Source organism: Bacillus sp. 3103sda1, from assembly GCF_024159135.1.
Taxonomy (GTDB): Bacteria; Bacillota; Bacilli; order Bacillales; family Bacillaceae_G; genus Bacillus_A; species Bacillus_A rhizoplanae.
The window spans coordinates 1,492,401-1,607,743 of sequence record NZ_JAMYWS010000001.1 but is presented as its reverse complement, the minus strand read 5'-3'; the positions used below and the strand labels follow the sequence as shown (position 1 = coordinate 1,607,743).

The 115,343-nt window shown below is 35.6% G+C and carries 122 protein-coding genes, 3 other RNA genes, 4 pseudogenes and 3 riboswitches (2 of these 132 cut by a window edge); of the genes and pseudogenes, 33 read left to right on the top strand and 96 right to left on the bottom strand.

Annotated elements, in window-relative coordinates; translation table 11 throughout:
* The 5 genes from NKR74_RS08150 to NKR74_RS08130 form a co-directional block, all read right to left on the bottom strand.
* Window positions 1-200, bottom strand: partial view of an MATE family efflux transporter gene (locus tag NKR74_RS08150; protein ID WP_253631107.1) — the 5' end (the start) only. It extends 1,129 nt beyond the left edge of the window; the window shows 200 of its 1,329 coding nt (coding positions 1-200); its start codon is at window positions 198-200; the stop codon falls past the left edge of the window.
* 63 nt (window positions 201-263) lie between these two features.
* Window positions 264-620, bottom strand: coding sequence for a GIY-YIG nuclease family protein (locus NKR74_RS08145; protein WP_253629183.1), 357 nt, complete (start codon window positions 618-620; stop codon window positions 264-266).
* A 35-nt stretch (window positions 621-655) separates the two neighbouring features.
* Entirely contained in the window at window positions 656-1,420 is a 765-nt protein-coding gene (locus tag NKR74_RS08140) for a DUF2087 domain-containing protein (protein ID WP_253629182.1), read from the bottom strand.
* An 817-nt stretch (window positions 1,421-2,237) separates the two neighbouring features.
* On the bottom strand, window positions 2,238-3,113 hold the full coding sequence (locus NKR74_RS08135; RefSeq protein ID WP_253631106.1) for an IS3 family transposase: 876 nt from the start codon (window positions 3,111-3,113) through the stop codon (window positions 2,238-2,240).
* Window positions 3,110-3,433: a transposase gene (locus tag NKR74_RS08130; RefSeq protein WP_230577079.1), complete on the bottom strand. Its 324-nt coding sequence runs from the start codon at window positions 3,431-3,433 to the stop codon at window positions 3,110-3,112. Before NKR74_RS08130 ends, NKR74_RS08135 begins: the two co-directional genes overlap by 4 nt.
* A gap of 374 nt (window positions 3,434-3,807) precedes the next feature.
* Here NKR74_RS08130 and NKR74_RS08125 point away from each other — a divergent pair.
* Both NKR74_RS08125 and NKR74_RS08120 read left to right on the top strand, forming a co-directional pair.
* Window positions 3,808-4,466, top strand: a pseudogene (locus NKR74_RS08125) (CatB-related O-acetyltransferase).
* A gap of 565 nt (window positions 4,467-5,031) precedes the next feature.
* Window positions 5,032-5,307 (top strand): hypothetical protein, encoded by a 276-nt coding sequence (locus tag NKR74_RS08120; protein ID WP_253629181.1) that lies wholly within the window; start codon window positions 5,032-5,034, stop codon window positions 5,305-5,307.
* A gap of 67 nt (window positions 5,308-5,374) precedes the next feature.
* On the opposite strand, the gene NKR74_RS08115 is transcribed toward NKR74_RS08120, so the two are convergent.
* The 6 genes from NKR74_RS08115 to NKR74_RS08090 all read right to left on the bottom strand — a co-directional run bounded on the left by NKR74_RS08115 (window position 5,375) and on the right by NKR74_RS08090 (window position 9,088).
* Window positions 5,375-5,608 (bottom strand): YuzF family protein, encoded by a 234-nt coding sequence (locus NKR74_RS08115; protein WP_026591141.1) that lies wholly within the window; start codon window positions 5,606-5,608, stop codon window positions 5,375-5,377.
* Window positions 5,609-5,847: 239 nt separating this feature from the next.
* Window positions 5,848-6,081: a hypothetical protein gene (locus NKR74_RS08110; RefSeq protein WP_253629180.1), complete on the bottom strand. Its 234-nt coding sequence runs from the start codon at window positions 6,079-6,081 to the stop codon at window positions 5,848-5,850.
* Window positions 6,082-6,360: 279 nt separating this feature from the next.
* Window positions 6,361-6,525: a BC1881 family protein gene (locus NKR74_RS08105; RefSeq protein WP_253629179.1), complete on the bottom strand. Its 165-nt coding sequence runs from the start codon at window positions 6,523-6,525 to the stop codon at window positions 6,361-6,363.
* Between the two features lie 559 nt (window positions 6,526-7,084).
* Window positions 7,085-7,546, bottom strand: a complete 462-nt coding sequence (locus tag NKR74_RS08100) for a CarD family transcriptional regulator (RefSeq protein ID WP_253629178.1) — start codon at window positions 7,544-7,546, stop codon at window positions 7,085-7,087.
* Between the two features lie 216 nt (window positions 7,547-7,762).
* Window positions 7,763-8,671, bottom strand: a complete 909-nt coding sequence (locus NKR74_RS08095) for an acyl-ACP desaturase (protein WP_253629177.1) — start codon at window positions 8,669-8,671, stop codon at window positions 7,763-7,765.
* A 171-nt stretch (window positions 8,672-8,842) separates the two neighbouring features.
* Window positions 8,843-9,088, bottom strand: coding sequence for a hypothetical protein (locus NKR74_RS08090; protein WP_253631105.1), 246 nt, complete (start codon window positions 9,086-9,088; stop codon window positions 8,843-8,845).
* A 343-nt stretch (window positions 9,089-9,431) separates the two neighbouring features.
* On the opposite strand from NKR74_RS08090, the gene NKR74_RS08085 reads away from it, so the two are divergent.
* Complete coding sequence (locus NKR74_RS08085; RefSeq protein ID WP_253629176.1) at window positions 9,432-9,737, top strand: hypothetical protein; 306 nt, start codon at window positions 9,432-9,434, stop codon at window positions 9,735-9,737.
* A gap of 368 nt (window positions 9,738-10,105) precedes the next feature.
* On the opposite strand, the gene NKR74_RS08080 is transcribed toward NKR74_RS08085, so the two are convergent.
* A complete protein-coding gene (locus tag NKR74_RS08080) occupies window positions 10,106-11,536 on the bottom strand; it encodes an IS4 family transposase (protein ID WP_253628483.1) in 1,431 nt (476 codons plus the stop codon).
* 417 nt (window positions 11,537-11,953) lie between these two features.
* On the opposite strand from NKR74_RS08080, the gene NKR74_RS08075 reads away from it, so the two are divergent.
* The 3 genes from NKR74_RS08075 (at window position 11,954) to NKR74_RS08065 (ending at window position 16,031) form a co-directional block, all read left to right on the top strand.
* A complete protein-coding gene (locus tag NKR74_RS08075) occupies window positions 11,954-12,838 on the top strand; it encodes a PhzF family phenazine biosynthesis protein (RefSeq protein ID WP_253629175.1) in 885 nt (294 codons plus the stop codon).
* Window positions 12,839-12,938: 100 nt separating this feature from the next.
* Window positions 12,939-14,369, top strand: coding sequence for an IS4 family transposase (locus NKR74_RS08070; RefSeq protein ID WP_253629174.1), 1,431 nt, complete (start codon window positions 12,939-12,941; stop codon window positions 14,367-14,369).
* Window positions 14,370-14,600: 231 nt separating this feature from the next.
* Window positions 14,601-16,031 (top strand): IS4 family transposase, encoded by a 1,431-nt coding sequence (locus NKR74_RS08065; RefSeq protein ID WP_253628483.1) that lies wholly within the window; start codon window positions 14,601-14,603, stop codon window positions 16,029-16,031.
* A 25-nt stretch (window positions 16,032-16,056) separates the two neighbouring features.
* On the opposite strand, the gene NKR74_RS08060 is transcribed toward NKR74_RS08065, so the two are convergent.
* A complete protein-coding gene (locus NKR74_RS08060; protein WP_253629173.1) occupies window positions 16,057-16,770 on the bottom strand; it encodes a TetR/AcrR family transcriptional regulator in 714 nt (237 codons plus the stop codon).
* A 226-nt stretch (window positions 16,771-16,996) separates the two neighbouring features.
* Between NKR74_RS08060 and NKR74_RS08055 the strand changes: the two genes are divergently transcribed.
* On the top strand, window positions 16,997-17,593 hold the full coding sequence (locus tag NKR74_RS08055; RefSeq protein WP_253629172.1) for a peptidase inhibitor family I36 protein: 597 nt from the start codon (window positions 16,997-16,999) through the stop codon (window positions 17,591-17,593).
* 1,468 nt (window positions 17,594-19,061) lie between these two features.
* On the opposite strand, the gene fumC is transcribed toward NKR74_RS08055, so the two are convergent.
* From fumC to NKR74_RS08030, 5 genes and pseudogenes are all read right to left on the bottom strand, one after another.
* On the bottom strand, window positions 19,062-20,450 hold the full coding sequence (gene fumC / locus NKR74_RS08050; RefSeq protein ID WP_253629171.1) for a class II fumarate hydratase: 1,389 nt from the start codon (window positions 20,448-20,450) through the stop codon (window positions 19,062-19,064).
* 51 nt (window positions 20,451-20,501) lie between these two features.
* Window positions 20,502-20,876: pseudogene (locus NKR74_RS08045) on the bottom strand (ATP-binding cassette domain-containing protein); the annotation flags it as partial.
* A 26-nt stretch (window positions 20,877-20,902) separates the two neighbouring features.
* Window positions 20,903-22,000 carry an alanine/ornithine racemase family PLP-dependent enzyme gene (locus tag NKR74_RS08040; protein WP_253629170.1) on the bottom strand — a complete coding sequence of 366 codons (1,098 nt, stop codon included), beginning with the start codon at window positions 21,998-22,000 and terminating at the stop codon, window positions 20,903-20,905.
* Between the two features lie 14 nt (window positions 22,001-22,014).
* The gene (locus tag NKR74_RS08035) at window positions 22,015-23,820 is read right to left on the bottom strand and encodes an IucA/IucC family protein (RefSeq protein WP_253629169.1); all 1,806 of its coding nucleotides are present in this window, start codon (window positions 23,818-23,820) and stop codon (window positions 22,015-22,017) included.
* Window positions 23,804-24,997 (bottom strand): MFS transporter, encoded by a 1,194-nt coding sequence (locus NKR74_RS08030; RefSeq protein ID WP_309247627.1) that lies wholly within the window; start codon window positions 24,995-24,997, stop codon window positions 23,804-23,806. The genes NKR74_RS08035 and NKR74_RS08030 overlap by 17 nt, the downstream gene beginning before the upstream one ends.
* A 129-nt stretch (window positions 24,998-25,126) precedes the next feature.
* On the opposite strand from NKR74_RS08030, the gene NKR74_RS08025 reads away from it, so the two are divergent.
* Entirely contained in the window at window positions 25,127-27,106 is a 1,980-nt protein-coding gene (locus tag NKR74_RS08025; RefSeq protein WP_253629167.1) for an IucA/IucC family protein, read from the top strand.
* Between the two features lie 83 nt (window positions 27,107-27,189).
* Here the strand turns inward: NKR74_RS08025 and NKR74_RS08020 are convergent, their stop codons facing one another.
* A complete protein-coding gene (locus tag NKR74_RS08020; RefSeq protein ID WP_253629166.1) occupies window positions 27,190-28,068 on the bottom strand; it encodes a TIGR03943 family putative permease subunit in 879 nt (292 codons plus the stop codon).
* 12 nt (window positions 28,069-28,080) lie between these two features.
* Window positions 28,081-29,061 (bottom strand): permease, encoded by a 981-nt coding sequence (locus NKR74_RS08015; RefSeq protein ID WP_253629165.1) that lies wholly within the window; start codon window positions 29,059-29,061, stop codon window positions 28,081-28,083.
* A 328-nt stretch (window positions 29,062-29,389) separates the two neighbouring features.
* Here NKR74_RS08015 and NKR74_RS08010 point away from each other — a divergent pair, with 328 nt between their 5' ends.
* Window positions 29,390-30,577 carry a GTP-binding protein gene (locus tag NKR74_RS08010; RefSeq protein WP_253629164.1) on the top strand — a complete coding sequence of 396 codons (1,188 nt, stop codon included), beginning with the start codon at window positions 29,390-29,392 and terminating at the stop codon, window positions 30,575-30,577.
* Window positions 30,578-30,718: 141 nt separating this feature from the next.
* Here the strand turns inward: NKR74_RS08010 and NKR74_RS08005 are convergent, their stop codons facing one another.
* The 3 genes from NKR74_RS08005 to NKR74_RS07995 all read right to left on the bottom strand — a co-directional run bounded on the left by NKR74_RS08005 (window position 30,719) and on the right by NKR74_RS07995 (window position 34,786).
* Window positions 30,719-32,197, bottom strand: a complete 1,479-nt coding sequence (locus tag NKR74_RS08005) for an Lsa family ABC-F type ribosomal protection protein (protein ID WP_253629163.1) — start codon at window positions 32,195-32,197, stop codon at window positions 30,719-30,721.
* Window positions 32,198-33,480: 1,283 nt separating this feature from the next.
* Window positions 33,481-33,651, bottom strand: a complete 171-nt coding sequence (locus tag NKR74_RS08000; RefSeq protein ID WP_098310360.1) for a Fur-regulated basic protein FbpA — start codon at window positions 33,649-33,651, stop codon at window positions 33,481-33,483.
* Between the two features lie 310 nt (window positions 33,652-33,961).
* Window positions 33,962-34,786: a protein phosphatase 2C domain-containing protein gene (locus tag NKR74_RS07995; protein WP_375337659.1), complete on the bottom strand. Its 825-nt coding sequence runs from the start codon at window positions 34,784-34,786 to the stop codon at window positions 33,962-33,964.
* Window positions 34,787-34,939: 153 nt separating this feature from the next.
* On the opposite strand from NKR74_RS07995, the gene NKR74_RS07990 reads away from it, so the two are divergent.
* From NKR74_RS07990 to NKR74_RS07980, 3 genes are read left to right on the top strand one after another with little or no spacing between them, the layout of a single operon-like run.
* Entirely contained in the window at window positions 34,940-35,350 is a 411-nt protein-coding gene (locus tag NKR74_RS07990) for a MarR family winged helix-turn-helix transcriptional regulator (protein WP_253629161.1), read from the top strand.
* The gene (locus NKR74_RS07985; RefSeq protein ID WP_253629160.1) at window positions 35,334-35,663 is read left to right on the top strand and encodes a DUF3147 family protein; all 330 of its coding nucleotides are present in this window, start codon (window positions 35,334-35,336) and stop codon (window positions 35,661-35,663) included. Before NKR74_RS07990 ends, NKR74_RS07985 begins: the two co-directional genes overlap by 17 nt.
* 12 nt (window positions 35,664-35,675) lie before the next feature.
* The gene (locus NKR74_RS07980; protein WP_253629159.1) at window positions 35,676-36,578 is read left to right on the top strand and encodes an alpha/beta hydrolase; all 903 of its coding nucleotides are present in this window, start codon (window positions 35,676-35,678) and stop codon (window positions 36,576-36,578) included.
* A 39-nt stretch (window positions 36,579-36,617) separates the two neighbouring features.
* Here NKR74_RS07980 and NKR74_RS07975 read toward each other — a convergent pair whose 3' ends face one another.
* The 4 genes from NKR74_RS07975 to NKR74_RS07960 all read right to left on the bottom strand — a co-directional run bounded on the left by NKR74_RS07975 (window position 36,618) and on the right by NKR74_RS07960 (window position 39,590).
* Window positions 36,618-37,007: a hypothetical protein gene (locus tag NKR74_RS07975; protein ID WP_098310365.1), complete on the bottom strand. Its 390-nt coding sequence runs from the start codon at window positions 37,005-37,007 to the stop codon at window positions 36,618-36,620.
* A 90-nt stretch (window positions 37,008-37,097) separates the two neighbouring features.
* The gene (locus NKR74_RS07970) at window positions 37,098-37,670 is read right to left on the bottom strand and encodes a histidine phosphatase family protein (RefSeq protein WP_098310366.1); all 573 of its coding nucleotides are present in this window, start codon (window positions 37,668-37,670) and stop codon (window positions 37,098-37,100) included.
* Window positions 37,671-38,055: 385 nt separating this feature from the next.
* Window positions 38,056-38,217, bottom strand: a complete 162-nt coding sequence (locus tag NKR74_RS07965; protein WP_098310367.1) for a peptidase — start codon at window positions 38,215-38,217, stop codon at window positions 38,056-38,058.
* Between the two features lie 98 nt (window positions 38,218-38,315).
* Window positions 38,316-39,590 (bottom strand): MFS transporter, encoded by a 1,275-nt coding sequence (locus tag NKR74_RS07960; RefSeq protein ID WP_375337658.1) that lies wholly within the window; start codon window positions 39,588-39,590, stop codon window positions 38,316-38,318.
* A 117-nt stretch (window positions 39,591-39,707) separates the two neighbouring features.
* Between NKR74_RS07960 and NKR74_RS07955 the strand changes: the two genes are divergently transcribed.
* The 4 genes from NKR74_RS07955 (at window position 39,708) to NKR74_RS07940 (ending at window position 42,380) form a co-directional block, all read left to right on the top strand.
* A complete protein-coding gene (locus NKR74_RS07955) occupies window positions 39,708-40,922 on the top strand; it encodes a helix-turn-helix domain-containing protein (RefSeq protein WP_253629158.1) in 1,215 nt (404 codons plus the stop codon).
* Between the two features lie 119 nt (window positions 40,923-41,041).
* Window positions 41,042-41,221: an H-type small acid-soluble spore protein gene (locus tag NKR74_RS07950; RefSeq protein WP_098310369.1), complete on the top strand. Its 180-nt coding sequence runs from the start codon at window positions 41,042-41,044 to the stop codon at window positions 41,219-41,221.
* Between the two features lie 238 nt (window positions 41,222-41,459).
* The gene (locus tag NKR74_RS07945) at window positions 41,460-41,777 is read left to right on the top strand and encodes an antibiotic biosynthesis monooxygenase family protein (RefSeq protein WP_253629157.1); all 318 of its coding nucleotides are present in this window, start codon (window positions 41,460-41,462) and stop codon (window positions 41,775-41,777) included.
* 6 nt (window positions 41,778-41,783) lie between these two features.
* Window positions 41,784-42,380 (top strand): dienelactone hydrolase family protein, encoded by a 597-nt coding sequence (locus NKR74_RS07940; protein ID WP_253631103.1) that lies wholly within the window; start codon window positions 41,784-41,786, stop codon window positions 42,378-42,380.
* 30 nt (window positions 42,381-42,410) lie between these two features.
* Here NKR74_RS07940 and NKR74_RS07935 read toward each other — a convergent pair whose 3' ends face one another.
* From NKR74_RS07935 to NKR74_RS07910, 6 genes and pseudogenes are all read right to left on the bottom strand, one after another.
* On the bottom strand, window positions 42,411-42,704 hold the full coding sequence (locus NKR74_RS07935; protein ID WP_098310371.1) for a hypothetical protein: 294 nt from the start codon (window positions 42,702-42,704) through the stop codon (window positions 42,411-42,413).
* 29 nt (window positions 42,705-42,733) lie between these two features.
* On the bottom strand, window positions 42,734-42,946 hold the full coding sequence (locus tag NKR74_RS07930; RefSeq protein WP_098310372.1) for a DUF3951 domain-containing protein: 213 nt from the start codon (window positions 42,944-42,946) through the stop codon (window positions 42,734-42,736).
* 135 nt (window positions 42,947-43,081) lie between these two features.
* Window positions 43,082-43,399, bottom strand: a complete 318-nt coding sequence (locus NKR74_RS07925; RefSeq protein WP_098310373.1) for an AzlD domain-containing protein — start codon at window positions 43,397-43,399, stop codon at window positions 43,082-43,084.
* Window positions 43,390-44,109 carry an AzlC family ABC transporter permease gene (locus NKR74_RS07920; RefSeq protein ID WP_098310374.1) on the bottom strand — a complete coding sequence of 240 codons (720 nt, stop codon included), beginning with the start codon at window positions 44,107-44,109 and terminating at the stop codon, window positions 43,390-43,392. Before NKR74_RS07920 ends, NKR74_RS07925 begins: the two co-directional genes overlap by 10 nt.
* Before the next feature lie 615 nt (window positions 44,110-44,724).
* Window positions 44,725-45,021 (bottom strand): annotated as a pseudogene (locus NKR74_RS07915) (flagellar basal body rod C-terminal domain-containing protein); the annotation flags it as partial.
* Window positions 44,961-45,173: pseudogene (locus tag NKR74_RS07910) on the bottom strand (hypothetical protein); the annotation flags it as partial. The pseudogenes NKR74_RS07910 and NKR74_RS07915, both read right to left, overlap by 61 nt.
* 57 nt (window positions 45,174-45,230) lie before the next feature.
* Between NKR74_RS07910 and NKR74_RS07905 the strand changes: the two are divergent.
* Complete coding sequence (locus tag NKR74_RS07905) at window positions 45,231-45,833, top strand: HD domain-containing protein (protein ID WP_253629156.1); 603 nt, start codon at window positions 45,231-45,233, stop codon at window positions 45,831-45,833.
* 57 nt (window positions 45,834-45,890) lie between these two features.
* On the opposite strand, the gene nfsA is transcribed toward NKR74_RS07905, so the two are convergent.
* The 10 genes from nfsA to NKR74_RS07855 all read right to left on the bottom strand — a co-directional run bounded on the left by nfsA (window position 45,891) and on the right by NKR74_RS07855 (window position 55,162).
* The gene (gene nfsA / locus NKR74_RS07900; protein ID WP_253629155.1) at window positions 45,891-46,625 is read right to left on the bottom strand and encodes an oxygen-insensitive NADPH nitroreductase; all 735 of its coding nucleotides are present in this window, start codon (window positions 46,623-46,625) and stop codon (window positions 45,891-45,893) included.
* 130 nt (window positions 46,626-46,755) lie between these two features.
* Window positions 46,756-47,073 carry a magnetosome magnetite crystal formation protein family gene (locus NKR74_RS07895; RefSeq protein WP_253629154.1) on the bottom strand — a complete coding sequence of 106 codons (318 nt, stop codon included), beginning with the start codon at window positions 47,071-47,073 and terminating at the stop codon, window positions 46,756-46,758.
* Window positions 47,074-47,185: 112 nt separating this feature from the next.
* Window positions 47,186-47,767, bottom strand: coding sequence for a YdcF family protein (locus tag NKR74_RS07890; protein WP_253629153.1), 582 nt, complete (start codon window positions 47,765-47,767; stop codon window positions 47,186-47,188).
* 267 nt (window positions 47,768-48,034) lie between these two features.
* The gene (locus NKR74_RS07885; protein ID WP_253629152.1) at window positions 48,035-49,387 is read right to left on the bottom strand and encodes an MATE family efflux transporter; all 1,353 of its coding nucleotides are present in this window, start codon (window positions 49,385-49,387) and stop codon (window positions 48,035-48,037) included.
* Between the two features lie 106 nt (window positions 49,388-49,493).
* Window positions 49,494-50,330: a MerR family transcriptional regulator gene (locus NKR74_RS07880; protein ID WP_098310380.1), complete on the bottom strand. Its 837-nt coding sequence runs from the start codon at window positions 50,328-50,330 to the stop codon at window positions 49,494-49,496.
* 182 nt (window positions 50,331-50,512) lie between these two features.
* Entirely contained in the window at window positions 50,513-51,865 is a 1,353-nt protein-coding gene (locus tag NKR74_RS07875; protein ID WP_253629151.1) for an aspartate aminotransferase family protein, read from the bottom strand.
* 209 nt (window positions 51,866-52,074) lie between these two features.
* Entirely contained in the window at window positions 52,075-53,625 is a 1,551-nt protein-coding gene (locus NKR74_RS07870; protein WP_253629150.1) for a solute symporter family protein, read from the bottom strand.
* 3 nt (window positions 53,626-53,628) lie between these two features.
* The gene (locus NKR74_RS07865; RefSeq protein WP_253629149.1) at window positions 53,629-53,967 is read right to left on the bottom strand and encodes a DUF485 domain-containing protein; all 339 of its coding nucleotides are present in this window, start codon (window positions 53,965-53,967) and stop codon (window positions 53,629-53,631) included.
* 203 nt (window positions 53,968-54,170) lie between these two features.
* Window positions 54,171-54,791, bottom strand: a complete 621-nt coding sequence (locus NKR74_RS07860; RefSeq protein WP_253629148.1) for a sterol desaturase family protein — start codon at window positions 54,789-54,791, stop codon at window positions 54,171-54,173.
* 62 nt (window positions 54,792-54,853) lie between these two features.
* Window positions 54,854-55,162 carry a cytoplasmic protein gene (locus NKR74_RS07855; RefSeq protein ID WP_253629147.1) on the bottom strand — a complete coding sequence of 103 codons (309 nt, stop codon included), beginning with the start codon at window positions 55,160-55,162 and terminating at the stop codon, window positions 54,854-54,856.
* 732 nt (window positions 55,163-55,894) lie between these two features.
* On the opposite strand from NKR74_RS07855, the gene cspD reads away from it, so the two are divergent.
* Window positions 55,895-56,092, top strand: a complete 198-nt coding sequence (gene cspD / locus NKR74_RS07845) for a cold-shock protein CspD (RefSeq protein ID WP_098310386.1) — start codon at window positions 55,895-55,897, stop codon at window positions 56,090-56,092.
* A 115-nt stretch (window positions 56,093-56,207) separates the two neighbouring features.
* Window positions 56,208-56,456, top strand: a complete 249-nt coding sequence (locus NKR74_RS07840; RefSeq protein WP_098310387.1) for a DUF2564 family protein — start codon at window positions 56,208-56,210, stop codon at window positions 56,454-56,456.
* Between the two features lie 226 nt (window positions 56,457-56,682).
* On the opposite strand, the gene NKR74_RS07835 is transcribed toward NKR74_RS07840, so the two are convergent.
* The 3 genes from NKR74_RS07835 to NKR74_RS07825 form a co-directional block, all read right to left on the bottom strand.
* Window positions 56,683-56,859: a zinc-finger domain-containing protein gene (locus NKR74_RS07835; protein ID WP_098310388.1), complete on the bottom strand. Its 177-nt coding sequence runs from the start codon at window positions 56,857-56,859 to the stop codon at window positions 56,683-56,685.
* A 12-nt stretch (window positions 56,860-56,871) separates the two neighbouring features.
* Window positions 56,872-57,531 carry a ribonuclease H family protein gene (locus NKR74_RS07830; RefSeq protein WP_253629146.1) on the bottom strand — a complete coding sequence of 220 codons (660 nt, stop codon included), beginning with the start codon at window positions 57,529-57,531 and terminating at the stop codon, window positions 56,872-56,874.
* 347 nt (window positions 57,532-57,878) lie between these two features.
* Window positions 57,879-58,364, bottom strand: coding sequence for a QueT transporter family protein (locus tag NKR74_RS07825; RefSeq protein WP_098310390.1), 486 nt, complete (start codon window positions 58,362-58,364; stop codon window positions 57,879-57,881).
* Between the two features lie 6 nt (window positions 58,365-58,370).
* Window positions 58,371-58,415: riboswitch (PreQ1 riboswitch) on the bottom strand.
* A 435-nt stretch (window positions 58,416-58,850) separates the two neighbouring features.
* On the opposite strand from NKR74_RS07825, the gene NKR74_RS07820 reads away from it, so the two are divergent.
* From NKR74_RS07820 to NKR74_RS07810, 3 genes are read left to right on the top strand one after another with little or no spacing between them, the layout of a single operon-like run.
* On the top strand, window positions 58,851-59,723 hold the full coding sequence (locus tag NKR74_RS07820; RefSeq protein WP_253629145.1) for an aldose 1-epimerase family protein: 873 nt from the start codon (window positions 58,851-58,853) through the stop codon (window positions 59,721-59,723).
* A gap of 15 nt (window positions 59,724-59,738) precedes the next feature.
* Window positions 59,739-60,134, top strand: coding sequence for a reverse transcriptase-like protein (locus tag NKR74_RS07815; RefSeq protein WP_098309337.1), 396 nt, complete (start codon window positions 59,739-59,741; stop codon window positions 60,132-60,134).
* A gap of 4 nt (window positions 60,135-60,138) precedes the next feature.
* The gene (locus NKR74_RS07810; protein WP_253629144.1) at window positions 60,139-61,044 is read left to right on the top strand and encodes a DMT family transporter; all 906 of its coding nucleotides are present in this window, start codon (window positions 60,139-60,141) and stop codon (window positions 61,042-61,044) included.
* Between the two features lie 2 nt (window positions 61,045-61,046).
* On the opposite strand, the gene NKR74_RS07805 is transcribed toward NKR74_RS07810, so the two are convergent.
* Window positions 61,047-61,307 carry a DUF6123 family protein gene (locus tag NKR74_RS07805; protein ID WP_253629143.1) on the bottom strand — a complete coding sequence of 87 codons (261 nt, stop codon included), beginning with the start codon at window positions 61,305-61,307 and terminating at the stop codon, window positions 61,047-61,049.
* Between the two features lie 327 nt (window positions 61,308-61,634).
* On the opposite strand from NKR74_RS07805, the gene NKR74_RS07800 reads away from it, so the two are divergent.
* Complete coding sequence (locus NKR74_RS07800) at window positions 61,635-62,090, top strand: MarR family winged helix-turn-helix transcriptional regulator (protein ID WP_253629142.1); 456 nt, start codon at window positions 61,635-61,637, stop codon at window positions 62,088-62,090.
* 181 nt (window positions 62,091-62,271) lie between these two features.
* On the opposite strand, the gene NKR74_RS07795 is transcribed toward NKR74_RS07800, so the two are convergent.
* From NKR74_RS07795 to NKR74_RS07770, 6 genes are all read right to left on the bottom strand, one after another.
* Window positions 62,272-62,412 carry an FbpB family small basic protein gene (locus tag NKR74_RS07795; protein ID WP_098309341.1) on the bottom strand — a complete coding sequence of 47 codons (141 nt, stop codon included), beginning with the start codon at window positions 62,410-62,412 and terminating at the stop codon, window positions 62,272-62,274.
* Between the two features lie 417 nt (window positions 62,413-62,829).
* The gene (locus tag NKR74_RS07790; RefSeq protein WP_253629141.1) at window positions 62,830-63,696 is read right to left on the bottom strand and encodes a 5'-3' exonuclease; all 867 of its coding nucleotides are present in this window, start codon (window positions 63,694-63,696) and stop codon (window positions 62,830-62,832) included.
* Window positions 63,697-63,814: 118 nt separating this feature from the next.
* The gene (locus NKR74_RS07785; protein WP_098309343.1) at window positions 63,815-64,525 is read right to left on the bottom strand and encodes a P-type ATPase actuator domain-containing protein; all 711 of its coding nucleotides are present in this window, start codon (window positions 64,523-64,525) and stop codon (window positions 63,815-63,817) included.
* A 311-nt stretch (window positions 64,526-64,836) separates the two neighbouring features.
* Window positions 64,837-65,002, bottom strand: a riboswitch (M-box (ykoK) riboswitch).
* 220 nt (window positions 65,003-65,222) lie between these two features.
* Complete coding sequence (locus tag NKR74_RS07780; protein ID WP_098309344.1) at window positions 65,223-65,609, bottom strand: DUF350 domain-containing protein; 387 nt, start codon at window positions 65,607-65,609, stop codon at window positions 65,223-65,225.
* Window positions 65,606-66,838: a glutathionylspermidine synthase family protein gene (locus NKR74_RS07775; RefSeq protein WP_253629140.1), complete on the bottom strand. Its 1,233-nt coding sequence runs from the start codon at window positions 66,836-66,838 to the stop codon at window positions 65,606-65,608. The genes NKR74_RS07780 and NKR74_RS07775 overlap by 4 nt, the downstream gene beginning before the upstream one ends.
* Window positions 66,839-66,841: 3 nt before the next feature.
* Window positions 66,842-67,153 carry a hypothetical protein gene (locus NKR74_RS07770; RefSeq protein WP_098309346.1) on the bottom strand — a complete coding sequence of 104 codons (312 nt, stop codon included), beginning with the start codon at window positions 67,151-67,153 and terminating at the stop codon, window positions 66,842-66,844.
* 82 nt (window positions 67,154-67,235) lie between these two features.
* Here NKR74_RS07770 and NKR74_RS07765 point away from each other — a divergent pair, with 82 nt between their 5' ends.
* On the top strand, window positions 67,236-67,685 hold the full coding sequence (locus tag NKR74_RS07765; RefSeq protein ID WP_253629139.1) for a hypothetical protein: 450 nt from the start codon (window positions 67,236-67,238) through the stop codon (window positions 67,683-67,685).
* Between the two features lie 208 nt (window positions 67,686-67,893).
* Here NKR74_RS07765 and ssrS (NKR74_RS07760) read toward each other — a convergent pair.
* The 5 genes from ssrS (NKR74_RS07760) to NKR74_RS07740 form a co-directional block, all read right to left on the bottom strand.
* A non-coding RNA gene (gene ssrS / locus NKR74_RS07760) (6S RNA) lies at window positions 67,894-68,078 on the bottom strand.
* Window positions 68,079-68,100: 22 nt separating this feature from the next.
* A non-coding RNA gene (gene ssrS / locus NKR74_RS07755) (6S RNA) lies at window positions 68,101-68,285 on the bottom strand.
* A 115-nt stretch (window positions 68,286-68,400) separates the two neighbouring features.
* Window positions 68,401-69,234 carry a sulfurtransferase gene (locus NKR74_RS07750; protein WP_253629138.1) on the bottom strand — a complete coding sequence of 278 codons (834 nt, stop codon included), beginning with the start codon at window positions 69,232-69,234 and terminating at the stop codon, window positions 68,401-68,403.
* 2 nt (window positions 69,235-69,236) lie between these two features.
* The gene (locus NKR74_RS07745; RefSeq protein ID WP_098309349.1) at window positions 69,237-69,509 is read right to left on the bottom strand and encodes a YpbS family protein; all 273 of its coding nucleotides are present in this window, start codon (window positions 69,507-69,509) and stop codon (window positions 69,237-69,239) included.
* A 12-nt stretch (window positions 69,510-69,521) separates the two neighbouring features.
* Entirely contained in the window at window positions 69,522-69,983 is a 462-nt protein-coding gene (locus NKR74_RS07740; protein WP_253629137.1) for a GNAT family N-acetyltransferase, read from the bottom strand.
* 72 nt (window positions 69,984-70,055) lie between these two features.
* On the opposite strand from NKR74_RS07740, the gene NKR74_RS07735 reads away from it, so the two are divergent.
* Complete coding sequence (locus NKR74_RS07735; RefSeq protein WP_098309351.1) at window positions 70,056-70,310, top strand: DUF3931 domain-containing protein; 255 nt, start codon at window positions 70,056-70,058, stop codon at window positions 70,308-70,310.
* 3 nt (window positions 70,311-70,313) lie between these two features.
* Here NKR74_RS07735 and NKR74_RS07730 read toward each other — a convergent pair whose 3' ends face one another.
* Together NKR74_RS07730 and NKR74_RS23910 are read right to left on the bottom strand one after the other, a co-directional pair.
* A complete protein-coding gene (locus tag NKR74_RS07730; protein ID WP_253629136.1) occupies window positions 70,314-73,964 on the bottom strand; it encodes a dynamin family protein in 3,651 nt (1,216 codons plus the stop codon).
* A gap of 134 nt (window positions 73,965-74,098) precedes the next feature.
* Entirely contained in the window at window positions 74,099-74,221 is a 123-nt protein-coding gene (locus NKR74_RS23910) for a hypothetical protein (protein ID WP_301287880.1), read from the bottom strand.
* 238 nt (window positions 74,222-74,459) lie between these two features.
* Here NKR74_RS23910 and NKR74_RS07725 point away from each other — a divergent pair, with 238 nt between their 5' ends.
* Window positions 74,460-75,629 (top strand): DUF418 domain-containing protein, encoded by a 1,170-nt coding sequence (locus NKR74_RS07725; RefSeq protein WP_253629135.1) that lies wholly within the window; start codon window positions 74,460-74,462, stop codon window positions 75,627-75,629.
* 14 nt (window positions 75,630-75,643) lie between these two features.
* Here NKR74_RS07725 and pbuX read toward each other — a convergent pair whose 3' ends face one another.
* Both pbuX and NKR74_RS07715 read right to left on the bottom strand, forming a co-directional pair.
* Entirely contained in the window at window positions 75,644-76,966 is a 1,323-nt protein-coding gene (gene pbuX / locus NKR74_RS07720) for a xanthine permease PbuX (protein WP_253629134.1), read from the bottom strand.
* A gap of 1 nt (window position 76,967) precedes the next feature.
* Window positions 76,968-77,561, bottom strand: a complete 594-nt coding sequence (locus NKR74_RS07715) for a xanthine phosphoribosyltransferase (RefSeq protein WP_098309356.1) — start codon at window positions 77,559-77,561, stop codon at window positions 76,968-76,970.
* Between the two features lie 108 nt (window positions 77,562-77,669).
* Window positions 77,670-77,771, bottom strand: a riboswitch (purine riboswitch).
* A gap of 373 nt (window positions 77,772-78,144) precedes the next feature.
* Here NKR74_RS07715 and NKR74_RS07710 point away from each other — a divergent pair.
* Genes NKR74_RS07710 through NKR74_RS07700 form a run of 3 tightly spaced genes read left to right on the top strand, consistent with a single transcriptional unit; the run spans window position 78,145 to window position 80,441 of the window.
* Window positions 78,145-78,291: a cytochrome c oxidase subunit 2A gene (locus NKR74_RS07710; RefSeq protein ID WP_098309357.1), complete on the top strand. Its 147-nt coding sequence runs from the start codon at window positions 78,145-78,147 to the stop codon at window positions 78,289-78,291.
* 30 nt (window positions 78,292-78,321) lie between these two features.
* Complete coding sequence (locus NKR74_RS07705; RefSeq protein WP_098309358.1) at window positions 78,322-78,795, top strand: cytochrome c oxidase subunit II; 474 nt, start codon at window positions 78,322-78,324, stop codon at window positions 78,793-78,795.
* Window positions 78,792-80,441: a b(o/a)3-type cytochrome-c oxidase subunit 1 gene (locus tag NKR74_RS07700; protein ID WP_253629133.1), complete on the top strand. Its 1,650-nt coding sequence runs from the start codon at window positions 78,792-78,794 to the stop codon at window positions 80,439-80,441. The genes NKR74_RS07705 and NKR74_RS07700 overlap by 4 nt, the downstream gene beginning before the upstream one ends.
* 132 nt (window positions 80,442-80,573) lie before the next feature.
* Here NKR74_RS07700 and NKR74_RS07695 read toward each other — a convergent pair whose 3' ends face one another.
* From NKR74_RS07695 to NKR74_RS07655, 9 genes are all read right to left on the bottom strand, one after another.
* Window positions 80,574-82,091: a carboxypeptidase M32 gene (locus NKR74_RS07695; RefSeq protein ID WP_253629132.1), complete on the bottom strand. Its 1,518-nt coding sequence runs from the start codon at window positions 82,089-82,091 to the stop codon at window positions 80,574-80,576.
* Window positions 82,092-82,182: 91 nt separating this feature from the next.
* Window positions 82,183-84,123, bottom strand: a complete 1,941-nt coding sequence (locus NKR74_RS07690) for an ATP-dependent DNA helicase (protein WP_098309362.1) — start codon at window positions 84,121-84,123, stop codon at window positions 82,183-82,185.
* Window positions 84,124-84,255: 132 nt separating this feature from the next.
* Window positions 84,256-84,441, bottom strand: a complete 186-nt coding sequence (locus NKR74_RS07685) for a DUF3921 family protein (protein ID WP_098309363.1) — start codon at window positions 84,439-84,441, stop codon at window positions 84,256-84,258.
* 63 nt (window positions 84,442-84,504) lie between these two features.
* Window positions 84,505-85,641, bottom strand: coding sequence for a THUMP domain-containing class I SAM-dependent RNA methyltransferase (locus NKR74_RS07680; protein ID WP_253629131.1), 1,137 nt, complete (start codon window positions 85,639-85,641; stop codon window positions 84,505-84,507).
* A gap of 211 nt (window positions 85,642-85,852) precedes the next feature.
* Window positions 85,853-86,241, bottom strand: an RNA gene (gene rnpB / locus NKR74_RS07675) — RNase P RNA component class B.
* An 87-nt stretch (window positions 86,242-86,328) separates the two neighbouring features.
* The gene (gpsB, locus tag NKR74_RS07670) at window positions 86,329-86,676 is read right to left on the bottom strand and encodes a cell division regulator GpsB (RefSeq protein ID WP_098309365.1); all 348 of its coding nucleotides are present in this window, start codon (window positions 86,674-86,676) and stop codon (window positions 86,329-86,331) included.
* A gap of 70 nt (window positions 86,677-86,746) precedes the next feature.
* On the bottom strand, window positions 86,747-87,301 hold the full coding sequence (locus tag NKR74_RS07665) for an SLOG family protein (RefSeq protein ID WP_253629130.1): 555 nt from the start codon (window positions 87,299-87,301) through the stop codon (window positions 86,747-86,749).
* A 61-nt stretch (window positions 87,302-87,362) separates the two neighbouring features.
* A complete protein-coding gene (locus NKR74_RS07660; protein ID WP_253631102.1) occupies window positions 87,363-87,755 on the bottom strand; it encodes a CotD family spore coat protein in 393 nt (130 codons plus the stop codon).
* A 602-nt stretch (window positions 87,756-88,357) separates the two neighbouring features.
* Window positions 88,358-88,762 (bottom strand): YppG family protein, encoded by a 405-nt coding sequence (locus NKR74_RS07655; protein WP_098309368.1) that lies wholly within the window; start codon window positions 88,760-88,762, stop codon window positions 88,358-88,360.
* A 292-nt stretch (window positions 88,763-89,054) separates the two neighbouring features.
* On the opposite strand from NKR74_RS07655, the gene NKR74_RS07650 reads away from it, so the two are divergent.
* Window positions 89,055-89,264 (top strand): YppF family protein, encoded by a 210-nt coding sequence (locus tag NKR74_RS07650; protein WP_098309369.1) that lies wholly within the window; start codon window positions 89,055-89,057, stop codon window positions 89,262-89,264.
* A 180-nt stretch (window positions 89,265-89,444) separates the two neighbouring features.
* On the opposite strand, the gene NKR74_RS07645 is transcribed toward NKR74_RS07650, so the two are convergent.
* From NKR74_RS07645 to NKR74_RS07635, 3 genes are all read right to left on the bottom strand, one after another.
* Window positions 89,445-89,795, bottom strand: a complete 351-nt coding sequence (locus NKR74_RS07645) for a YppE family protein (protein ID WP_253629129.1) — start codon at window positions 89,793-89,795, stop codon at window positions 89,445-89,447.
* 13 nt (window positions 89,796-89,808) lie between these two features.
* Entirely contained in the window at window positions 89,809-90,051 is a 243-nt protein-coding gene (locus NKR74_RS07640; RefSeq protein WP_253629128.1) for a hypothetical protein, read from the bottom strand.
* Window positions 90,052-90,580: 529 nt separating this feature from the next.
* Window positions 90,581-91,582 (bottom strand): DUF2515 domain-containing protein, encoded by a 1,002-nt coding sequence (locus tag NKR74_RS07635; RefSeq protein WP_098309373.1) that lies wholly within the window; start codon window positions 91,580-91,582, stop codon window positions 90,581-90,583.
* 105 nt (window positions 91,583-91,687) lie between these two features.
* On the opposite strand from NKR74_RS07635, the gene recU reads away from it, so the two are divergent.
* The gene (recU, locus tag NKR74_RS07630) at window positions 91,688-92,290 is read left to right on the top strand and encodes a Holliday junction resolvase RecU (RefSeq protein ID WP_098309374.1); all 603 of its coding nucleotides are present in this window, start codon (window positions 91,688-91,690) and stop codon (window positions 92,288-92,290) included.
* A 65-nt stretch (window positions 92,291-92,355) separates the two neighbouring features.
* Complete coding sequence (locus tag NKR74_RS07625) at window positions 92,356-94,965, top strand: PBP1A family penicillin-binding protein (RefSeq protein ID WP_253629127.1); 2,610 nt, start codon at window positions 92,356-92,358, stop codon at window positions 94,963-94,965.
* 44 nt (window positions 94,966-95,009) lie between these two features.
* Here the strand turns inward: NKR74_RS07625 and NKR74_RS07620 are convergent, their stop codons facing one another.
* From NKR74_RS07620 to NKR74_RS07540, 17 genes are all read right to left on the bottom strand, one after another.
* Complete coding sequence (locus NKR74_RS07620; RefSeq protein WP_253629126.1) at window positions 95,010-95,525, bottom strand: YpoC family protein; 516 nt, start codon at window positions 95,523-95,525, stop codon at window positions 95,010-95,012.
* Window positions 95,522-96,178, bottom strand: a complete 657-nt coding sequence (gene nth, locus NKR74_RS07615; protein ID WP_098309376.1) for an endonuclease III — start codon at window positions 96,176-96,178, stop codon at window positions 95,522-95,524. The genes NKR74_RS07620 and nth overlap by 4 nt, the downstream gene beginning before the upstream one ends.
* Window positions 96,179-96,193: 15 nt before the next feature.
* The gene (gene dnaD / locus NKR74_RS07610) at window positions 96,194-96,901 is read right to left on the bottom strand and encodes a DNA replication protein DnaD (RefSeq protein ID WP_253629125.1); all 708 of its coding nucleotides are present in this window, start codon (window positions 96,899-96,901) and stop codon (window positions 96,194-96,196) included.
* A gap of 144 nt (window positions 96,902-97,045) precedes the next feature.
* The gene (locus NKR74_RS07605; protein ID WP_253629124.1) at window positions 97,046-98,230 is read right to left on the bottom strand and encodes a pyridoxal phosphate-dependent aminotransferase; all 1,185 of its coding nucleotides are present in this window, start codon (window positions 98,228-98,230) and stop codon (window positions 97,046-97,048) included.
* 18 nt (window positions 98,231-98,248) lie between these two features.
* A complete protein-coding gene (locus tag NKR74_RS07600; RefSeq protein ID WP_253631101.1) occupies window positions 98,249-98,725 on the bottom strand; it encodes a cell wall elongation regulator TseB-like domain-containing protein in 477 nt (158 codons plus the stop codon).
* Between the two features lie 7 nt (window positions 98,726-98,732).
* A complete protein-coding gene (locus NKR74_RS07595) occupies window positions 98,733-98,903 on the bottom strand; it encodes a YpmA family protein (RefSeq protein ID WP_098309380.1) in 171 nt (56 codons plus the stop codon).
* A 363-nt stretch (window positions 98,904-99,266) separates the two neighbouring features.
* A complete protein-coding gene (gene dinG, locus NKR74_RS07590) occupies window positions 99,267-102,056 on the bottom strand; it encodes an ATP-dependent DNA helicase DinG (RefSeq protein ID WP_253629123.1) in 2,790 nt (929 codons plus the stop codon).
* 160 nt (window positions 102,057-102,216) lie between these two features.
* Window positions 102,217-102,600: an aspartate 1-decarboxylase gene (gene panD, locus NKR74_RS07585; protein WP_098309382.1), complete on the bottom strand. Its 384-nt coding sequence runs from the start codon at window positions 102,598-102,600 to the stop codon at window positions 102,217-102,219.
* A 12-nt stretch (window positions 102,601-102,612) separates the two neighbouring features.
* The gene (panC, locus tag NKR74_RS07580) at window positions 102,613-103,461 is read right to left on the bottom strand and encodes a pantoate--beta-alanine ligase (protein ID WP_098309383.1); all 849 of its coding nucleotides are present in this window, start codon (window positions 103,459-103,461) and stop codon (window positions 102,613-102,615) included.
* A complete protein-coding gene (gene panB, locus NKR74_RS07575) occupies window positions 103,461-104,297 on the bottom strand; it encodes a 3-methyl-2-oxobutanoate hydroxymethyltransferase (protein ID WP_098309384.1) in 837 nt (278 codons plus the stop codon). The genes panC and panB overlap by 1 nt, the downstream gene beginning before the upstream one ends.
* A gap of 399 nt (window positions 104,298-104,696) precedes the next feature.
* Window positions 104,697-105,677 (bottom strand): biotin--[acetyl-CoA-carboxylase] ligase, encoded by a 981-nt coding sequence (locus NKR74_RS07570; RefSeq protein WP_253629122.1) that lies wholly within the window; start codon window positions 105,675-105,677, stop codon window positions 104,697-104,699.
* Entirely contained in the window at window positions 105,662-106,855 is a 1,194-nt protein-coding gene (locus NKR74_RS07565) for a CCA tRNA nucleotidyltransferase (protein ID WP_098309387.1), read from the bottom strand. The genes NKR74_RS07570 and NKR74_RS07565 overlap by 16 nt, the downstream gene beginning before the upstream one ends.
* Window positions 106,842-107,987 (bottom strand): N-acetyl-alpha-D-glucosaminyl L-malate synthase BshA, encoded by a 1,146-nt coding sequence (gene bshA / locus NKR74_RS07560; protein WP_098309388.1) that lies wholly within the window; start codon window positions 107,985-107,987, stop codon window positions 106,842-106,844. Before bshA ends, NKR74_RS07565 begins: the two co-directional genes overlap by 14 nt.
* Window positions 107,984-108,688 (bottom strand): bacillithiol biosynthesis deacetylase BshB1, encoded by a 705-nt coding sequence (gene bshB1, locus NKR74_RS07555; RefSeq protein WP_098309389.1) that lies wholly within the window; start codon window positions 108,686-108,688, stop codon window positions 107,984-107,986. Before bshB1 ends, bshA begins: the two co-directional genes overlap by 4 nt.
* 10 nt (window positions 108,689-108,698) lie before the next feature.
* Window positions 108,699-109,094: a methylglyoxal synthase gene (mgsA, locus tag NKR74_RS07550; RefSeq protein WP_098309390.1), complete on the bottom strand. Its 396-nt coding sequence runs from the start codon at window positions 109,092-109,094 to the stop codon at window positions 108,699-108,701.
* Window positions 109,095-109,108: 14 nt separating this feature from the next.
* Window positions 109,109-109,909, bottom strand: coding sequence for a 4-hydroxy-tetrahydrodipicolinate reductase (gene dapB, locus NKR74_RS07545; RefSeq protein ID WP_098309391.1), 801 nt, complete (start codon window positions 109,907-109,909; stop codon window positions 109,109-109,111).
* Window positions 109,906-110,250 carry a nucleotide pyrophosphohydrolase gene (locus NKR74_RS07540; RefSeq protein ID WP_375337657.1) on the bottom strand — a complete coding sequence of 115 codons (345 nt, stop codon included), beginning with the start codon at window positions 110,248-110,250 and terminating at the stop codon, window positions 109,906-109,908. The genes dapB and NKR74_RS07540 overlap by 4 nt, the downstream gene beginning before the upstream one ends.
* A 271-nt stretch (window positions 110,251-110,521) precedes the next feature.
* Between NKR74_RS07540 and NKR74_RS07535 the strand changes: the two genes are divergently transcribed.
* A complete protein-coding gene (locus NKR74_RS07535) occupies window positions 110,522-111,403 on the top strand; it encodes a YitT family protein (RefSeq protein ID WP_098309393.1) in 882 nt (293 codons plus the stop codon).
* 187 nt (window positions 111,404-111,590) lie between these two features.
* Here the strand turns inward: NKR74_RS07535 and NKR74_RS07530 are convergent, their stop codons facing one another.
* From NKR74_RS07530 to NKR74_RS07510, 5 genes are all read right to left on the bottom strand, one after another.
* Window positions 111,591-112,223: a uracil-DNA glycosylase gene (locus NKR74_RS07530; protein ID WP_098309394.1), complete on the bottom strand. Its 633-nt coding sequence runs from the start codon at window positions 112,221-112,223 to the stop codon at window positions 111,591-111,593.
* 170 nt (window positions 112,224-112,393) lie between these two features.
* Window positions 112,394-113,077: a zinc metallopeptidase gene (locus NKR74_RS07525; RefSeq protein WP_098309395.1), complete on the bottom strand. Its 684-nt coding sequence runs from the start codon at window positions 113,075-113,077 to the stop codon at window positions 112,394-112,396.
* Between the two features lie 121 nt (window positions 113,078-113,198).
* Window positions 113,199-113,981, bottom strand: a complete 783-nt coding sequence (gene ypjB, locus NKR74_RS07520; protein WP_098309396.1) for a sporulation protein YpjB — start codon at window positions 113,979-113,981, stop codon at window positions 113,199-113,201.
* A 72-nt stretch (window positions 113,982-114,053) separates the two neighbouring features.
* The gene (gene lhaT, locus NKR74_RS07515) at window positions 114,054-114,644 is read right to left on the bottom strand and encodes a lipoprotein heptaprenylglyceryl N-acetyltransferase LhaT (RefSeq protein ID WP_098309397.1); all 591 of its coding nucleotides are present in this window, start codon (window positions 114,642-114,644) and stop codon (window positions 114,054-114,056) included.
* Window positions 114,645-114,922: 278 nt separating this feature from the next.
* Window positions 114,923-115,343: the 3' portion of a menaquinol-cytochrome c reductase cytochrome b/c subunit gene (locus tag NKR74_RS07510; RefSeq protein ID WP_098309398.1), read on the bottom strand. The gene runs 347 nt beyond the window's last position; the window shows 421 of its 768 coding nt (coding positions 348-768); its start codon lies off the right edge, out of view; its stop codon occupies window positions 114,923-114,925.

The window sequence follows — 115,343 nt, the reverse complement described above, 5'->3', positions numbered from 1 at the left end:
AAAGCCTGACCAATTAAAATCGAGCTACCAGAACCAATTCCGATTACAAATGAAATGAGTAGAAAAAACAACGGGAAGAAGGCCGAAATAGCAGCTAAGTCATTAATGCCAAGCCAACGTCCCACCACTACCATACCAAACAATTGTCCAAGCGACTGCAATACATTACTTAACAGTAAAGGAATGAGAAACATAGACATAGAACGCCATATCGGTTTATTTTCTGTTCCTTCTTCAATTGTTTTCAAATTTCATAACCCCTTTTATCGAGATGTTTCGCGGTTATATCCACGCTCTCCATATGGCTGTAAATTCTCTAACCATTTCTTTTCTAGTTTCTTCAATTCTTCTTTTGCGTTAAAATATCCAGTATCTTTCTTTTTCAACACTTCTAATATTTCAAACTCAAAAGCATCTGCTCCGTATTCCTTCCAATCATCTTGCAATGCCTTATTCGTATGAGAACCCATATTAAGTAAAAGTCGTCTTCCACTCATCGTTTTTAAATTCCTCGTACTCTCTAGATACACTTTTCCGTTTTTCATATTCTTAATACAGTAAATCCCAGATTCTATTTCTGTTTCTTTATACAGTTGTTTTAATTCTTCTCTTCTATTCAATTTCCTTTCTCCTTTCACTTTTTCTATATTGTTCTCTATAATTTCACCCAGTACTGACTTCCATCAGTTGTTCTGTCGAGAAAACCATATTCAATTAAGTATCTTCTTAACGTGACATAATCAGGATATACATTTTCTAAAATCTCATTAACTTCTTTTTCTGTATATTTTTGATTGCTCTCAAACTTTTTCACTAAGTGTTTCAAAATAATTAATTTTCGCTTTTGTTTCTTCGGAAATTTAGAAAGTGGTCCGTCTAATCCTTCTGTAAAATGTAATTTTAAAACTTCTTCATTCTCCGCTTCTGTAATGTTATACCGTTGATCGACCATCGTAGCTGTCCGGTGAATAGGAAGCAATTTAGATTGATTCGTTACCTTTTCTTCTGACAACTCCATCAGCGCAAGAAACACTTTTGCTTGCTTCATCTTCTCTCTTAATGTAAAACGATGATTCCGAATTGTTGATGTGCTTCCACCGTCCATTTCCTTCACAATTTCTTTATCGTTTAAACCCATATGAAAGAACTGTATCATCTTCTTTTGCAAGTCTGTTAAACCTGTTAACTTCTTATCTAACCCTAATAAATAGTCGAACATAGAAGTATGTTCATTTGCGATATGAAGCTGTGCAAACTTCTCTGCTTCATAAAAAACGTTTTGCTCTTGATAAATAATACCTTTCATAAATTTTTCTCCGCAAGCTAAACAAACGTATTCTTCAGTGTCCTTCTCAAATACATATCCTTTTTTTAATTCCTCAACCGTGGCATTCCAAAACCATTCTGAAATATCATTCATGCTAAACAATCCCCTAAAAAGTTTATTTTAAAAACAAACAAATTATGATTTGGTTTATTTTTATTTATAATATCACAACAAAAATAAACGTTTCAATATATCGTTTACCCATTTCCAAACAAAAATAAATGATGTTTGCTATTTTAGCAAACATCATTATTATCAGTTGCAGAGTAAATTTATTTTTTAAGTATGTAAATACAAGACAAAGAAGTGTAACAGATATGATAATTATTATTCACATCTCTTAGTCCACATACTATAACGTTTGCGATTCATAAATGTTACATGTATTCCTAAATAAAGTGAAACTTCCATCAGTGGAGGTTTTCTTCATCCCCCACCTATCTTCTTCGATTATCTCTCAATCTTGAGGTGGGATCTTACTGTAGCATTTAAATTAAGTTTGATAAAAAACATCTTACAAACCCATATTTCTCAATAAATAAAAAGAATCCATTTTGAAAAAGATTGATCAAAATGGATTCTTATCTAGCAGATTTAAGTATCGATTTTATAAAAAAGTTTGATCATTTTCTACATGTGTTGCTCACCAATCGCGCCCGATTGCGGAAGATTAAAAAATGCGAAAGAGCTGTAAAAGTAGCTTCTAAATTATATTACTAACGCATCCGTTCGTAATATAATATTCAGTGCAATTTTTTGGGGTTTTAGGTATAATTTTTTTAGTAAGGTCCATCTAGTAACCGCTGTACAATCACTCCCTATCACGCACCCCATTGACTCCATACTGTCTTCAAAGGAGGATAACATGAATATGGACTTATCCCCGTCAAGTAGACAACTGTAAAAAAGACTATGCAGCCATCGAAATTCGATATTCGATCGGAGCTCGATGATTGAGTCGTTTTTGGAATCGTTTGTAGTTATAATGATAGATGTATGTTTCAATTGCTTGAATTAGTTCTCCCTTTGTTTGAGAGTCATTAAGATAAAACATTTCAGATTTAAAATGAGAGAAGAATGATTCAATGCAAGCATTGTCATGGCAGTTTCCTTTGCGAGAATGGCTGCCGATGGCGCCTAGCTGTTGAAGCATACGATAATAAGCAGGAGATGTATATTGGAATCCTTGATCTGAGTGGATGATGGTTCCATACACATCTCTTTTTTGTGTTGCTAAATCTAATGTTTTTAGAACAAGTTGTAAATCATTGCGATGTGAGAGTTTCCAAGCAACGATTTCATTATTGTAAAGGTCTTGAACGACCGATAAATAGAGAAATTTATCTTTGAATGGCAAATAAGTGATATCTGTGACAAGTACCTCATTTTGTTTGCGGTTTTGGAATTGCCGTTCTACTACATTGGGGAAAATCTTTGAGGATTTCCCTTTGAAAAAGCGTCGCTTTTTACGGATGATCGATTGAATGTGAAGCTCTCGCATAAGTCTATATACTTTTTTGTGGTTCACGAAAAATCCGGCCTCTCGTAAGGCGATTGTCATGCGAGGATAACCGTATTCCTTGTGTTTTATGTGAATTGCTTGAATCTGTTCACGCAATGTATTATCCTTTGAAAGGCGTAATTGCCTTTGATTACATGTTGAACGCCACTTATAGTAGCTAGAGCGATTTAACTGCGCAATGACGACAAGCCAGGTTACTTTGTACCGAGAACGTAGTTCTTCAATAATCTCGTACTTAGCCGTTTGAGCAAGAACACCTCCTATAGATTTGGATACTGCTTTTTTAAGTAAGCCACTTGCGCCTTGTAGTATTCCAATTCTTCTTCTATACTATCGAACTTCGTACGAGAACGACCTTTCAAGAGGTTTTTTAAGCCGTTATTACCACCATTTTTCCCCCGCAAGTCTGAAATATCGCCTGTTTCTTGATATTTCCGGACCCAATTCATTAACTGTGTTCTACTTCTAAGCTTATATTTCTTCGCTATAGCTGATTGGCTACCCTCACCATTTAAATAACTTTTTACAACTTGTATCTTTAATTCATCTGAATAAGTTTGAAATTTATCCCCTTTTTTAACCATAATAAAATCCCCTCCAAGTAAAAGTGTAACATCCATGTGTATTCATGGTCTTTTTACACTGTCTACCTTAAGGGGATAATATCAACCAGTCTGTCCAAAATCAGAAAGAATTCATCCATCAATTGTTTGGACTTGCAGCATAAGATACGATTCCGTTAGGAATATATGCGCTTTATTCTCTTTTATTTTTGCACCAGAACCTTTAATTTCATAATTTGACTAACATAATTTATTAAGTTACAATTTTTTTACTATAAAAGAAGGGCTGAAAATAATGTATCGTCGTTTGAGAAAGTTTAAAAGTGTCACTGTCGGATTAAGCTTCTAAGTAAGTTATAGAATCTACAATACTTAGAAGCGAGGTATATATAGTTATGAATCATCCATTATTTAATCATTGGTCTGAAACAAAGTATTTAAAAGATATAGTGACAAATCCACTCATTGAAGTAGGAGAGTATTCCTATTATTCAGGGTATTACGGAAATCAAAATTTTGAAGATGGTTGTGTAAGGTATTTATGGGGTGATGCTAAATCTCAGAAACTGTTCAATCCTATTGAGAAGTATGGTTGGCATTTAGATAAACTTATTATTGGAAATTATGTTTGTATTGCAAGTGGAGTTGTCATTTTAATGGGGGGAATCATAACCACCATCCAGAATGGGTTACAGTTTATCCATTTCCTGAGCAAATAGGACAATCAATGGAACCAAAGGGTGATACAGTCATTAAAAGCGATGCCTGGATTGGTATGAATGCTATGATAATGCCTGGCGTTACAATTGGTGAAGGTGCAATCGTTGCAGCAGGATCTGTAGTCTCTAAAGACGTTCCACCGTATACAATAGTTGGTGGTAATCCTGCAAAAGAAATAAAGAAACGGTTCTCCGATTCAGAAATTAATAAGCTAATGGAAATGCGTTGGTTTGATTGGGATAGAGAATTGATTGAAAGAGCGATTCCTCTGTTGTCCAGTTCATCCATTGAACAGTTATATGATTTTTATAACAGTGAAGTAAAGAAAAAATAGCCTAGTTAAAAAAACTACATTCTACATAGAATGTAGTTTTTTGCATATATTATTTCTTTATTGGGGTCCCACCACATCGCTATCAACCTAAGATTTTAAAGTACCCCCAAAATAAAAATTTCCTTTTTCTACAGTTAGTTATTTGAGAAGTCAGCTTTTTTTCGTTTTTGGGGTGTTTAATTTTCTTAAGTTGATAGGCATGGGGTAGCACGCACATTTTAACGTTTTTATACGCTAAAGGATTCTCAAAACTCAATAACACGGTTTGAATTGAGATTTTGATTTAAAGATGAGTTTTAAGTCGTTATTTAGGATCTTTTCAGCACCTTTTACATTGAAATCCATTAATCTCAAATATCTACGTTTTTGGGAATTGGTGAGTACCTTAGAGTAGTAAAATCAACGTTTTCTCATGTCTAATTTTGCTTAGCGTATATTTTCGTTAAAATGTTGGCGGTACGCCTATTCGAGGAGATGTACGAGACAGGTGTAAATTTAGGAGAATCTAATATTTTCCACTCAAATATGATAGAATACAAGTATATCCAAAACGGAGGAATAACAAATGAACTCAAACACAAAACAGTTTATTTATGATATCCAGCAAAGAAAGAACAATTATATAGAAAATGTATTAATAGCAATACAACACCCTCAAAAAGACCAATCTGAACAAGTCATTCAAAATATAGTAGAGAAGATGGATATGATGATCAGTTTAGTTACTACTTATATGGCCGTTGAATCAGAATCAACGAAAGAATTAAAAGAGCTTCAGGAAGAACTTATTCATGCTCAAGCATATATTCAAAAACGGAAATTTGAAGAAACACAGAGATAAAACCCTGTGTTTTTACTTGGTGGACTATGTCACTAATTTTTTATAAATCTGATTAGATATAATTTGATTATTGTTTTGGCATAATCCATACAATTTGTTGAATGCGTACAATATATGGCATCGTATCTTCAATGAGCAAATGATCTGGTTTCACATCTTTTAACTTTCCTCTTACATTACCTCTTACAGTTTCAATAACCACATGTTTACCAATTACTGATTGTAATGTCTGATATACGTAGGGATTGGGTGCACTTACCATATGTTGTTCACTCAAGTTATTTCCTTCCGAATAACTCATTCTATAAGACTCCTTTCTAACTTGCATTCTTTCTCCTAATATATGATATAAATCTTATCAATATGCTAGAAGGATAATTCATTGTAGGAACGGAAATAACATTTTAATAAGGTAAGGTTTCTATTTCTACATTGCTAAAAAAATGATTTATATAAAGTTACTTTTACTAGTTAATAGGAGATGATATAGGGATATTTTAAATGTACACCTAGGTTGTTCCTTTTAGGATATGTATCATTTTAAATACGCCCTTTATTAGAATAGCGCTCATACTTTTTTTGAGATTCTTTCGTAATACGTGCGTTAAGTAAAATTGCTAACAATAAAAACACTCCATATTTTCCCCCTGTAGCTCCTATGATAATCACACTACTATAAACAAGTACAATTAATAGGATAAACGAAACTAAATAAATACGATTATAATTCTTTGACATCTTCTCGTATTTTATGCGTTCTTTCCTTGCATCCATCTAAATTCCTCCTTTAAATGATCCATTTCACTCTCAAATAAATCTCGCCCTTAAAAAGGAAACAATCTATCGTTTTAAATAATTAGTTTGTTTTTTTATCAACTAATTTATATAACGTAAAAAGAAATCCTACCAATATTAAGCTTTCCACCATGATAATCCTGACCCTCTCCTTCCTTTTAACCCCAACACATCAGATAAAAGTTATGTATATCCCATATTAGCTGCAACAAACAAAAAGGATCATCCCTTTTTGTAAAGGATCATCCTTTTCTTCGTTCATTCAACAATTTTTAGGTATTCTTGATTAATTAAAATAACAGCCGGTCCATTTACAAGAATTCCACCAACTTCAATTTTTTCATAAGACTCAATCTTAATAGAAGTAATTCCTTTCCGCTTCTTTAACTCGTTACTTAATTCTTGCGTTGGCATGCGTTTCATATCTTCACTCCTTCTTATTGTTCTATTTAATCTTATTATGTTAAATAAATTGTAAAAATGGGTTCTAGTTCTAGAAATCCCATCATTTTTTATCGTTGACCATATATTTAGATGTTACCAACTCGCGCATCTCTCTTATGAAAAGAAGATAAATAATTACTATTCATTGTCTCAGTAATTGTAAAAAAATTCTTAAAGATAGAAATGCGATTGATTGTTTTTTCTTCTAGAAATAATGACTTAGATAGTATATTACCTAAAACAATGAAAGCCCTACCTCTCTTTCATCCTTACGGCTCCTTGTCCGTGCCAGTGTGAATCAGGAGTACAAAAATCAAGTGACTATTTAATCGAGTTATTTGATGAAACTTCGAACGTTCGTAAAAGAAATTTTATAATAAAAATGGATTAGGTTGAAGTATTAACAAAAGAGGTTCCTACTCTAAAAGTGAGCTGAAGAAGTTGAATGTCTTTGAAATGATTTACTTTTAATAATCATCATATTCCCGAAAAACTCAGGATATTTTCGGGGGATGTAATACATTATTTATAATTAACCTTAACAGAAACTTTTTATTTGATTTTCAGTGATTCCTTTAATTAATCTCAGTTCACTAATCAAAAATTCATGTGCGTTATCCAACATTTTTTTTTCGCTTTCATTAAGTGCTTTTTCTTTCTTCATACGCATTAAATCACGTACAACTTCAGCACCTTCTTGTATTTCACCCGTTTTTATTTTGTCCGTGTTCACTTTATACCTTTGTTTCCACGGCAGTAATCTATCTGATTCTCCATGCTGAAAAATGTGTATAATGTGCTTTAATGCAAGTATATCAGTAACTGGGCGTATATTCGAACTCACTATTTTACCCGTAGGAATCATGACTTGCATATTACTGATTGACATTTTTATGACATAATACTGTTGCTTTTTCCCTGAGAATTCTTTTTCTTCTATAGCTTCAATTATACCTGCTCCGTGCATTGGATAAACAATGTTATCGCCAATTTGAAACATATAATCCACCTCCATATATGGTAACCTTCTTAAGCTTAACATATATGTTGTTTTTTATCAAATATTTCATAATATCATAAAATTATTTTTAGTGTCAACTATTTTTTCTTTAAAAATCAAATTAAATAAAAACAGCACCAAAAGAATAGGGAGTGTGCCAGATTTCTAATAAAGGGAAGGGGAATTTCCCCGCGCATATTCTGAAACCGCTACTCATTAACGTAGATTAGTTTTCCCTTGAAAACGACCAAATCGATCCCGTATTTTTTTCAATCTTGTTTGGTACTCCAAAATCTCAATTCTTGCTTTTTCAGCTAGAGGTGCAATTGGTCGTAAGTCTTTTAACCCCCAATAATCAACTATTACATCAAGTACTTGATCAAAATATTGCAGCGGCCCATAGTTAGCTTCTTTTGCAATTACAGCCATTCTATTTTCAAAATCAGGCATGACGGCACCTGGCATTTTAAAATTCATAATCACATTGGCTATATGATAGCAATAATTAGGTTCCAATTCCAAATGTGTTCGAATGACGTCTCGATAAAATGCATAATGAAGAGTTTCATCTTTTGCAAGACGGCGTAATAATGTAGCAAGATCTGGATCATGCTTACTTGCAACCTTAGCTACATTATTGTAAAACACCATCGTTGCAAGTTCTTGTAGCGTCGTATACGTCATGGCCTCGATTGGCGTGTGAAAATCAGGCTCAAATCCACCTTCAACGACTGACTTTCTTAATTCATGTAATCGTTTAGGGTTCACGCTTCGAGTAAGTAGTAAATATGTCTCCAACAAATTCGAATGTTGATCCTCTTCTGAAGTCCAAGTATGAATAAAGTCCGTAATAACAGAAAGGGACCCTTTAAAAGTTGCAGATAAATACGTTGTAAACCATGGTAAATTCACTTCTGTTAATAAAGCTGTTTCAATGGCCGTAATTACACCAGAAGGAAGAGTAACTTGACTTTCATCCCAAGGAACTCTTTTAAAGTCCATCCCCTTATCCCATGGTAAAAACTCATGATAACCCCAATCTATCTTCTGTGCTCTTATTTTATGTTGTTCATACATTTCTTTTAAGCGTGGTTCTAATCGGAAATTTAAATCATTTGTTAGCATATGTAAGTGCCTCCTTTTCTTATCATAGATAGTCATTCTATATTTACATTCGTTTTTATCTATTAAAATTTTCTTCAAATAAATATTACTTTCCTTTTTTTAAGTCAAACATAACAAATTTTGCACCAGAACCACTGAATTTCTTGTTTACTTACAAAGTTTTAATCAATGTTATGGTAGAAAATCTCCTAGTATATTAATTAATTCCTCTAATTCTTTTCCAAGATTGTTTATATTATCTTCTTCATCAAACCCTTTTTCAATTAATTCATCTGCTAGAATATCTTGCAGTTCGTGTATCTGTTCAATTGTAAAGATACTCAAATCTTTGCAATTCTCTGCCCATAAAAGCCTTCTATTTTGAGATTTTAATGTTTGTTTTAATAGATTTTGTATTTCTTCATTTAATTGAAACATTTTTTTACTTTTTTCCTTTCCTTTTGTATGCTGAACCTCTAGCAAAAGTTGTAATTATCTTACCTTTTTTATTTAAAACAACTACAGCCTGTTTACTCGTATATTTAGTTCTACCACCGCTTTGCTTAACAGCTTTACCATTTCTTACAGCATGTAAAATTGCCTTTGGCGATACCCCATGCCCATCAACCTAAAAAATCAAAATCCCCCATAACGAAAATTCTATCCATTGTTGACTACTGATAATGAGACATTATGTCAAATTTATATGAATATCCTATTCATCCAAATTTGCACAAAATTGTCCTTGCTGATGCTACAATTAGAGTGATGGAGGGATATTATGGGATATATTAATTTTTATGGAATACTGTTTCTTATATTCGGCACTGCAATATTCTTATTCTTCAAGTCTGATTCACCAAAAATTAAGGCTAAAAATCTATCATTCATAATGGTCGGTTTAGGGGTGAATCTACTCACAAGTCCAGTGGCTGTTTTTATAGGTGGGATGGCAACAGCCCCTCCAGACAGTACTGAACTTGATTTTTTGAAAGGATTTCTCTTCATTCAGGCAATACCGCTCCTCATACTACTTGTGGCTTTTTGGAGATTTATCCGCAAGAGCAAAGAAAAAATCGATACATAGAATTTTAAAATGACTTTCTCTAACGATAATTATGTAAATGAGCTGTCCATATGGGCAGCTTATTGTATTTTTTGCTTAGCGTGTTTTTTTTCCAAAATGCTGGCGGTACCCCATGCCCATCAAGCTAAGAAAAGCAAATACCCCCAAAACGAGAAATTTGACATCTCTAGGTAAAAATGTACAATTTTTTGTTTTGGGGGCGTTATAAAATTCTTAAGTTGATGGATATGTGGCGACACCCCACATCCATCAACTTAAGGTATATTTTCAAACAAAATGCGGTCTTTCCATACAGTTTTTTATTATCTTTTGTAGATTTTATAAAAGTGGGCATATCAAATAAACCCTGACGGGTTTCAATTTTTTTACTATGCTACCTGATGAGTAGAAGTGGTATACTCATAAACAACACCCAAAATATCAAAGACTGTCTTTTTCTCGTATCGATGAGATTTTCGTCCGTTGTGCTGTAGGAGGTTAAACAGACGAAGGAGAACCTTTGATAATTCTTGGGTGTTTTTGTGTAATGCTTGGTAAAAAAGTAAAAAATAATCCTTAATTATGTACATCGCTTTATATTCACTTAGCTCTTTCTGTTTCTTACGTAATAGGAGTTCTCGCATTTTAAACATAGTAGAAGAACATAATAGAATACTAATGAGTTGCCCATAAAGATGACATTCTAATCGCTCTTGTTTAATAGATTTACAACGATGAATTTGAAACCAAGATTTCCATATTTTAAATAACAGCTCAATTTGCCAACGTAATGAATATAAATCATAGATTTTCTCTTTTGGAACCCATTCCGTAGGAATGTTTGTCATATATACCGTAATACCTTGTAAAAGCTTCGTGCGCTCTGTATATGTAATTCCTTTTTTCTTTTCGCGAATAGCTCGGTCACGTAGGCGTTTCTGTTTTTGCTCCTCGGTACACCTATAAACTACAATACGAGTAGGCAGTTTGTCTTTACTCCCTACATATACATCGTGTAATTCATACACTTGGCCAGGTTGTAGTTGTTTCATAATGTCTTCTAAATGAATTTGTATATATACCGGTTTCAATTGAGAGGATTTTGTTTTAAATACCACTGTTTCGAACTCTTTTCTATATATTTTAGTTGGTAACTTAAGACGGGATAAATAATACCCCTGCTTGTCTTGAATAGACTTAAAGTCTTGTAGACGAAAATATCCTAAGTCACGAATATACAGCTCATTCTTTTGTATCATGCCTGTTCGAGTCGCACCATACGCCTGATCACTTCGTTTTCCTGGTTCAATTTTCACATCAGAAAATTCTCCACTCAACAAGTCATACTCTAGTTGGATTTTTACACCAGCTTTATGACTACATCCTCCGGCACCAGGATAAGTAGATGCGAATCGATCTGGAACTTGAAAGGTTGTAGAATCAAGGATACGAATACGCTCAAAGTAAGCAGAAAGAGAATGAGAAATCTTAGATAACCCTCCAATTTTAGCTTGTAGAAGTGTAGTAAATACAGTTCGAAAAAAGGCTACAGAAGCCGAGTTAAATCGTCGATTAAGTCCCTCAGGACTTAATAAAATTCCTGTTGAAGTTTCTAATTGACTACAAAGTTGAGTAAGAGAGGTAGTAGCGATTTGTTGATTTAACCATACACACAAAGATAAGAAATGGTGCCCGTGGCACTTACGTTTTCGTTTCATTCCGCCTGCTTCTATAGCTAATTGATTAAGTGTAGCGGGAGACATATATCGATATAACTCTTCGGCAAATAAAGATAACTCTTGTTTTTGGTGCATATTCATAAAAAGCACGTCACCCTTTCTCATTAACATAAGAGAATAGTAACGTGCTTTTAGCTTCAAAAATAGTCTAAATCCTTAAGTTGATGGATGTGTGGCGACACCCCTAAATACCCTTTTTGTTACGAAATAATCCAGGTTATTTATTGTCTTTTTATAGCATAGAAAACCCTTAGCGTACGGAAATCAAGGTTTCAACTTCCAAAAAAATGTATTAACGTGGGTTTTATGTCATTTGGTTGGCGGGACCCCATGCCCATCAACTTAAGAAATCCATTCTTCCCCAAAACGAAAATTTTATAATCCTACTAGCACACGCAAGTTTAGAAAATTCTTTACAAGAATTTAGACCATTAAAATAGGAATTAGTTTATATTAAAATTAGTTACATAGATTGAATATTGGAGGTATAGAATTAAGTTGGAAAAAGAATTTATGGTAATCAATAGCTTTTCTGGTGAAAATTTAACTGGAAATCCCGCTGCTGTTTTTTTTGATCCCAGTGGTTTAGATAATAATATTTTGCAAAACATTGCTAAACAGATAAACCTTGTGGAGACAGTATTTGTCTATCCCTCTTATAATGCGGATTTCCTATTTCGTTATTTTACTCCTAATAAAGAAGTATCGCTTGCTGGACATCCAACAATAGCAGCATTTATGGCACTAGTAAATTCCAAGAAAATTGATCCCAGTAAAAAGAAAATATATCAAATTGAAACTCAAAATGGAATACGTGAAGTTATTATTGAAAATGTTAGAAATCAAGTGCTTGTAAAAATGAAGCAAAGCTCTCCTAAGTTCATTTCACCAATAATAAACAAAAAGACAATCGCCAATACTTTGGGAATTAATGAAGCAGATATTGCTTTCAATCTTCCAATTCAAACGATTGATTTAGGCGTGAAATATTTAGTGATAGCAGTAAATTCTTTAAGTGTATTAATGTCAGTTAAACGCGATGTTCAATTGTTACAAGAGTTGTGTGAGAATTTTGATGTTCGTGAAGTGCAAATATTCACATTTGATACTTATGGAGAGGATTTTGATTTTCACACTAGAAATCTGTGCCCCAGAGAAGGCATGGAAGATCCTGCTTGTGGAATGGGGAACGCTGCTGTTGGAGCATATCTTGCCAAGAATTATTATGATAAACAAAAGTGTATTCACCTTCGGGCTGAGCAAGGTACGATTGTAAAAATGCCTTGTTTAATAGAATTGTTTATATCTAAAAAAGATAAAGATATAGAACTTTATATAGGTGGTACTGGTAAAAAAGTGGTTGAGGGTAAGTTCTTTATTTAATTTATAGTAGGGACATCAATCTGAGATGAATTTATATCTATAATTCCCCAAAAACGCTATTCTTTTTGTAGAAATATACAGAAAGGATGGCGTTTTTGGTATGAATTTATCGATTTCTGATGAACTAGAATTGTTTTCTGAAGAATTGCAACGATATATGTCATCGTATGCTTTAGAACAGTTAGCTAGAGAAATAGGATTTGTCCAACGAAAAAGCAAATATCGTGCACAAGATTTAGTTGCTCTGTGTGTCTGGTTAAGCCAAAACATAGCGAATACTTCATTGACACAACTATGTAGTCGATTAGAAGCTAATACAGGTATTTCCATGAGTCCAGAAGGACTCAATCGGCGCTTTAATTCCCAGGCTGTGCAGTTTTTACAACAACTCTTAGCACATTTACTTCACCAACAATTTTGTTCTTCTAACAAGATTCCAACTTTGTATACAAACTATTTTCGGCGTATTCGTGTATTGGATTCTACACATTTTCAGATTCCGGATAAATTCACTTCTACATATCAAGGTTCAGGCGGTAGTGGTCAAAATGCTGGTGTGAAAATTCAACTAGAGTATGATTTACTAAGTGGTCAGTTTCTACATGTTCATGTAGGATCAGGAAAGCACAATGATAAAACGTATGGTTCTACTTGTTTAACGTCCCTTCAACCGAACGATGTATGTATACGTGATTTAGGATACTTCGACTTAAAAGACTTACATACTATAGAAGAATGTAATGCTTATTTTATTTCAAGATTAAAGCTCAATACACGTATATATCAGAAGAATAAAGAGCCTGAATACTTTCAAAATGGAACCATAAAAAAGCACTCTGAGTACATCCAGTTAGATATGGAGCAATTCATTGACCAATTACAGTCAGGAGAAACATATGAAATTCCTGAGATTTATATTGGAATGTATCAAAAGCTTCCTGCAAGACTCATTCTGTATAAATTAACTGAAACACAAATGAAACGGAGACAAAAGGATTTAGCATCTAAAGAACATAAGAAGCAAATTACCTATAAAGAACGCAGTAAGCGGCTTAGTGCAATTAACTTTTACGTTACAAATATTCCTTTGGAATATCTACCAAAGGAGCAAGTATATGATTTTTACTCCTTACGATGGCAAATTGAACTTATCTTTAAAACATGGAAATCATTTTTTCGTATTCATCAATGTAATTCTGTAAAATTAGAACGACTAGAATGTCACTTATACGGACAATTAATAAGTATCCTTCTTTGTTCCTCCACCATGTTTCAAATGCGCCAACTACTCCTCATCAAGAAGAAACGAGAATTAAGCGAATATAAAGCGATTTATATGATAAAAGATTATTTTCCACTTATTTATCAATCTCTACAAAAAGACACCCAAGAATTAACAAAGATATTGTCACGGCTGTTTAATCTCTTACAGAAAAATGGACGAAAATCCCATAGGTATGAGAAGAAAACAGTCTTTGATATCTTAGGCGTCGTGTACAATTTTTCTATTTCTCACAATCATGTAGCGTAATCTAAAAATTTGAACCCCGATAGGGTTTATTTGGTATGCAAATTTTTAAAGAACTTACACTGGATCTTTAGAAAAAAGAAAAATCTCACGTGAAATTAAATTTATATAAGCTTAGCTTGATGGGCATGTGGCGGGACCCCACATCCATCAACTTAAGGATTTAGACTATTTTTGAAGCTAAAAGCACGTTACTATTCTCTTATGTTAATGAGAAAGGGTGACGTGCTTTTTATGAATATGCACCAAAAACAAGAGTTATCTTTATTTGCCGAAGAGTTATATCGATATATGTCTCCCGCTACACTTAATCAATTAGCTATAGAAGCAGGCGGAATGAAACGAAAACGTAAGTGCCACGGGCACCATTTCTTATCTTTGTGTGTATGGTTAAATCAACAAATCGCTACTACCTCTCTTACTCAACTTTGTAGTCAATTAGAAACTTCAACAGGAATTTTATTAAGTCCTGAGGGACTTAATCGACGATTTAACTCGGCTTCTGTAGCCTTTTTTCGAACTGTATTTACTACACTTCTACAAGCTAAAATTGGAGGGTTATCTAAGATTTCTCATTCTCTTTCTGCTTACTTTGAGCGTATTCGTATCCTTGATTCTACAACCTTTCAAGTTCCAGATCGATTCGCATCTACTTATCCTGGTGCCGGAGGATGTAGTCATAAAGCTGGTGTAAAAATCCAACTAGAGTATGACTTGTTGAGTGGAGAATTTTCTGATGTGAAAATTGAACCAGGAAAACGAAGTGATCAGGCGTATGGTGCGACTCGAACAGGCATGATACAAAAGAATGAGCTGTATATTCGTGACTTAGGATATTTTCGTCTACAAGACTTTAAGTCTATTCAAGACAAGCAGGGGTATTATTTATCCCGTCTTAAGTTACCAACTAAAATATATAGAAAAGAGTTCGAAACAGTGGTATTTAAAACAAAATCCTCTCAATTGAAACCGGTATATATACAAATTCATTTAGAAGACATTATGAAACAACTACAACCTGGCCAAGTGTATGAATTACACGATGTATATGTAGGGAGTAAAGACAAACTGCCTACTCGTATTGTAGTTTATAGGTGTACCGAGGAGCAAAAACAGAAACGCCTACGTGACCGAGCTATTCGCGAAAAGAAAAAAGGAATTACATATACAGAGCGCACGAAGCTTTTACAAGGTATTACGGTATATATGACAAACATTCCTACGGAATGGGTTCCAAAAGAGAAAATCTATGATTTATATTCATTACGTTGGCAAATTGAGCTGTTATTTAAAATATGGAAATCTTGGTTTCAAATTCATCGTTGTAAATCTATTAAACAAGAGCGATTAGAATGTCATCTTTATGGGCAACTCATTAGTATTCTATTATGTTCTTCTACTATGTTTAAAATGCGAGAACTCCTATTACGTAAGAAACAGAAAGAGCTAAGTGAATATAAAGCGATGTACATAATTAAGGATTATTTTTTACTTTTTTACCAAGCATTACACAAAAACACCCAAGAATTATCAAAGGTTCTCCTTCGTCTGTTTAACCTCCTACAGCACAACGGACGAAAATCTCATCGATACGAGAAAAAGACAGTCTTTGATATTTTGGGTGTTGTTTATGAGTATACCACTTCTACTCATCAGGTAGCATAGTAAAAAAATTGAAACCCGTCAGGGTTTATTTGATATGCCCACTTTTATAAAATCTACAAAAGATAATAAAAAACTGTATGGAAAGACCGCATTTTGTTTGAAAATATACCTTAAGTTGATGGATGTGTGGCGGGACCCCTTTATTAGGTTCTTGGATTTGAAGTAGTTCAACAAAAACATTTAGCATGTCCTGTATTTGAATTCGATTGTCTACAAAATGTTGCAAATTAAATCCATTAAAAATAGCCATACTTGTTGTTGCTAAAGTTCTGGCATCTAATGGACTTCCGATTATACCTTCGTCTTTCATTCTCTGAAAAAAATGTGTAAGGAATGATCTCCATTCTTCCATTTGGAGAATAAGCTTTTCTTTTATTAGAGGTAATTGATTAGATATCATACATCCTTGGAGAAGCATGGGAGAAGATCCTTTTTCATAAGCTTCATTTACTAAACGCAAAGAGTATTCCTTAAACTTACTTAGTAAATCACACTCTTTTCGAGTAAGAGCTTCCTTTAAATCTTCAAAATAAAAATCAATTCCTTCTTTTATCAGTTTTAGCAAAAACTCCTCTTTATTGGAAAAATGAACATAGAAAGCACCTTTAGAGTAACCAGCATGTTTCACAATTTGATCAACACTTGTACTAGAATAGCCTTGTTTAGAAAACAAATTAATTCCTGATTGCATTAATTTGTTGATGGTGTTTTCTGATTGTTTCTGATGATAAATTCCCATAGCAACCTCCTTTTTAAAAAGACTGAATATTTAATTAATAATAACACATTCTTCATCATATAATAAATTGATTAATACCGACTAGTTAGTATTAAAAAATAATATTTATAAAGGAGTTGATTGGGGTACGGAAATGATTCGAGGAATGAGGGTAACACTTAAATTCCTTATGAATTAAGCCTATTTTCCTTTTTGGGGGATAGGAAACCATCTAGGAGGGATTTTTTTGAAGAAAATAGTTATTACATTACTGACTTTTGTCTTGACGATCATTCCTATTACTGCTTTTGCCGATACGACATCAACCTCAGTTTCAAAACAAACGCCTTCAACAGAGAGTATGGTTCAATTAAAAGACTTGCCTGTTATGATTGATGGTGTTAAATATGCACAAGATGATTCGCATGTAAAGAATGTAACTCAGTTTGTTTTCGATGACGCTGCAAAAGCAGAGGGAGTAGTCTATGGGTTTACAAATCAAGACCGTTTAAATAATCATTTGCAGAGTGCTGTTGTTGAGCGTAAAAAGGATACTAAGAACAATACGATTACAGCCCAAGCTGTTTATTATAATTCGTATTTTTATCAACATTCTAATTACGGAGGGAGTTACTTCGGAGCTTCTAGTAATATTAGTTATGTCGGATCAACTTGGAACGACAAAATCTCTTCGTTGAAGGCGGGTTACAATCATAACTGGACAGTTATGTGTTGGGATAGTAACTACAGAGGGGCAAGATTCTGGGTGCAATCGGGTATCAATGTTAGCTATGTCGGATCAACTTGGAACGATAAGGCGTCTTCTATCTTCTTTACTAATTAGACTGAAGGAATAACCATATTTTTTGTGAGAATCTTGCTTATGCAGGATTCTTTTTTGTTGTTTGTTTCAGTACTTTTTAGTACAAGGCCCAGTACCAGCGTTCTTGTAATCAGGGGCAAAGTAGAAAATAAGTATACAAATCCGCTTGATATACAAATGTTTTGTAGTAACAAAAAGGATTGCTTATGTTACAAAACAAACTACTTTGCCCCTAAACGTAGCTACGCTGGTACTGGGCCTAAATATGGATATGTATTAGCATTTAAATTGTGATGTAAAAGACTCCTTTTTTATTTTTAGATTGAAATATTTGTGGAATCTTGCCTGGTGGTGGGATCTTTTTTTATTGGGGCAAATACATGTGTTTTGTAGTAACAAAAAGGTTACCAATTAATAATGTTAGGGATACTGACGGCAAAACGCAGATTTTATATGCCAAAGCTATACAGGATTTCATGCAGGCTGTGAGAACGATTTGAACTGTCAAATGCTGTTCTCACAGGAATGTATGAAATCTTGCATACAGAGAAGGGAACACGCAGGTGGCGGATATCTGGTGATCACAGTATTAGATTCAAAAAAACGATCTCTGATTATGCAAAAGCCCAGACGCTTCTAAAGTAAGACTGAACGATACGATTACGAAGGTCAGGCGCAGTGTTTTAATATAGGGTTGGAGTCGGAGGAGAACAATGGAAGGAAACAATATCGCTTAAAGCAACCGAATAATGATTCCATCTTCCGCCGAAAAACCTATAGCCATAAACTCTTGATTCCCCGACAGTCGTCAAAAAAAACCAGAAATTGTCTCCGTTTCTAAGCCACATATACGTGAAACGATACAAACAATGTTGAAGACCCCAGGGATTCAGGGCATAGGGTGGCATTTGTCGTATATATACCATGATTCTAGGTTCACTCCTTATTGAAATTAGACTTATAACCAGTTTATGCTCAGGGTCAAAGCTTAGATTGGATGTATGCCTAAGTAGCCCACCTAAATTCAAATATGAATGAAAAAGCTTATATGAAATTGTTTAAGGATTGGGCAACTATTTTTATTGAGAACGGTATCTCTAATCCAAAGGAAATTATGAACAGTGTAAATAAGCCATGGAGTTGTTCAACTAACGGGTGCGATACTTCAACAAGGGTATCACATTGACTTCCGCTTTCGAGAATTACGTCGACTAAAATGAAGACCGCGCGGTCTTCATTTTTTTGTACACAGCTTATTGAGGGTCTTACTGCAACATCGGTTCTTCTATGTTGTAGTAAATGAAGTCATATGTTGTACAAAAAAAGAATAGATCAAGCACATGATCTCTGCTTGTATCTATTCTCCTCATTTCCTCTCTTATAAAAACTATAATATTATATAAGAGATGTTGTCTTAATCAAGAATATCCTGGTTTTTCTGTTACTAAATAAAACAAGTGAGAATCCTATTTGTTATAAAACATTTCATTTATTCCTTCGGCCCAATCATTTTCTTTGGATCTACAATTTCATCGAATTGTTCCTCTGTTAATAATCCTGATTGTAGTGCCGCTTCCTTTAATGTTAACCCTTCTTTATGTGCATGCTTTGCAATTTTTGCTGCATTTTCATAACCGATATGTGGGTTTAAGGCTGTTACAAGCATCAAAGAGTTATTTAAATGTTGTCCTATCACTTCTTCATTTGCTTCAATACCTACTGCACAATTATCATTAAATGAAACAGTCGCATCTGCTAATAATCTAGCTGACTGCAAAAAGTTATACGCAATAACTGGCTTAAAGACATTTAATTCGAAGTTTCCTTGACTTGCCGCAAATCCAATTGTTGCATCATTTCCCATTACTTGCGCTGCAACCATCGTTAAAGCTTCACTTTGCGTTGGATTTACTTTCCCTGGCATAATCGAACTTCCTGGCTCGTTTGCTGGAATAATAATTTCGCCAAGGCCACTGCGCGGCCCACTTGCAAGCCAGCGTACATCGTTTGCAATTTTCATTAAATCAGCAGCTAACGCTTTTAGGGCACCGTGCGTATAGACAACTTCATCATGACTTGTTAGCGCATGAAATTTATTTGGTGCTGATACAAATTGTTTTCCTGTAAAGTTACTAATTTCTTCCGCAACCATGTCACCGAATTTTGGATGGGCATTAATTCCTGTTCCAACCGCAGTACCACCGATTGCGAGTTCTTTCATATATGTACTGCTTTCTATTATCATACGCTCTGTCTTTTCAAGCATACGATGCCAGCCGCTCACTTCTTGTCCTAACGTTAATGGCGTTGCATCCTGCAAATGAGTACGACCAATTTTAATAATATGCGAAAATGCAGTTACTTTTTCTTTTAACGTTTCCTTTAATTTAGCTATTGCTGGTAATACTTGTTCTTCTACTCCAATAACACACGCAACATGAAGTGCTGTGGGGAACGTATCATTTGAACTTTGAGACATGTTTACATCGTCGTTTGGATGAATGTGTACATCCAGCCCTTTTTCTTTTAAAATTTGATTCCCGCGGTTTGCGATCACTTCATTCACATTCATGTTAGACTGTGTACCACTTCCTGTCTGCCAAACAACAAGCGGAAAATGTTCGTCCCATTTTCCAGATAAAATTTCATCAACCGCCTCTACAATTACAGCTGCCTTTTCGTCTGCTAGCTTTCCTAACTTCTGATTACTAATCGCTGCACTCTTCTTTAAAATCGCAAATGCTCGAACAATTTCAAGCGGCATATGCTCTGTACCAATCGTAAAGTTTTCTTTACTGCGCTGCGTTTGTGCTGCCCATAATTTATCAGCTGGAACTTTTATTTCTCCTAATGTATCTCTTTCAATTCTATATTCCATTTTTTCATCCCCTTAAAATAAAGTACCATATCAAAGATTATCAACAGTTTTTTACCCAACAATTCTTTCTTCCTGCTTTTCTTTTTTCTCTGAAAGTAAAGCATACGGCGTACACATATACGCCATGGCAAATGGATCATATACAACGCGTGCTTTCACACCAAACACTGTTTCAAACAATTCATCATTTAAAACATCCTTTGGTGCGCCTTCCATTACTTTATTCCCCTCTTTAATCGCAACAATGTGATGCGCATATTTAGCCGCGTGATTTAAATCGTGTACAACCATCACAACAGTTCGGTTTTCTTCTTCATTTAATTTTTTCAATAGCTCTAGTATTTCTAACTGATGGGCCATATCTAAATATGTTGTCGGTTCATCTAATAGCAATAACTCTGTATCTTGCGCAAGTGCCATCGCAATCTAAACACACTGACGGAAGTTTCACTTTATAAGATAAGCGCTTTTTGCAGTACATCATCATAGACATATTCTTTTCGTACAAGTGAAGAAACCATACCGCTTTGCAATGCACTATACGCCGGAACGAATGTCATTTTATCTCCTATGCTATACGGTGTACTATCAGTTATATCAACAATTAAATGGTCACTACTTCCACCAAGAATTTCAACATTCCTATCGGAAGGTCGTAAACCACTAATATCAAGATCCTGCCTTCCTATTGCAACGATCGCTCGTAGTCGCTCCCCTTTATCTTCAAAATACGGGACTTGCCCAAATGCATCTTTTCCAATAACGCCTTTTGGCATAGACGGCTTTCTTTTTATTTCAATGATTTCCGCTTCAATTGAAAATACATCTTGGTACATGAAAGAAATATTTTTTCCATACGCTGTTTCTTTCCCAAGAAAAATAGCTTCTCCAATCCGTAAAGAGTTAACACGTCCAATCTGTTTTCTTTGCATGATAAGTGGTAACGAACTTGAATTTCCACCTGAGATAAACCGAAGCGGTTTCCCAATTTTCTTCTCTACCATTTTTGCTAATTGCGTTAATTCTTGTAAAGAATGTTCAGTTGGAATAACACCGCTAAAACAAGTGAAATTCGCTCCAATACCATCGAGTACAATTCCAGATATATTCGATACTTTCTGCGCTGCATCCACCACTTCATATGGCATTATTCCTTCGCGAAGATCACCTAAATCAACCATTAGAATCACACGATGAGTTGTTCTGTATCTTCTCGCTGCTCTTCCCAATGCTTCTATGATGCATAGTTCAGAATTCAAACTAATATCTGCACAAAGAACCGTTTCTTCTACTTCTGACAAAGCTGGTGCACGAATTAATAAAAGTTCAGCTTCTTTCCCTACAATAGAACGGATTTTATAAAGATGCTGTAATCTAGAATCAGCAAATCTTGTATACCCTGTCTCTTGAAGGGTTTCAATTACTTCTTTTGCAGCGCCGACCCCTTTTGTTACAGGAAAACATATAATATTTGAACGCTCGCATAATCGTTTCATTATCATGGCATTATACTTCAATTTTGAAAGGTTTACTTTCATGATAGGCAGCATGTTTATTCCTCCTATTATATACAAAGCGGATTATGAAAACTTGTATACAAATAAGATTTTGCTTGACCTTGTATTCTCATTGCGAACAATGCTTTCGTTTCAATTTGCTTTGCAAATATAGCTGCCTTTTGCTCTTCGGTTGCATCTACCATGTACTCTTCAACAATAGCAGCAACAATTCTCCATAATTCTTTTTCCTGTACGTCATCTATCGAGCGAGCCAACGTAAATAATAAATCCCCAAAATGGTTTTGCAATACCGAATGAATAAACTTGTTATAAACCTCATTCATATCATCTGTAAATACGACTGCTTCTTTAACCTCAGCAATATCCACTACCTTTGCTAATGTCTTCTTATGAATTCTGACTCCTCCTAAATCACGTACAAAAATACGTTGGACCTCTCCGCCTTTTGTAACAATAATAGAGTTTTGCATATGTCCTTCTAAAGCAATTCCATATTGTAAAACAAGTTGCAGTAAAGGAATCATAACTTTCTCAGTGTAATGAGCAACATAGTGAAATACCTCTTTTTTACCAATCGTTTCTGTTTCAAAATATGTACGCATCATATCTACAATAACAGGTTCCTCTTCTTTTAATGGATTGCTTGCTGTTAAACTAGCTCCAACCCATAATAATTCTCCCTCTTGCTTATATGCATTTGGGCTTTCACGTAAAATAAATGCTAAATTTCTTCCTAAATGAAAATCATTATGTTTTGTAAAAGTAGCTCCAACTCGTTCACGAACGACAACTACTGACTGTGCTAACTCTTTCTCATTCGCATAAATCGTATCAAACAGTGAAGAAAGAATTGGCCCATTTACTGTTATTTCTGGTGATACCGTTCTAACTGCACTTGTTGCTTGTGCACGTACTGGAAGCTTCACATGATACGGTAACTCTAATAGATTCATTGTTCGAAATGAAAGCGTCGCTCTGGACGAAAGTTGATATGGGATCGGAATAATACGTCCTTCCTCTAACTCTTCCCCATACTCCTCTGTTAGTACATGCTCATATTGCCATGGATGAACAAGAAATGGATAAAAGTCTTCTATTCTGCCCCCTCTGCTTACTAATATTTGAGAAGCAGTTTCATATAAATCTGGTAAATTTTCATATAATACAGGTTTTTCAAAGCTATCTCCTGTAACTGCTGTTACATCTTTATGAACAAGCAATACATATAACGGAACAACTTGCTCAAATTCAGGAGCATAACGTTTTACTTCTTCTTTTGATAAACCAAGTTTTGTTTTTGTTGAAGGATGAAGTGGATGCCCTTCAATTACTAATGACTCTGTATATAATAATTCGTCAAACGACATACATTGTTTTAATTCTTCAAAGAATTGGCATAGATTATTTGGTTTGTATTTTGCAAAAAACATCACGTTTGTTTCAAGCTGCTGTTTTGCCCATTCTTGTTTTTGTTCCCATGCTTCATAGGCTAATTCTAGGTTCTCCACGCTATTCTGTAACTCTTTCTGTAAGGAGTCTGAAATATGAAGTTGAAAGAATGGTGCTACTTCCTCAAAAAACATTTGTAATGAATCAATCCATCTAACATGCCCTCTTACTTTAAACCGGAGCGGAAAAGCAAATTCGTATCGTTCAAATGCCCCTTCTTGTTGCACTTCTAATAATAATTCTGCTTCATTCATACAATCTATAATTTCAATACCATAATCATGCTTTAGCACCGCACAACTTTCTAATAATTTTTTTTCACGAATTAATGCATTACAAAAACGATTTAAAATACGATATTCGGCCCGTACTCGATTTGATTGTTTACTTTGAATGAACAAAATTCTTCACCTTCCCTTTTTGTTGTTTCACTTTTATATACTGAAATGCAAATGGGATTATACATAAAGCACCCATCATTACAAATGTTTCAGAAATACCCACATATTCAATGGCATAACTTACTATAATTGAACCGAGTGGAATCATTCCTCGATCCATTAATACAACACTAAGCATAAGTCCTCGTTCCTCTTCACAGACATTGTTTTGAAAATAAACACGATTACTGGAACGTAACAACTGTCCAAAAAGACCGATAGAGAATAGTAATATAAAAAACACAAATGTATTACTAATAATAAGGAGCGCTATACTAATAGAAAACAAAACTAAACTAATATAATAAATCCTAATTTCTGAGATGTACTCTAACACTTTAGGAAGAATAATGGTTGCTATAATGGCACCGATTGCTGCCGAAGACATCGCAATGCCAAATACTTCTGCTTTTCCCGTAAATTGATGTGAAACAAGTACAGGCAATACAGATGTATACGAAAAACCAAAAGCCATTGTAATCATTGATGTGATAAAAATGTTTCTTCCCATATGATCATGAGAGAAATATTGAACAATTTGTTCCCAGCTTGCCTTTTTCTTTTCTTTTCGTTTTTTCATCGTTTGATCTTTCATTGGTAAGACAAGAATGAATGCAATCAGTGAACAAACTGCCTGCATCGTAAATGTAAGTTCAATATGTCCTCCTGCAATTAGAAATCCAGCTACAGCCGGCCCTGTCGAGCGACAAACATTCATCACAAACGAATTCATAGATATAAGTTTACTAATTTGATTGCTCGTATCAATATCCGAAAGAAGTGTATTTCGATTTGGTGTTTCTAATGCACTAATTACTCCTCTCACAAATGAGAAAAGAAGGAAAATAAAAAAGGACGGAGTAATAAACACAACATAAATGGCAAGTAACGTTGTAACTGCTAGTCCCCAAAATGAATACGACTTCATTAACTTAATACGCGGATGCAGATCACAAAGCTTCCCTGCATATACACTAAACAATGCAATTGGAATGAGCCGTACAAAGTTTATCCATCCTAAATATGTAGCACTATGATACAGATCATAGACGTACCAATTGATTGCAGTCATTCCAAGCCAATTCCCCATAAATAAGAAAAATGAACTACTAAAGAAGAGTTTGCGAATATGAACCACCTCAAATTTTTTGTTGCATTTTTTAATGCTTCTTTTATAATTGAAATTGATTATCAGTATCACTGTAAAAACAATATAAAATATTCTCACTTCTTTGTAAAGACTAAAAAATTGAGAAAGGTGGTTTCTATGAACCTTAATAAAATTCAAACGTTAGCAGTAGAGGAACAAAACTTACTTTCTTTTTTACAACAACATCATGCTCCACTACATGAAACCTATCAACAAATGATTCGAAAGGGACGAACTGGTATACTCGAACGACTACTATCGTCCTTCATACGTGAAAATATATGTAACATGACTACAACTGGAATCATATTTAGAAAACACGAAGGGGTGTTTGTATCATTTTCAGATCATCGTTGCCCAGACTATTTACTAGATTATATAAACACTCATATTCATCAATTTGACGAGTTTTCAATGATACAAGGACTATATTTTAAACAACAAAATACATATCTACTTATACCGATTCAACACATATATGCCTTTGAACGTCCTGTTGTAAAGGGACCTTACATTCTCGTCTCACCGTCTAGTCAAACAGAAATTATACATCCAAATGAAGTATTGGCATTGTTACTACATGAAGATTGGCAAGGACCACTTTCCTATTTTCATATGTTTGAAGATGATCTCGCAAATAGCGCTGCCAATTTAGCTCTTGCTTATACATTTCATGAACAAACCGAGAATGTTTCAACGCTACAAGCTGCTTCTCAAGCACAAGATCCATATGCCCTTTTTGAACAGCTCGTTATAGAAGGTCACCCTTGTCACCCTGGTGCCAAAATGAGAAAAGGTTTAAGTCCGGAAGAAACACTTGCCTACTCAGCTGAGTTTAAACATACAATTCCATTGCGCTTTGTAGCTGTACACCAAGATTATGTAAGCGCTGCTTTTATGGACGAACAAAATTGGAATGCATTATTGTTTTCTTTTGAACCTGTACTCCAAGTAGAAGCTGAAATAAGACTTGGCGATAAAATAGATGACTACATTTTATTACCGATTCATCCATGGCAAGCTACTCATACGTTACGTGAAATTTACAGTGCTGAACTTGAAAAACAAATTATCATCTTATTTAATTATGAAGCGAATTATTTAGCAGGCATGTCATTTCGTACAATCTTTCCTGAACAATATGAAACGATTAGACCGCATTATAAACTGACAACAAATATTCATTTAACAGGAGAAGTGCGGACGTTATCCGAACAAACCATTCATAATGGACCACTTATGAGCAATATTTTAAAACAAGTTGTTACGCAAGATACGATGATTGACGAAACTCGCTTTGTTCCAATTATGGAACGAGCTGGTGCTCATTTTCTTCATCCAAATGACATAGATGAAGAAATACAAACATTACGAAGCGAAAATCTCGCTTGTGTCATTCGCGACAACATTCATGCTTATGTAAAACACGACGAATGGGCTATTGTCGGTTCTGCCCTTGTTTCTTCTAAGCATGGTGCAAATAAACCAGTCATAGCAGAACTAATTGAGTTGTACAAAGATAGCCATGACTTACCATTACACGATGCAATTGTTATGTTTATCGAAAAATATGTAACAAATGCTCTTACTGGCTTTATTCCACTCATGGTTAAGTATGGCATTGGATTAGAAGGTCACCTGCAAAATACAGTACCTGTATTTAAAAAAGATGGCACACCAGACCGCCTACTTGTACGTGACTGGGAAGGTATTCGAGTTCATCGTGGTCGTTTACAAAATGCGGGATTTGATATAAACATGTTTCATCATAAATCAAGAATTCTAGTAGATGATGAAAAAAGTATGCGTAATAAAGTATTTTACTCTGTTATGCAAAATCACTTTGGAGAATTATTTTTGCATATTAGTCAGTTCTATCAACTAAATGAACAACTGCTGTGGAATGTTGTAAAACAAGTCGTGAAGAATATTTTCATAGATTTGCAAGAAGACCCTACCTACAAAAAATCTGCAACATCTGACCACGCTGTCTTTTTTGCAGATAAAGTAGATTATAAAGCTTTAACTCTTATGCGTATGATGGGAGAAGCACATGCCTATTTTTATGTAAAAGTTAAAAATCCATTATGTGATTGAATTAAACTGTGAAATTAATTGTGAAGAACCTTTAATCTGATATACAAATTAAGATGAGCTCAGTTACGGGCTCATCTTTTTGTTTACGGTATTAAATTCTCGTATACATACGGTTGCTTCGGAGCTTCTATTTTTTCTACTTTATTTGCTTTTACAAGTGGAAATAAAGCTCCTCTATAGGTTGTCTCATCTAATGTTCCAGTAATCGTAACCCACGTTTCATTTTGTAATTTAGTAATTCCTTCACCGGAAACAATCATTCCATAAACGGTAGCATCTGCTATGCAACACGTAATACCGTAACGTGCAACTACAACTTGCTCTCCTTTCACGTCTGTATCACGGTATACAAACCCAGAAAAATTAATTTCTTTCCCTTTAAATCCAATAACATCACGACCAATTATATCTATAGCAGCCATATAGTTTTTATCATTTATTTGTATGCTTTTCTTTTTCAGTAACTCCTTTTCTAGGTCATCAGATGGTGCTTGAGAACTTGCTTGAGAACTTGGTACATTAGCAGTTTGCGGTTCTTCTCCATCTACTAATAACCTCTTCCAATCGTCATTTTCCTTTTGTGGCTTCGTTTGTGTACTTTGATTCATTCCGCGCTTGGCAGCAACACTTCCATCAAGTGATACACTTGAAAATAAAAAGGCACTGATAATAGGTATAAGAAATAATCCATAAAAGAAGCAAGTTCCTATTTTCGTTTTTGGGAGAACATGTTCCTCGCAGCAATGACATGCCTTTAACTTTTCATTTCCACTTCGCCACACTTGTAAACAGCCAAGTAACAAAGACACAATGGTTGCTACATAAATCAGTTTTACCATACGCGGTGCAATAAAGTTATCAATATGTCCCGTAATAAGCAGTTTGAATAATAACATCGCAAATCCAATCAATATAATGCCGCGAATATAAATATGAAATCCTCTTTTCTCCTGTTCTTCCACCTTCTTCGCCTCCTATTTCATGGTAAGTTGAACGATAACGTAAACGCTAATCGTTACAATCGCCATAAACAGAAACACAAACTTCTTTTGAAAATATGCAAATAACATAATTGTATTTTTCAAATCTACCATTGGTCCGAACACTAAAAAAGCGAGAAGAGCTTTTGCTGAAAAAATGTGACCAAATGATGCTGCAATAAATGCATCTGCTGCAGAGCAAAGAGATAAAACATAACCAAGAGCCATCATAACAAGTGGAGAAATGAGATTACTGTTCGCTAATTCGGCAAGGAAATGACGATCTAAAAATGTTTGAAATAAGCTAGCTAAAAATGCACCAATTAACAAATATTTTCCTGTACTAAAAAACTCATCTGCTGCATGAGAAGCAACCTCCTTCCAACTCCTTTTTGAATGCTGATGTTCACTTATCACACTGCTTTCTTTCAATACATTCTTGTCACGATATAAGTAATAGACAATACCTCCGATACATATAGCAACAAGAAAAGCAAGTCCAAAACGAGCATATACAATTGTGGGATTCATGCGAAACGCATAGAATGTTGACAAAAATACAACCGGGTTTAATATAGGGGCGGTAACCAGAATTACCATTCCTACATGAAGAGGTAATCCTTTTTGAATCAGTCTTCTTATGATTGGAATAATTACACATTCACACATCGGAAATAATACACCAACAAATGCTGCTGGAAACATGGCAACAATAGGATGTTTAGGCAACACTTTCTTTATCACGTCTTCTGTCACAAATACTTGAATAACCGCTGAAATGAATACACCAATTAATATGAATGGAACAGCTTCGAAAAAGATACTTAAAAAAATTGTATTTACATTCATCCACTTTTTCGGAATCAGTGCTTGCAACGATGATACATTTGTAAAATCAACAAAAAATAATAAGAACACAAATAGTGCGATTAACATTGTACCAATCATTTCTCTAGAAATCCGTGCAAGTGTCATCACAATCTCCTCCTTTATATTTTCATCTCATATTAACTAGCAATAAAGTGAAACTTCCATCTAACTTCTTTGCTTTCTCAGAATCTTGAGATTAAGATTTTACTGCCCGTTAGAGCGAGATAAAATCCTTTCCGATAGAAGCTCCTCTTTATTGTAAACATATGCTTGTCCTCTTTTTCTATGACATGTTTCATCCGCAACACACTTACTATATCTTACTCTCAAATCGTAATCATTATGATTTACTATTGCAATTTTCTTTTTCATCTTTTAAGATATAACAAGAAATAAAACGTAATGATTACGATTTAAAAAGGAGAGTCTTTATATGAAAAAAATTCCCGTTACAGTATTAAGCGGTTACTTAGGATCTGGAAAAACAACATTACTAAATCATATACTTACAAATCGCGATGGAATGAAAGTAGCTGTCATTGTTAATGACATGAGCGAAATTAACATTGATGCTGCACTTGTTAAACAAGGTGGTTTTTCTAGAACAGAGGAAAAACTTGTTGAAATTCAAAATGGATGTATTTGCTGTACATTACGTGAAGATTTAATTATAGAAGTGAAACGTCTTGTAGAATCTGGAGATATTGATTATATTGTCATCGAATCTTCAGGTATTAGTGAGCCTATTCCGGTTGCACAAACATTCACATATATGGACGAAGAATTAGCAATCAACTTATCAAATACATGTCGTTTAGATACGATGGTTACTGTCGTAGATGCGAATCGCTTCTGGGATGATTATGCTTCCGGTGAAAGTTTATTAGATCGCCAAGAAGCAATTGATGAGACAGATACACGCGAAGTGATTGATTTACTCATTGATCAAATTGAATTTGCAAATGTAATTATTTTAAACAAAACCGATATGCTAGAGCAGAATGATATTACAGAACTTCACAAACTATTACAAAGGTTAAATCCAGAAGCTCGTATTATTGAAGCAGCTTATTCACAAGTGCCGTTATACACAATCTTAAATACGAATCTATTTGACTATGAAAAAGCAAGTCAAGCAGCTGGATGGATCAAAGAATTAAATAGCGAACACACACCTGAGACAGACGAGTATAACATTTCATCATTTGTATACCGCCGTAAGCGCCCGTTCCAACCTGAAAGATTGATGAAATGGCTTGAAAACTGGCCACTTGACGTTGTAAGAGCAAAAGGCTTTTTCTGGCTTGCTTCTCGCAACAATATCATCGGACTTCTCTCTCAAGCAGGTTCATCTATTACGATTCAAGGAGCTGGCGAGTGGGTTGCATCTACTTCAAAAGAAGAACAGCAACAAATTATTTCAGAAGACCCAGACATTTTAAACCGTTGGGATGACACATACGGAGACCGAATTACAGAATTAGTCTTTATCGGTATTGACATGAATAGGGAAGAAATAGAACAATCTTTAGACCACTGCTTATTAACTGAACAAGAAATGTATGAAGACTGGGATACGTTCCATGACCCTATCCCTCCATTTACGAGTGCATTCTATTAATATGTATCCTACTTTTCCTATTAAAAAGCCTAATTTCTCAATTTATTGTAGAGAAATTAGGCTTTTTTCATCACTCCATTAAAGCGACCTATAGTTTAATGACTTAATTTACTGATTATATCTTTAATCATTCACTTTGAACTATATAGATATCGTTTTTGTTGCAACTGTTTGTTGAAATGCCTTATCATGATCAACAATAACCATTGTGGGATTAAATTGTTGAATAAGCTCTTCAATCTGCATACGCGAATAAATATCAATAAAATTTAATGGTTCATCCCATATATATAAATGAGCTTTTTCACATAAACTTTTAGCGATAAGCAGCTTTTTCTTTTGTCCACCAGAATAATGAGATATATCTTTCTCAAATTGAATTCGGTCAAAATCCATCTTACGTAGGATGGATTTAAATAACGTCTCATCAATCTCGTGCTCTTCAATAAAGTCCGATAACGATCCCTTCAAATGAGAAGTATCTTGTTGGACATAGGAAATGATGAGTCCTGAACCTAAATTAACTGAGCCTGTATGCTGTATTGGATGTCCTAGAATTAGTTTTAGGATACTACTTTTCCCGCTTCCATTCTTTCCATCAAGTACAATTCGATCCCCTTGTTCAACTATGAAGCGAATGGGTTCATTTACTATTTGGTCATCATACTTAACAGACACATCAGCCAAAACAACCAATTCATTTGACTGAAATTTCAATTGTTCTAATTTTAACGACTCAGTTTTCTCCACATTTTTTAGTAATTTTGACTTTTCTTCAATAGCTTTTTGTTGCCTTGATTCAAGGTTCTTCGCTCTCTTCATCATCTTGGCCGCTTTATGTCCTACAAAACCCTTATCTAACTTAGATCCTGAATTCCTTGTTCCATTTTTGGAAGCTTCCACTTGATGAGACCAATCTGTTGAACGCTTTGAAGACTGTTTTAATCTCCCTATATCTTTTTGTAGACGCTCATTTGTAGCCTCTTCGTGTTCCTGCTGTCTATCAAAATTTAACTTCCAAGAAGAATAGTTACCACTTTGAACTTCAATATTTGCTCTATTTATAGATAAGATATGGTCAACGCATCCATCTAAAAAGATTCTGTCATGTGAAATCAAAATAAACCCTTTTTTCTTCCTTAGATAATCAGAGACCATCTTTCGTGCATCAGTGTCTAGATGATTTGTTGGCTCATCAATTAATAGAAATTGACCCTCATTCAAAAACAGTGCAGCAAGCAACACCTTTGTTTGTTCTCCATTTGATAATGTTTTAAATGGTCGATACATGGCCTCGGCATCAACATTTAAATAGGATATTTCACGCAGAAATTCCCAATCTTCTGCTTGGGGACAAATTTCTTCAAGGATTTCATGAGTGAACTTGTGCTTATCCGAAACTGGGTAAGGGAAATAATTAAATTCTACCGAAGAAGTGATTTTCCCACTATACTCATAATTACCTAATAATAAATTAAAAAATGTCGTTTTACCTCGTCCGTTTCTACCAATAAACCCTAGTTTCCAATCCGTATCTATTTGAAAGTTTACACCTTCAAAAATATTATCAAAGCTACCTGGGTATGAAAAAGTTAAGTCTTGAACTTTTATCATTGACATAATAATTCCTCCTTTATATATCAACACTTTTCATATAAAGTCGGAATATCCATCAATTTTTTAATTCCTCCATATAAGTTTGATGGATATTAACGACTTATATAGAGCATTACATGTGTAACAATAGTGTCTGAATTACTCATTTTTCTCTCTCCTTTATTTGTTAGGTTACAGTTACGGATTAATAAATATCAACTTACCTATAAGAGAATAAAAAAATCCTCCCAATTTGTAATCGGAAGGATTAGTATTTCACTTATACTTAATAAGTTCTTATTAATCATTGGAATCATGACAAATAAAGTATGAACTGATTAATAAAAATGGATAGACTAACCCTATATTTTGTAGTTTGAAGTTATTAATTTCAAATTAAAATATAGATTAGTTAATCATTATTCATCCATCAGTCCTCTCATAATTCTATTTTTAGAGTAACATTCTTTTTTATGGAATGCAATATCACAATCATCTTCACCTGAAATTACCGCTAACTACTTCTTTAGAATCAACAATGTATATTCCTTCTTTCTTTATACTTCCTCTCCATAAAAATCTTAATCCTAAATTGTGTGGCATTAAAACAAAGTTTGATCAAAAAGTGAAAACAAAATTTTATTCAAAATCACAATCCATTTAAAGAAAACTAACTGGACAATTCATGTAATAAAAAATCCAAATTCATTTCAAATTCTTCGATCAAAGCGATAAAGCATCGCATCATTTTTATAAACATCGCAACTTTGTTCAAAGCTTCGCGTCATTCTTACAAACATCGTGACTTTATTTCAAACCCACAATGGTAGGCGAGATGTTCAGGATGTTCGGAAAAGACAATACTCTTCAACTCCTTAAACATTTATAAATTGGTTCTTTATAATATACTCAATTAAATATAAGTGAACAGTACTCTTGTCCATGTTTAAGGTAAATAAGGGTTAAAATAGGGGTGCAGTGGAAATAAACTTGCCTAGTTTAGAGGAATAACACAAAAACTTCCTTGGTAATGAGGGAGAATTTTTTTATACAACATTGTGAAGGTTTACACTTAAACTATCGGGTGCTTTTGTTTAATACTAGATAAAAGGAGAACACATATTATATATGACTAATATGTGTTCTCCTTTATTTTTAAAGTTTTTTATAATTTAGGTCTTGATAATACCTACTGTGAAAGGGGATTTTTATAAAGTGAAACTTCCAGCAGTGGAGGTTTTTTCATCCCCCACTGATGGTTAACCATACCTATCACCTTGAATTCTTCTGAACTGTAAGGTAATAAACTACGCGCGTACATCTTCATATTTTAAGATATCATTATATTCTTTTTCTAATTCATCTAGTGATAATTCATATAATTGTTTATTTAATACTTTGTATACACCTACATCAATTAACTTCTCAATCAATTGCTTTTTCCTTTGTTCTACAGCATAACGGAGCCCATAACTCATTCTTTCTTCAAAACTCCTTTCGGCAATTTCCCTATAATAACCTTTACCTGCTTTAAAATAGATTTTTAGGAAGTGAGATTATACTACCGCTTTGTGGCCACATTATACATATATATGCAAAAAAAAAGATCTCATGACACTTTTTGAGATCTTTTTTTTTGAACATTCTACTTCTTATATCCGGAATGATTACATCAAATATTAACATTCCATCCAGCCTTCTAAACTCTTTCTTTAATAGTGTTTCTTGAAAATAAAACATACCGCATAGAAAAATGTATTTCTGTGCGGTATGTTTTACATATTACTTCTATTTTTTATCATATCTGCTTTCATCACCCTCACAGGTCCAATCTATATTTTCTATATCAACGGACCAACCTATAATTGTGACACTTTTTGCTTCTTTCCAAGAATCTACCTTGTCAAGTATTTGTCCAATATGAAGGGCATCTTCCGCATGTAACGATTGATATAATAGATGATCTTCTTCAAATATCCGTTCACCACATTCAATAATCCCATCTGTTGCCATCACAAGGTGATTGGTTCCTTCTTGTAATTCACGAACCCCCGACGTAAAACAAGGTGTTGCTGCTGAAAAAATATTCCTTCTGCCAATCCTCTCATAACATTGCCGTTTATTCAAACGCCCCTGGTCACATTGTAATAGTCTTGGATGAAATAAGTAGACAAAACATTCCCCTACTGACAACCAATACAGAAAGTTCCCCTTCCGAAGACAAATAAGGCATGATGTTTGTCCTTGTATTCGTTCACTTTCTTCAATAAATTTTTCATCTGTAAAGAGCGATAATAAATACATATGCGTATGATGAAAAACTAGATGAGAAGGATAAGTGAAAAGCTGTAATAACTTCTCTTTTCTTTTACAAATTATATCTATAATATGCTTTGCTCTGTCGATAGTACTTTGTGCATCAAAAATCATAACAAATTCCCATGTTCCTTGTGGATCACACCAAGCAAGCACAGCATTTTCACTTTTGCTTGTACCAGCTTCTGTATTTCCACCATATAATCCGATAGAAAGAGGACCTAGCGTTTCTACATGAATCTCATTTAAATATGCTTTTTCATCACCAGTCCATTTAAACGTATGTACGGCTTCCATCCTCATCCCTCGTTTCATTGTTATTTTAAAATAAGCTTATATTATCTACTAAAAAAAAGATACTTTTTCACAGAAAAATTTAATAAATAAAACTTTTTACATCTTTACAAGCGATTATATCGTATTATACGATATAAAAAAGGAGTTGTAATCATGCTAACATTAAATAAACATTGGGAAACAATTTATTTTTATCTCCGTCACGAATATGAAGAAAATTTAACTCACCAAGCCATTCGTATTTTACAAATGATTTCTCGAAAAGAAGCACAAACCATCAGTCATATCGCCGCAGAACTACATCTCTCTCATAACACAGCTTCTGAACATATTAAACGGTTAATTCAGAAAGGGTTTGTAGTAAAAGAGCGCAGTAAACAAGATGAACGAGTTGTAATTGTAAAGCTAACAGAAACAGGACAACAAGCATTAGCTACACATACACTGCTCGATGAGGCAAAACTAAAACAAATAGGAGAGAAGTTATCTAAAGAAGAAAAAAAGCTGATTCAATCGGCATTTGAATTATTAGCGAAGGAGGCTCACGATGTCTTTTCTCATTAAAGTGATTGTTTCTGCACTTATTATTGGAGGAGTTACAGAGGTTGCCAAGCACTATAGTACACTTGGCGGCTTCATTGCGGCACTTCCATTAATCAGTTTACTCAGTTTATTTTGGATTTCTGTTGAAGGAGGCTCCCGGGAAGAATTAAGCCGTTTTGCACTAGGAGTTTTGTATGGTTTTCCAGCATCAGCCTTACTATTATTTATTGTATATTTAGGCCTTCGCAACTCATTTTCACTTAGCATTTCTATTCTATTTGGTATAGGAGTATGGAGTATTTTATTAATATGTCAAAGGTTTTTTCAAACTTAAGGGGGCTTTATTTTGATTACACATGTAAATGTCTTCGGGAAAAAAGTTGAAATACTGATAACGGGACAAGGAAAGCAAACTGTTGTGATTCAAACAGGTATGTTTTGTTCCCTTTACAATTGGATAAGAATCGCAACTGAACTGTCTGCATACTACAAAGTTGTTTTGTTTCATCGACCTGGTTACGGAACAAGCGAGTTAAATGAGGAAGACCGTACAACCGTTCAAACCACATACGAATTAAGAGAATTGCTACATGTTTTACATATCCAAGAACCGATTATTTTAGTTGGGCATTCTTATGGAGGTTTATGTGCCCAGCACTTTACCATGCTCTATCCAGAACAAATTGCTGCGCTTGTTCTCATCGATTCAACATCTATGAATCTGCATCGCTTGGACGAACTAAACTTACCCACATTAGATAAAACAGATTCAGATGAAAAATGGATAAAAAAATGTTTATGCTATGCCAATATGGACACTGTCCAATTACAACAAGAGGTATCCCCAAAACTAACAGCTACGCAAACTACATTACCTATTGAAATACAAAAACGATTATTAGCTTTTACAATCTCTCCATCTCTTTATAAAGCTGTTGTATCAGAAATCATCCATTGGAAAGATTGTGCACAAAAAATAAAAGACTTAAATCAATTCCCTGATATACCGTTAATAATTATTAGCAGAGATGCTCATCATTCTATACAACAAGCAATTCAAGATGGTATTCCTTATGAAGAAGCAGAAGCATTAGAAAATGTATGGCAAGAACTCATTCATGAACAAACTACACTTTCAAAACAAAGCCAGCTTGTTGTTGCTACTAAATCGGGGCACTCCATTGAAATAGATCGGTCCGATATTATAATTGAAGCAATAAAACAAATCAAAAATATACAGAACTTATAGAAAGAGGAAAGCAGTGTCTATACTGCTTTCCCCTTCTTCTTATTCAAAGTCTTCTTCTAACTCTTCTACATCATAAAACAAGTTTCCATTGTTTACATGAATGGGACCGTTTGCAACATCAACGCGTAACACCCATGCCCATGGCACAGATAAACGCTCATGCAGTGCCCGCCAGAAAGCCATCGATTTTCTCTCATATTCTTCGAACTCTTCTAACATCTCTTTATAGGAGGCACCGTCTAATTGAATATTTGCTTCCATTAAACGTGAAAAAGCGTAATGCTTTAGTTCTAGTTCTGCAGCAATTTCCATTTCCTCAGGTGTTGCCATACCAATAATCGTTCCGTCAGGTGGTAAAATTTCATACACATTGTGAACTTCTACAACTTCTCCTGGCATGGATGAAAATCTATTGTTTTTCTCGAACATATGAACAGCCTCCTTTTATTAAAAAACTTTTTCACTCCAGCCATTGATTTCTATAACTGTTACATAATCTCCTGCCCTTTTCGTCAATCTTCACACATTTTTTACAATGTCTTCTTTCCAAAGTCGATTTACTTGAATAAGCTGATCTTCTGTAAATGTGAGCTTATATATGTCAGGCATATGAAGCCCTTTCCAAAATGAAAAATCATATTTGGAATCGAAATAATTCATAATAAGGACCATAATATTCCCATGTGTTCCTATTACAATATTTTTCCCTCTATATTTCTGCAAGATTTTCATCATGCAAGAAACTCCGCGCTGCTGGGCAATAGTGTTAGATTCTCCACCTTCAAGCTGAAAAGAAGGATTCTCCCATACTCTCGTAATGGATTTCTCGAAATCTTCGACAGGCTCTAAACTTAATAAACGTTCTCTTAAATCTTCCTCTAACTCAATCGATAATTCGAAATGTTCAGCAATCCCTTCTACTGTTTGAATAGCCCTTTTATATGGACTAGCAATCACAACATCTATCGATTCATTTTGTAATACTTCTATCACACTCTCTGCTGCTTGCCATCCTTTCTCAGACAATGGTCTTTCTCTCTCATCTGGCATATATGTAGAATGTGCGTGACGTACAAAGTAAATATTAGTCATTCCCCTATCCCCTTTGCATTTTTCATAATTATATAATAACTACTACAACTATAGCGGAAGGAATTATCCAAATTTATATAAATTTGGTAATATAGCAATAAAATACATTACATAAAAAAAGGGTGATGCTTGTATTTCTAAAATACTCCGCACCACGCTTCCTGTTTACATAATAAAATTATGGATTTTTAATTATTCTAAAAAACATCCCATTAACAGTAGATTTTGTAAAGGTAATGTTTTATCCCAAATTAACGGACAGTAAGGCCCCCACCTCAAGATTCCGAGAAAAGAGAAGAAGATAGGTGGATGATAACTGTCCGTAAAAGCCCGATTGGTGAGAGCTTCCCATCAGTGGGAAAAGACACCCGATGGGAGTTTCACTTTATTTTCCGTGATGTAACATGAAATCACTTGCTTCTTCTTCAATATGATTTAACTTTACAACCCCTTCTTTCCACTTATGAATGTAACGCGTTACACCTACCGTAAAAGAAACAAAAATAGAAGAAAGAATAACTCCATATACAACACCAACAGTACTCATAACGACACTTCCTTATCATAGGATAATAATATTAGTATACTCCTTTTTTTATCCAAATGCAGGAAGTTCATCTTTTTGTAACAATGACTGCTTATTCTTTAAGATATAGACACTTCCTCCTGCTTTTGTACATTCTTCCATTGCTTCGTTCCCAAAAAAACAACAGCAAACAATCCAAACGTAGATATAAGCATAACAGTAGATGCTGGTATATAGTCCAAAAGTACACCATACAAAAGTGTTCCAAGAGGGACAATTGCTGTTGCAATTGTTTCAATTAATCCGAATACACGCCCTAAATATTCTGGTGCTGTCGTTTTTTGAACAAAGACTTGTAATGGAACATTAATCGTGATGATATTCACCCCAAAAAGGATCATAAGTGTAATGTAATATATGAAAACCATTGTTTTAGATAACGGAAGAAACATTGGTACTACAATGCACAACAATAATCCAGACAGTATGAAAAGGTTCCTACGAATCGCCCGAAACTTATTTGTTGTTTCTGCTCGAACAGATAAAACAATAGAAGCGATTAACATCCCAACAGCAAACATTCCTTCAATTACTCCAAATTGCTGAGAGGAGAGTGATAATTTTTGAACGATAATATATGGAAGTGAGACCGTAACTGCACAAAAAAAGAAATTAAGCCAAAGTGAAAGTTTCAGCATCGAAAATATGTCACTTTGCTCTTTCACATATACAAAACCTTCTTTTATGCTGGTTAGAAAATGATCCTTATCTTCTTTTTTGTCTGCTTTATACAAATCAAATACCATAAATACTTCTATTATCGCTGCAAAAGCAAATGTAATACCATTCAGTAAAAAAAAGAATTTCATAGAAAATAAACCGTATACAAGACCACCGATAATCGGTCCTAAAATTGTTGCAAGCGATGTAGCTGATTGATTTAATGAATTCGCTTTTTGAATACGTGTAGTATCAACTAAAGATGGAATAGAAGATGTTAAAGTAATAGAGAAAAAACTTGCACATATAGATAACAGTGCTGCGGAGACATAGATGAAGATCAATGAAAGTCCAAATGAAGTTGAAAGTAAAAACATGGTGAACATAATAAGAGCACTTAATATATCTGCTCCAACAGCAAGCAATTTCCGGTTAATTCGATCTGCTGCTGCTCCGGCGATTGGCCCGCAGATCATACGTGGTACAGAACCACAAACAAGTGTAATAGCAAATCCCATGCCAGATCCTGTCGTTTTTAAAACGTACAGCCCCATTGCAAACGTGTAAATATTTGCCCCAAGCATTGATGATAATTTCCCAATCATCATCAAAACAATATTTCGCGTCGCAATTTTTAATCGTGCATCATTTTGCTTTTCTAATACACCTTCCACATCATCACTCTCCTCTTAAAAGTTAAATTGTGTTAAACTTATTATATAATTAATTTTCTGAATTTGACAACAAAAAGTTTAATTCTATTTAACTTTCTTTAAAAAAGGAGAAGTTCCATGGCTACCCTCGGAGAAAAAATACGGACATTACGAAAAGAAAAAAAACTTACCCAATCTGAACTTGCTGGGACAGAACTTACAAAAAGTATGCTCAGTCAAATTGAAAATGGTAAGGCAACTCCTTCCATGAAAACGTTACATTATCTTGCTGATAAACTCGGCTGTGATGCAAGCTTTTTATTAGAAGAAGAAGCGAATGAATTTACTACTCTTGTGCAAGAAATGGAGCAACATATACAAGATATGCGTTTTAAAGATGTATACGAAATTCTTCATCCTATTGTGCATGATGCGCTACCATCTACACTAGATGCTGCACGTTTATATAAACAATACGCTAGAGCAGCACTTCATATGAAAGATTATCATGTCCATGCATATATTGAAAAAGCAACGTTAATTTTCGAAAAATATGCTTTATATCGCGAAAGTACAGAAACAAAACTCATCTTCTTTCGATTATTGTTTCTCAACAAAAAATATAATGAATGTTTACAATTAATCAATTCTATTCGTGATGAATATAAAGAAAAACATTTAGAGATGGACTTAATTATGCAAATTGAACTTTTTTTAGATGAAGCAATCATTTTATTAGCAATTGGAGATTATGACGCCTGCAAAGATATTATTTTACAAGCAATTGCTTTTTCTAAAAAAAATCAAGTGTACTATAAGATGGATGAATTTTATCGTGTTTTGTCCTATCAAGCCACATTTGCTAAAGATACAGAAGGTTACTTGTACTATTTAAAGAAAGCAGAGCAATTCGCTCTATTTACAGAAAACGCCGTATCAACAACTCTTCTTCATATATTACAAGCTCATTTTCATAATATGCTAACAAAACAATATGAAGTTGCACTTGCGCACATTGAAGCATACGGGGAACAGTCTTTAAAGGTGCTAGGTCCCAAAAAAGATGGTTTTTATTATCTTGAAAAAGGCAAAGCCTTATATGGTCTAGAACGTTATCATGAAGCATTACAAGCTCTACAACAAGTAACAATCCCTAATTATTCGCATCATCCAATAGACAAAGCATTATTGACTACAGCTGGCTCATTTCGTGCTTTATGCTATATGCACCTGCATGATAAAGAACAAGCTCTGTATGAAGCAAAGCAAGCGCACAACGCTATTCAAGAATATCACGCTCCTATGTTTTCTTCTTTCACTGAAGAAACATTACAAATGATTCAAAAACTTTAAACTCTCTATCAATTGGTATATTATTCCTTACCATGAGCCAAAATAGTAGTATAGCGTAACTTCCATTAGTGGAAGCTCTCTTGATGGTTAACCAATCGGACACAGAGAGGAGTTTAAAAATGAACATTCAAAGAGCAAAAGAAATTTCAAAATCAACGGAACAAACAAATGTAACTTTTCAAGGTATGCCTGTTACAATTCAACATGTCGACGAAAAAAATGAAACAGCCCACATATACGAAGCAACAAACCCAAATCGTGAACTTACTGTTCCAGTTAACAGCTTAGAGGAAATATAAGAAATCCCACTTCATTTTATTTTGAAGTGGGATTTCTTATATTTCTCGTACTTACAGGCAGTTAATCCCTTGCTTAGATGTCTTACTGCTTATTTAACGAGACTATTCTTGGTTTTTCATGAATTTCTTCATATTAAATCTAATACGGTAAATGAAATTAAAATACGTATTAAATGACACACTATTCAGATTTCATGTTAAACTAAAAAGAAAAAATTTATAGCAAGGAGAAAACAAAATGAACAAAGCACCATACTACGCGGTTATTTTCACTTCTCAACTCTCAACTGGAACAGATGATTACGAAATCGTTGCAGATGAAATGGTAAAATTAGCAGAGCAGCAACCCGGATTTGTCGATGTTGAAAGCGTACGTGATGAAACTGGATTTGGGATTACCATTTCGTACTGGGAATCACTTGAAGCTATTCAGCAATGGAAAGAACATGCAGCTCATACGATTGCTAGAAAAAGAGGACGAGAACAATGGTATGAACAATTTCATACAAGAATTTGCCTTGTTGAAAGAGAGTACCGTGCTACAAAAGGAGAATAGTAAATGATAAAACCGAAAACTGCGCTTCTACTTCTGCACGAAATATATGGAATCAACCAACATATGAAGCATGTCATTCACACATTTTCCTCTTCGACTATAGATGTTATTTGTCCAAATTTATTACATCGCTCCTCTCCTTTTCATTACGATGAGGAAACAGAGGCATATTCACACTTTCTCAAGAACGTTGGATTTCAACAGGGGATACAACACATTGAAGATATGCTCGCTGAACTACGAAATAACTATATGCATGTGGGAATTCTCGGGTTTAGTGTCGGTGCAACGCTTGCCTGGTTATGTAGTGAAGATCATAAAATTGATTTTGTTATCGGATGCTATGGCTCACGTATTCGTGATTACACAAACATTGTACCAACATGTCCTACGTTATTATTATTCCCAGCAAACGAACATAGCTTTTCCGTTTCTACTTTAATTAATAGTTTGCAAAGTAAAGGCCATCCACAACTAAACATAAAACAACTTAACGGAGAACATGGATTTCTTGATCCATTTTCTCCAAAATACAACGAGGAGGCTGCGGATCAAGGGTATCAGATGATACATTCTTTTCTTCAAAACATAACAGAGAAGTAGCCCTACTCCTCTGTTATGTTTATTTTTCGTTTATCCCCGTGTTTTCTCAAGCACATATATCTTCCATTTATAATTCATAAGTGTGTAATATTCTTGAATCACAACATATTCCTTCGTATCTGTTTTGACAATATAAGTATTATCTCCTTTATATGTAACACTCTGTACGTTTTTATCTTCAAATTCTTCTTTTATTCCTTGTTCATGCAAAATTCCTTCTGCATGAACATGTTTCAAATAATTGTAAGGTGAGAAAATAGAGATTCCTAGCACGATAAAAATTGTTATAATAGCAGTAATATTAGCTACCTTCGACTTCTTCATTTCTTTTCCCCTTCAACTAAAATTACTTTTTATCTATCTTTATCCTTACTCTCATCCGCACTTTCTTCCTTATCTTCCTGCTCTTCATGAAACTCTACAGATGATTGTGCAGTAATTGATTCAAACGGTGTGTAGTAAATTTGAGGCGTCACTTTCTGAACAAACATTGTATATGTTGTAAGCCCAATAATAAAAAATAAAAACATTGTAAACATAACAACACCAATTGTTAAAATAAACATGGCACCACCCCTTTTGTAATCGTTATATTACAAAGTTCGATGCAATATGAGATAATCCTTGTTACAAAAAATGAAACTTTCATCAGTGAGGATTTTCTTTAATCAAGCCCTACCAATCGTTTTCTTAGCCCCCCATTAAAATGGGAGAAATAAACGTAATAAAAACATTACAATAACTCCCGTTAGTACTGCACCTAATAAGCTCCGTGTAAAAATTGCAACAAGGAACGTCGGAATAGCCGCTAATAAATAATCCACTTGCACGGTTTCGTTCATAAATAATGTTTGTGCTAACAATGCAGCCAATATTGCAATTGGAATATAATTTAGCCATCTTAACCCCCATTCTGGAATTTCTACTTTACTTAATACAAGCAGTGGCACTACTCTCGGAAGTAATGTGACGATTGCAGATCCGAGTACAACAAGTAATACATCCCATCTTACTTCCATTTTTCAATCACCATCCCAATTGTCGCTGCTGCAAGTGTTGCAACAATAACAGCAACACTATTTGATACAAAGAAATGAGCAAAAAATGCAATCATAATTGATGCAATGGCAACGCAAAGATGAACAAATAACTTTGGACGGCTGCTCACAAGTTGTAAAACAAACAACCCGATAAACATCGCTGGAAGTGCATAATCCATCCCGTATGTATGCGGGTCTGGTATCCAATCTCCCAAAATGCCTCCAATGATATTTGCTATTACCCAATTTACATAACCTGTCACATTTAAACCAAGCATCCATTTTTCACTTACATATTGTTTTCCTGTTACATGCTGGGCTGCAACGCCAAATGTTTCATCAGTAATTTGCGAGCCAATCACTATATTTTTCCAAATTGATACTTTTTTTAAGTATGGAGCTAATGCTGCACTCATTAAAAAATGTCTTAGATTTACAAAGAAAACGGTAAAAATAATAGTAGAAGCTGGTGCACCCGCTACAAACATTCCAGCCATAATAAACTGTGCCGAGCCAGCATAAATCAGTAATGAAATAAGTGCAATTTCTGTTATTGAAAATCCAGCTGTTTTCTCAATAACACCTGATGCAACGCCAATGCTTAAATAACCGAGAACTGTTGGTAAACAATCTTTCACACCCTGCATAAACGTTTCATCTTGAGACTCTAATACCGCTGCTCGTTCCATCCTAACTCCCCCTTCTCCCTTATGTAAGAAAACAGCTTGCCTAATAAAGTGAAACTTCCATCAGTGGGGGTTTTTCTTCATCCCCACTGATGGTTAGTTGAACCAATCGGGCTCTTACGAGCAGTTATCTCCCACCTATCTTCTTTGTTTTCTCAGAATCTTGAGGTGGGAGTCTTACTGCCCGTTAGTGCGGGATAAACCGATATAAGCGTTGCATTCATATTGAGAAAAACTAAACTTTTACAACTCTTTCATAATATTATCTATTCGCTCTAATGAATCGTAACACTTCTAAGAAATCTCCATGTATCATTCAAAGAATGATACATGACCATAAAAATCAGTTTTCATCAACTTACAATGCAACACGTACGTAAAAACATGTTAACGTTTAAATAATGGGTAGTTAACTGATACAATTTACTTCTGTCACAATCTCATTTCCCTTTAGTAGTTATGATTATACCTACTAATATAAAAAGAAAATTCAATCGAGTCAATAATATTCTGAATTTTAAATAAAAAAGACAACTCTCTCAATATTTAATTTCATCCCCCTCTCCTCCCATCCTTATTTTTCCACACAAAAAAGAAATGCCCTCTTCGGGCATTTCCTTATCTTAATAATTCATTGGATTCTTTATCGTACACTTTATCAAATGTTGTCATGATACGCTGCGATGCTTGAACCATCTTTTGGTTTGTCATAAGATTGGGCTTTTCTTTCGTCATATCAACATTTGAGTTTTCTAACATATAATTGTGAACAATTGCTGTTCCATTTGGCAAATTAGCGATATTTATTCCATCTATTGTAAAGCTCTTGTCTTCATGCTTTACAAGATATGCTTTCATATTTGCATCAACTGATTTTGTTTGTAGACGCGCGATATTTTGCTGCACCGCTTCATTTGCTTTGCTAAATGTTCAGCTGTTACAATATACAAATACTGTGTAACATCTTAGCCATCTGTTGTAAATACAATTGGTGCAGATGAAACAGCTGGAGTTTTTAGCAGTTCACCACTGCTTGCTATTTCATCAAACTTTGTAAATATAAAGCCATAAATTGACACATTTCATTTTCGGATTAAGATTAACATATATGGAGGAGGATTTATATGGAATATAATATTTTAAAGATCATTGCACTAGCAGAAAAACTCAAATATGAAATGCGGCACAGTTGGCTTTCTAACGGCCGTCAAGAGAGTGTGGCAGAGCATACATGGCGTATGTCACTTATGGCTATCCTCGTTCAGCCTTATTTAGATAAAGAAGTGAACATAGGAAAGTTACTTAAAATGGTGATTATTCACGATTTGGTCGAAGCTGAAGCTGGTGATATTCCTGCGTTTGATACAGTGAATAGTGAAGAATTAAAACGAAAAAAACAAGAAAACGAACAACAAGCAATCCTGAATATTAAACATACACTATCAGGTCCACTTGGACAAGAATTATATGACCTATGGATGGAGTTTGAAGAAAAAGAAACATATGAAGCAAAAGTAGCGAACGCTCTAGATAAACTAGAAGTAAAAATCCAGCATAATGAGGCAGACATTGATACATGGCTTCCAATTGAACATAAAATGACATTCCAAGTTGCACAGCATACAGATTTTGATTCGTTCTTATCAAAATTACAAAAGATTATTGAACAAGAAGGGGAAAAAAAATTAATTGCTGCTGGGATTGATGTAGAGGCTTGTAAACAGTAGAAAGGTTACAAAATACTTTAAAAAAAAGCGGCATATGTAGTAGCCGCTTTTTCTACATTATTTTTTATTAAATCCTTTTTTAACTAAAAACTCTTTCATATGCAATCGCTTCTCCTGCGACATGAACGCACTCATTGAACCAGTCCATGTCACATCCTTTTGATTTGTCAATCTTTCCTTATAATACTGGTTTGTCGTATGATCATATTCATCTAATAATTCATTATATTTTTTCTCATCATATACATTTTCATGTAAAATAGCTCCAACTGGTAAACGAGGTTTCACTCCATGAGTTTCATCTGGTACACCAATTGTCATTCCAAATACTGGATATACTTTCTCCGGTAAATGTAACAATTCACTTACTTGCTCTGGGTTATTACGAATTCCGCCAATATAACAAATACCGTATCCAAGGGATTCAGCAGTGAGCGCTAAATTTTGAGCAAAGAGGGAAGCATCTACCGTTGCCACAATAAAATTTTCTGTTGTATCAGATTTAATTTCTGTTCCATGCTTCTCACATGCGATTTCTAATCGCTTTAAATCTGCGCAGCAAACAAAGAATGCCGCGCAGCTTTTCACGTGACGATTTCCAGATAGCTCCGCTAGTTGCTCTTTCAATGCTTCATCTGTTACATATACAACTGAATATGCTTGCACAAAATGTGATGATGCCGCATGCTGTGCTGCTCCAATCATTCTTTCGATTATATTCTTTGGAATTAGCTCTTTCTTATATTTTCGGACTGATACGTGTTGTTCCATTTTATGTATAATTTCATTCATAACATCCCGCCTCCTGTAGTCTGAATACTCAATAATTAACATATTTTTCGCATACAGACAAACGATATGCTTATAACAAAATGATACATAAACAGGATCAATCTTATTTGATTGATCCTTTCATACATAATTAAGCTGCTTTCAACACCTTGACACCTTTGACAATATTCCAAACACAGTAATAAATTCCTACAACCGCAAAGATGACATACGTTACAATCATACCAACACCAATACTTGCAGCTTCTCCCATACCAATACCAACTGCCCCCGAAAGAGCAAGGCCTCCAAATAAGATAATGAATGGAATTATGTGCGTCCATAGTGCTTTTTTTGCATGATATTTCACGTCACCTTCGGCAATAAAGAAGACGATAATTGGAAATAAGAACGGTGCAAAGAAAATGCTAAAATAACATAATGAAGATAAAATATTATTGCTTTTCATACGATTCACCTCTAAAGTTTTGTTGTTTTTGTTACTTTTATTATGCCATTCCAAAACTTTAGAAACTATCGTTTTACCTTTCAGCTAAATTACAGTTTTGTAAGATTTCTCGTTATATTTGATCCATGAGCCAATACTTTGTAATTGCCAAATATTCTCGAACATTAGATTGAATGATAATAGGTTTTGGTGTTCTTGCAGACAATCCCTCTAACTGCAATCCTTGTTTTTCAGCAATCTTTTTTGCACGATACATATGAAAATCGTTCGTTACGATAATTCCTTTTTTCTTATTTGCTGGAATAAGAGATTTTGAGAATTTTATGTTTTCATCTGTATTTGTAGAACGATCTTCCATTATAATTCGTTCTTCTTGAATCCCCTGTTTTATTAATCCTTGTTTCATAGCCAAAGCTTCAGAAATATCCTCTCCTTTTCCTTTACCACCAGATACAATTACAATTGTTTGTTGATGTGTTTTTAAATATTCCGCGGCTTTATCAATACGATATTGCAGAGAATAAGAAGGTTCTGTTCCTTTCACACGCGCACCAAGTACAATCATATAATCTGCATCATTTGGCGCTTCCATATGTCCATGCTTGTAAATTATATATTGTAAAGTACTCATATAACCAACCACAATCATCAAAAGAATCATGCCATACGTTATCCACTTTTTTCTTTTTAGCATTTCTACAAATACTCCCCTCTCTTTATTTTTTCATCTTAATATTCTTCCAACCACTTGTGTAGTCTTTTTTCCAATTCGACCCAATTCATCCTTTAAAAGTAATATCCCTACTCCAAATAGGAATATAAAATCACGTATACAATACAATTTTTTTACATAGAGCATACTGAGATTTCTATTAGTGATGCTTAGAATTTTGAAGTAGAAATTCTGTTTATGAATAACAAAACAAAAAATCCCCTTAATGTGTTTAAGGGGATTTCATCATTATACATGTCTCTCTGCCAACATTCGTATAGAAACTGGATGTGAAAAACGATTCATCGCAAATACAGCACACGCTGTTAATAATTCCGCCACAGGCATTACAAGCCATATTCCATTTACACCAAACAACTTCGGCATAATCCACAGAAGAGGTATGATAAGCAGCAACCCGCGGCTCAATATAATAAAAACAGATTTTGTTGTTTGTCTTACGGATTGAAAATACTCTCCATATACAATGTTATATCCTAAAAATGCGTATTGCGTGAAGAATAAACTGATTCCTATTATCGTCATATTCAATAATTTTTCAGATTGAATGTCAAATAAACCGATAAGATATTTCCCAAAGAATAAACCGGTAATTGTTGCAATAACACCAAGTACAACAGCTGTTTTTACCGCAAGCTGTAACCCTTCTTTCAACCGTTCCGATAAGTTTGCACCATAATGGAAGCTCGCGATAGGTTGTAGCGCTGCCCCAACTCCAAAGAATAAAAGTAACGTTATGGCATGAATACTGTTTACCATAGCATATGATGCAACGCCTTGCTCACCAGCGTACTGAATAAAAGTAATGTTAAAACCAATCGTTACAATTGCTACCGTAACCTCTGTCGTGAAACTTGGAAAACCAATGATCATAATTTGTTTTACAGTCGACCATTCTAAATGTAATTTCGTCCATTTTAAAATACTGTTTTTTCTAAAGAAATGACTCAGTAGTACAAGAAAACCAATTGCTGCAGATAAAATAGTAGCAGATGCTGATCCTGTCACACCCCAGCCAAGAATGAAGATAAAAATATAATTAAATACAATGTTTAACACCGCTGTGACAATAAGACCTGCCATAGCTAAATTCGGATTTCCATCATTTCGTATAAATGTACTTAAAATATTCTCTAATACATATATCATTCCAAATGTGAATAATACATGGAGATAATCTAATGAATACGGTAAAATTACATCATTTGCTCCAAATAAGTAAGCTATATCTTCTATTTTCCATAAACAAATGATCATTAATACACCAACAATAGCAACGGCTACCGTCATAGATTGCGTGAAAATAGAACGTGCTCGCTCTACTTTATTTTCTCCTAAAGCGATAGAATACATTGTTGCTCCGCCCATTCCAATCCATAATGAGATTGAGAAAAAGATGGAAAATGCGGGAACGGCAACATTCACTCCTGCCAAACCATTCGCACCCACACCTCGGCTAACCATAACTGCATCAATCATAATATTCACCGACATCAGTACCATTCCAAGTACAGCCGGAATTAAATACGAAATAAATAAACTTTTAATCGGTTTTTCTCTGAGATTCTCAGTTGCTTCCATAACAAAACTCTCCTTTACGACTCTCTGCTCACATTCTAAACCTTCAAGTTACTTTAAGGTCAAGAGAGAAGTAAAAAATATATTTTGTAATAAATGAAAAGCCTTACTATTTTACTCTTTTCACCACAGGGATTTGAATTTCTGTCACTTGCTCTTCTTGGTTACTCGTTACGGACCAATCAATTAAGGCTAATTCAATTGCATCACCGCATATTTCATATCCATCCTTCTCAATAGCTAGTAGCAGCCTCTTGTAAGTCTTACCAGTTTCTTCGTATGGTCCATGATGATACGCACACGCATATATTCCCTCTTCAATTACATTAGAAGTAGCAATTTGAAATGGCATGTAATCAAGAAGAATAAATACGCTATTGTACGCTTGAAAATCATGTTGTAATAATGCTTCTTTTGCTACAGTAACGCCTATATCACCCGAAAACAAACTATTATCTACTTGTTTCATATTTTTTTGAAGTGAATGAATATAATACTCAAACATATCATCCGTTACATTTGGAGTAATAGGAAGAGATGTAATTTTTCGCTTTGGTAGTTCTGTAAAAAAGACATTATTAGCGTCTGTTTGTACAGCTTCTTGCATTAGATGAATTTTATGCTTTATTTTTGCTAACGTATATTCGATTTCCCTTTGTTTTTTCAATAACATCTCTTCCTGTTTTTTCAATAAGCCCAACGCAAATTCTGGCGTTCTTTCATCTATATATCGTTTAATTTCTTTTAACGGTATATTTAGCTGGCGTAAAAATTTAATTGTATCCAACATTGAAAATTGATCAATCGTATAGTATCGATAATTCGTTTGTGAATCAACAATTGCTGGATGAAAGATCCCTTTTTCATCATAATAACGCAATGTCGATTCAGGAATGTTATGCATTTTCGCCATTTCGCCAATTGTAAAACGTTGATTTAATAACATATTTATTTCTCCGTTCATTTCAAATTGATTAACCTAATCACATTTTTTATTGCTCCGTTGACAACAGTTTCACTTTATCCCGCTATTGCGGGCAGCAACTATATTATACATGTATGTATTCTTTGCAATAAATAGCAAACTAAAAAGCGAGCCTTGTCCTTTTGGCCCGCTTTCACCTTTTATCAAATACGTTCCATCGCCGCCTTCACTGTTTCTACAACAAACGTAATTTCTTCGCTAGAAATTACAAGCGGCGGTGCTAATACTAAAATATTATTATAACCAGCTGTCGTCATACCGTTGCGACCAATAAGTAATCCTTTTTCTTTACAAGCATTCATCACCGTTGCAATTTTGTCCCCATCAATTGGCTCTTTCGTCGCTTTATCGTTTACAAGTTCAATTCCAACGAGTAACCCCTTTCCGCGAATATCTCCTACATATGGATGGTCACCAATCGCTGCTTTTAATTGTTCTAATAGAAGAGATCCCATCTGAGCAGAACGATCAACCAATCCTTCGTTCTCCATAATTTCTAAATTTTTAAGTGCTAATGCACAAGCTGCTGGATTTCCGCCAAATGTATTAATATGACGGAAAAACTCGTATTCTCCCGCCCCTTGAAACGCCTCATAAATTTCTTTTTTCACTGCCGTTACGGACAATGGTAAATATCCACTTGTAATTCCTTTTGCCGTCGTAATAATATCTGGCTTTACATCATAATGCATGAATCCAAATGGTTTTCCTGTACGTCCAAAACCACAAATGACCTCATCGCTAATAAGAAGTGCCCCATGCTTTTTGCATGTTTCATGAACAGCCTTCATATAATTTTGCGGCGGCATTAAAATACCTCCGCCTGTGATAATTGGTTCCATAATAAATGCTGCTATCGTTTCACTCAATTCCCACGTCATCACGCGATCAATTTCTTTTACACATTCCACATCATAAATATCCTCTGCATCAATTCCTGGCATGCGGTAACAGTCTGGCGGTGTGACATGTAAGAACCCTGCAGCTAACGGCTCATATTGATATTTCCGCTGTGCTTGTCCCGTTGCTGCCATTGCTGCCATTGTATTTCCATGATAACCGCGGTAGCGTGCCATAACTTTAAAACGATGCGGTTCTCCTTTATACGCATAATATTGACGAGCAATTTTAAATGCTGTCTCATTTGCCTCTGATCCACTATTAGAGAAGAAAATAACGTATTCCCCACCAAGCCATTCATTTAATTTTTCTGCTAATTGAATTGCCGGCTCATGTGATTGTGACATTGGAAAATAGGAAAGCTTTTGTAACTGTTCATACGCAGCATCAGCTAGTTCTTTTCTTCCATAACCACTATTCACACACCAAAGACCGCTCATTCCATCTAGATAGCGTTTTCCTTCACTATCCTCCACCCAGCAGCCCTCTGCCTTTGTTCCAATCATTGTACTGCTTGGACTATACGGACGCATTCCATGCCATACGTATTTTTCATCTTTTGCTAATAATTCTCCAGATTGCTTCGTTTTCACCATACATTCCACCTTCCATTACAACTTTTTATATCTAAAGCTGTTCGGTGCCTCATGATGATTTAAATTTTTCTCTTCCTAAACTTTCATTCCACAAAAATGCTGTAAATCCTACCGGCTAATAAAAAAATTCAAAAGAGAAAATTAGTAAATGTTATTTAGTAAAATAACAAAAAGAAGTGCTTTCCTTTAGCCAGAAAGCACTCTGTTTCTTAATGCGCCGATACGTCACTAATGCCATGTCCTGTATTCGACTTTACTAATATTTCATCAAATTTCGCGGCATCTTCTTTCTTACTAGATAAAATCGTCCCTAAATAGGCAGCTAAAAATCCAAGTGGAATGGAGATTATGCCTGGTGTTGTATATGGAAATAACGGCTCCCCAACAAAAATTGCTTTTCCAGCCACCGGATTCCATACATTCGGGCTCAGCGCAACGAGGACAATAGCAGAAGTTAAGCCAACAAGCATACCACAAATTGCACCGGTCGTATTAAAACGCTTCCAATATATCGTGAATAAAATAACTGGTAAATTTGCACTCGCCGCAACAGCAAACGCAAGCGATACAAGGAACGCTACATTTAATGTTTGCGCAAATAACGCTAAAATAATAGAAAATACTGCAACTCCAACTGAAGCATAGCGCGCCATTTTCACTTGTTCTTTTTCCGTCGCTTTTCCGCGGCGTAAAATTTCATTATAAAAATCATGAGCAAACGCTGACGCGGCTGTTAAAACAAGTCCTGCTACTACAGCTAAAATTGTCGCAAATGCTACTGCCGAAACGAAAGCAAACAAAAGATTTCCACCTAACGCTTTTGCTAACATTGGCGCTGCCATATTTCCAGCAGCATTCGCTTTTACAATCGCGCTATTCCCAACAAATGCTGCTGCTCCAAACCCTAAGAAGATTGTCATAATATAAAAAGCTCCGATTAACCACGTTGCATATACAACAGATTGACGAGCTGTTTTGGCATCACGCACCGTAAAGAAACGAACGAGAATATGCGGTAATCCTGCAGTACCAAGAACAAGCCCTAGATTTAAAGAAATAGTATCTAAACCAACTTTATACTTTACACCAGGATTTAAAAATGCTTCTTTCAGCGGTGTTGCTGTCTTCATTTGTGAAAACATTTCTGTAATACTAAAATTAAACTTCGCAAACACGATAACAGAAATAATAAATGTACCTGCCATTAATAATACTGCTTTAACGATTTGAACCCAGCTCGTTGCTGTCATTCCGCCAAAAATAACATATACAGTCATCAATGTCCCAACAATCAATACAGCCGTTGTATATTCAATTCCTAATAATAATTTAATAAGTGCTCCTGCCCCAACTAACTGTGCAATCATATAAAAAATCGAAATTGTCATCGTATTAAGCGCCGCTATCCCGCGTACTTTTCTTGCATCAAAACGTGCTGCAATCATATCTGCTAACGTAAATTTCCCAAGGTTTCGAAGCGGCTCTGCAACAAGATATAATACAACTAAATATGCAACAAGAAAACCAATACTATAAAAGAACCCATCAAAACCTGTTAATGCTATTGCTCCGGCAATTCCAAGAAAAGAAGCAGCGGACATGTAATCACCCGCAATCGCCAAACCGTTTTGCCACCCTGTTAATCCACCGCCTGCTGTATAAAAATCGCTTGCATTTTTTGTTTTTTTCGATGCGTAGTACGTAATGACGAGCGTTCCAAGAACAATTACTAAAAACAATGTAAAAGCTGTTGTATTCAATATTTATCCCCTCTCTTTATCTATGTTTTCAAGAATTTGATTCGATAACCGATCAAATGATTCTGCTTTTTTACTATAAATCATACATAGGGCCCACGTCATAACGAACTGAGCAAATGCAAACACCCATGCCCATGTAATATCACCAACCGCTGGTGTATTAAGCACTTTTGAATACGATGTTAAAATAGGCAAGGCAATAAAAAAACTAAAAAAGAAAATGCTCATCGGTACAATAAATTTTTTCTTTGCTTGTAACAAATTTTGAAATTCAGCAGATCGTACTACTTCTGTGTAATTGATTTCGCTATTTAATTTACGAGCAGACGTTTCTTGTTTCACTTCATATCGTCCCCTTTCTTTTCAATACGAATAATAGAAAATCCCCTCCCATGAATGTATTAATTACTAAATTTTATAAATATTCAGAAACTTAATCCCATTGTAGACAATCTATTTTTATAAGCAAAGATTTTTCGATAGACAAATTACGTCATATTTTTCCATTTTTAACGTAACATTTATTGAAATAAAAAAAACAGTGCTTATTGCACCGCTTTCTCACCTTCCAAATTACGAGCTGTTTCACTCGTTTCGACATCTTTCCCTTCTCTATATGTCTTGAATAGAAAATCGTAAAATAGATTCGATACTCCAAACCAATAATTTTCATTTTTATAATGATGGAGTATATGTTGCTTCTTTAGCCACCTTCCATATGGAGTCATTGGACGAATTGGCCGATGAGCAATGTAATGTTTCCATTCATATACTAAAAGCATAAAGATCATTCCAATTCCAAATGATAATGTCACCATGACGCTAGAAGTAATACCGTATACAATGCATAAATATATCGTAAATCCAGGAAGACTATACCACACGGGTAAAAATAATAACTTTAAATCATTCGGATATACGTGATGATCATAATGAAGACGTTTTAACATTTTTAATAAAAATGGATTCTTTGGCGGTTTTAAATGAAATAAAAAACGATGTGTTACATATTCATTAATTGTATAAAAGATAATACCCGCAATGACTGCAATAGCTGCAATCCATGTAAACAATTGCATGTTCAAAAAAACGATAAAAGCAATTAAAATTCCAATCATTATGACAATATCATGCTGAAAGAAATACTCTTTTATAACTCGCTTCATTCCTATATTCCTCTCCTTAGAAAGCGGCCGTAACGTATTGTTATGACCGCTTTCTTTTCTCTCTATTCTATTCCCATTATAAACTTACTTGCTTCTCCATTTGGATAGAAAAAATTACTTGAGCCAAATATATTCTGTTTCGGAATAATATGTTCCACTGCAAAAACTGTTACTTCCCCTCTTTGTACTTCTCCAATAATTAGCCCTAATATTTCATGATTTACAGCAAATGTCGGTTGTTTTGTTTGAAGTAATCGTTCAGCAGTTTGAAGAACAGTCTCGTATAATGGATTTCTGTCTGTTACTTCCTTTCGAATTTTCGGCGCTAATGTAATAATAATTTCTTTTTCATTTACTATGGTTCGATACATAAAAATCTCCCCTTCAATTTATATGAACAATTGTAAAGCTGTATACACAAAATGAATGTAACAAACGACTAATATAATCCTTGCTCCCCTGTAATATACCCGAATGCTTTGTGTAGAAGCAATGTTCTTTCAAAATGAACAGAAAAAGCAATATTTAATGTATTTCTGAAAGAAATTCTCCTGCCTCTTCCTGTTTATATTCCATATTTTATTGTAAAATTCCTTGTTTTACACTTGAAAATCCAAGATAAAACAATAAGAAGTCCTATATAGCATATGAATGCTTGTATAATATGTGTATATAAACATAAAGATAATCCAAAATTGCAAAGTAACGCTAGATTTAATACAACATTAGAAGAGCTTTCAATTACTGTAAATATCCAAGTTGGTATATCGTCCTTTTCTCATCCCCCACTGATGGTTAACCAATCAGGCTTTTACGGGTACAAGACCGATGCATTCTCTCACCTCTTTATGTACAGCCTTTATTTAAAGTTATTAAAATTAGCATTTGTCCTATACATGATTTATAAAGCTAGTGTAAAAAATTATTTAAAAATACAAAAAGATAAAACCGCTTACTTGACTAAAATCTCCTATTTCATGTATATTTAAGTTATTATTTAGCAGAATATTCAAGAATATAACAATTCAATTTTATGAATTTGTGAATGTTTTCTGTATTATTCACTAAATGAGAAAGTAATCATATTTAGGAGGCATCATAACATGCAAGGTAAAGTAAAATGGTTTAACAGCGAAAAAGGTTTTGGATTTATCGAAGTTGAGGGTGCAGACGATGTATTCGTACACTTCAGTGCAATTCAAGGAGAAGGCTACAAATCTCTAGAAGAAGGTCATGAAGTTTCTTTCGAAATCGTTGAAGGAAACCGCGGACCTCAAGCTGCTAACGTAGTAAAACTTTAATTCAACATATGACAGGAGGTTATCCATCGGTAACCTCCTTTGTTTATTCCTCTGTATATTTCTTTTTCTCAGAGCGAAAACTATGTGAAATGAGAAAATAAAGGAGGAGAAAACAATGGGTTTACCTGTAAACGATTTTGAAGAAGTAAAATTCCGCGTAGAAACTGCTCAAAAAATGGTTGGCTCCGCGACGGTCACAATGGATCCTGAATCATTGCAGCATGCTACAAATGCGGTTGAATCAGCTCGCCTTCAGCTGGAAACAATGAAAGAAGTAGCAACAGATTTAGATACACCATTTTTATTAGATCAAGAAGAAAAATTAGAGAAATGCGAGCATCAATTACAAGAAGCAAAGCATTAAAAAACATCCAGGGGGATTCTCTGGATGTTTCTATTTATGTACGTAACGAACTATAAAGTGAAACTTCCATCAGTGTTTTTTCATCCCCCACCTATCTTCCTCGTTTCTCTCTAAATCTTGAGGTGGGGGTCTTACTGCCCCAAAATAGCAGGATAAAAACTACTGTAAGCTTTCTACATATAATCGTATAAAATTCCCTATCTCAACAAAGTAAATAGGGAATCGTTCAAGATAATCGGTTTCCATACTCCTTTAGCTTTGCTCCTATTGTGCATTGCCGAATGCAAAAGGAGTGGGCATAATATTTACTATGTTCTTTTCGAAAATGCTGCTGTAAAAAGCAGCCATCGCAATATGTTTCTAATAAATCATTCACTTCCGTAATAAGCTGCTTACGATCCACTCCTTCACACCCCTACTCTGTTATTTCTTTATGACTATCAATATCCGTTCCTTCAAGTGCTTGCGTTGCCAATTGATGAGCTTCTTTATTCTGTTTTCTAGAAACAGGTTCACATATCAATTTTATTCTCATCTGTTTTGCTTTTTGTTCGACTTGATCTAAATAATGGATTAAATGTTCCTCATAACATGGCCATTCACCTGCTAATTGCTGGAGCACCACTTGAGAATCACCGCGAAGTATAACGGATTCATACTTAACTCCTAGCTCTTCTAGCACATTCATTCCGTATAATAACGCAGCATATTCCGCTTCATTATTATCATCAATTCCTTCTATGTAAGCATTGCGACGAATTCGATACGTTTTTCCCTGCTTCTTATAATAAATACTCACTCCCACGCCCGCTTCTTTCTTCTCAATATCGTACCCTCCATCGAAATACAATAAGAGATCTTGCGGCTCTTCTTCAACTTGTTTACTCAATTTCTTAACTTCTTTTAACGTCCACTCCGTCCCCATTTCATCATAAAACAACAGTTCTTTCGCTCTCCCTGTTTTTTCAAAGTCTACTGCAAACTGCATCGTCTCTTCTAAACGAAGGTAATCTGTTTCAAGTTTGGTCTCTAAACCATGTTTTGTTCGATATAACCAAGTTATTTTATATTTCATTTTGCTCCCCCTTTTACATACAAAATCAATACACTACCAAATATTACATGTTCATTTTATAATATTTTGTCTATGAGCACAGTATTCTATTCCGAATACATCACATCTCTGCACGATAAAGTGAAACTTCCATCAGTGGTTTTTTTCATCCCCCGCTGATGGTTAGTTGAACCAATCGGGCGCATGCCAGCAGTTATCCCCCACCTATCTTCTTCGCTTCTCTCTGAGTCTTGAGATGAGGGTCTTACTGCCCCAAAATAGCGGGATAAAATGAAACTCCTGCAAATATAAATTGAGGAAAAGAAATAAGAGTTGTCACTATTAAGTGAACAACTCTCTTATCCATCTTACACAAATTTTTCAAACTGCACTCGTTTATTAATAAAATACATAACAGGTGCTCCAATAGCCATTACAACAAATTCACCAATTGCACATGTTAGCCATGTAAACAAAAATGGTAAGTCGAATGCAAGATGTAGTTCAATCGCAATAAGGAACATTGTAACCGTAAAGACAACAATATTAAAAATCATACGCGCCCATATCCCTTTTATAAAACGCATAGAAACAATTGTACAAAGTAAGGCAATAATAGATTGCCCCACCCCAAATACAAGATCATATGCAATCATTGGTGAGAAAAAGAGGTTTGTTAAAAATACGCCTAACACAATCCCATAAATATACTTTTTATTGAACACAACAAGATGATTGAACATTTCCGAAATACGAAATTGAATATTCGTAAAACCAAAAGGCTGAATAAGCATGGAAACGGCAATATATAAAGCTGCTAAAATCCCGTTACCAACAAGTGTCTTAATTTTCATTGTATAATCTCCTTAGTTTTTTTACGTGGGATGGTTACGAACCACGTGAATATATAAATGAACAAAATTACATTATATTTATAATTTGAATTCAAGTCAATATGGCAGAAGATGTATCAAATGATCTGAATTACAAAGGGATAGTCATAAAATGAAACTTTAATCAGTGGGGGTTTTCTTCATCCCCCACTGATTATTAGTTGAACCAATCGGACTTTTACGGGCAGTTTATCTCCCATCTAACTTCTTTAGAAAAGCGGCAGCGGCTCGTTCAGAATTGCAGGGCGTTGGAGCCCCCGACAGAGAGGCGCTTTTTGCCTCGTCCGAGGGGGCGAAACGACCGGAGATTCTAGCCGCTAGAGCTGGACAATGCTTTCACCGAATGTTGAGGTGGGAGTATTACTGCCCGTTAATGCGGGATAAACTATCCTTTTCTTTTTATAGGACGTATAATAAAAAACATGAAAGATTTAGGAGGGTTTGTTCATGACAGCAACGATTCAAAATGAAAAAATGATCGTTTCTATTTCTGAAAAAGGTGCAGAATTACAAAGCATTCGCTTAAAAGAAGATCGTACAGAATATATGTGGCAAGGGGATTCAAAGTATTGGGGACGACGTGCTCCCATTTTATTCCCAATCGTCGGAAGATTAGTAGATAATACATATTATGTTGATGGAAAATCTTATTCGTTAACACAGCATGGATTTGCTCGCGATCTAACATTTACAATAAAAGAACAAAGTGAATCAAAAATTACATACGTAGTAACGAGTAATGAAGAAACATTACAAAACTATCCGTTTGCATTTGAATTACTCGTTTCTTATGAATTACATGAAACATCTGTATACGTAACATATGAAGTAATCAATCCAAACACAAAAGAAATGTATTTTTCAATTGGAGGACACCCTGGTTTTAATTGTCCTTTACTATCAAATGAATCTTTCACAGATTACTACTTATCTTTCAGCACTCTAGAGCACTTAGAAACAAGCGTATTAGAAGGACCATTTCTTTCTAAAAATAAACTCATAGTAGCAGAAGAAACAACCAAACTTCCACTTACATACGATTTATTTAAAAACGATGCGCTTATTTTTGAAAACATGAACAAAAACGAAATTGCCATCCGCTCTCACAAACATAATAAATTTATTAAAGTAGCATTTGAAGGATTTCCATTTGTGGGTGTGTGGACACCTGGAGACGGCGCACCGTTTCTATGTATTGAACCTTGGTATGGCATTGCTGATGAAGTAGAGCCCGTAAAAGACTTTACAGAAAAAAAAGGAATTCAAATGTTAAAAGCGAATGAAACATTTACATGCCGCTATAGCATTACAATCGGTTAATCGGAGGTTTTCAATTTGATTGAAGTGTACATTGATGGTGCATCAAAAGGAAACCCTGGTCCTTCTGGCGCTGGGGTTTTTATCAAAGGTATTCAACCGCCTGTGCAGCTTTCTGTTCCACTTGGAGTTATGAGCAATCATGAAGCTGAGTATCACGCATTACTTGCTGCATTAAAATATTGCACCGAACATAATTATAAAATTGTATCGTTTCGAACAGATTCTCAGCTTGTAGAACAAGCTGTTGAAAAACAATATGCGAAGAATCCCTTATATGCACCACTTTTAGAAGAAGCATTGCAAATGACCCAGCAATTTGATCTCTTTTTTATGAAGTGGATTCCAAGCAGTCAAAATAAAGTAGCAGATGAATTAGCGCGAAAAGCAATTTTAAAAAATGAACGGGGGTAGTGTATTGAAAAAAGAGTGGATTGCTCCTCTCGCATTGTTGTTCGTTGCCTTTATTTGGGGAGCTACGTTTGTTGTCGTTCAAAATGCTATGTCATTTGTCGGTCCATTTTCTTTTAATGCTGTACGTTTCTTATTAGCTGGACTTATTTTACTGGTTATTCAGCTCATTTCTATAAAAAAAATACCTATTAAACGTGCAAGGTATAGTAGCTCCGCTGGTATCATAGTCGGATTCTTTTTATTTATTGGTTACTTGTTACAAACATTCGGCTTATTATATACAACTTCTTCTAAAGCAGGATTTTTAACAGGGCTTAGTATTGTCATGGTACCTGTTTTATCGTTTATCTTTTTAAAGCAAAAAGCGAATATATTTATTGTACTCGGAATTACAGTAGCTACAATTGGATTGTTCTTATTAACAGCTGGAGATTCTTTTCAATTGAATATAGGAGACCTACTTATCTTAGGTTGCGCTGTAGCATTTGCTGCTCACATACTTGTAAATGGATTCTTTTCAAAAAAGGTGTCTCCGCTATTATTAAGTACAACACAAATATTAGCAGTTGGACTCTTCTCTTCTATTTGTGCGTTTTTGTTTGAAGATTGGGAGAAATTATTTTCGCTATCATTATGGACGAATCGCTCATTTTTGTTTGCATTATTGCTAACATCGCTATTTGCTACTTCTCTTGCATTCTTTATTCAGACAACAGCACAAAAGTACACGTCACCGACCCGCGTTGCCATTATTTTCGCAATGGAGCCAGTCTTTGCTGCAATCACAGGTGTTCTTGTTGCGAATGAACAATTGTCAGTATCAGCTATCATCGGATGCATTTGCATTTTCTTAGGAATGATCTTTGTGGAACTCCCAAATAAACAAAAAAAAGAAGCGCAGGCTGCATGAAGTTATGTTTGTAACTTCCGCATAAAAGCCATCGCGCTTTTTTTATCGGTAATTTTCTCTTCATTTAATCGTTCTAACAAAGCAATAAAGTAACTACCATCAAACTGTAATTGATGCTTAATCGTCGCTTCAATCGCCACATTCACAATTCTATCAGATGAACCTGTATATCCTTGACCAAACATAATAAATCCTTGTGCTTCCTCTGATAATTTAAATCCTTTTGTATGTAAGAATGAAAGGTAATCTTGAACTGTTTGCATGATGTCCCCACCTAATTTGAAAAATTCTCCACTCTCTATCATACATGTTTTCGAGCGTTATGAGAATGAATTTTCTTTGAAAACTGCTGTAGAATCTCCTGTTTTTCTGAAAAATAAAGTGAAACTTCTATTAGCGGTTTCCCCCACCAATGGTTAGTTGAACCAATCAAGTAGCTATCTTCTTCTGATCCCTCATAATCTTAAGACGAGGGTATGACCGCCCGCGAATAGCAGGATAAAAAATAAAATTCTTTGATTATTCATTTCATTTAGTTTAATATTGAACTGTTCAAAAATGAACTAAATACATAGGAAGAAGGATTAGCAATGGCGAATAACGATTTACATACAACCACAAAAATCATGCAATCATTTTTAGAGATTCAAAAAACAATTGTTTCATTCACCCAACAAAATGCTGCTAGCTTAGGATTGACGGTATCTCAAATGGGGATTTTAAACACTATTTATACAAAACCAGACCTTACTTTAAAAGCAGTAGTAGAAATGCTGTCTTTACCTAAAAGTACAGTAAGTGTAAGTGTAGAGGGACTCTTTCAGCTCGGATTGGTAGAAAGAGCACAATCTCAAGAAGATCGAAGAGAACTCAAATTAAACGTCACTTCTGAAGGAAAAGAAATCGCAAAAAAATCTATCGAAAATTCATCCTCTTATCGTGCAATGATGATTGCATTAGAAAAAATGCCACAAGAAGATATTCAAACTTTGTTACGTATTCATAGTCGTTTACTCACTCATTTACAAGAAATCGACCACAAATAAAGTTTTTTTAACATCCTTTCCAATAATAAGTTAGATAAACAAAGTCCTTTCAGATTATCACTGAAAGGACTTTCGAATTAGCAACACCTTAAGTTGCACTGCTTTCATTTGAATGTATATCCAAGATTTATAGATTAACTCTTTATTATGTGGATTTTCCTGATCAAAAACTTTCCTTTACTCAGTTACTCACCGCTCCATATGATACATGTCGTTTTTCAATTTTTTCTTCAATTTCTCTTATGTTCTCCTTATCATTCAATAATAATTGTTTATTTTCTATTAGTAATTGTTTAAAGGATTTTCTTATTTTTTTTCGCATACTTAATTTCCTCCTTGATTGATATGAAAGATTTCATTTATATAAAAGATAATTAATTATCTGTATTGTGTAATAATAAAAGATTTGTGTGAAATCCATTTGAATTTTAAATGAAAACTATGTATATTTTTTCATGAATCAATATGTGTATAGCTTTGCGATTGAAACATAACTCTTCCAACAGTTTGTTTACTACCTTTACAATCAATCCAAAAAAATTAGATATGGTAGAAACCATATCTAATTGAAATGTTTTAAACATAAATAATAACGCCCAATCAAATGTATAGTTTGATTGGGCGTTATCTATATTCTAAAATAAATCCTTTTCAAGAACCACTTTTTATCCCGCTACTTTTTGGCGGGCTTTCCATCAGTGAGCGATGAAGAAAAACCCTCGCTGATAGAAGTTTCACTTTATAACATATTTACAAACATTTCAGGTCTGCCCCAATTCATTTGGTCACAAACGAATCGTATTTTCTCTATATCAATTGTGTGAAGAGCTTCTTCTAATTCACAAGAAATTGGCACTTCACAATGAATTTGTGCAAGTTGTAATGACATATGCAAATTGTCTAAGTCATTTTCAATTTTTGTACGCTGTGTTTTCGTTAATAGTGTAATATTTTCTAAAACAGCTGTAACTGTTCCGTGCTCTTGAATGAGCTTATATGCTGTCTTTTCACCAATGCCCTTTACTCCTGGATAATTGTCACTTGAATCACCCATAAATGCCTTTGCGTGAACAATTTGCCACGGCTGTACACCTTTTTCTTCGATAATTTTTTCAGGCGTGTAATATTCATAGTTTCCAATTCCTTTGCGAAGGAGCATAACTGTAATATTTGTATCAACAAGCTGCAGCAAATCTGTATCACCCGTTAAAATAAACACTTCTGCTTCATTTTGATACGCTTTTGCTAATGTTCCAATACAGTCATCAGCTTCATATCCTTTCATACCAATGACTGGAATAGATAAATGCGCAGTCATTTCTTGCACTAAATCGAATTGTGGAATTAATTCTTCTGGCGGTGCCCCGCGATTCGCCTTATAGTTTGAAAACGCTTCTGTTCGAAAAGTTGTACTCCCCATATCCCAGCACGTTACAATATGAGTCGGCTCAATTGTCCCAGACGCTGTTAATAAATGCTTCATATAACCATGAATCCCGTTTGTCGGAGTACCATCTTGTCTTTTCATAAATTGTCCGTAGACACTTGTTGCATAAAAAGCACGAAATAATAGTGCCATACCATCTACTAATAATACTTTTTTCATAATTCCTCTCCTAATGACAAAAATAAAAACCTCACGTCATGACGCAAGGTTATAAATAATCAATGATGATTGTACTTTTTATTATACAATGATTTACTCCATTTAGCATCTATAAAGATTACTTACAATATTGATGTAATAGTTCTACATACGTATTATTTCCAGTTGAAACAACAACTGCCTTTGCTGTTCCATTAACAATATGGGTGCTTTTGTAGCATAAATTCTCAAGATAAAGTGGATTGTAATCTTTTATGCGTTTTAACGGCATAAATCGCTTTTTTTCGATATGATAACAACTTTCATATTTTTCTACAAGCATTTCTTTTCCTGTTAAAGGAGATTCATTTACTAATAAATCTTTCGCGTAAATAATGCGGGCATCAGCTGGTACAGTATCACCTGCGGAAAGACAAATTACATCACCTGGAACCAATTCTTCTACAGGAATATTCATCATTTCAGAATCTGTATCTACTCCATTTGCTTTATCATTTACTACTCTTAAAACAGCAACTGTTTTTGATGTTGTTGCACTCGTTTGATTCGTTTCCTTTTCAAACAGACTTACTTTTTCAATCAACTTCATCATGATATAAGCCAGCATGATTTTTTTATTTGCATATCGTTCATTTTTCCCATATTGCGCGATACGTTTTTTTGCTTCTTTCACGGAAAGACCATTTCTTGTTGTTTTAAAATAAGCATATACCGATTTCACATCTCGAATCGCAACTTCCACTAACATTTCATTGTTTTTCTGTAAAATTTCTTTCCCTTTGTGAGTTACGTTGTCTATCATTCCATCTCGTTTATTTACATATAACATCGTCCGTCTCCTCCTTGGCGTACGCAGGAAGAAACTTATTGTTTCTCGACTTATCTATTTACAGATATAGGGGGAGGAACAATTCGCTTCCTACCTACATAACGCATTCTTTTTTTGAAATATATGGGTAACGGAACCGAGTCCGAAGCTGACATTGCTCCTCACCTCCTCATAATTTTTTTATTATGTATATTCTTACAAAATATAACCTTACTAAAAAGACCTTTACCCGGAAACGAGTAAAGGTCTGAACGTACGCAAATAAGCGAAGTTTAATAAAACTACATTATAGTAGCTTATATTAAAAACAATCGCACCTCTCCCTCGCCGAGCTTTAGCACTGTATAGCATAGGTTCTTCACCAGCTACATTAAGAAAGACCTTAATTCGATCATTCCTGTTGACCCATTGGCGTCTCTCGACATTTTTGGGCAGTAGCATCTCTCTATACAGGAGCCTCACCTAACAGAGACATATTTAATTACATAGAAAATGTTACTCTTATTTAAAATAGATGTCAATACTTTGAATTCAAACTTTTCCTTATTACAATAAGTATTTCCTAGAAAGTGATTTAGGCCAGGAACACTCTTATTCTAATACTAATTGTTTAAGATTTTGTATGCTTTTTTTCTCAAGGTGACAATCCTGAAGAAGATACACTTCAACATCTCCATGCTTTTCTACAACGTGTTTTTCAATATGTTAAACACCCAGCAATCACGATTCCGATGGAAATTGATAAAAACATAAGGAAAAGTCCGACGGCCTGGTTATCTTCTTCAATGCTTTGATTGATATTAAAACGCGGTGTGCACCATTCGGCTAAATAAAATACAACAATCTGCGCTAAAATCCCAATCGCTCCCCATAAAACCATATCCATAAGTGAAATAGAATGGGCAGCAGTCGAATACAAGACGATGGCAAGACCAAGAAGTCTCCCTCCAAGTGCATAGCTTGCTGCTCTATTCCCTTTAGCCATTAACGAAAATTCCTTCACTTTTGTTGTCAATTCCATAAGAAAAAGACCAATACATAAAAGGCCGAGTGAAACCACTAAATAAAGTAAAAAGTTCATTATTTATAATCCCCCTTTTTTATCCCTACAGGTAAATAATAAGATTCATTCCCCGTAATTTTTCCACCGGCCCGTATACCAATACTACTTGGTTTTCCAGCAATTAAAAACGATCCAAACACATACGACAACTCCTCGTTCCCTTTTTCAGTCTCAAGGGAAACAATCGGAAGCTTTATATACTTTTGAAATACAGGAAGTTCTTTTTTATACGTTTGATATGAATTTTGAATCACAATATTCGTGTCTTTGTCACGAATTATAACCGTGTTACCCTCTCTACCGAACGAAGGTTTTTGAACAAAAGAACTTTTTCCTAAAAATAAATCTGGTTCTAAGTAAGTAGGAAGCATATATTCCTTAATCCATTGTCGTTCCTCATTTGTATAAAAAACGCCTATCTCAGCTAATCCCCAAATCAGGCATTGAATCGATTTCGGCTGAAGTAGAAAGGATGAAACAGGATTTATAATAAAGAGCTTTCCTTCCTTTACAAGTTGCAGTAACTCAATCCCCACAAAATCACCGGTATTAGGATCCCGGTCCTCAACCAAATCTTCAATAGGATATGTTTGACGATACAAAATATCAATAGGCACACCGTCTCTGTCGACCAAAGCATCGTCAGTAATTCTGAGTTCTGACATTGACACCATTTTGTTTTTAACCTGACATAGCTGACTCAAATACGCAGTAGTATTCCAATCTTCTATATGTTCATGATGGGCTGTGAAGACAACGTTTGGCATTTCCATTCCTTTAGCAGCCTCCATTACAGCTTTTGTGATACCAGAAGAAAGAAGACGTTCCTGATTCTCGTTTGGGTCATGATAGTCTAATTCTTTGCATACCTGTCCATTCATTTGAAAGCATTCCATGATAAAAGTAGGGGTATCACTATTAAACTCAAGCATTTTGATACCACCATTCATCAAAGCAAAATCAAACCGTGAAATAATAGATTCAGGAAACAGAGATTTCATTCTGATAAAAGGCAGACTTGAAGATGGAAAACCAAGTTCAAGAAGCTGAGCATCCGATAAGTTCCGAAGAAGGCTAGCAGTCTTAAAAAATACTTTTCCCATTCGTTCTGTTGCTAATTGCAAATGCCTCATAGTTTGTTCTGTTATTTCAAAAACATGAAAAAGGCTATACTCACTCCCGTATAAGTCAGACCAAAAATGTGGGAACCTTGAATAAAATTGACTTCGTTCCTTTATGTAAAACGACATGACTTAACCTCCGAATCCGCCCTTTGAACCGCTTCCAATTCCTCCTTTAAAATTAGAAGAAGCTTGATAGGACTTAAATTCAGATGAATTTTTGAAAGTTGATTTATTTTGATAATATTTACCACCGTAATAATAATGCCCATGATAACTTGAATGATTGTCATCACATCGCCACACGCCAAGTTCATCATCCCAATCCCAATCGGAACAGCTCTTATCATTTGGTTTTGGAGGGAGATCTTTTGTACAGCCAGCTAAAGTGCCGGTCATTAAAGATGTAAGAACACCTGTTACTAACCATTTGGTTTTTGTCACCTTCCCACACCCCTTTATATATTATATTTTTATTATAAAAGAATTCATGATAAATTAGAAGAAAAAGGAAGAGGGATTACGATTGCGGTTAGAATATCGACTCAATGATGAAGCTAAACAATATCCTGCCTTATGGAACTATGCGAATATTCCTATCTCTGAAACCGTCGCAAGGATGACTTGTGAGTATTTCATTAAAGAAGGAGATACGTATGTCGTAACAGCGACCGCGATGGATCCTGACGGAACTGCAGTATTATATGTCAAAAGAGAAAAATTCTTCGATGATTCTTCAGAAACCACATATTCCCATATAGGTTTTGAGATTAGAGAACTACAAGGAGCAAATTCGATTTTGATAGAAAGTAAAGATGTATGGAATCATGAGGAACTCTTAACGTATCTACATTCAGATATTTTGTACGTTCAAAGGGATGGAATATTGATGGAATTCACCTTAAACTCAAGGGAGATTGATGAAGACCGAAAGTGCTATGTTTATTATGGAGAATTTACAGGTGAATGCAGATAACATTGCACTCCCCCCACCTACCGCTTCGCGCTTGAGGTGGGGGATGAATCGCCAGATATGATAAAGTAAAGCTCTCATCAGTAGGAGTTTCATTTTATTTCTAATATTTTTTATTGTTTCCACACAACGAAACTTAAATGATTTCCAGCGTGCTGGCAAAAAGGCTTCTCAAAACAAAAAAACTTACGTATAAAACGTAAGTTTTTTATATAGTCCCACATATGCCGTTCTCTTCTAGATGTCCATAAACCCGCTCTCGCAGGTGGATGCTCTCAAAAATGCTTTCATCTTCCTTCTTAAAAAGATGGCATGATGGCTACATTTAAATATTGAACTTCCGTATTACTCTCATTGGTTTAAGACATACACAAGCTACGTACATCGTAGGCATTAATTATTAATCATAAGGATAAATAGAACCCCCGCACGTGCCGTCCCTCGTAAATGTCCAAAAACCCGCTACTCGCAGGTGGATGTTCTCACAGTTACCGTTCATCTTCCTTCTCAAAGAAAGGCTTGATGTTGGCCTCTAAATATCGAACTTCCGTAAAACTAACATCGGTTTTAGACATAAATAAGTTACGCACACCGCAGGATGTTTTATTTATTTGTCGTTATCTTATCACATTGTTCGCAATGTGTAAAATATATTGTTATTAAAGTATTTCTTGCTTGTGATCCTATTGTAATACAAAACTTTTTGAGGTGCAATAGGCTACTGTTTTTCTTTCGCAATTGGATTTTCAGGATAAGAAATCCAATCACTCCAGCTGCCCGCATATAATTTTACATTTGTAAAACCAGCCATTTTTAACGCTAATACGTTCGGGCATGCCGTTACACCTGATCCGCAATATACAATTGTTTCTTTCTTTTTATCAAGATCGATAAAACGCTCTTCTTGTGCGTCCTGTCCCTTAAAAGCACCAAAATCAGTTACGCCGTCTTTCCAAAAATAATTTTGTGCAGTTGGAATGTGACCGGCCACTTTATCAACTGGTTCTTCTAATCCTGCGTATCGCTTTGGTTCTCGCGAATCAATAAGTGTTATATTTGCCTGTTTATTAATTTTCTCTTGTAATTCTTCCATTGTTACGACAATATCATGCTGCAGAGTTGGAACAAACGTCTTAGGTGCAAAAACTGGTATATCATTCGTTACTTCGACCTTTTGCTCCTTCCATTCTGGGAAGCCACCATTTAACACATATACTTTGTCATGTCCAAGGTACGTTAAGAGCCACCAGAGACGAGAGGCCATTGCTCCTCCTTGACTATCATATGCCACAACTGTTGTATGTTCATCAATCCCAGCTTGTGAAAGTTTTTGTACAAACGCTTCTATATTTGGAAGCGGGTGACGTCCGCCATGTTGTGTAACCGGACTTGATAAATCTTTATCTAAATCAAAATAGAGTGCACCTGAAATATGTGCCTCATTATATTGCTCTCTTCCCCAATTCGGATTTGCTAAGTCAAAACGACAATCGATAATACGAACATGCTCATCTTGTATATGTTCATGTAACCATTCGACTGTAACGATCATACTTAACGACCTTCTTTCTCTTGTAAACGTTCTACGTACTCCATCACCATTTCTTCTGTCACAATCTTACGTTGCGGTGCAATACCGTTTTTTGCAAGCCCATTAATTTGTTTTGTTACCATATTAATTACATCAACAGAGAAAGGTTTCCCATTTGATGCAAGCGATACTGCTGCTTCAATTGCTGCTTCACGTTGCGCCTCTAATTGTAGAAATGCTTTCACCACTTCATTTTGTTTACGAGAATGTGCTGTAATTGCTGCATGTACTTCCATGTTCGCTTCCCCCTAGTATAAGTCCATCGTAAGCCGAATCATATCCCGGCATACAATGCCATTTTCTATAATCTCTTCTTCATAATGCTTCGAAAAGTAATCAAAATCAATAGAAAAAATACGAAATCCACATTTTTGATATAAAGCAAGCTGCGAAACGCTCGAATTACCTGTCCCTATTTCAAGCTTCCGCATGCCGTGTTCTTTTGCAGTTGTAATCGCATGCTGTAATAACTGCTTCCCGATGCCCTTACCCTGTTCTTGTTCACAAACTGCAATATTCATAATCTCCATCGTATTAGGGCGTGTTTCCAATAATATGTATGACCCTATCACATGTTCATCACGTTTAGCAACGTAAATCATTCCTCGTTGAAGATATGACTGTAACTGCCTTTCGTTCGGATCAGCAAGTAATAATAATGATATCGGTGCCTTATCTTCAGAAATACGCTCAACAATTAATTGTTCCATAAAAATTCTCTCATCTCCACCTGTTCTAAATACCCCTTGTCTTCCATAAGTAATACAAAGGAGGTCATCACTATGGACAACAATGAAAAGAAGTGCAATATAATCTCCATTGATGAGAAGAAAAAGAAAAATGGCACGTACTCCTATCCAAAGTTAGTGATAGAAGGAAAACCATATGAATTCACTTCCTTCGTCTTATGCGGCGAAACGCCAGATGGAAAACGTCTCGTCTTAACTCATATGGTTTCCTCAGATGAATTTGCAGGATTTGTAAAATCATTAGATGCTGTTCTACAAAAACGCATTGAACGTATCTTTTTCTCTTAATACTTATAGAACTTCTACTTCATGTTTTATTTTCATTAATTGTTTTTCCAATTCTTCTTTTCTCTTTTCGTATGCAGAAACATCAATTGTTTCCAATAACGCAAATAATAAACTTTCATAGTATTGCGCTGCGTCTTGCATCATGACTGTTTTCACAAGTTGCCATCCATGAAGCCATTCTTGTTTATAGTGATTAACAAATAGGTGCTGTTCTTCCATTACGTAATCTGCCACAAATGGTTCTAACGTTTGCTTCATTTCTTCTTGCATCAATGCTTTATCATTTTTTTCAAAGAAGCTTTTCTCACTTTTAAAATGGGATAATGCTTTTTTAAATTGTTTTGCTTCCATATTTGGAAATGGATTTTCATGCATAAGAACGCGATAGTCATATGTTGTATCTGTACGGATGACGAGCTGTTCATTCTTTGTAGCACATTGCACCGTTACTTCTTCTTGCACATGTTTCATCGTTTCATTCATCCATTTTTCAAGACGCAGCGACGTTGCACGCATTTCTTGCAATAAATCATGTTGTAAGAAGGCAATTAACTCCATCATGCACTCTTGTAATTTTTCTTTCACATTCCCTTGTGTTCGTAAAGAAGCTGGATTAATAAATTCTGTAAACACATCATTGTATCGTAAAAATAAGCGCTGTTTTACATAATATAGAAGCTCTTTCACTTCATTTTCCAATGCCATTTCTTCTGTTACAACACTATGCGAAGAGATCATATGAAGCAGTTCTTCACGTTCCGCTTCATATTTTTTTCGTTTTTGTTCTTTTTCTTCATTTCCTTGTGTTGCACTTTCAATCATATTTGTAAGAAGTTTATAACCGTTTTGAAGTGCTCCATTTAAAGAATGAACCGATACAAGCATTAAATCTCTCATGATAAACGAAGTGAACGCTTGTTCAAACGGTGCAAGACCAGAATGTTTTAAAATACCATACGTTTCTTTTGAAATATCTTTTCCTTGTTTTTCTTCTAATGCAAATAAGCTAGAAATCGCAAACAGACGTGGATTCCGAATCCCGTACTGCAACAATTGATCACTAATATACCCTTTTACTGTGTGTAATTCCTCTTCTGACTGTGCTAAATCCGCAGCATTAATTAAGAAGAACATTTTATCAAGTGCAAACGTATCTTTTACACGTCCAAGCTGAATTAAAAATTCTCGATCTGCTCGTGAAAACACGTGATTATAATACGTTACAAATAAAATTGCGTCTGCATTTTTTATATATTGGAATGCTACGTCTGTATGGCGTGCGTTAACAGAGTCTGCTCCCGGCGTATCAACAAGTGCAATGCCTTGTCTCGTTAATTCACAATCATAATAAAGCTCCATATATTCTACAAAGCATGACTTTTCTTCATTGGCCACATAATCAGCAAATTCAGCTAATGTTACGCGAGATTGCTCTCCTAAACGATGCCCTACTTCCGCATACCCATGCTGCACCGCTCGTAAAAAACTAAACGTTGTTTTTTGTCTGCCACTTGGCGCTGGATATTGTAGTACATCATCAATTTGTAAGAGTGCTTCTTCCAAAGATGTAATATCACGGTGAAATAACTTATAAACAGCCTTTAAGTCCTCAAAGAGCGCCGTTTCCGATTTGAACTGTACCACTACCGTACCATGCGGCTTCTCATCTGTTACCGGCAAAATTTGATTAATAGTTGCTGTTGTAGGATTCGGTGATACTGGTAATACTTTTTCTCCTAATAAGGCATTGGCAAAGGACGATTTCCCTGCACTAAATGCTCCAAATAACGCCACTGTAAATTGTTTCGTTTCAATGCGTGTTCTCTTTTCAACAATTTCGTCGTATACGTGCGTCAAAGCCGGAAGCTGTTTTAGAACAAATTCTGTTTCCTTTACATGTTCTAATACGCGCTGAATATTAACATTTCCTGTGCTTGCAACTTGATTTTCCGTATACGTAGATACAGCTTCTTGTTCTTGCAATTGAAATTTAGCATTTGTCACTCGTTGTGTTCGTTGTAAAATATCTTCTATTTCCATCGTTTCAGGCACAGAAACACAATCGTTCCATACATCATGCAAATATGTTTCATACTGATCGTACTGTTCCATATATTGACGTTTCATGTCATTCGCATGTTGCACCGCTTCGTATTGCTTTCGTTCTTTATCAATGCTTAGCAGCTCAGCTTTTCCTCTTTCTTGTAATATCGGTAAAGCTTTCGCAAATATAGATTGTGCCGCATTGTAATATCGTTTCTTTAATTCATTTGCAACATCTGCTGTATAATGTAATAAATAATCTCCTGTAAACCCTGCTCCTTGCTTAATCATTTCCTCTAAAAGTGACGATTCAAAAGAAATATTCAAATCATATACTGCTTTTCCTAATTCTTCTGTAAATATCTCTTCTTGCTTTGTAAAAGAAACAATATATTCTTTTACATGAAAGTCTAATTGTGCTTCTACCGTCTTTTGCAGGGACTCATAAAACGCTTGTAAACGACGCTGCTTTTCTTGATCAGTTTTTGCTTTTGCAAATAATAAACCAACTTTAAATTTCGTCAATTTTGTTTCTAAGTATTGATTTGCTAAATCACGCATTTCAAATGGCATTAAATATGCATTATCTAATATATTGTGCAGTCCTATGATAAATCTATTTTTTACTTCATCTTCTTTTGCATAAAATTCTTTTTCTTTTTCAGCAAGTTCTTCTAAAATCGACGTAACTTCTTCATACGATAATAGCGATGTCAATTCTTCACGAAGCGGCTCCAGCTGTTTCTCATACTGTGTTAACAAATAAGAAAGATGTTCTTGTAGTAAATAAGAAACTTCCTTTTCCATTCCACCTTTTACATAAGAACCACGTTCTTTCATAATAGAAACAAGCAGATCCTCTAGCTTTTCCAATTCATTGTACGAATGTTGTTGCAATCGTAAAGACGTATAAAATATACCATCAACGTCAACATTCCAATTTGCAAATGACTGCATTACACTTTGCTGATACGCAGAAAAAGACAATTCATGTTCTTTATGCTTATCAATCTGGTTCACAACAAGATAAACCGTTTTATTACGTTGCTTTAATTCTTTGACAAACTGTAAATTCACTTCCGATTGCACATGATTATAATCCATCATATAAAAAATAATGTCGGCAAGATGCAGCGTAGATTCAGTCGCAAGTTGATGTGCATCATCAGTTGAATCAATACCAGGCGTATCAACAAGAACAACGCCTTCTGGGAGCGGTGCATCGCTCCGATAAATATGGATTCCAATCACTTCATCGCCATTTTTACAAAGCTGTTTTAATTCTTCTGCTGTATACATACCGTCATACTCGTATTTCTGTCCTGATTTTAATGTAACAACGACGCGAGCATGTCCTTTTTCTATCTTTACCACATTCGCACTCGTTGGAATCGGACTTGTTGGCAACAATTGATCTTTATATAAATAGTTCATCATTGTTGATTTTCCAGCAGAGAAATGTCCACAAAATGCAATCATAAGCTGCTCTTCTTTATATTTCTGTATAACTTCAAGCAACTTTTCACTATGTTCCATATCACCTTTTTTCTGCCACTCTTCATAAAAACAAACAAGCTTTTGTAAACTGTTTGTTTGCACTGTTTTTGTCATCCCCTCATGCCCCTTTGTTCCAAGATGTATCCACCTATTATATTACTAAATTTTCAGCATCTTCACAGTAAAAAAATAAAAAATCCCTTTCATTCTTTTTGAAAACGAAAGGGATTTCTATGTAATATAGTTCATTATTTAGTTGCTCCTACTCGATTTAACACATGTTTTGTTACAACTGCATATAAAACAACTGTTCCTGCTAAAAATGCATATACCATACAATCACACCTAACTTTCTTGATAATGATTATCAATTTTAAACACATTGTACCATTAGAGAGAATGATTATCAATATATATTTTAAAAATAAAAGCTCCTTTTCAAATAAAGGAGCTTTCATACTGCCTGTTCTAAAGGAGTAGTAGGATTGTTGTGCCCTCTTATTATAACTCACGGGAGAAATGTTAACAGTTAAAAAAATTGGAAATATATATCCCACCACTTTCCATACCGTATATACTAAAAGAAATATACAAAAAAGGAGAGGAAGTATGGCAAAGAGTATTTCACAAAATGAAAGAATTCATTCTATTGATATTATACGAGGGATTGCAATTTTTGGTATTTTCCTTGTAAACTGGCCTGTATTAGCTGGCATTGAATCGAGAGATCTAACAGGTGTTTACGAAGGATTGGATCGTTACATTCGACTGTTTTATGATCTGTTTGTCCAAACAAAATTTTACACAATTTTTTCCTTTTTGTTCGGCCTTGGTTTTTATATTTTTATGAAACGTGCTGAAGAGAAAGCATATCGTCCAAAATTACTATTTATACGTAGACTACTGATATTGTTATTGTTTGGATTTTTACATTATGTTTTGCTTTGGGACGGCGATATTTTACATAATTATGCAATAAGTGGATTTGTACTTCTTTTATTTTATAAAAGGCAACCAAAAACTTTACTAATCTGGTCCCTTATTTTATTAAGTATATGGGAATTTATTATGTTGCTTACTAGCTCAGCGATGCTAGTCGTTCCGCTTGAAAAACTTGGAGATTTTTCTGCTCCGGTAGTTCCGTTGCTAAATTGGAGCTTGCAAGTGCAAGATCGTTTTACTGCTTTTTACTCTGAAGAAATCGGCTATTCTCTTATGATGCTACCGGAAACAGTTGGTCTCTTTTTACTTGGTCTATACGCCGGCAAAAAAGAAATCTTCCGCCGCGTAAAAGATATTGATACAAAGCTAAAGAAATGGCAAATCATTGCCTTCATCGCTACTTTGCCAACATGGTGGATTATGATTGTCTATTTCAATATGAACGATTCATACATGCCATTTAAAATGATTGGCTTTATTACGTTAAGCGGAAAAACATTATTCATTTTTTACATTCTCACACTTATGCGTCTATTGCAGCATGCAAAATGGCAAAAAATATTTCGTCCCTTCCAATATGTTGGCCGTATGGCATTAACAAATTATATTTCACAAACTATTGTAACTTTATTGGTATTCGGTTTATTATTTCAAGCAAATATCGTATTCCCACTATGGGGCGGCACACTCTTCTGTATCGGCTTCTATATTATTCAAATCTTTGTTAGCCGCTGGTGGCTATCTCGTTATCAGTATGGACCACTTGAATATATTTGGCGTCTTGGTACCTATGGAAAAAACATGCCTATGAAAAAACAAAGCAGTATCTCATCGTGAGATACTGCTTTGTTTTACGCTTTAGAAACAGCGCTTTGCATTGCAACTTGCTCTTCTTTTATCTTCGTTTGTTTTTGCGGAACCATATTAAACACAATATTTAAAAGTACTGCTGAGGCACTTCCTAATACAATTCCGTTATCAGTTAAAATACGAACGCTCTCTGGAAGTTGCGAGAATAATGTTGGCACAACTGTTACACCAAGACCAATTCCAACAGAACACGCAACAATTAATAAGTTTTCCTGTTTTGCAAAGTTAACAGCGCTTAACATTTTAATACCATATGCCATAACCATTCCGAACATAGCAAGCATTGCACCGCCAAGTACTGGCGTTGGAATAATCGTTGTTAGCGCGGCAATCTTTGGAATAAATCCAAGTACAATAAGCATACCACCGCATGTGTAAATGACAACACGATTGCGCACACCTGTCAGTTGAACAAGACCCACATTTTGTGAATATGTCGTATACGGAAATGCGTTAAAAATACCACCTAACATCATTGCAATTCCTTCTGCACGATATCCTTTTGCCAATTCTTTTTCACCAATTTTTTTGTTACAGATATCCGATAGTGCAAAATAAACTCCTGTTGCTTCGACAATTCCTACACAAGCAACTAGAATCATTGTAATGATAGGTGTTAATTCGAATGTTGGTGTACCGAAGTAAAATGGCTGTACACCATGAAACCAATCAGCTTCCGCTACAGCTTGTAAACTTACCTTCCCCATTAATGCTGCAATTGCTGTACCAAATAATAATCCTAATAAGATAGAAATAGAGCGAATGAAACCATCAAAAAAACGGTACATGATGATGATAAATAACAATACTCCGAATGCTAATGCTAAATTGGGTAAACTACCAAAATCTTTGCTTCCTACACCACCAGCCATGTCATTAATCGCGACTGGAACTAATGTAACTCCAATAACTGTTACAACTGATCCAGTAACAACTGGTGGAAACAGTTTTACAAGCTTTCCAAACACACTAGAAAATAAAACAACAAATAGTCCTGCTGCAATAATAGAACCATACACAGCGGATACTCCATATTGCTTACCAATAGCAATCATCGGTCCAACTGCTGTAAAAGTGCAACCTAACACTACTGGAAGTCCAATACCGAAGAAACGATTCGTTAATGCTTGTAAAATTGTTGCAATGCCGCACATTAATAAGTCAATTGACACTAAATACGTAAGTTCACGCTGATTTAATCCAAGTCCGCCTCCAACAATGAGCGGAACGATAACTGCCCCGGCATACATTGCCAACATATGTTGAATACCGAGAGATGCAACCTTAAGAGGGTGTTGCTTCATCTTACTTCACCTCCGCTGCCGCATGTTCGACAAAACGAACTGTACCATTATCAAGCGATGCGATTTCTGCCAACGATTCTACGCGAACGCCGCTCTCACGTAATTTACTTCCTCCATCTTGAAATGCTTTTTCAATCACGATTCCGATACCCGCCACTGTTGCTCCTGCTTGCTGTACTAAGTTCATTAAACCAAGTGCTGCCTGACCGTTCGCTAAAAAGTCATCAATAATAAGGACGCGGTCGTCTTCATGTATATATTGTTTCGATATAGAGATTTCGTTCGTTTCTTGTTTTGTATAGGAATATACTTTTGCAATATACATATTATCTTGTAACGTTAACGATTTACGTTTTCTTGCAAAAACAACTGTTACACCAAATTCTAATGCAGCCATTACAGCTGGAGCAATTCCTGAAGACTCAATCGTCACGATTTTTGTAATTTTCTCGTCTTTAAAACGCTTTGCAAATTCTTTTCCGATTTCTTGCATAAGCACTGGATCAATTTGATGATTTAAAAATGCATCCACTTTTAACACATCATCTGACAATACTTTTCCTTCTCGCATAATTTTCTCTTGTAATAATTTCATGGTTTGTTCCCCCTCTTATGCAAATAAAAAACTCCAAAAGCAGCCTTCACCCAATACAAGTGAGGGACGCGCTTTTGGAGCTTTGCAAAAAAAGAATGCAACTATAGCAATATATTCGTCCTCACTCATAGTCGAAGCATTTACGGTACTTCGGTAGAAACTTGCAGGCCATATTCCTGCGATTATATGAGTGTTGCTAACTTATTTAATTTAATAAAAGGATTATAACGCACTTTTTTTACTTTGAAAAGCATTTTACGAAAAAACACGTACAAATTTAAAAAATATACAATTTTCGTTCGACTTTTTGAAACCTCTTTCATTTTGAAATCATACCTATTTTTTAAGAACTTCAAAACTACTTAGGTTGCTAGCATTGTGAACGAACCATCTACTTCACATTTTTTTCACAATTCCTCATTACAAAATCTGTAATACATCACGATTTATCAACTTTTCATCATAAGCATAGTTTTAATTGTATCAATGAACACTTTTTGAAAGCACCGCTGACAATGTAGAAATTATCAAAATATTTCGTATGATAAAAATGTAAGATTCACTTTCTCGGGGAGGGAGAAAAATGGGAGAACGTAAACTACAGCCAGTCGAAAACAAACAACAAAAGAAAAGTTCACTAAAAGGAACATTAATTTCTGTTTTTTTGCTCGGCTTCTTTTTAATCTTCACATGGTTTAGTGTATACCAAATTTTTTTAAATCGATTGTAATGTTATTGGTAAACAAAGGGGAGATGGGATATGCACTTGCATAAGTACGAAAAAATTTGGCTCATTTTCGGTATCGGTTCATTATTTGTATTTTTAGCTATAATTGGAGTAAGCGCGTTTTATATGGGAAACCAGCCGCCTAGCTGCTTAACGACAATCGACCCAGAAAAAGTAAATGCGACTGCTCCCTTTGATCATCCTGGTGTAAAACAAGTTGGTAAAGATCATTATCAAGTAACAATTGTCTCACAAGCATTTTCCTTTACACCAAATGTCATTAAGGTACCAAAAGGAGCCAAAGTTGACTTTGTTGTCGCAACGAAAGATGTTGTACATGGCTTTGAAATTGCAGGGACAAATGTGAATATGATGGTTGAGCCCGGCTATGTGAGCACAGCTTCTCAAGTGTTTCAAAAGGCTGGTGAGTATTTAATCGTATGTAATGAATATTGCGGGACAGGCCATCATATGATGAGCGCGAAAGTAGAGGTGACTGACAAATGATACATGTTCAGGATAAAATATACAAAAAAGACGCCAAACTTGCGATGGCTCATATACATGTTGCATTTATCGCTCTATTCTTAGGAGGATTATGTGGGCTACTGCAAGTACTTGTCCGATCTGGAAAATTTAATCTTCCAGCTGGAATTGGTTATTATCAAGTACTAACAACACATGGTGTGTTACTTGGCCTCGTATTAACAACATTTTTTATTATCGGCTTTTTGTTTGCCTGTATGAGCAAAACTGCTGGGACTCTTTCAAAAGGAGTACGAACAACAGGCTGGATTGGTTTTTGGCTTATGACTACTGGAACAACCATCACCGCTATTTTTATACTATTAAATAAAGCTACTGTTCTCTATACATTTTATGCTCCGTTAAAAGCTCACCCTGGATTTTACATTGGTCTTACCCTCGTTGTTGTCGGCAGTTGGTTTAGCGGCCTTGCGATGTTTGCTCATTATCGCACATGGAAAAAGCAAAATAAAGGAAAAGCTGGTCCATTACTTAGCTTCATGGCTGTTATTACAATGCTGCTTTGGCTCGTTGCCACTCTTGGCGTCGCTGCAACAGTACTTGTACAATTTATTCCTTGGAGCTTAGGCATCGTTGATAAAATTGATGTTCTTGTTAGCCGAACATTATTTTGGTACTTCGGTCATCCACTCGTATATTTCTGGCTTCTCCCTGCCTACATGGCATGGTATGTCATTATTCCAAAGATTATTGGCGGAAAAATTTTTAGTGATTCTCTCGCTCGTTTATCATTTATTTTATTCTTATTATTTTCCGTGCCGGTTGGATTTCACCATCAATTAACAGAACCAGGTATTGATCCTGGATGGAAATTTTTACAAGTAACCTTAACGTTCATGGTTATCATCCCATCATTAATGACAGCATTCTCTCTATTTGCATCATTTGAGCAATACGGCCGCTCAAAAGGAGCAACTGGACTATTTGGCTGGCTGCGTATGCTTCCATGGTCGGATGCTAGATTCTTTGCACCGTTCGTTGGAATGCTTATGTTCATTCCAGCCGGAGCAGGAGGACTTGTAAATGCAAGCCATCAATTAAATCAAGTTGTCCATAATACAATCTGGATAACAGGACACTTTCACTTAACATTAGCCACATCTGTTGTACTAACATTTTTCGGCATTAGCTATTGGCTTATCCCCCACTTAACAGGACGTGTTTTGACAAAAGAAATGAATCGCCTTGCGATGATTCAAACTTGTGTATGGGCACTTGGAATGTTCTTCATGTCTGCTGGGATGCACTTTGCTGGACTATTAGGAGCTCCGCGCCGCTCTTCTTTTTCCACATATGGAAATGCACCGCAAGCTATTGAATGGATACCGTATCAGATTGCACAAGCAGTCGGAGGAACAATCTTATTTGTCGGCATTATATTAGCAATCATTATCTTTTTAGATCTTGCTTTCTTTGCACCAAAAGGGCACACTGAATTTCCGGTTGGAGAAGTATCTGATGCGTCTGATCAACCACCAATTGTCTTTGAAAATTGGAAACTATGGCTTGGAATTACAGCACTACTTATTTTATTCGCATATACCATTCCATTTATGGATATGATTCAAAATGCGCCGCCAGGTTCGAAAGGTTTTAAATTCTGGTAATATAGCAAGCAGAGGTGCTTTTTTAGCTCCTCTGCTTTTTAATTCAATTAACGATTACATTAAAAATAATATTTCCAATCCCGATCAACTCTAAAAAGAAGACGAGCCACAATAAATAGCTCGTCTTCTCTCTTATAATTCGTAAATTCCTTTATATTTTCCTTCCAAATAATCCGCTAAATAGCTCGCATTTAATCCTTCACCCGTTACATCTTGCAAAATTTCTAAAGGCTTTTTCATTTTTCCATATTGGTGAATATTTTTTGTTAACCATTCACGAATTGGTGCAACATTTCCTTCTTCTAATAGTTCATCAAAATTTGGAATATCTTCTAGCATCTTATGCTTGAACTGAGCTGCATACATGTAACCGAGCGCATATGATGGGAAGTATCCGAAATCTCCACCAGCCCAGTGTACATCTTGCAGTACACCTTGTGCGTCATTTTCCGGACGGATTCCTAGGTAGTTCTCCATTTTCTCGTTCCAAACAGATGGTAAGTCTTTTACTTCTAATGTTCCATCAAATAATTCTTTTTCAATTTCATAACGAACCATCACATGAAGTGGGTACGTTAATTCATCCGCTTCGATACGAATGAAAGATGGTTTCGATTCATTAATTGCATCGTAAAACTCATCTACAGATAAACTATTAAATTGACCACCTGTATATTGTTTTAATAGATCATAATTCTTTTTCCAGAACGACTTATTGCGACCAATAAAGTTCTCAAAGAATAAAGATTGTGATTCATGAATACCCATAGATGTGCCATCACAAAGCGGTGTACCTTCTAATTCTTTTGAAATATTTTGCTCATACACTGCATGACCACATTCATGAACTGTTCCAAATACTGCCATACGAAAATCATTTTCATCATAACGTGTTGTAATGCGGACATCACCGCGATTTAATGTAATTGCAAATGGATGTACTGTTTCATCTAAGCGGCCTGCATCAAAATTGTAATCCAATTGCTTTAGTAGTTGTAAGCTAAATCGTTTTTGCTGCTCTTTGGAAAAATGTTTACTTAAAGCTTCCGTTTGCAACGTTTTATTTGCGTTAGCAATTTGTCCAACAAGCGGAACAATTCGCTCACGTAATTGTCCAAATACGCGGTCTAATACTTCTACTGTTACACCAGGTTCGTACATATCTAATAATGTATTATACTTGTATGTTTCATAACCCCAATATGTAATAAACTTCTTTTTAAATTCAACAATTTTCTCTAAGTATGGACGGAACATTTCAAAATCAGATTTTTCACGTGCTTCTTCCCACACACTTTCTGCTTTTGCCTGTAGTTTTACAAATTCTTCGTATTCATTCTTTGGAATTTTCTTATTTCGATCATATTCTTTTCGGCACTCTTCTACAGTTTTTCTTGTCACATCTGAGAGTTTTCCTTCTGCAATTAACTCTTCTAATCCTATTAAATAGGCCTCCATCTCTTTAGAAGTTGACATATCGAACACTTCTGCCGAAAGCATGCCAATTACTTCAGAACGTTGATCTACACCGTTTTTAGGCGCACCTGTGCGTAAATCCCAAAATATAAGATTCAGCGCTTCCTCATAATTCATCATTTTCTTTATAAAAACTAGAAACTCTTTTTCAATTTCATATGTAACTGCCGTCATATTCAAGACCCTCCTTTTCTTACTCCACATTTAATTCAACACGAATACTCAAATTCCTCTTATATGCAAATAAGCTTGGCATACGCCAAGCTTATTGTAACATTTCTCCTTCTACTGGGAGAACTCGTTTAACAGCTTCTACTACTTTCTCATTCTCACCTTCTGATAAGAATAACGAAATATATCCTTTATCTTCGCTCGTACGAATTAAACGCCCAATTCCTTGACGAAGACGTAAAATCATATATGGAACGTCAACATCCCAAAACGGATCATTTACATGCTTGCGCTTCGCTTCAAATACAGGATCATTTGGAGGGAATGGAAGCGACCAAATAATAACGTGAGATAACGAAGAACCTGGAATATCTAAACCTTCCCATAAATGAACTGCACATAATACCGTTTCCTCTTCATTTTGGAAACGAGAAACAAGCTGACTAATCTCTTGATCTCCTTCATATAAAAACGGTACTGACATTTGTTCTTTCCCTACATATTCTTTAAATGCTATTAATTCTTGTTTTGTACGGAATAGAATCAATGTACGTCCATTTGTTTTTTGAATTTCTTCTAATGCGTACTGACATTTTCTTTCCCATTCGTTCGCTTTTGCATATGTCGGCAAGTACACTTTCATCTGCTCTTCATATTCAAACGGAGAAGCAACTGAGAATGATAAATAATCTTTTACCCCTAAACTATTTGCAGTAAATGCAAATGAATTGTTTTCTGATAATGTCGCAGATGAGAAGATGTACGGAATTTTTTTGGAGAATACTTTTTCTTGTAGCACTTCTTCTACAGCACGCGGCATAATAACAAGCGTAAAGGCACCATCACCTTCTTCTCCCCACGTAATTACATTTTTCTCATGCATAAACAATCGTAATGAATGCTCTAATACATCTAAATGTTCGTCAACAATATTTAAATCATACGTGTTTACTGTGTACATTTCACTTTCAAAAACAAGCGCATCGCCAACTTCAGAAATTTTTGCATATAAGCGCTTTGCTTCTGTCGTTACTTTTTCTGTTAATTGAATTTCTAGACGATCAGAACCAGCAATTTCTTTCTTACTTTCTTTTAGCGCTTCAAAGAACTGTTCCGTTTGCCAAATAGTTTCTTCTACTAAATGAGCGAACTCTTCGCGAATATCATTTTGCAGTAATCTTGTTAAAAGTTGCTCCATCATTGTTTGTTTTAAACGATACGTAAGTGCTTTTTGCGCTGCATATTCTACAAGATGCCCTTCATCAAAAACAACGCAGCTACTTTCCGGTAACAACGGCATTTGTCCTTCACGTTTACGTGCATCATACGTCCAAATATGGTCCATATAGAAATCTTGCGAACAAATAATTAAATCTGCTGCTTTACGATAATGTTCACGAGATAATGTTTGTCCACAGCGATGACGAGACTCACACGTGAAACAATCCTGGAAATAGTCCCAAGATACTTTAGACCATTCTTCATCGTTTAATAACGGAAATTCTTTTCGATCGCCGTAATGAGTAAAGTTTTGCATTGTTCCATGATCAAATACGAATTGAGGCAATTCATAATATAAATCTTCAATCACTTCCGGAGCTCGTCCACTCATTACATCTTCAAGCTTACGTAAACATAGGTAATTCTCCATTGATTTTGCCAAACGTACATCGACAGATAGTCCTAATGCTTCTGATAATTTAGCAATGTCCCCTTCTTCTTTCACGAGCTGCTCAATCAACGTTTCATCCGCACAAGCAATAATAGCTGGCTTCCCTGTATAACGTGCATAACAAATCGCATAAAGAAGGTATACAATCGTCTTTCCTGTTCCAACACCCGCTTCAGCAAACATTACTTTCTTCTCTTGAAATGCTCGTTCTAATTGGAACGCCATAAAAATTTGCTCATCACGCTCTTCAAATCCCTTTTCTGGTAAAATGTCGTAAAATACGTCTCCAATCCACTCATTTAACTTGTCGAAAAAATTATCTTGTTTCCCCACTTCAAATGGCAGCTTTTGCTTCGTAAACATCGTATTCCTCCAACTACATAATTTCTATATAAAAAGACAGAGCAACTACTCATAAAAAGAGCAGTTGCTGTTTTCTTGTTGCTTACATAACAAACGAGCGAAAAAAGTTTTCCTAATTGCAGGAAAACTTTTCTACTCTATCAATGATTTTAAATACTGTTTATCAATTAATGTTTCATGTGATAAAGCTGATAAATATTCTTCACGTGCTCTTTGTAATTCATGATCCGCTACGCCGTGAAGGTTTACCTCTTTTTCTAATTCATCATACGTTCGATGAATAGCTTTTTGAATCATAGAAAATTGCAAACCATCCATTAGCGCTTCCTCCTTTAGATTATCGCATAATAGCAAGTATATGCGTTCTAAAGAAGTTTTATACTAATCACGCGGCGGGCGTTTGCCAAAATACTGATAGTAATCAGTGCGAATAAATCCATTAAATAATTTTCGTTTCTTTGATGCATCTTTGCCGTACCATTTCTCAAATTCTGGATGGCTTGTTAATATATATAAAGACCAAGTATCCAGCGGTCGGAATGCTTGTCCCATCTCTGCATACATTTTTTCAACAAGAGGCTTTTCACTTAAACGCTCTCCGTATGGAGGATTCGTCACAACATAACCATATTCCTCTTTTGTTGTAAAATCTTTTACTTGCATTTGCTTAAATGTAATAAGATCACCAAGCCCTACTTCATCAGCATTATCCTGGGCAACTTGTACCATGCGATGATCAATATCTGATCCGATAATTTGAAGAGGTTGATCATAATTTGCTAAGTCTTCCACTTCTTGACGAGCTTCATCCCAATTTTGTTTACCAATCCAACCCCATCCATCAGAAGCAAAATCACGGTTAAAGCCTGGAGCAATATTTTGACCAATTAATGCGGCTTCAAGTGGAATCGTTCCAGAACCGCAAAAAGGATCTACAAACGGGCGATCTGGCTTCCAGTTGGTTAACATAATTAATGAAGCTGCCAATGTTTCTTTTAACGGTGCTTCCCCTTGTCCAACGCGGTATCCACGCTTATGAAGCCCAACACCACTTGCATCAATTGTCAACGTTGCTACATCTTTTAATAGCGCAACTTCGATACGAAATAGCGGGCCAGTCTCTTCAAACCATGTTGTGCGTCTATATGTACTTTTTAATTTTTCAACGACTGCTTTTTTTACGATACTTTGACAATCAGGTACACTAAATAGTGTAGATTTAATCGATTTACCGATAACAGGGAATTCTCCATTTTCCGGAATATAATCCCCCCAATTTAGCGCCTTTGTTTTTTCAAATAATTCATCAAATGTTGTTGCCTTAAATTCACCAACTTTAATTTTTACACGATCCGCTGTACGGAGCCATAAATTACTGCGACAAATAGCTTTTTCGTCCGCTTCAAACGTTACTTTCCCATTATCTACCTGGCATTCATAACCGAGATTGCGAACTTCTCTTGCAACAAGTGCTTCAATTCCCATTGCAGCAGTTGCAATTAAAGTAACTTTTCCCATTTCCATTCTCCTCATATATATAATCAAACACTCATTGACAGTAACTGTTCTCTGCTAATCAGTTAAAATCATAACATTTTATTTCACTTCAATTGTATTAAATTTGTAAAACTTTCTTTACCATTTTAACTCACATTCCAAAAATTCATACAAATAAAAAGCCCTCCTCTTACAAAGGAGAGCTGAACAAACTCATGATTGGTTCATAACGTTCTGTAAGCCATGTTCTGTACCTTTGTACTGCAAACGGCCCACGCCTCGTACTCCGGTGGCAATCATCTATCTACAGAGCAATTGCATCTGTCTTTTCCCATCGTTCATTTCCTTAGGAAAAGTTCCCCTACCAATATTTGGGTTTCTCGCTCGTGGGGTTTACCTCGTTCCACTCCCATCATTTCTTCTGGGACTTCGTCACTGTGGCACTTTAAAGGTAGTCAAACCATATCCAATGGACTTAGGTTTTTTCCCTGCCGTTAATCCAGCTTTCCGCCAGAATACCCTAGCTTATGACTTCGCTAGGCACGAACACTACGACCATCTCAGGTCGTGCGAGCATGGACTTTCCTCTACAACAAAGCGTTGCAGCGATTACCCAAACGTTATGACATGAATTAGTATAGTGGAAACATAAATATTTTGCAACGTTTTTTGCATGTAAATTGCTACAAGTTTATTTAGATGCTTCCATTATTCGTACAATTTACTTCCAAACACAGCTTTTTCCAAATTCGACAGACGTTTTAAAATATCTGTATTCGTATTATTGTAAACTGGTTGCGGAGTAGGAACAGGAGCTGGAGTTGGCGCTGGCTGAGATTGTACTTGTTGTGCCATTGCTTTTTGTTGCTCCAATTCTTGCTTTAAACGTGAATTTTGTTGCTGTAATTGTTCAATTTCTTTATGGAATGCTTCATAATCCTTAATAATCATGTCTAAAAATTTATCTACTTCTTCTTGTTGATAGCCTCGCATTCCCGTTTTAAACTCTTTTTCTAAAATATCTTTCGCTGTTAACTTAATTTTATCAGAAATCATTTAGGTCACCTCAAGTCTTTACCAAAACTTTCATTAAGTAAATTTTTTCAGAAACAGTCCGTTTTGTCAATCATATATCCTTATTCCACTGTTCTTCTTCTATTATATCTTGTAAATCAGAAAAAAGTATAAAATAACATTGATAATTTTGGGCTTCTTCCTTTTTTTTCGCTGCTTCTACGATGTATTTAGGACTTCCTGGTTTCTCTTCATCATACATAGCAAGTAATGCATCACTTTTTTCAATGAAAAATTGATTTTTTAGCCGGAATTGTTCTGGGCTTTCATATTTCCGCTTCGTTATACTATCAACGTGATCTGCTTGTGAGAGAATACATTCATAGTACTCCCGATTGTTTTCCTTCCAATTTTCTTCCTGATCTAAAAAAGGGGTAAATACAGCTAATTTCAAATCTGGATATTCCAATTGCAAATCAAATACAACTTCGGCTGTCCATAGTTCTACCCCTAATTGTCCACTAATTATAACCCATTCTAATCCTTCTTCTAACAAAGGAAGCAGCCTTTGTTGTATCGCTTTTTTTATGTAAGAAATTCCAGGATGGTCATTTGAAAAAATCCCTAATTCAAATGGCTTATATCCTGTAACAGCTACAACTTTCATATGAAACGCCCCTTCTCTTTTCAAAAAAAGAACTAGCAATTTGCTAGTTCTAGCATAACACTTACTTTTTAAACATGCCACCAACATTTGGGCTTGGTGGTAACATTGCTGGACTTACACTTGGGCCAACATTTGGGCCTGGCGGTAACATTGCTGGACTTACATTTGGACCAACATTCGGGCCAAGTGGCGATACTTGAGAACCACCTGGGCCAAACCCACCAAATCCACCAACAAACACTGGATCAGCAGGGGATATAACATTTGCAGCAGAGTGTGTTTGTGGGAAATAATGCTGAGATTGCACTACCTGATGATGAACGTGTTTTATATGTGTTGGGTGAATATGAGGGACCACCGTTTTTGAGCATGTGTGTGTTACACAACATTTTGTCGGATGCACAATAGGAGGTGTTGTTGTAATTGGTGCCACTGCTCCGCCAAAAGGTGCCACTGCTCCCCCGAAAGGTGCCACTGCTCCCCCGAAAGGTGCTGCTGCTCCCCCGAAAGGTGCTGCTGCTCCCCCGAAAGGTGCTGCTGCTCCCCCGAAAGGTGCCACTGCTCCCCCGAAAGGTGCTGCTCCCCCGAAGCAAGGATGACAATGATACATAGTTTTCTCTCCTCTCACAGTTTGAAAATGAGCTTACACTTTACAATATGAGAAAAGAGTAAAAGCCGCTTGTTACAAATACCTATTTCTATATCGGAAATTTGTCTATAAAAATTGTTTAAAGTTTGTAAAAATAAAAACAATTAATGTAATCATGACAAAAAACAAAAGTAAAATAACCTTGTTCACATTCGTCCTCTCCATACATCATATTTTAACGCTACCGTCATTGTAAAATGGATAGGAGGTCCGAACAACTCTTTTTTATGACATTTCGCATGTAAAATTTGGGTTTTTATTGAGCCACATATATCATCAATACTTTAGAAAATCCTTCTTCAATTCTTTACACATATTGCCCTATATAAAAGATAAAAAAACTACCCTTATAAGCTCGACTCGTTCAACTAACCTTTCATGGGAAAAGCACCCGTGAAAGGTTAGTTTCACTTTATAAAAAAGCCTCCTACCTGTTTGACAATACCAGTAATTTGATTCATTGCATTCATCATTTGACCTGCAGTACCCATCATTTTATTAATGTCATAATTTCCATCGGCTGTTTTAAATTGCGATATTAAACTAGAAAATTGACTTGGCTGTTGCTTTGCATAATTTTGTTTATTCATCATCGGATATGGCGTATGTGGATGAAAAGAAGATTGAATAGGTTGTTTCGGTGGATAAAACATTGGCTGATTCATTGGTTGATTCATTGGTTGATTCATTTGTGGAAGTTGAAAAGGTTGAAAATAATTTGTTTGATTCATATAGTAAGGCATAAAAGGATACATATTATAACGTAAGTATGGATCTTGTTCAATCTGATACATGCTGGACTGTTGAAACATACATTCTCCCTCCTCTAACAGTTTTCTATATAGTTAGAATATGAAATCATAAAAAAAATGTGTAATCATCCTATAAGTTGAAAATTCCTGCGTTGACTAACTTTTTCATTGGCCATTACTAGTCGATCCCCATTTTTCCAAATCATTACCATGAAAGGTAAAAGACAACCGATAGTTGATAAAGTAATACAAATTATACCTTACGCAAAATTTAAATTTTCAAAAAAATAAAAAAGTAAGCGTTTGTATGCTACCATTATATAGAAAAGATTCTTATGGGGGAGGAATCAGCATGGTATTAGGGGATTTAAAACAAGATTTTTTTGAAAAAAAGGGATATGAACCTGAGGATTTGAATGAGTTACTTGATTTTGCAAGACATTCTTATCTACAAGGAAAAATTTGCTTATCACAGTATAGAAGTGTAACACGTGAACTAGAAACAATTGGAGCTACAAAACCAGCTTACGAAACAGAAAAGAATATCGTGACAGAAGTATAAAGTGAAACTTCCATCAGTGGGGGTTTTCTTCATCCTCCACTGATGGTTAGTTGAACCAACCGGGCTTTTACGGGCAGTTGTCCCCCCACATATCTTCTTCGTTTCTCTCTGCATCTTGAGGTGGGGTCTTACTGCCCGTAAATAGCGGGATAAAAAATAAGAGGGGATTCTCCCCTCTTATCACTTACATTGTTCTAAAATATTTTGTAATGTATAATGAATCGCCTGATGTGTTTCATAAAAACGCTTCCCATTCATTTTCTGTGCAAAACACTGTAAAGAATTGCTTTGTAAATTTGTACATACTTGTTCAATTTGCTGTACATGTATATATTTAGGCTTTACTCGATACAACCACTCAAGCGCAAGTTGTTTCCATTCTTCTAATCCTTTATCTACTAAAGACACGAATGGCTTTATATCATGATAAAAGTCAAACTCAAGTTCTTCACTTTCTCTTTTTTTTATAATCGTTTCATCGTTATATTCAATTATTTTTTTGGTCACTTCAATCAATGTTACATATTCCACTATTTCCACCTACTTATATACTAACTGCCACTACTTGAAACGTTTGTACCCAACTACCTTTCTCTTCATGCTGCAATAATTTTGCTTCCATATGCTTTATATGCATTTCCATTATCTCTTCTTTATTAACTACAAATTCTCTTTTTTCCTTAAGCGCATGATTAACTCTAAGTGCCATGTTCATTTCAAGCAAATCAAGAGTATTTAACATCTGATCCATTTTTTTCATTACATCCTCTTTCTGAACCATTTTCATCTTTAAAACGCCTCCCTCTTTGCCTTCCGTTTGTCATGTTAATTCGACAGCTCCTTTTCCGCTCCTGCATGCTTGACAAAACTAGTTTTAATTCGGCAAAGAAAGTGATTTTTTGTATGAAGTTTATGAAAGTGGCAACAATACGAAAGGGAGGTGTTGACAATGGCTAAAAGCAAAAATGAAAACAAGAAAAAACAAACTCAAAGCAAACAAAATAAACCAGAAACAGGAAATCCAAAATTGGATGGACCAAATTTCCCTGCTACATAAAGTAAAACTTCCATCAATGGGCGCTTTTCCCATTGATGGTTAGTTGAACCAATCGGGCTCTTACGGTTGGTTTGACTTCCTCTCCGCTCTCACTTCTTACTAACCGTTTGAGCGGGGTAAAGTGAAACTTCTTTTAATGGAAACGATTCTCTTCCATTAAAAGTCAGTTGAGCCAATCGGGCTCTTACAGCTTGTTTAACTTTCTTCCCGCTTTTCATGAAGCGGGATTTTTTTATTATATCATGAATAATGACTTCTGTTAAAAAAGGTCATTAAGTGAAGCAAACAAGTGTAATTGCTTCTGTTTGTGTAAAAACCATTCTGTAATATCAATGTCTATTTTCGGTTCTTCAAACAAAAACAATTCCTCTATATTCATTCCTGAATGAAACCAATCTTTCTCAGCATCACGATGATGGGAGATGACAGAAAATACATCGCGAAGCTGAGGAGTATCTTGTTCCTTAAAAGTAGGGAAGTATTGTTCATAATCTAACCTCGCCCCCGTATGAACTGTTTGAGAAGAAAATGTATAAAACGAATCCTTATAAGTTGGATGAAATAATAACCATGCTAATCGTTTCCCTAACTCAATTCTCTTTATCAGTGTTTCAAACTGACGTACGGAGAAACCATATAATTTCCCATTTACTGTTGGAAATATCACTGCACTAAAATGAAACAATTCCTGAAATTTGAATAATAATGTTTGGAATACATGCTTTTGATAAAAAGGATGCTCAATTACCGGCTTTTGGATGATATGTTGTTCATTAATAATGAGAGCCGTCATAAGTCGATCCTCATTTTTTTGGTTCCAAAAATAATTCCATTCTACTTCCATAAATATCGATACAGAAAATATTTGCAACAAATGAAACAGAGGTTTTTGCATTTGTTTACTATATCCATACAATAGCAGCTGAGGATATGCATCTAAAAAAATAAGCCAATTTGCACGTTCATATGTAAGAAATAACTGTTTACGTATCTCTTTGGATAAAACTTTTGGATAATATTTTCCTTCTAAATCTGTCATATTCCAGCCTGCATTTCGAGATACCATACTGGCTAAAAATGACCAACGAATTTCTTTATTGCGTTCATAATATTCTTTATAAGCATGCGTGCGCGAAATATTATCAACATTAGCAAGGAGAGTTTGTTGTACAATACGATGCACGAGATCTTGCTCTTCCTTTGTATAGGAAGTAATCTTCCTTTTTTGTCTTATTTTTTCATATTCGCTTTGTGCAAACATAATGTTCTCACCTCTTCTCTGTATTCAAAAAAATCGCCTATTTTTCATTTTTTTTGATATAATCACCTTTGTAAGTGATTCTATGCAAGTTGGAGTGGACAAACCATGACCATTCGTTACCCAAACGGAAGAAAGTATAATGAAACGCAGCAAACTCATACTGTGCCTACAAGTAAACATACTTATAGTAATAGAGGTATGTCACTTGAAGAGGAACTAAACGAAACAAATCAGTACTATTTAACGCACAATATTGCTTGCGTCCATAAAAAGCCCACCCCTCTTCAAATTGTAAAAGTCGATTATCCGAAGCGAAGTGCTGCTGTGATTAAAGAAGCGTACTTTAAGCAACCTTCTACAACCGACTACAACGGTGTATACAAAGGTAAGTACATTGACTTTGAAGCGAAAGAAACTAAAAATAAAACAAGTTTTCCCTTACAAAACTTCCATCTTCACCAAATTAAACATATGAAGCAAGTATTAGCTCATGGTGGTATTGCATTTGTTATTATTAAATTTACGCTTTTCGATGAATTTTATTTACTAGAAGCAAAACATATCATTACATTTTGGAATCGACAAGAAGCTGGTGGACGTAAATCAATTACAAAGCAAGAAATGGAAGAGCATGGATACTTATTATCGTGCGGTTATCACCCCCGCATTGATTATATTCATACACTAGACACACTTTATTTTTCGTGATAGAGTCAACAATAAGGCTCATTTTTCGACTTTTGGGGAGGAAATGAAAGGTAGGAGAAAGTATAATGTCAGAAAATTATCGTTCTCGTGAAGAACGAAAACACGCTAAAAAACAGAAACAAGAACAGCCTAAAAAAGCGAAACCAAAGAAAAAAGGTTCTTTTCTACGGAAATTTCTAATCACTTGCTTAATAATCGGCATTGTGGCACTAGTAGCTGGGGTTTCTGCTTTCTTTATTATAATAAAGGATGCTCCAAAATTAGATAAAGCGAAACTTGAAGTTCCATTATCAACAAAATTTTATGATAAGGACGGAAATTTCGTATATGAATATGGCGCTGAAAAGCGAACAAAGGTCACATATGATCAAATTCCAAAAGTAGTAGAAGATGCCTTCCTAGCTACAGAAGATTCACGTTTTTATGAGCACCATGGAATTGATTTTAGGCGTACTGCAAAAGCAATTTTCTCAAACTTGACTAGTGACTCCGGTACTCAAGGTGGTAGTACAATTACACAGCAAGTTATTAAAAACTATTACCTAACACCGGAACAAACAATAAAACGTAAAGTACAAGAATGGTATTTAGCTTACAAGTTAGAGCAACAATATTCAAAACATGAAATTCTAGAAATGTACTTAAACAAAATTAACTTAGGTAACCGTTCTTACGGTATTGCAACAGCTGCAAAAAATTATTATGGAAAAGAATTAAAAGATTTAACATTACCTGAGGCAGCGATGCTTGCAGGATTACCACAAGGTCCTAGTATTTATGATCCGACAAAACCAGAAAACGTGAAGGCCGCAACAGAACGACGCGATACAGTATTATATTTAATGAACCGACATGGCTATATCACGAAGAAAGAAATGGACGATGCGAAGAAAATTCCAGTAACGGAAGGTCTTCAACCGTCTCAAGAAGCAACACAAATGCCTTATCAAGGATTCTTAGATGCCGCTGTAAAAGAAATCGAATCGCAAATTAAAGATGTCAACATTGGTTCTGATGGTCTTTCAATTTATACAACATTAGATCCAAAAGCACAGGACTATGCAGATAAAATGATGAACACAGAAGAAATTATTAACTATCCGGATGAAAAATTCCAGGGTGCATTCGTATTCATGGATACGAACTCAGGCGAGGTTCGTGCAATTGGTAGCGGACGCGGTGAAAATAAAGCAACATTTAAAGGACATAACATGGCTATTGACTCAGAACGCCAAGTAGGTTCTACAATGAAGCCAGTTTTTGATTACGGCCCTGCTATTGAATATAAGCAATGGTCAACGTATCATCAAGTTGACGATTCGCCATATAAATATTCATCAGGACAAGAGGTTCGAAATTTTGATAACGGCCACAAAGGTCCAATGTCAATGCGCGATGCATTAGCACAGTCCCGTAACGTGCCTGCTGTGAAAACTGCTAAAGAGGTTGGTTTAGGTAAAGCACAAACTTTCGCTGAAGGACTTGGTTTTACATTTGGAGCAGATGGTGCCCAAGAATCAACAGCAATTGGTAGTAATGAAGCTTCTCCTCTTACAGTTGCAGGAGCATATGCCTCATTCGGAGACGGTGGTGTATATCATAAACCACACTTTGTAACAAAAGTTGTGTATCCTGATGGCAAAGAAGTGAACTTTACACCAAAAGGGAAACGAGTAATGAAAGATTACACAGCATATATGACTACAGATATGCTTCGTAGTGTTGTGGATTCTGGTACTGGTACAAAAGCAAATGTTAGTTCACTAGATGTTGCTGGTAAAACAGGAACAACAAACTATACTTCAAAAGAACTAAGTCAGTATGGTTTCCCTGCTTCTGGAAGTCCTGATAGTTGGTTTGCAGGCTATACACCACAATATACGATGGCTGTATGGACTGGGTATAATAAACGAAATGAAGGCTATGTTGATAAAAATTCATCAGCGATCGCACAGCGTATGTTTAAAGCGATGATGAGTGAATTTGGAACTGATGACTCTCGTTTTGAAATGCCAAGTAGTGTAGAACGCATAAATGATGAACTTTATGTGAAAGGTGCTAAAAAAGATAATATTAAAAAGATTGACGTAAGTGCCCCAGGTGGTTTACAGGCTGCATATGATCAATCTTCTAATAGCATCCAACTAAAATGGGCTGGTTCATCTGATAAAGATGTATCCTACTCTGTAAGCTACAAAGGCAGTGATGGTTCCAGCGGAAGTCCAGACATAAGTGGTACAAGCGCAACAATTAGCGGCGTACAACCTGGTGCTACCTATACCATTTCTCTCGTTGCGACAAAAGGTAATAGCTCTAGTGCTCCGGTAACAGCGACGGTAGTAGTACCTGGTGATGATGCTAAGAAAAAAGCTGAAGATGATGCTGCTAAGAAAAAGGCTGAAGAAGATGCCGCTAAGAAAGCTGAACAAGATAAGCAAAATCAAAACAACGGAAATACCGCACCAGGTGGTGGAAATACCACACCAGGTGGCGGAAATACCACACCGGGTGACGGAAATACCACACCGGGTGGCGGAAATACCACACCGGGTGGTGGAAATACCACACCGGGTGACGGAAATACCACACCGGGTGACGGAAATACCACACCGGGTGACGGAAATCATCCGAATCCACCAGCTGAAGGTGGAAATCCAAATAAACCGACTCAATAATAACGATAACAAGCTACACACTAATAAAAAAGAAGCCATCTTCTCTACCGAGAAGATGGCTTCTTTTGCATAATGAGTACTTTTACATATAACTTTTCCAATTCTTCATATAACTGTGTCAGCTGAATAAAAGAATGATAATGATCTGGCTGTTTCATAATAAATAAAAAACGTTCCATAAAGTTAACTGGTTTTTTTTCTAATCTTTCTATTTGTTCATTCATATCCTGTAAACTGAAAACAGGCGTTCTATTCATCCAGTGTAAAATAGATAAAAGATGTCCTGCAAATCGTACCATCGGATCTTTTGCTTCTTTTTTGTTTCGATTTCGAAATAATATAGAAATCTCTTCTTTTTGTTCTTTCCATAAGTTTAATACAGTAGAAATACTCATTTCTATCTCATTCCATGGCTTATATCGCTGCTCGATATCAAAGAGAAAGCACGTCTCTTTTAAAAGCTCTCCAAATGATTTTTCTACATTGTATTCAATGACAGTCTCTTCCTCAAAGAAAGGACTACACCGAAAATCATTTGGTATTTCAAGTACTTGCTTCATTTCTTCTCCTTCTCTCTCATGCGTTTCTTACCTTCACGACATAGCTCTAACAATCTGCATTCTTCGCACTGGGGACGCTGCGCCTTGCAGTGATAACGCCCAAAAAAGATCATACGATGATGTGTTACGCCCCACTCTTCCATCGGTACTTTCTTCATTAATGTCTTTTCTACTTCTAATACAGAATCTTTCCATTTGCAAAAGGCAAGTCGTTTACTAACGCGCTCTACATGCGTATCAACAGCAATGGCCGGAATACCAAATGCAACGGAGACAACAACATTTGCAGTTTTTCGTCCTACACCTGGTAACTTCGTTAACTCGTCTCTATCTTGCGGCACCTCTCCACCATACTCATCAATAAGCATACGGCATAGCTTTTGAATATTTTTCGCCTTATTCCGATACAAACCAATAGAACGAATATCCTGCTGCAATTCTTCTAAAGACACGCTTAAATAATCCTCTGGTGTTTTATATTTTTGAAATAGATTTTTTGTTACTTTATTTACAAGAACATCTGTACACTGCGCAGATAGCGCTACCGCAATAACAAGTTCAAATGCGTTGTCATGATTAAGTTCACAATGCGCTTCTGGGTACATCTCTCCCATTACATCAAGGCAATGTCTAATTTGTGTTTTATTTAGCATTTTTTCCTCCTACCATTATTGCTCTAGCCAATTATAAAACGGCACTTTTCCTGTATACTTCGTTTCTTGCCGTGATACTTGCTGATTTCGTTGCTGATTTTCTCTAAATTTCCGTCCTTGGTTCTGTGCTTGATCAACCGTTTTAATTCCATTCTTCTTCCATTCAAACAATATGCGATCGATATAACGAAAGTTCAATTTTCCACTCATAACAGCTTCGCGAAGAGCAGTTTGGATTAAAAGTGGATCGTGATGATCCTGATCTTGCCACATTGCTAACGTCTCGCACTCAAATGGAGATAATGGCCTTCCAAATTCATGCTCAAACACTGTATATAAATTGATTTGTAATTGTTTTTGTTCTCGCTCTTCCTCTTCAATATTTTCACTCATTAAAAAATGTAATATCTTTTCCCAAAGAGGCTGTAACGAGTAGCTTTCGCAAATCATTGCTGCGGATTTACGTCCTCCTTCTAGCGCTAAAAAGCCTTTTTGAATTAACGCTTGAATAATCTCCATACACTTTGTTTGTGTAATGGTCATCCGCTCTGCAATTTCTCCTGGTGTTGGGAAAGAGTTTCCCGACTCTAAAAATGTATGGACATGCAACAGTACCATGAACTCTACTTCATTTAAACCGAGTTTTTTATAGTGCATCATTAATAATTTTGGAATCGCAATGCTGCCTTGGTCAAACCACTCTAACATGATTTTCTTCTTCATAATCAAACACCTCGCTTTCTAGTATAACACACCTTTTCACATTTCTTTTTGGCACAATTCGTCAAAAAAACCTCCCTATATGAAAGGGAGGTACGATTTGAACTGTCTAAGGCAATTGCAAAGATAGAAATAAAAGAGCTACTCTTATTTCATTTTGTTTTTCATAAATGTATCAATACGTTCTAACGCTTTCTCTAATTGTTCAAGTGAAGTTGCGTATGATAAACGAACGTTATTTGGTGCTCCGAATCCTGTTCCTGGAATGAGGGCAACTTTTTCTTCTTCTAATAATGCTTTTGCCCATTCATCAACTGTTTCAAAACCAGCTAATGCTACTGCTTCTTTCACATTCGGGAACAGATAGAACGCTCCTTGCGGTTTAATGCAAGAGAACCCAGGAATTTGAATCAGTTTCTCATAAACGATATTTAATCGTTCTTCAAATGCACTGCGCATCATTTCTACAGGTTGTTGATCTCCAGCATAAGCAGCAATCGCTCCGTACTGCGCAATTGAAGTAGGGTTTGATGTACTGTGACTCGCTAAGTTCGTCATCGCTTTAATAAGTTCTTTATTACCTGCTGCGTAGCCAATGCGCCATCCTGTCATTGAATGCGATTTTGATACACCGTTAATAATAAGAGTCTGTTCTTTTAATTCATTAGAAAGCTGAGCAATTGATGTATACTCTGCATCACCATAAATTAATTTCTCATAAATTTCATCAGAAACAATTAAAATGTCATGCTCTACGCATACTTGTCCAAGCTGCTGCAACTCTTCTTTGCTATAAATCATCCCTGTTGGATTGCTAGGCGAGTTAATAATTACGGCTTTCGTTTTTTCTGTAATCACTTGACGCAATTGCTCTGGTGTGATTTTATAATTATTTTCTTCTAACCCCTCTACATATACTGGTTCACCACCTGCAAGCTTTACTTGCTCTGGATAACTTACCCAATACGGAGTTGGAATAATAACTTCATCACCTTCATCAAGTAATACTTGAAACAGCGTATATAAAGCATGCTTTGCACCGTTACATACAATAACTTGAGATGGTTCATAAGATATGCCTTGGTCACGCTCAAACTTTTTGATAATTTCTTGTTTCAGCGTAGCTAATCCACCTGTTGGTGTATATTTCGTATAACCTTCTAACATTGCTTTATGAGCAGCATCCATAATATGCTCTGGCGTATTAAAGTCAGGCTCTCCTGCTCCTAATGCTATCACATCATGTCCTTCTGCTTTTAACGCTTGTGCCTTTGCTGTAATTTCTAACGTTGTAGATGGTGTTAGAGCAGCTACTCGCTTTGCTAATTTCATCCTGAGTTCCCCCTGCACTTATTTTTCAATGCTGTATCGTTTTAAAAACTTACCATCTTCGAATGCAAGATAATAGTAAGTATAACGATTTTCATCATCAATATATGTAATTTCCCATAATGGAACATTGTTTTCGGCGCCTAATTTTGCTTTCACAAATTGCTTCGGCTTTCGCTCTTTGGCAACAATTTGCAAAGCATCTTTTTCAGAAATACCTTCACTTGCTTTTCGCACCAAAATATCTCCTTTTTTCTCAGGCACCCAAACGATATATTGTTCTCCTTTTTCATTCACACCTTGTACAACTTCATATGGAGCTTGACCGTTATAATAATCGACTTTTGTTACTTTAGTAAGTTTTGCTTTTTCTTTTGCAATCTCAACTGTTTTCGATTCTTTCGGAATTTTTTTCTCCATCGTTGTATTATAGATGTGTACCCCATATAAAACAACAGCAACGATTACAATAAAAATTGTTAAAATCCACTTTTTCATTGTATCACTACGTTCTGTAAATCGTAAATATTGCTGTCTCTTTTTCTTTTTCATCTAACGCTAATCCGAACATCAAATCTTTTTCTTTTAATGTTCGATTTAAACTATCAACAATCTTGTATAAATCAGACGTGTATCCAAGACGCGTCGTTGATAGTACTTCAATTTTCTTCTCCATAAAAACTCCTCCGTTACACAAAATTTCTAATTATAGAAGAACGCATTGCGGTTACAATAAGAGTACATTCTTTATAAACCCTGCTTCATCACCCATCTATTATAGCAGGACATGTTCTTCAAAAAAAGGTTTGAAGTCGAAAACCATCGTATTTCTATACTTAATGTAAGAAAAAATAAAATTTCCTCCTACCCACATGTAACGCCTGAAGCAAATTTGCTTTAGGCGTTAATTTTTATCATGCTATTCGCAAGCAGTAAGCCCCCTCAACATTCCAAGAAACCAAAGAAAATAGATGAAGAATAACCGCTAATCCATGAGTGAGGGATGGAGAATCCTTTCACTAATAGGAGCTTCACCTTATTATTCCATTTTTTCTATTAAATCCTCTAACGGTCCTTCGTACAATGGAATGCTCGGGATAGATTGAACAAATCGTTTCCCATAAAAAGATGAGGTGAGACGACGATCCAACACAAATACCGTTCCTGTATCCGTCGTTGTACGAATAAGGCGTCCAAAACCTTGTTTAAAACGAAGGATTGCTTGTGGCAAAGCAATCTTTGTAAATGCATCTTCTCCTTTTTCTTTTAGCCGTTCCCTTTTCGCTTGCATCATTGGCTGATCTGGTGACGTGAACGGGAGACGAACAATTACAAGACAGCTTAACGCCTCTCCTGGTATGTCAATTCCTTCCCAAAAACTGCTTGTTCCTAATAAAATGGATTTTTCAAACTCCTGAAACTTTCGAATCATTCGGGTGCGGCTACGATTATGAACACTCTGTGTCAATAAAAGAAATTCTTCCAGCGCCTCTTCTTTTTTCAATACTTCATATGTCTGCTTTAACATTTCGTATGATGTAAATAAAACAAGCATTCGACCATTTGTAGCTTTAGCAATTTTCATAATATGTTCAGACACTGCTCTTACATACTCTTCTTCACTTACATGTTTAATATGTGGAACATCTGTTGAAACCATTAATTTTACTTGCTCTTCATAATGAAATGGTGATGGAATTGTTAATGTATTCGGTGTAAAATCCACTAATCCAAGCTCTTCTTCTATATAATCAAACGTATCATTTACAGTTAAAGTGGCTGAAGTAAAAATAACGCTCCGTTTACGTGTTAAAAATTGATCTGCAAATAAATCGCTTATATCAACTGGCTGTGCATATAAGATAGTCGAATGAATTGTTCCTTTCGTTTCTGCTTCCATCCATGTCACATGACTCGTATTTTCTAAAATAAGTTTCCGTAAAGAATGAGTCATATTAGAAAGTACCTCTATAAGATGCACAAATTCCCCTGTAATCATATGCATTTCCCATTCATTTTGCTTTTGTAACATTTCACCTTGTTTTTCTAATAACGTAAGCAATCTGCCTAGTTGATGCACAAAACGATCCGTTAATTCAACAATACTGCGCCAAAGTTTTCCTCTTTCTTTATTTGCATCATAACGATATATGAGCGGTATATTTCCAGATACGTGTTCTTGCTTTGTTTTTTGGAATATAAATGTACGCAGCATTTGGAAGAGCTCATCTGCGTCAAACTTGATTTCTTTCAACGAACGACTAATCGTTTGAAACTCAGAACGAACAACAATTTGCGACTGTTTCATCATATCGTACACTTTGGCTAACACATCAGATGTTTCTAGCGTACCAAAACGCGATAAAATAAGTTGAAAATACATACAAGAAAACTGCTCTCCTAACGCTCTACTTGCCGTTTCTTCCAGATGGTGTGCTTCATCAAAAATAATATGTTCACATGATGCAAGTAATGGTTCTTCACTTACGAAATCTTGAAATAATAATGTATGATTTGTGATTACAACATCAGCAAATAATGCTTTATTTTTTGCACGCTGATAAAAACAGCGGCTAAACCACGCATTTTTCATGCTATTTGAATTATGAACATCACTGCAAATACGCTCCCATAGTAGCTTTCCTCCGGCTGGAATATTTAACTCATCTCGATCTGCCGATTCTGTATCAAGAAGCCATACTAAAATTTTCGCTTTCGTTAATGCATCATCGTAATGATTGTCCACTTCACCCAGTGCCTGCTCAAATTTATGTAAACATAGATAATGTTTCCGGCCTTTTAACATCGCTACTTCAAACGGAAATGGAAGTATTTTTTTTAACATTGGGATTTCCTTCGCTAAAATTTGTTGCTGCAACTGTACAGTTTGTGTACTAATAACTACTGGCTGTTCTTTTTCTTTCGCATAAAAAATACTAGGAAGTAAATACGCTAGTGTTTTCCCCGTACCTGTTCCTGCTTCAATTAGCGAAAATCTGGAGTCCCTAAGCGCTTCATAAATCTCATTTATCATCATCTGCTGTCCTTCTCTTTTTTCAAAAGACGGCATTACTTCAGCTAAGCGCTGCATCGCTTCTGTTAAAAAAGAAGAAAAATCAGCAATATTCTCTTCACCTACTTGCAATGTATAGTTGCGTTTGCAAAGAGCAATATTTCGGTGTATATCATATTTTTTCTCGTCATCTGTTCCATGTATCACTTTATTCAAAATACATGCAGACATAATGTCACCAATGTTACTTTGGAACATATCGCTTAATTCATATAACGATTGCAATGTAACGAGTGGTAAACTTTCCATTTTAGAAAGTAATTGTAAAAATATCTCTGCTGTCACCATCGCATCACTATCAGCACGATGAGGCTGATCATGGTCAAAACCATATCTTTTTGCTAAATCACGCAATTTATAACTATCAGCTGTCGGCAATAAAATATGTGCCAGTTCAACTGTATCAATTTTCGGACATGTTACTTCTGAGAATCCAGCTTGCCGTAATTCTTCTTTCAAAAAATTCCAATCAAAATGAACGTTATGCGCAACGAAGTACGCACCTTGTAATAGTTCAATAATCATCGGCGCTACATCTCGGAACAACGGGGCTTGTCTCACAAGTGTTTCATCAATTCCCGTCAATTCTGTAATAAATGGTGGAATGTCCCGTTCAGGATTTATAAAAGAAGAGAAAATTTCAAGAATTTCTCCATCCTCTACAACAACTGCTGCAATTTGAGTAATTTTATCTTTCCCGTCTTTCCAGGCATTCCCTGTCGTTTCTAAATCGACTACGACATAACGCTTACTCATCTATGACACCTCAATTTCTTACCTTTCAAACAACAAAAATTTCTATAGTGTTACTATACCACGTTTTCACTCATCTTAATGGAAAGATACGAAAAATGAAATGATTTTGCTTTCGTACAAGAAAAGCTATCCCTTTCGCAGAGATAGCTTTTCTTATACATTATAAAATTGTGCCTGCTTTTTCCGCTCCAAGCATTTCCACAATTTGATTATTGTCATCTAAAACAGCAATTTTCGGAACATGCGTTAGTACTTTTTCTTCTGAAACTAGCCCGTAGCAAATGATAATGACTTTATCGCCCGGCTGAACGAGTCGAGCAGCTGCGCCGTTTAAACAGATTACCCCTGTGCCGCGTTCTCCTTTTATAACATATGTTTCTAAACGAGCACCGTTATTATTGTTTACAATTTGCACTTTCTCATTTTCAACAATACCAACTGCATCCATTAAATCCTCATCAATTGTAATACTTCCTACATAATTTAAATTTGCTTCCGTTACCGTACCTCGGTGTAACTTCGCTCTCATCATTGTGCGAAACATAGTTGCTCCTCCTTATTCAACCGTAAATGTAATATTATCAATTAATCGTGCATTTTCAAACTTTACAGCTATTGCAATAATCATACGCCCGCTTACTTTCTCAACCTCAGTTAAATTCGGATACGCATATAGATCAGCATAATCGACAACACCATGTGTGTTCGTTTCAATATATTCTTTAATAAAGTTCGTAATATTTTTTGGGTTACGCTCCCCTTTAGCAACTCGTTCTTTCGCCATGCATAAGCTTTTATATAAATGCGGTGCTTCTTGGCGTTCTCTCTCTGATAAATAAATGTTGCGAGAGCTACGTGCTAAGCCATCTTCTTCGCGTACAATCTCAACTGGCACAATTGTAACAGGAATATTATAATCATCCACAAATCCCTCAATAACTGCTACTTGCTGTGCATCTTTCATACCAAAATACGCACGATTTGGCATTGTAATATTGAAAAGCTTCATCAATACAGTTACAACTCCAGCAAAATGACCTGGTCGCTGCTTTCCGCACAAAACATCCGTACGCTTCACAACTTCAATATTCGTTGTTCGCTGCGCTGGATACATTTCTTCGACACTTGGATAAAATAAATAATCCACTTCTACTTCACGCGCTAAGCGCTCATCACGCTCGATATCACGCGGATAACGATCTAAATCTTCATTCGGACCAAATTGCAACGGATTTACAAATATACTTAACATAACAATATCATTTTCTTTTTTCGCTTGTCTCAGTAATGTTAAATGTCCTTCATGCAAATAGCCCATCGTTGGAACGAATCCAACTTTTTGCCCACTTGCACGAAGCTCACCCGCGATTTGCTGCATCTCTTGCACTGTCGTAATAATATGCATTATTGTTTTCCTCCGTATAACGCTAAGCATTCTTCTTCTTTCATCGTAAACGAATGTTCTTTCTCTGGAAATTGTCTTTCCTTTACTTCATGAACATATTGTCCAATCCCTCTTACTATCTCTTCTTGCACAGATGTGTACTGCTTCACAAATTTCGGAACGCGTTTTACACCATACGTAATAAGATCGTGATATACGAGAACTTGACCATCCGTTCCATTACCAGCGCCGATACCGATGGTTGGAATTGATAATTGTTTTGTTACAAGTTCCGCTAATTGCATCGGTACACACTCTAATACAAGCGCAATTGCTCCCGCTTCTTCGCATTTTTTAGCGTCTTCTAACAACTTCTTCGCGCTTTCTGCATCTTTTCCTTGCACTTTATAGCCACCTAGCACACCGACAGATTGCGGTGTTAATCCAAGATGGGCTACAACCGGAATGCCTGCATTCGTAAGGAAACGAATGATTGATACAACTTCATCTGCTCCTTCGACTTTTACTGCATGTGCACCGCTTTCTTGTACAATACGGCGTGCGTTATGCATTGTTTCTTGCAGTGAAACGTGATAAGACATAAATGGCATATCTGTTACAACAAATGTATTTTTCGCGCCGCGGCGCACTGCTTTCGTATGATGAATCATATCATCAACTGTTACTGGAATTGTTGAGTCATAGCCAAGCACAACCATGCCAAGCGAGTCACCAACTAAAATCATGTCAACTTCTGCTTCTTCAGCAAACTTTGCTGATGGATAGTCATATGCAGTTACCATCGCAATCGGCTCACTTTGTTCTTTCATTTTCAAAAAATCCGTTACAGTTTTCAAAAACTTCTCCTCCTTTACCTGGAGAGAGGAGATGGCCGGATGAAAAAACATATAAAAAACCCTTCTAACCACAAAAAGGCAGAAGGGTAGTATCATTCGGCAAAATTCATCCCTCTGTCCCAGTCCTATTTTGGATCAAGGCAGAATCCACATTTTTATTTTGATTTTCCTAAACAGCGGTGCAGTTCACATTGATACTGCCCATATTCGACCTTATTATAACAAATAGCAAAACATAATTGCTATACTTTTCTAAAAAAGAAAATCATTTTTCACATACAATAGCCCTTCGCTTCTTTTTAAGCAAAGGGCTATATATTGATGCTAATCTAATGAGCAATGATACTTCGTTTTTCATAAGCAGCAAAGAAAAGAAGTGCAAACTAGCTGCTAAACGTTTTACTTTACTTCAATATCAGCGGAATGAATATGATGTACGATGCCTTCATGATCTTCAAGTATAAGGACACCATCAGCCGTAATTCCTTTTGCAATTCCCGTAATTGTATTTGTCATCGTCCGCGCTGTAATTTCTTTTCCAATACTCACAGCGTAACTTTCCCACAGAAGCTTAATAACTGAAAAACCACGATCTAAATACTCTTTATATAGCTTTTCCATCTGTAAGAAGATTTGCTGCATAAGTTCAGCTCGTACTATAGTTTTTTCGGCTTCGAGTGCTAAGGAAGTAGCAATATGCTGGATATCTTCCGCAAAATGCTCTTGTTTTTGATTGACATTAATACCAATTCCAATAATAACAGCATTAATTTTATCAGGATCTGCCTGCATTTCTGTTAAAATGCCAACTACTTTCTTCCCATTAATTAAAATATCATTCGGCCATTTAATGCCAACGGAAAGACTTGTGCATTTTTCAATTGCCTGCGCTACGCTAACAGCAGCTAACAATGTTAATTGCGGTGCTTGATGAATCGGAACTGTTGGGCGTAAAATAATGCTCATCCAAATCCCTGTCCCTTTTGGTGAGTACCACTTTCTGCTTAATCGGCCACGACCTGCTGTTTGCTCCTCTGCAACAACAACGGTTCCTTCAGCCGCTCCTTCATAAGCAAGACGAGCTGCAATTTGCTGTGTAGATGTTACCGACTCTTCAAAGTATACCGTTCTGCCTAAAAACTCTGTTTGTAAACCAAGCTGAATTTCATTTGCCGTTACTTTGTCCGGTTTACTTGCAATGCGATAACCTAAGCGTCGTACAGCTTCTAGCTCATATCCTTCTTCCCTAAGGGATTCCATATGTTTCCATACAGCTGTTCTTGAGCATCCAAGCTTCTCGCTAATCGTTTGTCCTGATAGAAATTCACCATTAGCTTCAGAAAAGATTTGCAATAACTGTTTTCTTATAGCAGATTGCATCTATGCAGCCACTCCTTTATACACTCTTTCTCATTTTTTAATCTTCCGTATACGACTTCTTCTTCAATTTTTTGCAATGCATTAGCAACCCACGGTCCTGCCTGTTCCTTTGACCATGATAATAAATCGTTGCCACTGACTTGCAATTGCTGACGATTATGAATTGGTAAATCTTCATATACCTTTTCCATACTCTCAACATTCAAATTTGAATATGTATTCATGACGGCTTCGTATACACGCTCTGCCATAAGAGCAATATCTTTCCCTGCTTTATATAATAAAAATACATTCCACCCTTGTTTTTCTCGTGCTCTCACATATAATAAAACGGATACAATATCTTTTATTTTTTTATTCGAGAATTTCCATTGTCGTAAAAAAACAGATGGATGTTCTTCTCTAATGCAATATAAAAAGAACGCCCACGCCTCAGTGTCATTTTTGAAAAAGCTCCAATCACACTCTGCCGATTTTGAAATAAAGTCTCCGCACATTTGTAAATAAGGTAAATGCTCATATAATTTCGTTTCTACTAACAGCTGAAGTGCTTTTGCGCAATATGTACCGACAAGTAATTTTTCAAATTCGACTGTAATTCTCTCAATTGCTATATGTTCAAGTAAATGTCCATACTTTATAATGGCTTGTTTTGTTCCTGCTTCTAATGTAAATCCAAGTGTACTAACAAAGCGAATACCGCGCATCATACGAAGAGCATCTTCTTGAAAACGATCTGCTGCATTTCCTACAGTTGCAATTTCCTTTTTAGCAATGGCTTGTTGTCCGCCAAATAAATCAACTATTTCTCCGGTCTCCGTCATAGCAATTGCATTCATTGTAAAATCACGACGCTGCAAATCTTCGTCTAACGAACGAACAAATTGAACACTGCTCGGGCGACGAAAATCTTCGTAGTCTCCCTCTGTTCGAAATGTCGTTACTTCATATGGAACATCTTCTTGTACAACAATGACCGTACCGTGTTCAATTCCAACAGGCACGTGGCGCGGGAATAGACGCATTACATCTTCGGGCAAAGCTGATGTTGCAATATCGATATCACCAATTGGTCTTCCAATTATATAATCGCGCACGCTCCCACCTACAAAATACGCTTCAAAGCCATTTTGCGTTAACGTATTAATAATTGGAACCGCTCGTTTAAATCGTTTCATGTTTGTCATCCCTTAATATGTCATAATAAATTGCCTCATATTGTGAAACAACCTTTTCTGAGCCAAATTGTTCATACGCCACTTGCATGGAACGTTTGGCCATTTTAGCATGTAATGTATCATCTTGAAGAAGCTGTATTGCTTGCTGCGCAGCTCCCTCTACATCTCCTAATTCACATATATATCCCGTTTCTCCATGTTGAATGACTTCAGGAATACCACCAATACGCGTACCGATACAAGGGACACCGCACGCCATTGCTTCAAGCAATACAAGTCCAAAGCTTTCTTTCTCTGATAGCAGCAGCATTACATCACTCATCGCCAGAAGCTCAGCTACATTATCTTGTTTCCCTAAAAATAGGACACGATCTTCAATTCCTAAATTTTTCACGAGCTGCACAATCGTACAAAATTCAGGACCATCACCAACAAGCAATAGTTTTACTTTTGCTTGTTTTACAATGAGAGCGAATGATTGTACCACATCCTGAACACGCTTTACTTTTCGAAAGTTCGAAATATGAATTAATACTTTTTCTTCTTTTTGTATGCCATATTCTTTTCTTAACTGGGACATATCTCTTTGAAAGTACACGCGTTCATCAATAAAATTATAAACCGTTTTAATTTCTTTTTGCGTGTTTACTAATTCATATGTTTCTTCAATAAGTGAATGGGATACAGCCGTCACAACATCTGATTGTTCAATTCCAAACCGAATTAGATTATTTAAGGAAGGATCCGACCCTAATACAGTAATGTCTGTTCCATGTAATGTTGTTACAATTTTAATGTTTTCTCCAATCATTTGCTTTGCCAAATATGCGCAAATCGCATGCGGAATTGCATAATGTACATGCAATACATCTAACTTTTCTCTATGCGCTACTTCTGCCATTTTACTTGCTAATGCCAAGTCATACGGCGGGTATTGAAAAACAGAGTATTGATTAACTGTTACTTCATGAAAATAAATATTTGGATATACTTTATTTAAACGAAATGGCAATCCTGATGTAATAAAATGAATTTCATGTCCTCGCTCTGCTAACAACTTTCCTAATTCCGTTCCAACCACTCCAGAACCACCAACAGAAGGATAACAAGTAATCCCTATTTTTAATTTCATTTTACTCCTCCTATTAAATCTTCATCTAATAGAAGTGGCCTTTTGCTCATAAACCCTTCTGCATATGTCACGCCAACTTCTTTTCCAAACATTTTTTCACGCGCTACAACCGTTTCTACATACCCTTCTGTCAACGGGGTTTTTACACCGTTTGTTCCTTTTGTAAATTGACTTTCATATGCTTCTAGCGCAGCAATCTTATCAGAAATATATGAGCTAATATCAATACAAAAATCCGGTTTATGAAAGCCATTAATCATGTAAAAATAGAGTGATTGAACGCGATGCGGCGGAAGATCCGGCATATATTTACGAATTCCCGCTGAAAAGATCGCTTCTTCTACAAGTTTTGCACAGTTTGCATGATCTGGATGACGATCTTCATAAAATGGTACGAAGACAAGCTTCGGTTTATATGTACGGATAATTTTCACAATCTCTTGAATATACTCTTCTTTCATATACAGGCCGCGGTCTGGCATCGCTAGATTCATACGCTTCTGTACACCAAGTCTGCTAGCCGCTTCTAACGCTTCCTGTTTTCTCAGTTCTACCGTTCCATTAGAAGAAAGATCCGCCTCTGTTAAATCACAAATTCCAACTTCATACCCTTGTTTTGTATATTTCACGATCGTACCCGCCATACCGATTTCCACGTCATCGGCATGGGCACCAAAAGCTAATATATGTAATCCTTTCATGTCGTTCCCCTCATTTTCGTAGCTTTCGATAATCTAAATCGCCCCGCTCTACTGCATGCATTAAAAGCTCTGCACTTGCCATATTGGTTGCAAGTGGAATTGAGTATACATCACATAAGCGAAGAAGCGCATTCACATCCGGTTCATGTGGCTGCGATGTCAATGGATCACGGAAGAAGATCACCATATCCAAGTCATTTTTTGCAATCATTGCACCAATTTCTTGATCGCCCCCAAGCGGACCAGATTGATATCTTGTCACAGACATACCTGTCGCCTCCATAATTCGAAGACCTGTTGTTCCTGTTGCAAATAACATATGTTTTTCTAAAATAGGTTGGTATGCATACGCAAACGAGACCATATCATTTTTCTTTTTATCATGGGCAATTAAGGCAATCTTCATCTTTATTTTCCCCTTTAGTCAATAATATTTTCTAAACCATATACGAGATGATCTAATTGCATTACTGTTTCAATAGAAAGTTTTACTCCTGACATAAATGATGCACGGTTAAAAGAATCGTGACGAATCGTTAACATTTGTCCATCCCCGCCAAACAGTACTTCCTGGTGTGCAATCAATCCTGGTAACCGTACGCTATGAATATGAATACCATCAACATTTGCCCCGCGTGCACCTTCTAGTTGTTCTGTTTCATTTGGATGCCCTTGTTGTTTCGGTTCACGATTTTGGCGAATTAAATCTACTGTTTTCACAGCTGTACCAGACGGAGCATCTAATTTTTGATCATGATGCAATTCAATGATTTCAACATCTTGGAAATATTTCGCTGCCATTTGAGAGAACTTCATCATTAAAATAGCTCCAACTGCAAAGTTTGGCGCAATAATTGTACCAACTTGTTTCTCTTTTGTTGTTTCTATCAATTTTTGCAGCTCTTCTTCTGTAAAGCCTGTTGTTCCGATAACAGAACGGATACCTCGCTCTACCGCAAGTGTTACGTGTTTCTTTCCGATTTCTGGTGTTGTTAAATCAAGCAAAACATCTGCTTCCACTTCATCTAAACAAGTATGTAAATCCGTATAAATCGGAGCATCTATATTAGGTAATCCAGCAATGTCAGAAATTTTCTTGCCACCGTGTTTGTAATCAATAGCAGCAACTAAATTGAAATGTGGTGTTCTCTCCATAAGAAGTACTGCTTCTTGCCCCATGCGTCCTCGTGGCCCTGCAATAATTACTTTAATCTCATTCATTCCTTCTTCTCTCCCTCTTCAATACGTGTCCAGCGATCTTTATCACGTGTATTAAATTTTTCCATAACTATATTATGAGCTGTTTCTAAATCAATGTTTAAGCTATTTGCCATACAGATCATAACAAATAATACATCACCAAGCTCTTCTTCAATTGTCCGTTCTTTTTCGGTGCTTTTCTTTGGCTTTTCACCATAATAATGATTAATTTCCCTCGCAAGCTCTCCCATCTCTTCTGTTAAACGAGCTAGCATAGCAAGTGGACTAAAATATCCTTCTTTAAATTGACTAATATATGCATCTACTTCCTTTTGCATATCTTTCATTGTTTTTTGTTCCATGTTATTCACCTCAAATCCTTCATTTATCATGTTAGCCAATTCATGACGATTTGACAAATATTATCGCATGTTATCGCTTATTTGCCACGCTTTTAAGACTACACTATGAAAACTCCCCGTTCCACTTCGGATCTTGACGTGGTAGTTTCCCATGTGTCACCTTTACTAGATGCTTAACACGCGTGAAGTTTTCTTGCCAATTTTTCAATAAATTACGTATACTATCCTTAAGACCAAGATAAGGTGATGACTACATACTAGGGGGATTTGCATGAAATTAAACTTAAAAATCCAAAATATTCTTTTTATTCTAATTGGTTCTGCTATTTTCTCATTTGGCATCGTTAACTTTAATATTGAAAATCATTTAGCAGAAGGTGGTTTTACTGGAATTACACTGCTTCTTTATTCCCTATTTTCACTAGATCCGTCTTATACAAACTTAATTTTAAATATACCAATCTTTTTTATAGGTTGGAAAATGCTCGGTCGTACGACATTTTTGTATACATTAATAGGGACATTTAGTGTTTCGTTATTTCTCTGGATTTTTCAGCGTTATGATATATTTAATTTACATTTAAACTTACAAAATGATATGATGTTAGCCGCTTTGTTTGCTGGCTTATTTATTGGTGTTGGGTTAGGAATTATTTTCAAGTATGGCGGCACAACAGGTGGAGTCGATATTATTGCACGGCTAGCTCATAAATATATCGGCTGGAGTATGGGGAAAACTATGTTTATGTTTGATGCCGTTGTCATTACCTTATCAATTCTTACATATTTAACATACCAACAAGGAATGTATACATTAGTTGCCGTGTTTATCGGAGCAAAGGTTATTGATTTTATGCAAGAAGGTGCATACGCTGCCAAAGGAGCAACAATTATATCTGAGAAAAATGATGAAATTGCTGCACAAATTTTATCAGAAATGGATCGCGGAGCAACTTTCTTAAAAGGAATGGGTACATACACAAAAATTGAACGAAATGTTTTATATTGCGTTGTTGCTAAAAATGAAATTGTAAAACTTAAAAGTATTATCACATCTGTTGATCCACACGCTTTCGTTGCCGTAAGTGATGTGCATGATGTTGTTGGCGAAGGGTTTACGCTTGATGAAAATAAGAATCCGTTACACAATTAACTATACATGTTCTTAAAAACAACTTAAAAACCCCTTTCTTTTTAGGGGAGGACGAGAGTCTCTGGCCGTGCATAGAAGCGGTCAGGGCTTTTTTCTGCCACATACGAGGTTTTAAAACAAAGAGAGAAAGCGAGTGCAGGTCCTGTTGTATTCTGCATAGCAGCGACTTAGATGTCGAAACATTAAACTAAATATACTCCCTCAATTTTTCTAAATCCTCATGAATCAAATCCAATAAACTGCGATTATAAAAAATTGAAGCAGGATGAAATGTCGGAAAAATTGTATAGGCTTTCTCTGTCCAAGTATACGTTGCGTCATTAAAATCTGCTAGTCGCCGAACAGGTTGCGTAAACACTTGACCGTGTATCTCTGACACTTTTTTGTCTGAACCAACTAAACGTTTGAGCGCAATATTTCCTAGTGTAACAATAATAGGCGCATGAATATGCTCAATTTCATAATCCAAAATTGGAGCGTGGGCAAGTATTTCCTGCTGATTCGGCGTACGATTATATTTACGCTTCACTATTTCTCCGCTTCGCTCTCGTTTCTCCCCCCATTTATATGGACGACTACGTACTGCACTAGTAATGTATACTTCTTCTCTTGTCACACCAACCCTCTTTAGAAAATCCATGAGCTGATTACCAGCTCTTCCACTAAAAGGTATCCCATTATGAATTTCTGTTTCGCCCGGTGCTTCTCCTACAAGCATCATCTTGGGATTTTGTGGTCCTTGTCCATATACAAAACCTTCAACAGGATAGGGGGCCATTCTCTCTTTCGCTTGCTTCACTAATAACTCTGGAAATTCCATGTTTATCACCTCTGCTTGTTACACTTTTATCCAGCTATTCTTGGGGTAAACAGCTAACTCTTCATTTATTCTTACACAAACTTCTCAAATTACATACGTTTATTAATGAAAGACATAACAGAAACTTCGATAATTATGACAACAAAAAAGACTATCAAAACTGATAGTCTTTAATCATCATTACGCTGCATACCTGTATAAATTAATAAAAGACGAAGCAGTTCAAATACTGCAACTGCCGCTGCTGCGACATACGTAAGAGCCGCTGCATTTAATACTTTACGAGCTTGGCCATATTCGTCCGTTGATACAATGCTAAGTGCTTCAATTTGCTTCATTGCACGTTTTGATGCATCAAATTCAACTGGCAATGTAATAAGTTGGAATAACACACCCGCTGCCATTAGGATAATTCCTAATAACAATAAATTTGACATACGTGCAAACATACCGATCATAATGAAAATCCACGACATATTTGAACCAAAATTTGCAACAGGAACAAGCGAATGACGGAAACGCATAAAGCTATAATCTTTTGCATCTTGAATCGCATGCCCAACTTCATGTGCAGCTACCGCTGTCCCAGCAACAGAATGTCCATAATAATTGTCTGTTGATAAACGAACTGTTTTCGATCTTGGATCGTAGTGGTCAGATAAATGCCCTGGCGTTTCTTCTACCGCTACATTGTACAAACCATTCTCATCTAAAATTCTACGAGCCACTTCCGCACCTGTCATACCAGAAGTTGAATACACTTGTGAGTATTTACTATATGCGCTGCGTACTCGAGACTGTGCATACAACGGTATGATCATGATGATAGCAAAGTAAATTAAGTAAAAACCCATCATGAACCTCCAATAAAGTTATGTCATATAGTAATACCCATTCTATTTTCTTCCCGTAACATTGTCAACAAAGAAACCTTACAACAGAGGTTCAATATTTCACTTTGTTTGAAAAACAATCTTATCTATTCTTCGAATGCATTGCACTTTTTTGTTTTTCTTTTTCCCCTTTATATTTTCTCCAACCAACATACGTTAATGTAAAAATGATAATACCTCCTGTTACAGTCATAAACCATATAAGCGAAGAATCTACCTCGTCCTTTTTCGCCATGCGAAAAATTTTATTTAAATCATCTTTTATAATTCCCACTTGTGTTTGACCACTCTTATTTTGGATCATCATATAACGAAATTCATCTAAATATGACAAATGAGAATTCACACGTTGCAATTGTTTTTCCGGCAAGGCAATCATTAAACTGGGATAAATAATATCAAATTCATGCAAAAATACATTTAACGATTGTTGAAAACGATCATGTTCTCCTTTTTGCATTGCGTTTTCGATTTGTCCAAATGCACTCATTACATTTTCTTCCCGCTCCATCCAAAGCGGCTGATATTTCGATACTTCTGCATCTAACACGAGACGAAGTGCTAGCACATTATCTATCTTTATTTGTTTACTTATTTCTTGTCCTTCTAAAGATTTCAATGCTTTCTCATAAGCAAGCGAAATAACACGAATATGCTCAGGTTCTATTTTCTTTGTTTGATTGACCGTTAAAAACTGCTGTGAAAAATGCGTCAATATTTGCGTCGCTTTGTCGTATTCTTCTTGCTTTACAAACTGCAACGAGTCATCTAATAATCCATTTAGTTCATTCCAATTAGCTGCATATATACGAACAGGAAACAATATAAACATAAACGCTATGATTCCAGCTAATACTCTTTTCATTCTTGTCCCCCCTATAGCTTCTAATACAAAATATGTAGAGTGGGACAAGAATAGAACAGAGAGATTCATTTACTACAGTGAAAACTGAAGACGACGCTCCCGCATGCAAAGGTAGTATGTAATTCCTAAAGCTATTATACTGAGCCAAAATGTGAAATAACCAATTGGTTGATAGTACTTATCTAACACACCATACTGCGGCATTTGTCTAAATACATAATCAATGATGTCATTATGCAGCGTCCAAATAGCTGCAACTACAAAATGCCAACGCTTTATGCGGTAAAACGGAGCATACAGTAAACCTTGGATAGCCATTGCACCATGAGACACAATCAGCATATATCCTGACCACCCAATATCTCCTTGTACAATAAGCAACAATATGTTCATTCCAACAGCCCATACACCGTATTTAAATAAGGTTACAATTGCCAGAGCCTCCATCAATCCCCAGTTTTTCCTTTGAAGAAAAGCGATTAATACAAATACAAAAAACAAACTAGCTGTTGGACTATCTGGAACAAATGGCAAAAATATAAGAGGCGTTTCAATTAACTGATATTGATACCATATGTATCCATATATCGTTCCAAAAATGTTTACAATGAGTAAAAGCCATAAAAAGGTGCGTTCTCTCAATATCGAATATAAAAATGTCACGTTTTGATCCCTCAACTTTCTTAACATACAGTTATATTATAGCAAATTTCCCTATATACAGTGCAATTTCTATAGGTGGATATCTTACAGTCTATGAATAGCAGGATACATCAGTGGCATCCCTCACTGATGGTTAGTTTAACCAATCGGGCTTTTACGGGCAGTTATCCCCCTCATATCTTCCTCGCTTCTCTCTCAATCTTGAGGTGGGGGTCTTACTTCACGTTAATGCGCGATAAACTAGAAAAACTGACTGCAAAATTGCAGTCAGCATTCGTTTACTTTTTATTATATTTCTCGATAAATTCTGTTACTTTCTTCAACTCTTCATCTGTGCCTTTAAAGACACCTTTTGGCATTGCACCTTTTCCCTCTTTTGCGATTTTCGCAATTTCCTCCGGCTTTAATGTCAAGTTTTGCAGTGCAGGTGCAGCTGCTCCCCCTTGTAAGTTATCACCGTGACATGTTAAACATGTATTTTTTTGCATAATTTTATAACCGTCATCATTTTTATCAACTTGTACCGTTTTTACAATCGCACCTTGTCTTTTCGCAGCTGCCCAGTCATGTGTTGCAACAGATTGCCACGTTAAGAAAACGATGGATGCTAATGCTAAAAGCATAAAACCTGTTGCGGCCGGGCGTTTAAATGGACCGCGTTCCGGTCCTCGATCAAGAAACGGAGCAAGTAATAACGCG

Bases quoted from the DNA above. Each gene is read 5' to 3' on its own strand.
- panD (WP_098309382.1), bottom strand. From the start codon at position 102,600: ATGTTTCGCACAATGATGAGAGCGAAGTTACACCGAGGTACGGTAACG.
- NKR74_RS07800 (WP_253629142.1), top strand. From the start codon at position 61,635: ATGGCGAATAACGATTTACATACAACCACAAAAATCATGCAATCATTT.
- NKR74_RS07565 (WP_098309387.1), bottom strand. From the start codon at position 106,855: ATGAAACGATTTAAACGAGCGGTTCCAATTATTAATACGTTAACGCAA.
- bshB1 (WP_098309389.1), bottom strand. From the start codon at position 108,688: ATGAAAGGATTACATATATTAGCTTTTGGTGCCCATGCCGATGACGTG.
- NKR74_RS08115 (WP_026591141.1), bottom strand. From the start codon at position 5,608: ATGAGTTATTCGGAAGGAAATAACTTGAGTGAACAACATATGGTAAGT.
- NKR74_RS08000 (WP_098310360.1), bottom strand. From the start codon at position 33,651: ATGAGTTATGGGCTCCGTTATGCTGTAGAACAAAGGAAAAAGCAATTG.
- dapB (WP_098309391.1), bottom strand. From the start codon at position 109,909: ATGAATGAGATTAAAGTAATTATTGCAGGGCCACGAGGACGCATGGGG.
- dnaD (WP_253629125.1), bottom strand. From the start codon at position 96,901: ATGAAGAAGAAAATCATGTTAGAGTGGTTTGACCAAGGCAGCATTGCG.
- NKR74_RS07775 (WP_253629140.1), bottom strand. From the start codon at position 66,838: ATGTCGTTTTACATAAAGGAACGAAGTCAATTTTATTCAAGGTTCCCA.
- NKR74_RS07790 (WP_253629141.1), bottom strand. From the start codon at position 63,696: ATGAAAAAAGTATTATTAGTAGATGGTATGGCACTATTATTTCGTGCT.
- ypjB (WP_098309396.1), bottom strand. From the start codon at position 113,981: ATGAAAAGAGTATTAGCTGGAATCATAGCGTTTATGTTTATATTGTTT.
- NKR74_RS07920 (WP_098310374.1), bottom strand. From the start codon at position 44,109: ATGGAACGAGCAGCGGTATTAGAGTCTCAAGATGAAACGTTTATGCAG.
- NKR74_RS07905 (WP_253629156.1), top strand. From the start codon at position 45,231: ATGGAATATAATATTTTAAAGATCATTGCACTAGCAGAAAAACTCAAA.
- NKR74_RS07650 (WP_098309369.1), top strand. From the start codon at position 89,055: ATGGTATTAGGGGATTTAAAACAAGATTTTTTTGAAAAAAAGGGATAT.
- NKR74_RS07885 (WP_253629152.1), bottom strand. From the start codon at position 49,387: ATGGAAGCAACTGAGAATCTCAGAGAAAAACCGATTAAAAGTTTATTT.
- NKR74_RS07945 (WP_253629157.1), top strand. From the start codon at position 41,460: ATGAACAAAGCACCATACTACGCGGTTATTTTCACTTCTCAACTCTCA.
- NKR74_RS08080 (WP_253628483.1), bottom strand. From the start codon at position 11,536: ATGAATATGCACCAAAAACAAGAGTTATCTTTATTTGCCGAAGAGTTA.
- NKR74_RS07990 (WP_253629161.1), top strand. From the start codon at position 34,940: ATGCTAACATTAAATAAACATTGGGAAACAATTTATTTTTATCTCCGT.
- NKR74_RS07955 (WP_253629158.1), top strand. From the start codon at position 39,708: ATGGCTACCCTCGGAGAAAAAATACGGACATTACGAAAAGAAAAAAAA.
- NKR74_RS07600 (WP_253631101.1), bottom strand. From the start codon at position 98,725: ATGAAAAAGTGGATTTTAACAATTTTTATTGTAATCGTTGCTGTTGTT.
- NKR74_RS07710 (WP_098309357.1), top strand. From the start codon at position 78,145: ATGGGAGAACGTAAACTACAGCCAGTCGAAAACAAACAACAAAAGAAA.
- NKR74_RS07895 (WP_253629154.1), bottom strand. From the start codon at position 47,073: ATGAAAAGCAATAATATTTTATCTTCATTATGTTATTTTAGCATTTTC.
- NKR74_RS07730 (WP_253629136.1), bottom strand. From the start codon at position 73,964: ATGACAAAAACAGTGCAAACAAACAGTTTACAAAAGCTTGTTTGTTTT.
- NKR74_RS08065 (WP_253628483.1), top strand. From the start codon at position 14,601: ATGAATATGCACCAAAAACAAGAGTTATCTTTATTTGCCGAAGAGTTA.
- NKR74_RS07860 (WP_253629148.1), bottom strand. From the start codon at position 54,791: ATGAAGCGAGTTATAAAAGAGTATTTCTTTCAGCATGATATTGTCATA.
- NKR74_RS07530 (WP_098309394.1), bottom strand. From the start codon at position 112,223: ATGGAATTTCCAGAGTTATTAGTGAAGCAAGCGAAAGAGAGAATGGCC.
- NKR74_RS07925 (WP_098310373.1), bottom strand. From the start codon at position 43,399: ATGGAAGTAAGATGGGATGTATTACTTGTTGTACTCGGATCTGCAATC.
- NKR74_RS07725 (WP_253629135.1), top strand. From the start codon at position 74,460: ATGGCAAAGAGTATTTCACAAAATGAAAGAATTCATTCTATTGATATT.
- NKR74_RS07605 (WP_253629124.1), bottom strand. From the start codon at position 98,230: ATGAAATTAGCAAAGCGAGTAGCTGCTCTAACACCATCTACAACGTTA.
- NKR74_RS07735 (WP_098309351.1), top strand. From the start codon at position 70,056: ATGGACAACAATGAAAAGAAGTGCAATATAATCTCCATTGATGAGAAG.
- NKR74_RS07985 (WP_253629160.1), top strand. From the start codon at position 35,334: ATGTCTTTTCTCATTAAAGTGATTGTTTCTGCACTTATTATTGGAGGA.
- NKR74_RS07540 (WP_375337657.1), bottom strand. From the start codon at position 110,250: ATGGAACAAAAAACAATGAAAGATATGCAAAAGGAAGTAGATGCATAT.
- mgsA (WP_098309390.1), bottom strand. From the start codon at position 109,094: ATGAAGATTGCCTTAATTGCCCATGATAAAAAGAAAAATGATATGGTC.
- NKR74_RS07680 (WP_253629131.1), bottom strand. From the start codon at position 85,641: ATGGGAAAAGTTACTTTAATTGCAACTGCTGCAATGGGAATTGAAGCA.
- NKR74_RS07965 (WP_098310367.1), bottom strand. From the start codon at position 38,217: ATGAGTACTGTTGGTGTTGTATATGGAGTTATTCTTTCTTCTATTTTT.
- NKR74_RS07880 (WP_098310380.1), bottom strand. From the start codon at position 50,330: ATGTTATTAAATCAACGTTTTACAATTGGCGAAATGGCGAAAATGCAT.
- NKR74_RS07535 (WP_098309393.1), top strand. From the start codon at position 110,522: ATGAAATTAAACTTAAAAATCCAAAATATTCTTTTTATTCTAATTGGT.
- nfsA (WP_253629155.1), bottom strand. From the start codon at position 46,625: ATGAATGAAATTATACATAAAATGGAACAACACGTATCAGTCCGAAAA.
- dinG (WP_253629123.1), bottom strand. From the start codon at position 102,056: ATGAGTAAGCGTTATGTCGTAGTCGATTTAGAAACGACAGGGAATGCC.
- NKR74_RS07665 (WP_253629130.1), bottom strand. From the start codon at position 87,301: ATGAAAGTTGTAGCTGTTACAGGATATAAGCCATTTGAATTAGGGATT.
- NKR74_RS08070 (WP_253629174.1), top strand. From the start codon at position 12,939: ATGAATTTATCGATTTCTGATGAACTAGAATTGTTTTCTGAAGAATTG.
- NKR74_RS07820 (WP_253629145.1), top strand. From the start codon at position 58,851: ATGACAGCAACGATTCAAAATGAAAAAATGATCGTTTCTATTTCTGAA.
- NKR74_RS07995 (WP_375337659.1), bottom strand. From the start codon at position 34,786: ATGGAAGCCGTACATACGTTTAAATGGACTGGTGATGAAAAAGCATAT.
- NKR74_RS07695 (WP_253629132.1), bottom strand. From the start codon at position 82,091: ATGACGGCAGTTACATATGAAATTGAAAAAGAGTTTCTAGTTTTTATA.
- cspD (WP_098310386.1), top strand. From the start codon at position 55,895: ATGCAAGGTAAAGTAAAATGGTTTAACAGCGAAAAAGGTTTTGGATTT.
- NKR74_RS07570 (WP_253629122.1), bottom strand. From the start codon at position 105,677: ATGCAATCTGCTATAAGAAAACAGTTATTGCAAATCTTTTCTGAAGCT.
- NKR74_RS08140 (WP_253629182.1), bottom strand. From the start codon at position 1,420: ATGAATGATATTTCAGAATGGTTTTGGAATGCCACGGTTGAGGAATTA.
- NKR74_RS07890 (WP_253629153.1), bottom strand. From the start codon at position 47,767: ATGCTAAAAAGAAAAAAGTGGATAACGTATGGCATGATTCTTTTGATG.
- NKR74_RS07625 (WP_253629127.1), top strand. From the start codon at position 92,356: ATGTCAGAAAATTATCGTTCTCGTGAAGAACGAAAACACGCTAAAAAA.
- NKR74_RS07785 (WP_098309343.1), bottom strand. From the start codon at position 64,525: ATGTTATATGTAAATAAACGAGATGGAATGATAGACAACGTAACTCAC.
- NKR74_RS07635 (WP_098309373.1), bottom strand. From the start codon at position 91,582: ATGTTTGCACAAAGCGAATATGAAAAAATAAGACAAAAAAGGAAGATT.
- NKR74_RS07640 (WP_253629128.1), bottom strand. From the start codon at position 90,051: ATGAAAATGGTTCAGAAAGAGGATGTAATGAAAAAAATGGATCAGATG.
- NKR74_RS07700 (WP_253629133.1), top strand. From the start codon at position 78,792: ATGATACATGTTCAGGATAAAATATACAAAAAAGACGCCAAACTTGCG.
- NKR74_RS07525 (WP_098309395.1), bottom strand. From the start codon at position 113,077: ATGGGTTTTTACTTAATTTACTTTGCTATCATCATGATCATACCGTTG.
- NKR74_RS07750 (WP_253629138.1), bottom strand. From the start codon at position 69,234: ATGATCGTTACAGTCGAATGGTTACATGAACATATACAAGATGAGCAT.
- NKR74_RS08100 (WP_253629178.1), bottom strand. From the start codon at position 7,546: ATGTTTCAAATTGGCGATAACATTGTTTATCCAATGCACGGAGCAGGT.
- NKR74_RS07935 (WP_098310371.1), bottom strand. From the start codon at position 42,704: ATGAAGAAGTCGAAGGTAGCTAATATTACTGCTATTATAACAATTTTT.
- NKR74_RS07690 (WP_098309362.1), bottom strand. From the start codon at position 84,123: ATGTTTACGAAGCAAAAGCTGCCATTTGAAGTGGGGAAACAAGATAAT.
- bshA (WP_098309388.1), bottom strand. From the start codon at position 107,987: ATGAAATTAAAAATAGGGATTACTTGTTATCCTTCTGTTGGTGGTTCT.
- NKR74_RS07825 (WP_098310390.1), bottom strand. From the start codon at position 58,364: ATGAAAATTAAGACACTTGTTGGTAACGGGATTTTAGCAGCTTTATAT.
- NKR74_RS07715 (WP_098309356.1), bottom strand. From the start codon at position 77,561: ATGAAATTATTACAAGAGAAAATTATGCGAGAAGGAAAAGTATTGTCA.
- NKR74_RS07595 (WP_098309380.1), bottom strand. From the start codon at position 98,903: ATGGAGAAGAAAATTGAAGTACTATCAACGACGCGTCTTGGATACACG.
- NKR74_RS08110 (WP_253629180.1), bottom strand. From the start codon at position 6,081: ATGGATGCAAGGAAAGAACGCATAAAATACGAGAAGATGTCAAAGAAT.
- NKR74_RS08120 (WP_253629181.1), top strand. From the start codon at position 5,032: ATGAACTCAAACACAAAACAGTTTATTTATGATATCCAGCAAAGAAAG.
- NKR74_RS08060 (WP_253629173.1), bottom strand. From the start codon at position 16,770: ATGGGAATTTATCATCAGAAACAATCAGAAAACACCATCAACAAATTA.
- NKR74_RS07795 (WP_098309341.1), bottom strand. From the start codon at position 62,412: ATGCGAAAAAAAATAAGAAAATCCTTTAAACAATTACTAATAGAAAAT.
- NKR74_RS08025 (WP_253629167.1), top strand. From the start codon at position 25,127: ATGAACCTTAATAAAATTCAAACGTTAGCAGTAGAGGAACAAAACTTA.
- NKR74_RS07950 (WP_098310369.1), top strand. From the start codon at position 41,042: ATGAACATTCAAAGAGCAAAAGAAATTTCAAAATCAACGGAACAAACA.
- NKR74_RS07745 (WP_098309349.1), bottom strand. From the start codon at position 69,509: ATGGAAGTACATGCAGCAATTACAGCACATTCTCGTAAACAAAATGAA.
- NKR74_RS08015 (WP_253629165.1), bottom strand. From the start codon at position 29,061: ATGACACTTGCACGGATTTCTAGAGAAATGATTGGTACAATGTTAATC.
- panC (WP_098309383.1), bottom strand. From the start codon at position 103,461: ATGCATATTATTACGACAGTGCAAGAGATGCAGCAAATCGCGGGTGAG.
- NKR74_RS07805 (WP_253629143.1), bottom strand. From the start codon at position 61,307: ATGCAAACAGTTCAAGATTACCTTTCATTCTTACATACAAAAGGATTT.
- NKR74_RS07620 (WP_253629126.1), bottom strand. From the start codon at position 95,525: ATGAAGCAAGTACTTGAAATACCAAATGATTTTCGGTGTAGTCCTTTC.
- NKR74_RS07655 (WP_098309368.1), bottom strand. From the start codon at position 88,762: ATGTTTCAACAGTCCAGCATGTATCAGATTGAACAAGATCCATACTTA.
- NKR74_RS07975 (WP_098310365.1), bottom strand. From the start codon at position 37,007: ATGTTCGAGAAAAACAATAGATTTTCATCCATGCCAGGAGAAGTTGTA.
- nth (WP_098309376.1), bottom strand. From the start codon at position 96,178: ATGCTAAATAAAACACAAATTAGACATTGCCTTGATGTAATGGGAGAG.
- recU (WP_098309374.1), top strand. From the start codon at position 91,688: ATGACCATTCGTTACCCAAACGGAAGAAAGTATAATGAAACGCAGCAA.
- NKR74_RS07855 (WP_253629147.1), bottom strand. From the start codon at position 55,162: ATGTATCGAACCATAGTAAATGAAAAAGAAATTATTATTACATTAGCG.
- pbuX (WP_253629134.1), bottom strand. From the start codon at position 76,966: ATGAAGCAACACCCTCTTAAGGTTGCATCTCTCGGTATTCAACATATG.
- NKR74_RS08040 (WP_253629170.1), bottom strand. From the start codon at position 22,000: ATGCTGCCTATCATGAAAGTAAACCTTTCAAAATTGAAGTATAATGCC.
- NKR74_RS08010 (WP_253629164.1), top strand. From the start codon at position 29,390: ATGAAAAAAATTCCCGTTACAGTATTAAGCGGTTACTTAGGATCTGGA.
- NKR74_RS07830 (WP_253629146.1), bottom strand. From the start codon at position 57,531: ATGAAATATAAAATAACTTGGTTATATCGAACAAAACATGGTTTAGAG.
- NKR74_RS08105 (WP_253629179.1), bottom strand. From the start codon at position 6,525: ATGAAACGCATGCCAACGCAAGAATTAAGTAACGAGTTAAAGAAGCGG.
- NKR74_RS08095 (WP_253629177.1), bottom strand. From the start codon at position 8,671: ATGCTAACAAATGATTTAAATTTCCGATTAGAACCACGCTTAAAAGAA.
- NKR74_RS08090 (WP_253631105.1), bottom strand. From the start codon at position 9,088: ATGTTTCAATTAAATGAAGAAATACAAAATCTATTAAAACAAACATTA.
- NKR74_RS07970 (WP_098310366.1), bottom strand. From the start codon at position 37,670: ATGACTAATATTTACTTTGTACGTCACGCACATTCTACATATATGCCA.
- NKR74_RS07740 (WP_253629137.1), bottom strand. From the start codon at position 69,983: ATGGAACAATTAATTGTTGAGCGTATTTCTGAAGATAAGGCACCGATA.
- NKR74_RS08005 (WP_253629163.1), bottom strand. From the start codon at position 32,197: ATGTCAATGATAAAAGTTCAAGACTTAACTTTTTCATACCCAGGTAGC.
- NKR74_RS08085 (WP_253629176.1), top strand. From the start codon at position 9,432: ATGGGATATATTAATTTTTATGGAATACTGTTTCTTATATTCGGCACT.
- NKR74_RS07705 (WP_098309358.1), top strand. From the start codon at position 78,322: ATGCACTTGCATAAGTACGAAAAAATTTGGCTCATTTTCGGTATCGGT.
- gpsB (WP_098309365.1), bottom strand. From the start codon at position 86,676: ATGATTTCTGATAAAATTAAGTTAACAGCGAAAGATATTTTAGAAAAA.
- fumC (WP_253629171.1), bottom strand. From the start codon at position 20,450: ATGGAATATAGAATTGAAAGAGATACATTAGGAGAAATAAAAGTTCCA.
- NKR74_RS07930 (WP_098310372.1), bottom strand. From the start codon at position 42,946: ATGTTTATTTTAACAATTGGTGTTGTTATGTTTACAATGTTTTTATTT.
- NKR74_RS08130 (WP_230577079.1), bottom strand. From the start codon at position 3,433: ATGGTTAAAAAAGGGGATAAATTTCAAACTTATTCAGATGAATTAAAG.
- NKR74_RS07685 (WP_098309363.1), bottom strand. From the start codon at position 84,441: ATGGATGGTTTGCAATTTTCTATGATTCAAAAAGCTATTCATCGAACG.
- NKR74_RS07840 (WP_098310387.1), top strand. From the start codon at position 56,208: ATGGGTTTACCTGTAAACGATTTTGAAGAAGTAAAATTCCGCGTAGAA.
- NKR74_RS07875 (WP_253629151.1), bottom strand. From the start codon at position 51,865: ATGGTGAAAACGAAGCAATCTGGAGAATTATTAGCAAAAGATGAAAAA.